The 112,140-nt window shown below is 67.6% G+C and carries 107 protein-coding genes and 1 pseudogene (2 of these 108 running past the window's edge); 64 read left to right on the forward strand and 44 right to left on the reverse strand.

The window, feature by feature from the left end:
• On the forward strand, nt 1-1,149 hold the 3' portion of the coding sequence (locus B5X82_RS01055) for an AcvB/VirJ family lysyl-phosphatidylglycerol hydrolase (RefSeq protein ID WP_079646190.1). 321 nt of this gene lie to the left of the window's left edge; only the last 1,149 of its 1,470 coding nucleotides appear in the window; its start codon lies off the left edge, out of view; its stop codon occupies nt 1,147-1,149.
• Nucleotides 1,146-1,868 carry an AcvB/VirJ family lysyl-phosphatidylglycerol hydrolase gene (locus B5X82_RS01060; RefSeq protein WP_079646191.1) on the forward strand — a complete coding sequence of 241 codons (723 nt, stop codon included), beginning with the start codon at nt 1,146-1,148 and terminating at the stop codon, nt 1,866-1,868. Before B5X82_RS01055 ends, B5X82_RS01060 begins: the two co-directional genes overlap by 4 nt.
• Before the next feature lie 57 nt (nt 1,869-1,925).
• Here the strand turns inward: B5X82_RS01060 and B5X82_RS01065 are convergent, their stop codons facing one another.
• Nucleotides 1,926-2,168, reverse strand: a complete 243-nt coding sequence (locus B5X82_RS01065) for a hypothetical protein (protein ID WP_079646192.1) — start codon at nt 2,166-2,168, stop codon at nt 1,926-1,928.
• Nucleotides 2,169-2,469: 301 nt separating this feature from the next.
• On the opposite strand from B5X82_RS01065, the gene B5X82_RS01070 reads away from it, so the two are divergent.
• From B5X82_RS01070 to B5X82_RS01115, 10 genes are all read left to right on the forward strand, one after another.
• Nucleotides 2,470-3,483: an AraC family transcriptional regulator gene (locus B5X82_RS01070; RefSeq protein ID WP_079646193.1), complete on the forward strand. Its 1,014-nt coding sequence runs from the start codon at nt 2,470-2,472 to the stop codon at nt 3,481-3,483.
• Nucleotides 3,484-3,671: 188 nt separating this feature from the next.
• Nucleotides 3,672-5,993 carry a TonB-dependent receptor gene (locus B5X82_RS01075; RefSeq protein ID WP_079646194.1) on the forward strand — a complete coding sequence of 774 codons (2,322 nt, stop codon included), beginning with the start codon at nt 3,672-3,674 and terminating at the stop codon, nt 5,991-5,993.
• 48 nt (nt 5,994-6,041) lie between these two features.
• Nucleotides 6,042-7,223 carry an MFS transporter gene (locus B5X82_RS01080; protein WP_079646195.1) on the forward strand — a complete coding sequence of 394 codons (1,182 nt, stop codon included), beginning with the start codon at nt 6,042-6,044 and terminating at the stop codon, nt 7,221-7,223.
• Nucleotides 7,223-8,728: an aldehyde dehydrogenase family protein gene (locus B5X82_RS01085; protein ID WP_079646196.1), complete on the forward strand. Its 1,506-nt coding sequence runs from the start codon at nt 7,223-7,225 to the stop codon at nt 8,726-8,728. The genes B5X82_RS01080 and B5X82_RS01085 overlap by 1 nt, the downstream gene beginning before the upstream one ends.
• Nucleotides 8,729-8,741: 13 nt before the next feature.
• Nucleotides 8,742-10,268 (forward strand): FAD-binding oxidoreductase, encoded by a 1,527-nt coding sequence (locus tag B5X82_RS01090; RefSeq protein WP_079646197.1) that lies wholly within the window; start codon nt 8,742-8,744, stop codon nt 10,266-10,268.
• An 11-nt stretch (nt 10,269-10,279) separates the two neighbouring features.
• Nucleotides 10,280-10,672 carry a nuclear transport factor 2 family protein gene (locus tag B5X82_RS01095; protein ID WP_079646198.1) on the forward strand — a complete coding sequence of 131 codons (393 nt, stop codon included), beginning with the start codon at nt 10,280-10,282 and terminating at the stop codon, nt 10,670-10,672.
• Between the two features lie 5 nt (nt 10,673-10,677).
• Nucleotides 10,678-11,316 carry a c-type cytochrome gene (locus tag B5X82_RS01100; RefSeq protein WP_079646199.1) on the forward strand — a complete coding sequence of 213 codons (639 nt, stop codon included), beginning with the start codon at nt 10,678-10,680 and terminating at the stop codon, nt 11,314-11,316.
• A 22-nt stretch (nt 11,317-11,338) separates the two neighbouring features.
• Nucleotides 11,339-12,943: a GMC family oxidoreductase gene (locus tag B5X82_RS01105; RefSeq protein ID WP_079646200.1), complete on the forward strand. Its 1,605-nt coding sequence runs from the start codon at nt 11,339-11,341 to the stop codon at nt 12,941-12,943.
• Complete coding sequence (locus B5X82_RS01110; protein WP_223811364.1) at nt 12,940-14,211, forward strand: MFS transporter; 1,272 nt, start codon at nt 12,940-12,942, stop codon at nt 14,209-14,211. The genes B5X82_RS01105 and B5X82_RS01110 overlap by 4 nt, the downstream gene beginning before the upstream one ends.
• A 100-nt stretch (nt 14,212-14,311) precedes the next feature.
• On the forward strand, nt 14,312-14,626 hold the full coding sequence (locus B5X82_RS01115; protein ID WP_235862566.1) for a hypothetical protein: 315 nt from the start codon (nt 14,312-14,314) through the stop codon (nt 14,624-14,626).
• A gap of 9 nt (nt 14,627-14,635) precedes the next feature.
• On the opposite strand, the gene B5X82_RS01120 is transcribed toward B5X82_RS01115, so the two are convergent.
• A complete protein-coding gene (locus tag B5X82_RS01120) occupies nt 14,636-15,409 on the reverse strand; it encodes a metallophosphoesterase family protein (protein WP_079646201.1) in 774 nt (257 codons plus the stop codon).
• 101 nt (nt 15,410-15,510) lie between these two features.
• Nucleotides 15,511-16,791: a sugar transferase gene (locus B5X82_RS01125; RefSeq protein WP_079646202.1), complete on the reverse strand. Its 1,281-nt coding sequence runs from the start codon at nt 16,789-16,791 to the stop codon at nt 15,511-15,513.
• A 312-nt stretch (nt 16,792-17,103) separates the two neighbouring features.
• Between B5X82_RS01125 and B5X82_RS01130 the strand changes: the two genes are divergently transcribed.
• The 5 genes from B5X82_RS01130 to B5X82_RS01150 all read left to right on the forward strand — a co-directional run bounded on the left by B5X82_RS01130 (nt 17,104) and on the right by B5X82_RS01150 (nt 23,468).
• Entirely contained in the window at nt 17,104-17,472 is a 369-nt protein-coding gene (locus B5X82_RS01130) for a hypothetical protein (protein ID WP_079646203.1), read from the forward strand.
• A 379-nt stretch (nt 17,473-17,851) separates the two neighbouring features.
• Nucleotides 17,852-19,228 carry an O-antigen ligase family protein gene (locus B5X82_RS01135; RefSeq protein WP_079646204.1) on the forward strand — a complete coding sequence of 459 codons (1,377 nt, stop codon included), beginning with the start codon at nt 17,852-17,854 and terminating at the stop codon, nt 19,226-19,228.
• A gap of 143 nt (nt 19,229-19,371) precedes the next feature.
• Nucleotides 19,372-19,998, forward strand: a complete 627-nt coding sequence (locus B5X82_RS01140; protein ID WP_235862567.1) for a polysaccharide biosynthesis/export family protein — start codon at nt 19,372-19,374, stop codon at nt 19,996-19,998.
• A gap of 38 nt (nt 19,999-20,036) precedes the next feature.
• Nucleotides 20,037-22,256, forward strand: a complete 2,220-nt coding sequence (locus B5X82_RS01145; protein ID WP_079646206.1) for a GumC family protein — start codon at nt 20,037-20,039, stop codon at nt 22,254-22,256.
• A 12-nt stretch (nt 22,257-22,268) separates the two neighbouring features.
• Nucleotides 22,269-23,468, forward strand: a complete 1,200-nt coding sequence (locus tag B5X82_RS01150) for a hypothetical protein (protein ID WP_079646207.1) — start codon at nt 22,269-22,271, stop codon at nt 23,466-23,468.
• 12 nt (nt 23,469-23,480) lie between these two features.
• Here B5X82_RS01150 and B5X82_RS01155 read toward each other — a convergent pair whose 3' ends face one another.
• The 3 genes from B5X82_RS01155 to B5X82_RS01165 are packed head-to-tail and all read right to left on the reverse strand — an operon-like array spanning nt 23,481 to nt 26,342.
• A complete protein-coding gene (locus B5X82_RS01155) occupies nt 23,481-24,644 on the reverse strand; it encodes a mechanosensitive ion channel family protein (RefSeq protein ID WP_079646686.1) in 1,164 nt (387 codons plus the stop codon).
• 47 nt (nt 24,645-24,691) lie between these two features.
• Nucleotides 24,692-26,152: a putative O-glycosylation ligase, exosortase A system-associated gene (locus tag B5X82_RS01160; RefSeq protein WP_079646208.1), complete on the reverse strand. Its 1,461-nt coding sequence runs from the start codon at nt 26,150-26,152 to the stop codon at nt 24,692-24,694.
• Nucleotides 26,145-26,342 (reverse strand): hypothetical protein, encoded by a 198-nt coding sequence (locus B5X82_RS01165; RefSeq protein ID WP_079646209.1) that lies wholly within the window; start codon nt 26,340-26,342, stop codon nt 26,145-26,147. The genes B5X82_RS01160 and B5X82_RS01165 overlap by 8 nt, the downstream gene beginning before the upstream one ends.
• A gap of 62 nt (nt 26,343-26,404) precedes the next feature.
• Between B5X82_RS01165 and B5X82_RS01170 the strand changes: the two genes are divergently transcribed.
• Both B5X82_RS01170 and B5X82_RS01175 read left to right on the forward strand, forming a co-directional pair.
• Nucleotides 26,405-27,610 carry a TIGR04063 family PEP-CTERM/XrtA system glycosyltransferase gene (locus tag B5X82_RS01170; protein ID WP_079646210.1) on the forward strand — a complete coding sequence of 402 codons (1,206 nt, stop codon included), beginning with the start codon at nt 26,405-26,407 and terminating at the stop codon, nt 27,608-27,610.
• An 85-nt stretch (nt 27,611-27,695) separates the two neighbouring features.
• Nucleotides 27,696-29,126: a hypothetical protein gene (locus B5X82_RS01175; RefSeq protein ID WP_139385006.1), complete on the forward strand. Its 1,431-nt coding sequence runs from the start codon at nt 27,696-27,698 to the stop codon at nt 29,124-29,126.
• Here the strand turns inward: B5X82_RS01175 and B5X82_RS01180 are convergent.
• Both B5X82_RS01180 and B5X82_RS01185 read right to left on the reverse strand, forming a co-directional pair.
• Nucleotides 29,116-29,442 carry a hypothetical protein gene (locus B5X82_RS01180; protein ID WP_079646212.1) on the reverse strand — a complete coding sequence of 109 codons (327 nt, stop codon included), beginning with the start codon at nt 29,440-29,442 and terminating at the stop codon, nt 29,116-29,118. The genes B5X82_RS01175 and B5X82_RS01180 overlap by 11 nt on opposite strands.
• Nucleotides 29,439-29,633 carry a hypothetical protein gene (locus tag B5X82_RS01185; protein WP_079646213.1) on the reverse strand — a complete coding sequence of 65 codons (195 nt, stop codon included), beginning with the start codon at nt 29,631-29,633 and terminating at the stop codon, nt 29,439-29,441. Before B5X82_RS01185 ends, B5X82_RS01180 begins: the two co-directional genes overlap by 4 nt.
• Nucleotides 29,634-29,721: 88 nt before the next feature.
• On the opposite strand from B5X82_RS01185, the gene B5X82_RS01190 reads away from it, so the two are divergent.
• Complete coding sequence (locus B5X82_RS01190; protein WP_079646214.1) at nt 29,722-30,372, forward strand: S24 family peptidase; 651 nt, start codon at nt 29,722-29,724, stop codon at nt 30,370-30,372.
• Between the two features lie 4 nt (nt 30,373-30,376).
• On the opposite strand, the gene B5X82_RS01195 is transcribed toward B5X82_RS01190, so the two are convergent.
• Nucleotides 30,377-30,556, reverse strand: a complete 180-nt coding sequence (locus B5X82_RS01195; protein WP_079646687.1) for a hypothetical protein — start codon at nt 30,554-30,556, stop codon at nt 30,377-30,379.
• Nucleotides 30,557-30,748: 192 nt separating this feature from the next.
• On the opposite strand from B5X82_RS01195, the gene B5X82_RS01200 reads away from it, so the two are divergent.
• The 4 genes from B5X82_RS01200 (at nt 30,749) to B5X82_RS01215 (ending at nt 37,880) form a co-directional block, all read left to right on the forward strand.
• A complete protein-coding gene (locus B5X82_RS01200; RefSeq protein WP_079646215.1) occupies nt 30,749-30,961 on the forward strand; it encodes a hypothetical protein in 213 nt (70 codons plus the stop codon).
• Nucleotides 30,962-31,041: 80 nt separating this feature from the next.
• The gene (locus tag B5X82_RS01205) at nt 31,042-33,054 is read left to right on the forward strand and encodes an autotransporter assembly complex protein TamA (protein ID WP_079646216.1); all 2,013 of its coding nucleotides are present in this window, start codon (nt 31,042-31,044) and stop codon (nt 33,052-33,054) included.
• The gene (locus tag B5X82_RS01210; RefSeq protein WP_079646217.1) at nt 33,054-37,232 is read left to right on the forward strand and encodes a translocation/assembly module TamB domain-containing protein; all 4,179 of its coding nucleotides are present in this window, start codon (nt 33,054-33,056) and stop codon (nt 37,230-37,232) included. Before B5X82_RS01205 ends, B5X82_RS01210 begins: the two co-directional genes overlap by 1 nt.
• Before the next feature lie 246 nt (nt 37,233-37,478).
• Nucleotides 37,479-37,880 carry a DoxX family protein gene (locus B5X82_RS01215; RefSeq protein ID WP_079646218.1) on the forward strand — a complete coding sequence of 134 codons (402 nt, stop codon included), beginning with the start codon at nt 37,479-37,481 and terminating at the stop codon, nt 37,878-37,880.
• 6 nt (nt 37,881-37,886) lie between these two features.
• Here the strand turns inward: B5X82_RS01215 and B5X82_RS01220 are convergent, their stop codons facing one another.
• The 4 genes from B5X82_RS01220 to map form a co-directional block, all read right to left on the reverse strand.
• The gene (locus B5X82_RS01220) at nt 37,887-39,143 is read right to left on the reverse strand and encodes a multidrug effflux MFS transporter (RefSeq protein ID WP_079646219.1); all 1,257 of its coding nucleotides are present in this window, start codon (nt 39,141-39,143) and stop codon (nt 37,887-37,889) included.
• 112 nt (nt 39,144-39,255) lie between these two features.
• Nucleotides 39,256-40,668 carry a type I glutamate--ammonia ligase gene (gene glnA / locus B5X82_RS01225; protein WP_079646220.1) on the reverse strand — a complete coding sequence of 471 codons (1,413 nt, stop codon included), beginning with the start codon at nt 40,666-40,668 and terminating at the stop codon, nt 39,256-39,258.
• A gap of 80 nt (nt 40,669-40,748) precedes the next feature.
• Entirely contained in the window at nt 40,749-41,087 is a 339-nt protein-coding gene (locus B5X82_RS01230; protein ID WP_012051005.1) for a P-II family nitrogen regulator, read from the reverse strand.
• Between the two features lie 338 nt (nt 41,088-41,425).
• On the reverse strand, nt 41,426-42,256 hold the full coding sequence (gene map, locus B5X82_RS01235) for a type I methionyl aminopeptidase (protein ID WP_176152454.1): 831 nt from the start codon (nt 42,254-42,256) through the stop codon (nt 41,426-41,428).
• Between the two features lie 123 nt (nt 42,257-42,379).
• Here map and B5X82_RS01240 point away from each other — a divergent pair, with 123 nt between their 5' ends.
• Nucleotides 42,380-43,150: a competence/damage-inducible protein A gene (locus B5X82_RS01240; protein ID WP_079646688.1), complete on the forward strand. Its 771-nt coding sequence runs from the start codon at nt 42,380-42,382 to the stop codon at nt 43,148-43,150.
• A 137-nt stretch (nt 43,151-43,287) separates the two neighbouring features.
• Nucleotides 43,288-44,334 (forward strand): uroporphyrinogen decarboxylase family protein, encoded by a 1,047-nt coding sequence (locus tag B5X82_RS01245; protein ID WP_079646222.1) that lies wholly within the window; start codon nt 43,288-43,290, stop codon nt 44,332-44,334.
• 34 nt (nt 44,335-44,368) lie between these two features.
• Here B5X82_RS01245 and B5X82_RS01250 read toward each other — a convergent pair whose 3' ends face one another.
• Nucleotides 44,369-45,604, reverse strand: a complete 1,236-nt coding sequence (locus tag B5X82_RS01250; protein WP_079646223.1) for a TCR/Tet family MFS transporter — start codon at nt 45,602-45,604, stop codon at nt 44,369-44,371.
• A 134-nt stretch (nt 45,605-45,738) separates the two neighbouring features.
• Between B5X82_RS01250 and B5X82_RS01255 the strand changes: the two genes are divergently transcribed.
• Both B5X82_RS01255 and B5X82_RS01260 read left to right on the forward strand, forming a co-directional pair.
• Nucleotides 45,739-46,146: a DUF2177 family protein gene (locus B5X82_RS01255; RefSeq protein WP_079646689.1), complete on the forward strand. Its 408-nt coding sequence runs from the start codon at nt 45,739-45,741 to the stop codon at nt 46,144-46,146.
• Nucleotides 46,147-46,150: 4 nt separating this feature from the next.
• A complete protein-coding gene (locus B5X82_RS01260) occupies nt 46,151-46,525 on the forward strand; it encodes a GFA family protein (protein WP_079646224.1) in 375 nt (124 codons plus the stop codon).
• A 13-nt stretch (nt 46,526-46,538) separates the two neighbouring features.
• On the opposite strand, the gene B5X82_RS01265 is transcribed toward B5X82_RS01260, so the two are convergent.
• From B5X82_RS01265 to B5X82_RS01275, 3 genes are all read right to left on the reverse strand, one after another.
• Nucleotides 46,539-47,465: a TauD/TfdA dioxygenase family protein gene (locus B5X82_RS01265; RefSeq protein ID WP_079646225.1), complete on the reverse strand. Its 927-nt coding sequence runs from the start codon at nt 47,463-47,465 to the stop codon at nt 46,539-46,541.
• Nucleotides 47,466-47,583: 118 nt separating this feature from the next.
• Nucleotides 47,584-48,609: an SAM-dependent methyltransferase gene (locus B5X82_RS01270; RefSeq protein ID WP_079646226.1), complete on the reverse strand. Its 1,026-nt coding sequence runs from the start codon at nt 48,607-48,609 to the stop codon at nt 47,584-47,586.
• Entirely contained in the window at nt 48,609-49,412 is an 804-nt protein-coding gene (locus B5X82_RS01275; protein ID WP_079646227.1) for a DUF1295 domain-containing protein, read from the reverse strand. The genes B5X82_RS01270 and B5X82_RS01275 overlap by 1 nt, the downstream gene beginning before the upstream one ends.
• A gap of 209 nt (nt 49,413-49,621) precedes the next feature.
• Here B5X82_RS01275 and B5X82_RS01280 point away from each other — a divergent pair, with 209 nt between their 5' ends.
• From B5X82_RS01280 to B5X82_RS01290, 3 genes are read left to right on the forward strand one after another with little or no spacing between them, the layout of a single operon-like run.
• Complete coding sequence (locus B5X82_RS01280) at nt 49,622-50,980, forward strand: NAD(P)/FAD-dependent oxidoreductase (RefSeq protein WP_223811360.1); 1,359 nt, start codon at nt 49,622-49,624, stop codon at nt 50,978-50,980.
• Nucleotides 50,977-51,753, forward strand: coding sequence for a DUF1365 domain-containing protein (locus B5X82_RS01285; protein ID WP_079646229.1), 777 nt, complete (start codon nt 50,977-50,979; stop codon nt 51,751-51,753). The genes B5X82_RS01280 and B5X82_RS01285 overlap by 4 nt, the downstream gene beginning before the upstream one ends.
• Entirely contained in the window at nt 51,750-52,223 is a 474-nt protein-coding gene (locus tag B5X82_RS01290; RefSeq protein ID WP_079646230.1) for a GreA/GreB family elongation factor, read from the forward strand. Before B5X82_RS01285 ends, B5X82_RS01290 begins: the two co-directional genes overlap by 4 nt.
• Nucleotides 52,224-52,241: 18 nt before the next feature.
• On the opposite strand, the gene B5X82_RS01295 is transcribed toward B5X82_RS01290, so the two are convergent.
• Complete coding sequence (locus B5X82_RS01295; protein WP_079646231.1) at nt 52,242-54,041, reverse strand: ABC transporter ATP-binding protein; 1,800 nt, start codon at nt 54,039-54,041, stop codon at nt 52,242-52,244.
• Nucleotides 54,042-54,357: 316 nt separating this feature from the next.
• Between B5X82_RS01295 and B5X82_RS01300 the strand changes: the two genes are divergently transcribed.
• A complete protein-coding gene (locus B5X82_RS01300) occupies nt 54,358-54,888 on the forward strand; it encodes a redoxin domain-containing protein (RefSeq protein ID WP_079646232.1) in 531 nt (176 codons plus the stop codon).
• A 322-nt stretch (nt 54,889-55,210) separates the two neighbouring features.
• Here the strand turns inward: B5X82_RS01300 and B5X82_RS01305 are convergent, their stop codons facing one another.
• Together B5X82_RS01305 and B5X82_RS01310 are read right to left on the reverse strand one after the other, a co-directional pair.
• On the reverse strand, nt 55,211-55,909 hold the full coding sequence (locus B5X82_RS01305) for a DUF899 domain-containing protein (RefSeq protein ID WP_079646233.1): 699 nt from the start codon (nt 55,907-55,909) through the stop codon (nt 55,211-55,213).
• A 23-nt stretch (nt 55,910-55,932) separates the two neighbouring features.
• Complete coding sequence (locus tag B5X82_RS01310; protein ID WP_079646234.1) at nt 55,933-56,160, reverse strand: hypothetical protein; 228 nt, start codon at nt 56,158-56,160, stop codon at nt 55,933-55,935.
• A gap of 79 nt (nt 56,161-56,239) precedes the next feature.
• Between B5X82_RS01310 and B5X82_RS01315 the strand changes: the two genes are divergently transcribed.
• Together B5X82_RS01315 and B5X82_RS01320 are read left to right on the forward strand one after the other, a co-directional pair.
• Nucleotides 56,240-57,460 (forward strand): HTH domain-containing protein, encoded by a 1,221-nt coding sequence (locus B5X82_RS01315; protein ID WP_079646235.1) that lies wholly within the window; start codon nt 56,240-56,242, stop codon nt 57,458-57,460.
• Between the two features lie 43 nt (nt 57,461-57,503).
• Nucleotides 57,504-58,136: a Vgb family protein gene (locus B5X82_RS01320; protein WP_079646690.1), complete on the forward strand. Its 633-nt coding sequence runs from the start codon at nt 57,504-57,506 to the stop codon at nt 58,134-58,136.
• Nucleotides 58,137-58,156: 20 nt separating this feature from the next.
• On the opposite strand, the gene B5X82_RS01325 is transcribed toward B5X82_RS01320, so the two are convergent.
• Entirely contained in the window at nt 58,157-58,741 is a 585-nt protein-coding gene (locus B5X82_RS01325) for a TetR/AcrR family transcriptional regulator (RefSeq protein ID WP_079646236.1), read from the reverse strand.
• Nucleotides 58,742-58,823: 82 nt separating this feature from the next.
• Between B5X82_RS01325 and B5X82_RS01330 the strand changes: the two genes are divergently transcribed.
• Nucleotides 58,824-61,142 carry a TonB-dependent receptor gene (locus B5X82_RS01330; protein ID WP_079646237.1) on the forward strand — a complete coding sequence of 773 codons (2,319 nt, stop codon included), beginning with the start codon at nt 58,824-58,826 and terminating at the stop codon, nt 61,140-61,142.
• 21 nt (nt 61,143-61,163) lie between these two features.
• Nucleotides 61,164-62,456 carry a metallophosphoesterase family protein gene (locus B5X82_RS01335; RefSeq protein WP_079646238.1) on the forward strand — a complete coding sequence of 431 codons (1,293 nt, stop codon included), beginning with the start codon at nt 61,164-61,166 and terminating at the stop codon, nt 62,454-62,456.
• A gap of 72 nt (nt 62,457-62,528) precedes the next feature.
• Here the strand turns inward: B5X82_RS01335 and ctrA are convergent, their stop codons facing one another.
• From ctrA to B5X82_RS01350, 3 genes are all read right to left on the reverse strand, one after another.
• Nucleotides 62,529-63,224 (reverse strand): response regulator transcription factor CtrA, encoded by a 696-nt coding sequence (gene ctrA, locus B5X82_RS01340; RefSeq protein WP_079646239.1) that lies wholly within the window; start codon nt 63,222-63,224, stop codon nt 62,529-62,531.
• Nucleotides 63,225-63,385: 161 nt separating this feature from the next.
• A complete protein-coding gene (locus B5X82_RS01345) occupies nt 63,386-64,435 on the reverse strand; it encodes a glycosyltransferase family 2 protein (RefSeq protein WP_079646240.1) in 1,050 nt (349 codons plus the stop codon).
• The gene (locus tag B5X82_RS01350) at nt 64,404-65,327 is read right to left on the reverse strand and encodes a TraB/GumN family protein (protein ID WP_079646241.1); all 924 of its coding nucleotides are present in this window, start codon (nt 65,325-65,327) and stop codon (nt 64,404-64,406) included. Before B5X82_RS01350 ends, B5X82_RS01345 begins: the two co-directional genes overlap by 32 nt.
• Nucleotides 65,328-65,479: 152 nt before the next feature.
• Between B5X82_RS01350 and B5X82_RS01355 the strand changes: the two genes are divergently transcribed.
• From B5X82_RS01355 to B5X82_RS01370, 4 genes are all read left to right on the forward strand, one after another.
• Nucleotides 65,480-66,355, forward strand: a complete 876-nt coding sequence (locus B5X82_RS01355) for a glycine--tRNA ligase subunit alpha (protein WP_079646242.1) — start codon at nt 65,480-65,482, stop codon at nt 66,353-66,355.
• A gap of 2 nt (nt 66,356-66,357) precedes the next feature.
• Complete coding sequence (gene glyS / locus B5X82_RS01360) at nt 66,358-68,391, forward strand: glycine--tRNA ligase subunit beta (RefSeq protein WP_079646243.1); 2,034 nt, start codon at nt 66,358-66,360, stop codon at nt 68,389-68,391.
• Nucleotides 68,392-68,447: 56 nt separating this feature from the next.
• Complete coding sequence (gene ppdK / locus B5X82_RS01365; RefSeq protein WP_079646244.1) at nt 68,448-71,117, forward strand: pyruvate, phosphate dikinase; 2,670 nt, start codon at nt 68,448-68,450, stop codon at nt 71,115-71,117.
• Nucleotides 71,118-71,281: 164 nt separating this feature from the next.
• Nucleotides 71,282-72,445: a DUF418 domain-containing protein gene (locus tag B5X82_RS01370; RefSeq protein ID WP_079646245.1), complete on the forward strand. Its 1,164-nt coding sequence runs from the start codon at nt 71,282-71,284 to the stop codon at nt 72,443-72,445.
• Between the two features lie 115 nt (nt 72,446-72,560).
• Here B5X82_RS01370 and B5X82_RS01375 read toward each other — a convergent pair whose 3' ends face one another.
• From B5X82_RS01375 to B5X82_RS01410, 8 genes are all read right to left on the reverse strand, one after another.
• Nucleotides 72,561-73,133 (reverse strand): hypothetical protein, encoded by a 573-nt coding sequence (locus tag B5X82_RS01375; protein WP_079646246.1) that lies wholly within the window; start codon nt 73,131-73,133, stop codon nt 72,561-72,563.
• A gap of 102 nt (nt 73,134-73,235) precedes the next feature.
• Nucleotides 73,236-74,228, reverse strand: coding sequence for a type II secretion system F family protein (locus B5X82_RS01380; RefSeq protein WP_079646247.1), 993 nt, complete (start codon nt 74,226-74,228; stop codon nt 73,236-73,238).
• A 7-nt stretch (nt 74,229-74,235) separates the two neighbouring features.
• The gene (locus B5X82_RS01385; RefSeq protein ID WP_079646248.1) at nt 74,236-75,210 is read right to left on the reverse strand and encodes a type II secretion system F family protein; all 975 of its coding nucleotides are present in this window, start codon (nt 75,208-75,210) and stop codon (nt 74,236-74,238) included.
• Between the two features lie 22 nt (nt 75,211-75,232).
• Nucleotides 75,233-76,501, reverse strand: coding sequence for a pilus assembly protein CpaE (locus tag B5X82_RS01390; RefSeq protein ID WP_079646249.1), 1,269 nt, complete (start codon nt 76,499-76,501; stop codon nt 75,233-75,235).
• Nucleotides 76,501-77,133 (reverse strand): CpaD family pilus assembly protein, encoded by a 633-nt coding sequence (locus tag B5X82_RS01395; protein WP_079646250.1) that lies wholly within the window; start codon nt 77,131-77,133, stop codon nt 76,501-76,503. Before B5X82_RS01395 ends, B5X82_RS01390 begins: the two co-directional genes overlap by 1 nt.
• A gap of 19 nt (nt 77,134-77,152) precedes the next feature.
• Entirely contained in the window at nt 77,153-78,733 is a 1,581-nt protein-coding gene (locus tag B5X82_RS01400; RefSeq protein ID WP_079646251.1) for a type II and III secretion system protein family protein, read from the reverse strand.
• 1 nt (nt 78,734) lies between these two features.
• Nucleotides 78,735-79,739: a Flp pilus assembly protein CpaB gene (gene cpaB / locus B5X82_RS01405; protein ID WP_079646252.1), complete on the reverse strand. Its 1,005-nt coding sequence runs from the start codon at nt 79,737-79,739 to the stop codon at nt 78,735-78,737.
• Nucleotides 79,740-79,807: 68 nt separating this feature from the next.
• On the reverse strand, nt 79,808-80,281 hold the full coding sequence (locus tag B5X82_RS01410) for an A24 family peptidase (RefSeq protein ID WP_079646253.1): 474 nt from the start codon (nt 80,279-80,281) through the stop codon (nt 79,808-79,810).
• A gap of 48 nt (nt 80,282-80,329) precedes the next feature.
• Between B5X82_RS01410 and B5X82_RS01415 the strand changes: the two genes are divergently transcribed.
• Complete coding sequence (locus B5X82_RS01415) at nt 80,330-81,430, forward strand: NAD(P)/FAD-dependent oxidoreductase (protein WP_079646254.1); 1,101 nt, start codon at nt 80,330-80,332, stop codon at nt 81,428-81,430.
• Here the strand turns inward: B5X82_RS01415 and B5X82_RS01420 are convergent.
• Complete coding sequence (locus tag B5X82_RS01420) at nt 81,427-82,320, reverse strand: class I SAM-dependent methyltransferase (protein WP_176152436.1); 894 nt, start codon at nt 82,318-82,320, stop codon at nt 81,427-81,429. The two genes, B5X82_RS01415 and B5X82_RS01420, sit on opposite strands and share 4 nt — an antisense overlap.
• Nucleotides 82,321-82,504: 184 nt before the next feature.
• Between B5X82_RS01420 and B5X82_RS01425 the strand changes: the two genes are divergently transcribed.
• Nucleotides 82,505-82,810, forward strand: a complete 306-nt coding sequence (locus tag B5X82_RS01425; protein ID WP_079646256.1) for a type II toxin-antitoxin system HicB family antitoxin — start codon at nt 82,505-82,507, stop codon at nt 82,808-82,810.
• A 3-nt stretch (nt 82,811-82,813) separates the two neighbouring features.
• Here the strand turns inward: B5X82_RS01425 and B5X82_RS01430 are convergent, their stop codons facing one another.
• Genes B5X82_RS01430 through B5X82_RS01455 form a run of 6 tightly spaced genes read right to left on the reverse strand, consistent with a single transcriptional unit; the run spans nt 82,814 to nt 87,859 of the window.
• Nucleotides 82,814-83,176 (reverse strand): DsrE family protein, encoded by a 363-nt coding sequence (locus B5X82_RS01430; protein ID WP_235862569.1) that lies wholly within the window; start codon nt 83,174-83,176, stop codon nt 82,814-82,816.
• On the reverse strand, nt 83,164-83,913 hold the full coding sequence (locus B5X82_RS01435; RefSeq protein WP_079646258.1) for a HesA/MoeB/ThiF family protein: 750 nt from the start codon (nt 83,911-83,913) through the stop codon (nt 83,164-83,166). The genes B5X82_RS01430 and B5X82_RS01435 overlap by 13 nt, the downstream gene beginning before the upstream one ends.
• A gap of 27 nt (nt 83,914-83,940) precedes the next feature.
• The gene (gene dut, locus B5X82_RS01440; protein WP_079646259.1) at nt 83,941-84,390 is read right to left on the reverse strand and encodes a dUTP diphosphatase; all 450 of its coding nucleotides are present in this window, start codon (nt 84,388-84,390) and stop codon (nt 83,941-83,943) included.
• Nucleotides 84,377-85,594: a bifunctional phosphopantothenoylcysteine decarboxylase/phosphopantothenate--cysteine ligase CoaBC gene (gene coaBC, locus B5X82_RS01445; protein WP_079646260.1), complete on the reverse strand. Its 1,218-nt coding sequence runs from the start codon at nt 85,592-85,594 to the stop codon at nt 84,377-84,379. Before coaBC ends, dut begins: the two co-directional genes overlap by 14 nt.
• A 4-nt stretch (nt 85,595-85,598) precedes the next feature.
• Nucleotides 85,599-87,131 (reverse strand): 2-polyprenylphenol 6-hydroxylase, encoded by a 1,533-nt coding sequence (gene ubiB, locus B5X82_RS01450; protein ID WP_079646261.1) that lies wholly within the window; start codon nt 87,129-87,131, stop codon nt 85,599-85,601.
• On the reverse strand, nt 87,128-87,859 hold the full coding sequence (locus B5X82_RS01455; protein ID WP_079646262.1) for a class I SAM-dependent methyltransferase: 732 nt from the start codon (nt 87,857-87,859) through the stop codon (nt 87,128-87,130). The genes ubiB and B5X82_RS01455 overlap by 4 nt, the downstream gene beginning before the upstream one ends.
• A 245-nt stretch (nt 87,860-88,104) precedes the next feature.
• Between B5X82_RS01455 and mutM the strand changes: the two genes are divergently transcribed.
• The 6 genes from mutM (at nt 88,105) to B5X82_RS01485 (ending at nt 93,888) form a co-directional block, all read left to right on the forward strand.
• Entirely contained in the window at nt 88,105-88,917 is an 813-nt protein-coding gene (gene mutM, locus B5X82_RS01460) for a bifunctional DNA-formamidopyrimidine glycosylase/DNA-(apurinic or apyrimidinic site) lyase (RefSeq protein WP_079646263.1), read from the forward strand.
• Nucleotides 88,918-89,024: 107 nt separating this feature from the next.
• Entirely contained in the window at nt 89,025-89,288 is a 264-nt protein-coding gene (gene rpsT / locus B5X82_RS01465; protein ID WP_012051059.1) for a 30S ribosomal protein S20, read from the forward strand.
• Between the two features lie 431 nt (nt 89,289-89,719).
• Complete coding sequence (dnaA, locus tag B5X82_RS01470; RefSeq protein ID WP_236036497.1) at nt 89,720-91,135, forward strand: chromosomal replication initiator protein DnaA; 1,416 nt, start codon at nt 89,720-89,722, stop codon at nt 91,133-91,135.
• A 191-nt stretch (nt 91,136-91,326) separates the two neighbouring features.
• On the forward strand, nt 91,327-91,764 hold the full coding sequence (locus B5X82_RS01475) for an iron-sulfur cluster assembly scaffold protein (RefSeq protein ID WP_079646265.1): 438 nt from the start codon (nt 91,327-91,329) through the stop codon (nt 91,762-91,764).
• Nucleotides 91,761-93,548 (forward strand): cation:proton antiporter domain-containing protein, encoded by a 1,788-nt coding sequence (locus B5X82_RS01480; protein WP_079646266.1) that lies wholly within the window; start codon nt 91,761-91,763, stop codon nt 93,546-93,548. Before B5X82_RS01475 ends, B5X82_RS01480 begins: the two co-directional genes overlap by 4 nt.
• Nucleotides 93,535-93,888, forward strand: coding sequence for a DUF423 domain-containing protein (locus B5X82_RS01485; RefSeq protein ID WP_079646267.1), 354 nt, complete (start codon nt 93,535-93,537; stop codon nt 93,886-93,888). The genes B5X82_RS01480 and B5X82_RS01485 overlap by 14 nt, the downstream gene beginning before the upstream one ends.
• 13 nt (nt 93,889-93,901) lie before the next feature.
• Here the strand turns inward: B5X82_RS01485 and B5X82_RS01490 are convergent, their stop codons facing one another.
• The 4 genes from B5X82_RS01490 to B5X82_RS01505 form a co-directional block, all read right to left on the reverse strand.
• Nucleotides 93,902-95,617, reverse strand: a complete 1,716-nt coding sequence (locus B5X82_RS01490; RefSeq protein WP_079646268.1) for a flotillin family protein — start codon at nt 95,615-95,617, stop codon at nt 93,902-93,904.
• A complete protein-coding gene (locus B5X82_RS01495) occupies nt 95,614-96,231 on the reverse strand; it encodes a YqiJ family protein (RefSeq protein ID WP_079646269.1) in 618 nt (205 codons plus the stop codon). The genes B5X82_RS01490 and B5X82_RS01495 overlap by 4 nt, the downstream gene beginning before the upstream one ends.
• Before the next feature lie 72 nt (nt 96,232-96,303).
• On the reverse strand, nt 96,304-97,413 hold the full coding sequence (aroB, locus tag B5X82_RS01500) for a 3-dehydroquinate synthase (RefSeq protein ID WP_079646270.1): 1,110 nt from the start codon (nt 97,411-97,413) through the stop codon (nt 96,304-96,306).
• Nucleotides 97,410-97,952: a shikimate kinase gene (locus tag B5X82_RS01505; protein ID WP_079646271.1), complete on the reverse strand. Its 543-nt coding sequence runs from the start codon at nt 97,950-97,952 to the stop codon at nt 97,410-97,412. The genes aroB and B5X82_RS01505 overlap by 4 nt, the downstream gene beginning before the upstream one ends.
• Nucleotides 97,953-98,068: 116 nt before the next feature.
• Here B5X82_RS01505 and B5X82_RS26630 point away from each other — a divergent pair, with 116 nt between their 5' ends.
• The 9 genes from B5X82_RS26630 to B5X82_RS01545 all read left to right on the forward strand — a co-directional run bounded on the left by B5X82_RS26630 (nt 98,069) and on the right by B5X82_RS01545 (nt 106,336).
• Nucleotides 98,069-98,206 (forward strand): hypothetical protein, encoded by a 138-nt coding sequence (locus B5X82_RS26630; RefSeq protein ID WP_176152437.1) that lies wholly within the window; start codon nt 98,069-98,071, stop codon nt 98,204-98,206.
• The gene (locus B5X82_RS01510) at nt 98,187-100,001 is read left to right on the forward strand and encodes a hypothetical protein (RefSeq protein WP_079646272.1); all 1,815 of its coding nucleotides are present in this window, start codon (nt 98,187-98,189) and stop codon (nt 99,999-100,001) included. Before B5X82_RS26630 ends, B5X82_RS01510 begins: the two co-directional genes overlap by 20 nt.
• A 154-nt stretch (nt 100,002-100,155) precedes the next feature.
• Entirely contained in the window at nt 100,156-101,088 is a 933-nt protein-coding gene (locus tag B5X82_RS01515) for a tyrosine-type recombinase/integrase (protein ID WP_079646273.1), read from the forward strand.
• Nucleotides 101,089-101,110: 22 nt separating this feature from the next.
• The gene (locus tag B5X82_RS01520) at nt 101,111-101,377 is read left to right on the forward strand and encodes a PepSY domain-containing protein (protein WP_079646274.1); all 267 of its coding nucleotides are present in this window, start codon (nt 101,111-101,113) and stop codon (nt 101,375-101,377) included.
• An 80-nt stretch (nt 101,378-101,457) separates the two neighbouring features.
• Nucleotides 101,458-103,041, forward strand: coding sequence for an MFS transporter (locus B5X82_RS01525; protein WP_079646275.1), 1,584 nt, complete (start codon nt 101,458-101,460; stop codon nt 103,039-103,041).
• Between the two features lie 28 nt (nt 103,042-103,069).
• Complete coding sequence (gene alr / locus B5X82_RS01530; protein ID WP_079646276.1) at nt 103,070-104,116, forward strand: alanine racemase; 1,047 nt, start codon at nt 103,070-103,072, stop codon at nt 104,114-104,116.
• 1 nt (nt 104,117) lies between these two features.
• Nucleotides 104,118-104,912, forward strand: a complete 795-nt coding sequence (locus tag B5X82_RS01535) for an MlaE family ABC transporter permease (RefSeq protein ID WP_079646277.1) — start codon at nt 104,118-104,120, stop codon at nt 104,910-104,912.
• Complete coding sequence (locus tag B5X82_RS01540; protein WP_079646278.1) at nt 104,912-105,670, forward strand: ABC transporter ATP-binding protein; 759 nt, start codon at nt 104,912-104,914, stop codon at nt 105,668-105,670. The genes B5X82_RS01535 and B5X82_RS01540 overlap by 1 nt, the downstream gene beginning before the upstream one ends.
• A 111-nt stretch (nt 105,671-105,781) precedes the next feature.
• Complete coding sequence (locus B5X82_RS01545; RefSeq protein ID WP_079646279.1) at nt 105,782-106,336, forward strand: peroxiredoxin; 555 nt, start codon at nt 105,782-105,784, stop codon at nt 106,334-106,336.
• A 123-nt stretch (nt 106,337-106,459) separates the two neighbouring features.
• Here B5X82_RS01545 and B5X82_RS01550 read toward each other — a convergent pair whose 3' ends face one another.
• The gene (locus tag B5X82_RS01550) at nt 106,460-107,038 is read right to left on the reverse strand and encodes a glutathione S-transferase family protein (RefSeq protein WP_079646280.1); all 579 of its coding nucleotides are present in this window, start codon (nt 107,036-107,038) and stop codon (nt 106,460-106,462) included.
• Between the two features lie 235 nt (nt 107,039-107,273).
• Between B5X82_RS01550 and B5X82_RS01555 the strand changes: the two genes are divergently transcribed.
• The 7 genes and pseudogenes from B5X82_RS01555 to B5X82_RS27000 form a co-directional block, all read left to right on the forward strand.
• Nucleotides 107,274-108,125 carry a UDP-2,3-diacylglucosamine diphosphatase gene (locus tag B5X82_RS01555; RefSeq protein ID WP_079646281.1) on the forward strand — a complete coding sequence of 284 codons (852 nt, stop codon included), beginning with the start codon at nt 107,274-107,276 and terminating at the stop codon, nt 108,123-108,125.
• Nucleotide 108,126: 1 nt separating this feature from the next.
• Nucleotides 108,127-109,155, forward strand: coding sequence for a glycosyltransferase family 4 protein (locus tag B5X82_RS01560; RefSeq protein ID WP_079646282.1), 1,029 nt, complete (start codon nt 108,127-108,129; stop codon nt 109,153-109,155).
• Nucleotides 109,156-109,312: 157 nt separating this feature from the next.
• On the forward strand, nt 109,313-109,975 hold the full coding sequence (locus B5X82_RS01565; protein WP_079646691.1) for a DUF1013 domain-containing protein: 663 nt from the start codon (nt 109,313-109,315) through the stop codon (nt 109,973-109,975).
• A 69-nt stretch (nt 109,976-110,044) separates the two neighbouring features.
• The gene (locus tag B5X82_RS01570) at nt 110,045-110,290 is read left to right on the forward strand and encodes an exodeoxyribonuclease VII small subunit (protein WP_047169845.1); all 246 of its coding nucleotides are present in this window, start codon (nt 110,045-110,047) and stop codon (nt 110,288-110,290) included.
• A gap of 7 nt (nt 110,291-110,297) precedes the next feature.
• Nucleotides 110,298-111,191, forward strand: a complete 894-nt coding sequence (locus B5X82_RS01575) for a polyprenyl synthetase family protein (protein ID WP_079646283.1) — start codon at nt 110,298-110,300, stop codon at nt 111,189-111,191.
• 24 nt (nt 111,192-111,215) lie between these two features.
• Nucleotides 111,216-111,713, forward strand: coding sequence for a pantetheine-phosphate adenylyltransferase (coaD, locus tag B5X82_RS01580; protein WP_079646284.1), 498 nt, complete (start codon nt 111,216-111,218; stop codon nt 111,711-111,713).
• A gap of 130 nt (nt 111,714-111,843) precedes the next feature.
• Nucleotides 111,844-112,140, forward strand: a pseudogene (locus B5X82_RS27000) (peptidylprolyl isomerase) (its annotated part continues 223 nt past the right edge of the window); the annotation flags it as partial.

The following is a 112,140-nucleotide window of genomic DNA, read 5'->3' on the forward strand; positions in this document are numbered from 1 at the left end:
CATCTCGATGACGATGCCGAGAAATGCGTCAATCCCAACTATGCGCTGCAGGCGCTGGCGCAGGATTATGAGCATCGCCTCGGCCTGCCGCATTACATCAAGCCGATCCTCGCCGGCTATTCGTCTGGAGCAACGATCGCCTATGCGGCGCTGGCGCAGGCTCCGGCGGGGACGTGGCGCGGCGCGGTGTCGCTCGGTTTCGGCCCCGACATCGGCGGGACGAAGCCATGGTGCGCGATCCCGGGCGTGACCGTGTCGCGCATCGCCAAGCCCGAGGCGGGCTGGCTGTTCTCGGCCGCGCCGCGCCTGCCGGCGCCGTGGCTGGTGCTGCAAGGGACGATCGACCAGGTCGTCAGCTCCGCCGCGACGCGCGCCTTCACCCGGCAGGTGCCGCAGGCGCAGCTCGTCGAGCTGCCCAAGGTCGGTCACGGCTTCTCGGTCGAGGCCAACTGGATGCCGCAGTTCAAGGCGGCGTTCGCGCCGATGCTCGAACCGCAGCCGAACCCGGCGCCCGTCGTTCCGCTCGCCAATGTCGCCGACCTGCCGCTGACCATCGTCGCCGATCCGGCGGCGCGCCACACCGATCTGATGGCGGTGATGTATTCGGGCGACGGCGGCTGGGCCGGGATCGACCGCGATCTCGCCGCGCGGCTGGCGGCGGCGGGCGTTCCGGTCGTCGGCGTCGACAGCCTCAGCTATTTCTGGAATGCCAGGACCCCGGCGGAGGCGGGGCGGGACGCCGGGCGGATCGTCGAGCATTTCGCGCGCGAATGGCACCGGCCGAAGGTGATCTTCGTCGGCTATTCGTTCGGCGCCGACGACCTCGCCTATATCGTCGGCAACCTGCCGCCCGCGATCCGGCCGATGGTGACGCGGCTGAGCATGCTGGGGCTGAGCGGCACCGCCGATTTCCAGTTCCATCTCGCCTCCTGGCTCGACATCGGCGGCGCCAACGCGCTGCCGACCCTGCCCGCGATCGAGCGGCTGCGCGGCACGCCGATGCAGTGCATCCGCGGCGAGGAGGAGAAGCACAGCGCCTGTCCGGCCATACCGGCGGGGCTGGCCGAGCAGGTGCTGCTGCCCGGCGGCCACCATTTCGGCGATAATGGCGATGCGCTCGCCGCCGCCGTGCTGCGGGGGCTGCCGTGAGGCGCGGGCTGGTCGGCGCGGCGCTGGCGCTCGCTTTGGTCGCGGCGGGGTTGACCGCCTATTGGGGCTGGCTCGGCTATTTCGGCGGCGACCTCTACGTGCCGATCCGGGCCGAACGCGCACCCGCACCGGCGCAAGCGGGGCTGGCCGCGGTGATCGTCTCGGGCGACATGGGCTTCAAGGTCGGGATGGGCCGCCAGATCGCCGAGCGGCTGGCGGCCGACGGCGTTCCGGTGCTCGGGGTCAATTCGCTCGTCTATTTCCGCGAGCGCCGATCGCCTGCCCAGGTCCGCGCGCTGATCGAGGACGCGGTGCGGCGCGGGCTGGCCTTCGGCCATGCGCGGCGCCTGCTGCTGATCGGCCAGTCCTATGGCGCGGACATGGTCCATGTCGGGCTGGTCGGCCTGCCGCCCGCGCTGCGCGCGAAGCTCGCCATGGTCGCGCTGGTCGTGCCGACCGACACGGTGATCTACCGGGCGTCGCCGGCAGAGATGCTCGACCTGGTGCCCGCCGACGCGGCGGCGGTCGACACCGGCCGGCGGCTCGACTGGGTGCCGCTGCTCTGCGTCCAGGGGCGCGAGGAGGCCGACAGCCTCTGCCCGCTGCTCCACCAGCCCAACATGCGGCGGATCGCGATGCCGGGCGGTCATCCGCTGCGCCGCGACGCCGACGCCCTCTACCGCCACCTGACCGCCGCGCTGTCCGACGCGGGCGCATGACAAAAAGGGCCACCGAAGTGGCCCTTTGCTGGAGGAGTAGGCGGCTGACCGGCGGAGTCAGCCCTTGGGATGCGCGGCCTTGGCGGCGGTCGGCTTGTGGGTCCGGTGATGTGCCGCGTGGCGGGTGGCATGATGCGTAGCGGCGGCCGGCCGGTCCATGCACTTGTCGGTGATCGTCTTCGAGCAGAAGGGCACGTCGCCGGTCGTGGTCGCGGCCTCGGCGGCGCCCATGACGATCGTGGTGCCAAGCCCCGCGATGGCGGTCGTCAGGGCCAGGAAACGGAAAGCGGTCTTCAACATGGTCCCATCCTTTTCTGTCGGGGACGAGGCGCGGTCGCGCTGTCCCGATGCCCGGAATGTGGACCCTCCGGCGGTCGAACGCACGTTAAGGCTCCGACAGGCGGAACTGAGGATTTTCATGTAAGATATTGAAATAGAAAAATCTATTTTCCGACCACGGGTCGCGGGAGGATTACAAATCGGTCATCATTGGCGGGGGCCGGAGCCGCGGCCGCCATCGAGATGCTCGCAATCGGCCGCATATCTGGTAGGATGACGGGATGTCCGTGATGCGGGTGGCCAGCCAGATGATCGAGGCCAGATGATCGAGGAACGCAAGGTCTGGACCCCGGGCGACCTTCCGCTCGACCGTTGGAACCGCTTCGCCAGCACCGAGATCGACGCGGTCCACCAGCATATGGTGCACGCCTTCTGCCCCCACGACCTGTCGACCGAAGGCGGAGTGCCGCCGATCGCCTTCCGCCACAACCAGGCGACCCTGCGGTCGAGCACCTTCAACGCGACCGACTATGGCCTGCCCTATGGCCGGGTGTCCGTGTCGATCCCGCCTGCCGAGCATTGCTTCCTCGTCCAGTTCGTCCTTAGCGGGCAGGCACAGTTCGCGCACCAGGGGCGAACCTTCGTGCTGCGCCCCGGCCAGATGTCGGTGCTGAGTCCGCACGAGCCGATCCGCCAGATCACCGACGCCGGCTGCCGCCACTTCACGGTCAAGCTTGATCGTCCGCATCTCGAAAGGCTGCTTCACGAGGATTTCGGCCATCGCACCCGGCCGCTGATCTTCTCGCCAGATCCGATCGCGATCGACGGGCTCGCCGGCTCCTTCGCGCAGTTCGTGCGCGCGGTGGTCGAGGACATGGACGACGGCGATTCCGGCTTCGTCCACCCGCGCGCGATCGGCACGACCGAGGAGATGCTGGGCCGGCTGCTGCTCACCTCCGTCCCGCACAATTATTCGCATGACTATGCGATGGAGCCGCGCAACGTCGCGACGCCCTATTATGTGCGCCGTGCCGAGGAACTGATCCGCGAGCGCTATCATGAGCAGCTCACCCTGTCCGACCTGATTAGCGCTTCGGGCGTCAGCGGCCGTTCGCTGCATTTCGGTTTCCGGCGGTTCCGCGACGACAGCCCGATGGGCTATCTCAAGCGCTACCGGCTCGAACGCGCGCGTGCGATGCTCAAGGAGATGCAAGGCAGCGGCGTGACGGTGACCGAGGTCGCATTGGCCAACGGCTTCCTCCATCCGAGCAAATTCTCGCAGGACTATGCCCGCCGCTTCGGTGAGCTGCCGTCCTTCACGCTGAAAAAGGCCTGATCGCGTCCGACCGTGCATCGGCGTGCGCGGCGAATCTTGCCAATCGGGTAGGATGATTGCCAAGGCGGTATAGCCGCCCCTCGCGGGATGCCACACAGATGCGTCACGACGATGACGCGAATATACGCGCCACGCCGCAGGTAGGAAACGCACGTCGCGCTCCGGCGCCGCCAACCTCGGGGGCTTTCATGACCAGATCCTTTGTTTCGACCTCCTCCACCATCGCCCTGACCGTCGCCGCCATGCTGGCGAGCGCTCCGGTCGCCGCGCAGGAAGCGGCGAGCGCCCCGGCCGCGGCCGAAGCCGACAATGGCGGCCTGGCCGAGATCGTCGTCACCGCGCAGAAGCGCGAGCAGAACCTCCAGAAGGTCGGCATCTCCGTCACCGCCGTTTCGGGCGACCAGATCCTCGAGCGCGGCATCTCCAACAGCATCGACCTGATCACCCGCACGCCGAGCGTCGACAATTATTCGCCCTACGGCCCGGGTTCGAGCGCCAATATCGTCATCCGCGGCATCGGCCTCAACGACTTCGGCGAAGGCCATGAGGCGCCGGTCACCGTCTATGTCGACGAATTCTACGTCGTGAACGTGCCGGCGGTCGACTTCGCGCTGTTCGATCTCGACCGCGCCGAGATTCTGCGCGGGCCGCAGGGCACACTGTTCGGCCGCAACTCGACCGGCGGCCTCGTCCATTACGTCACCAAGAAGCCGACGCAGGAAGCGGGCGGCTTCGTCAAGGGTACCTATGCCCGCTTCAACGAATTGAAGCTCGAAGGCGGCGTCACCGCGCCGCTGACCGACACGCTGTCGGCGCGCCTGTCCTTCCTGTCGCACCACAGCGACGGCTACATCAAGAACCTCAATCCGCAGTTCGCCAAGGACAAGGGCGGCCAGGCCGGCACCGACGCGGTCCGCCTCCAGCTCCGCTATGACGACGGCGACTGGGACGTTCTGCTGAAGGGCGAATATGGCCGGACCGACAAGGTCCACACCTATTATGAGCAGACCCCCAGCCTGCGCGATCCGGTGACGGGCCTCGGCTCGGCCGATCCTACAGGGGTCGACGACGCCGGCTATAACGAGGCCAATTTCGGCGCGGGCAAGCGCAACGTCGCCTATACCAGCAATCCGCAGCGGCTGAAGTCGAAGGGCTCCACCGCACTGCTGCGCGCCGAGCGCGACTTCGGCGATATCAGCTTCACCTCGCTGACCGGCTACATGCACTTCACACGCAACCTTGACGAGGATTGCGACGCCAGCCCCAACACGATCTGCGTCGCGACCTTCCCGTACAAGAGCGACACCGCGACCCAGGAATTCCGCGCCTTCGGCAAGGGCGACGGCTTCAACTGGACGGCGGGCGTCTATGGCCTCTATTCGAAGGCGCGCAACAATCCGAATGCGACCTTCAACGTGCCGGTGTCGGGTGATACCGCGGTCGATCCGGTGACGGGCCTGTACAACGGCGCCTTCTTCCCGATCAATCTGGCGGCCAACTGGAAGATGCGGACCACCTCGGTCGCCGCCTTCGCGCAGGGCGAGGTCGAACTCACCGACCGGCTGACCTTCACCCTCGGCGGCCGCATCACCCGCGACAGCAAGAAGTTCAACGAGCGCGACAACGCCTCGCTGCGCAGCTGCCCGGGCTTCCCGATCCCGACCAACTGCTTCCTTCCGCCGAACGGACCGGGTATCGCCAACCCCTATCGCGACACCTACAAGAAGACGCTGATCTCGGGTAAGGCCGCGCTCGACTTCCAGGTGAACGCCGACCTGCTGCTGTTCGCCAGCGTGTCGCGCGGCACCAAGGCCGGCGGTTTCAACAACGGTTTCTATCCGGGCGGGGTCAGCACCGCACAGATCCCGTATCGCGACGAGAACGTCATCGCCTATGAGATCGGCGAGAAGGCGACGCTGTTCGATCGCAAGCTGCGGTTCAACACCTCTTTCTTCTACTATGACTATAACCGCTACCAGACCTTCAACTTCGAAGGGATCGGCGGCCTGCTGACCAACCAGAGCGCCAATGCCTATGGCGCCGAGGTCGAGATCCAGGCGGCCCCGGTCGATAATCTGGAGCTGCGCTTCGGCGGTTCGTGGCTGGAGACGAAGATCAAGGACGTTCGCAACGGCGTGCCGGGCGGCGGGGTCTATGTCGCCGACCGCGAGATGTCGAACGCGCCGAAATGGACCGCGAACGGCGCGATCGCCTACACCGTGCCGCTCGCCAACGACCGCTCGCTGGTGTTCAACTGGGACTGGAACTATCGCTCCAGCCGCTACTCGAACAACTTCAACGATCCGTCGGTGAAGATGCCGGGCTATTTCAAGCATAATGCCGACATCTCGTTCAACGTGAACGAGAACTGGCAGCTCCAGGCCTTCGTCCGCAACATCGGCAACAAGCTGGCGATCACCAAGGCGTTCCAGTTCAACGACCTCGGCTATGTCCAGTATATCTACTCCGAGCCGCGGGTGTTCGGCGCGAGCGCGCTGTACCGCTTCTGATCATCCGTGCGGGGCGCTTCGGCGTCCCGCACCCGTCGAGGGCGCAGCATGGGGAAGAGCGGACAGAATCGGGCGATCGACGGCGCGGCGGGGCAGGACGGCCTCGCCGCGCTGATCACGCTCGGCACGGCGGGGGTGATGACCTTCCTGGCGATGCCCGTGATCGCCGCCGCGCTGGTCAATGTGCTTGGCGCCAGCGAACGCGACGTCGGCCTCTTCTCGACGATCCAGCTCATCACCTTGTCATGCGGCTGCCTGCTCAGCACCTTCCTGCCGCGCGGGCAGTTCCGCCGTTTCGGTATCGCCGCGCTCGTGGTGATGATCGTCTGCGACCTGCTCTGCCTCACCCGGCCGGGCTGGACGGCCTTCCTCATCCTGCGCGGCATCGGCGGCGCGGCCGGCGGGGTGGCGGTGTCGCAGGCGACCGCGGCGATGGCGCGCACCCGCAACGCCGAACGCAGCTTCGGCCTGTTCCTCGCGCTCCAGACCGTGCTGTCGATCGTCTGCGTCTATGCGATGCCGCCGATCATCGGCGCTTTCGGCTTCGCCGCCGCCTATAGCGTGCTGCTCGCCTTCGACATCCTCGCCCTCGCGCTCGTGGCCACCCGGCTAAGGACGATCAGCGCGGCGGAGGAGCATGACGCCATGCCCGGCAACGACCTTGCCGGATGGCTGCGCAGCGGCGGCATGCTGGTGTCGATCCTCTGCTTCTTCATCGGCGTCGGCGCGCTATGGACCTTCCTCGCCCTGCTCGGGCAGGGGATCGGCCTCGGCGAGGCGCAGGTCGCGCTGGTCCTCAGCATCTCCAAGCTGGTCGCCTTTGCGGCCTCCTTCCTGCCCGGCATCGTCGGCGGCCGCTTCGGCCGGATCGTGCCGATCGTCGCGGCGGCGGCGGTGCTGGTCGCGGCGGTGCAGGTCTATGCGGTGGCCGGAAGCTTCGCGCTCTTCGTCCTCGCCACCGCCATGTTCAGCTTCGGCTGGTACGTCATCTATCCCTTCCAGCTCGGCGCGCTGGGGCAGGTCGACCATGACGGCCGGCCGATGCTCGCCGCCGCCGCGCTGACCGGCGCCGGGCTCGGCCTGGGGCCGGCGCTGACCGTGCTCGGTCCGGGCGGCCCGGCCGGCATCTATCTGATCGCGACGCTGGCCTTCCTAGGCGCCGGGCTGTTCGCGATCGCCGCGCTGCTGCGCCCGTCCTCTCCGGCTCCCATCCTCGCACAAGGTTCGTGATGACCCTCGCCAACGACTATAGCCTGCTGTCCGACGCCGCCCGCGCCTTCGCGAGCGGCAGGCGGGAGCTGTTCATCGACGGCGAGTGGCGGGCGCCGCGCGCCGGCCGCTACCGCCCGGTGATCGACCCCAGCCATGGCGGTGCGATCGCCGAGGTCGCCGAGGCCGACGCGGCCGATGTCGACGATGCGGTCCGCGCCGCGCGCCGCGCCTTCGAAAGCGGCCCCTGGCCGGCGATGCGCCCGCACGAGCGCGAGGCGCTGATGCTCAAGCTTGCCGAGCTGATCGCTGCCGAGGCCGCGACCATCGCGCAGATCGAGACGGTCAACAGCGGCAAGCTGATCCAGAACACGCGCCTGTTCGACGCCGACTTCTCGGTTTACACGCTCCGCTACATGGCCGGCTGGGCGACCAAGCTCCACGGCAAGACCATGGAGCTGTCGGTGCCCTATCTGCCGGGCGCGCGCTTCTCGGGCTTCACCCGGCTCCAGCCGCTCGGCGTCGTCGCGGGCATCACGCCGTGGAACGTGCCGCTGTGCGAGGCGGTGTGGAAGCTGGCGCCGGTGCTCGCCACCGGCTGCACCATCGTCCTCAAGCCCGCCGAGCAGACTCCGCTCACCACGCTCCGCCTCGCCGAGCTGTGCGCCGAGGCGGGCATCCCGGCCGGCGTCGTCAACGTCGTCACCGGCAGCGGCGCGGTCGCCGGCGCGGCGCTGGTCGAGCATCCGGGGGTCGACAAGATCAACTTCACCGGATCGACCGAGGTCGGCCGGATCATCGCCGGATCGGCCGGCCCGCGCCTCAAGAAGTACAATCTCGAACTCGGCGGCAAGTCGCCGGTGGTGATCGCCGCCGACGCCGATCTGGGCGCGGCGATCCCCGGCGCGGCCTGGGCGATCCTCGGCAATCACGGCCAGAATTGCTGCGCCGGATCGCGGCTCTACGTCCATCGCAGCATCTTCGACAAGGTCGTCGAGGGCGTCGCGGAGATCGCCGCGAGCCTGAAGATCGGCCCTGGCCTCGATCCCTCGACCGGCCTCGGCCCGATGGTCAGCCATGCGCATCGCGACCGGGTGCTCGGCTATGTCGAGCGCGGCGTCGCCGACGGCGCCTCGCTGTTCTTCGGCGGCGAGGCGGTCGACGATCCCGGCGCCTATCTGCGTCCGGCTATCATCGTCGGTGCCCGGCCGACCGACGCCGTGGTGCAGGAGGAGATTTTCGGCCCCGTCCTCGTCGCGACGCCGTTCGACGACATGGATGGCGTGATGCCGCAGCTCAACGGCACCAGCTTCGGCCTGGGCGCCAGCATATGGTCGCGCGACTTCGACCTGATCGAGGATTTCGTCGATCGGGTGCAGGCGGGCACCGTCTGGATCAACAACCACAACACGCTCGACCTGTCGCTGCCCTTCGGCGGCTGGAAACAGTCGGGCGTCGGCCATGAGCTGGGCGAGGAGGGGCTGATGTCGCACCTCGCGATCAAGGCCGGCGTGGTCAGGCGCTGACGGGAAGGGCGATATGATCCTCGACAAACCCCTCGCACTGCCGAAGCTCGATCGCCGCGGCTTCCTGGCCGGCACGGCGACGCTCGCCACCTTGTCGGCGGCGGGCCTGATGCCGATGGCGGCGGCCGGCGCCGCGGTCGACGCCAGGGAGGTCGAGCGGCTCCAGGCCAAGGTGAAGGGCAAGGTCGTCGCCCGCGACACCGAGCTGTACGAGCCGTGGCGGCGGAGCATGATCTGGCAGACCCAGAAATTCCCGCGCAACCCTGAGATCATCGTCCAGGCCGAAAGCGTCGAGGACGTGGTCGCCGCGGTCAACCATGCGCGCGAGAACAAGCGGCGCATCACCACCCGCGCGGGCGGGCACAGCTTCTGCGGCTGCTTCATGCGCGACGACGGCATGCTGGTCGACGTGTCGCGCCTGTCGACGATCGAGATCGATGCGGCGAAGCGCGAGGCGATCGTCGGCCCCGGCGTGATCGGCCGGCGGTTGCAGGAGGAACTGGGCCGGCAGGGGCTGGCCTTCCCGACCGCGCATTGCGGCATGGTGCCGATCAGCGGCTTCCTGCTCGGCGGCGGGCTCGGCTGGAACGGCAATGCCTGGGGCGGGATGAGCGTCTACAATATCCTGGAGGTCGAGATCGTCACCGCCGACGGCCAGGTGCGAACCGCGAGCGAGACCGAGAACCCGGACCTGTTCTGGGCGGTGCGCGGCGGCGGTCCCGGCCTGTTCGGGGTGGTCACGAGGTTCAAGCTGCGCGTCCACCCCGCGCCGAAGGCGATGCGCTCGCACACCTATATCTTCCCCTTCACCGCGAGCGCCGATGTCGCCGCCGCGATGGAGGAGATCGGGCCGAAGCTGCCGCTGAACGTCGAGCTGATCGGCGTCATCACCGCCGCACCGCCGGGCATGGAGAAGGCCTGCAGCGCCGCCGGCTGCGATCAGGTGTTCATCCTGCAGAGCGTCGCTTTCGTCGACAGCGAGGCGGCGGCGCTGGCGGGCATGGCCCCGCTGAAGGACCATCCGGTCACGAAGCGCGCGATCGCCAAGATCGAGAACGCCCAGGAGAGCTTCGAGAATCTCTATTACGGCAACGAGGTGCCGTTCCCGCAGCGCCGCTATTGCGTCGACAACATCTATACGGACAGCCTCGCCAAGCCGATCGAGGTGTTCATCCGCCGCATGCCGCAGTCGCCGTCGCGCGTCACCGCGCCGGTGCTGCTCTACAAGGGGCGGCCCGAATTGCCCGACGGCGCCTGCGCGACCAAGGGCAATTTCTACGTCTCCTGCTACGCGCAGTGGGACGATCCGGCGGCCGACAAGGCCAACAAGGACTTCATGATCGCGATGTACGAGGAGCTGCAGCCGCTCGGCACCGGCAGCTACATCAACGAGCTGAACCAGGAAGGCCGCATCCACCGCATCCGCGAATGCTACACCGCCGACGGCTGGCGGAAGCTGGGCGAGCTGCGGCGGAAATATGACCCCGGCCTCGTCTTCCACACCTTCTACGGGCTCGAGCCCGACCGTCCCCAAGCCTGAGAGGAAAGATCATGTCTTCTACCGGAACTGCCATCGTCGGCGCCTTCTTCGCGGCCTTCGGGGCGGGCGACGTCCCCGGCGCGATGGCGCTGCTCGCGCCCGACGTCCGCTGGACCCTGCACGCCAACGGGATTCCGTGGGGCGGCACCTATAAGGGGCCCGAGGGCGTCGGCGACTTCTTCGCCAAATTCGGTGAGTTCGCCGAGCCGATCGAGATGACGCCGAAGTCGATGGTGGAGGCCGAGGGCCTCGTCTATGTGCGCGGGATCGAGCGCAGCAAGGTCAAGGCGAGCGGCAAGGAATATGCGGTCGAGTGGGTCCATGTGATCGGCACCGGCGACGGCAAGATCACCAGCTTCGACGAATATCTCGACAGCGCCGCGATCGCGGCGGCGATGCGCTGACGGTCATGCGGGCGCCCGTCATCTTCATCGGCGCGGCGGCGGTGGTCGTGGCGGCGGCGGGCTGCTCGACCGCCACGCCCGCGCCGAAGGCCTCGTCGCCGGTCGCCCGCGGCCGGGCCTATTACACCACTTGTCAGGGCTGCCACGGCAATGCCGGCGAGGGCTTCGCCGGCATGAAGGCGCCGCGCCTCGCGGGCCTGCCGCCGAGCTATGTCGCCGAGCAGCTCCTGCTCTACCGCAAGGACCTGCGCGGCGGCCCCGCCGACTTCCAGGGCGTGCAGATGAACGGCCGCGCCAAGGCGCTGCCCGACGAGCAGGCGGTCCAAGACGTCGCCGCCTATATCGCGACGCTGCCACCGCCGCCGGCACCGGTCGCGGCAGCGAAGGGCGGGGCGGGGACGGCGCTCTACGAAAGCTGTGCCGCCTGCCATGGCGCGCGCGGCGAGGGCAATGCCGAACTCGGCGCGCCGCCGCTGGCGGGCACCGATGCCGACTATCTCGCGCGGCAGCTCCGCAATTTCAGGAAGGGCATTCGCGGGCGCGAGGGCGACGAGAGGGGCCAGCAGATGGCGGCGGCGGCCGCCGTCCTGCCCGACGAAGCGGCGATCGATGCGGTCGCGGCCCACGCCAGCACGCTGCGGTAGCCATTCAACCGGGGATTTCGAAATGCAGATGGAAGGTGCCGAGTTCGACTACATCGTGGTCGGGGCGGGCTCGGCGGGTAGCGTGATCGCGGCGCGCTTGAGCGAGCGGGCGGATGTCAGCGTCCTGCTGATCGAGGCGGGCGGCAGCGACAACCGCTTCTGGCTCAAGATCCCGGTCGGCTACGGACGCACCATCACCGATCCCACGGTGAACTGGAAGTACATGACCGAGCCGAATCCGGCGCTCGGCGGCCGCCGCATCTACTGGCCGCGCGGCAAGACGCTGGGCGGGTCGAGCAGCATCAACGGCCTGATCTACATCCGTGGCCAGGCGCAGGATTACGACCAGTGGCGCCAGCTCGGCAACGAAGGCTGGGGCTATGAGGATGTGCTGCCCTTCTTCCGCCGCGCCGAGGACCAGGAGAATGGCGAGGACCGCTATCATGGCGTCGGCGGCCCGCTGAGCGTCACCAACCTCGTCGAGCGCAACCCGCTGTGCGATGCCCTGATCGGCAGTGCGGAGGCCAACGGCATTCCGCACAATCCCGACTTCAACGGCGCCGTGCAGGAGGGCGTCGGCTATTATCAGGCGACGATCCGCAACGGTGCGCGCTGCTCGACCTCGGTCGCCTATCTGAAGCCGGCCAGGCGCCGCCCGAACCTGACGATCCTGACCGAGACCCAGGCAGAGACGATCCTGTTCGACGGTACCCGCGCGAGCGGCCTGCGCGTGCGGCGGGGTGGCGAGAGCTTCACGGTCAGGAGCCGGCGCGAGCTGATCCTGTCGGGCGGTTCGGTCAACTCGCCCCAGCTCCTGCTGCTGTCGGGCGTCGGCCCGGCGGCCGAGCTGAAGGCGCTGGGGATCGATCCGGTCCACGACCTGCCCGGCGTCGGCGAGAATCTGCAGGACCATTATGGCGGGCAGATCACCTGGCGCTGCAACCAGCCGATCACGATGAACGACATCATGCTCAGCAAGCGCAAGCAGCTCTTCGCCGGGCTGACCTGGTTGCTGTTCCGCGACGGGCCGCTGTCGGTGCCGGCGGGGCAGGCAGGGCTGTTCGCCCGCGTCTCGCCGGGCGCGGCGACGCCTGACGTCCAGTTCCTGTTCCAGACCTTCAGCGGCGGCTATTATGAGGACGGGCTGTTCAAATTCTCGGGCTTCGCCAACTTCATCTGTCCGGTCCGGCCGCAGAGCCGCGGGCGGCTCAGCCTGGCGAGCGCCGACCCGTTCGAGGCGCCGCGCCTCGCGCCCAATTACTTCGCGCACGAGGCCGATCGGCGGATCGCGGTCGAGGGCCTCAAGCTCGCGCGCCGGATCGCCGCGACTCCGCCGCTCGCCGACTTCATCTCGGCCGAGCATCTGCCTGGCGCCGACGTACGGACCGACGACGAGATCGAGGCCTATTTCCGGGAAACCGGCGGCTGCGTCTCGCATCAGGTCGGCACCTGCAAGATGGGCAATGACGGGATGGCGGTGGTCGACAGCCGACTGCGCGTCCACGGTGTTCGGGGCTTGCGTGTCGCCGACGCATCGATCATGCCCACGCTGATATCGGGCAACACCAACGCGGCGAGCATCATGATCGGTGAAAAGGCGGCGCAGATGATCGCGGACGACGCTTGAAGGCGGCGGCCGGAGGTAACCAGCTTCGCCGAGCGATCCTCGCATCGCTGGCCGGCAACATGCTGGAATGGTACGACTTCTTTCTGTTCGGCACGGCGGCGGCGCTGGTCTTCAACCGGCTGTTCTTCCCCGCCGCCGATCCGACCGCGGCGCTGCTCGCCGCCTTCTCTGTCTATGCTGTCGGCTTCGCGGCGCGGCCGATCGGCGGGCTGATCTTCGGTCATGTCGGCGACCGCCATGGCCGCAAGGTCTCGCTGGTGTGGACGCTGTCGATCATGGGGGTCGCCACCTTCGCGATCGGGCTGCTGCCGAGCTACGAGCAGGCGGGCATGCTTGCGCCCGCGCTGCTTGTCGCGTTGCGCCTGCTCCAGGGGATCGCCGCGGGCGGCGAATGGGGCGGCGGCGTGCTGATGATCACCGAGAACGCCCCTGCCGATCGGCGGGGCTTCCTCGGCGCCTGGAGCCAGGTCGGGGTGGGGCTCGGCTTCGTCCTCGCCTCGCTCGCCTTCTTTCTGGCGCGGCGGATGCCGGAGGCGGACTTCCTGGCCTGGGGCTGGCGGCTGCCCTTCCTCGCCAGCATCCTGATCTTCCTGGTCGGCGTGTTCATCCGCTTGCGCATCAGCGAGACGGCCCGCCATCTCGAGGAAGGGCGGGGGAGCCACGCCGCGCCGATCCTGCGCCTGCTGCGCCGCTATCCGCGCGCGATCCTGACCGGCGTCGGCATCCGCCTCGCTGAGAATGGCGGATCGCACCTGCTGATCACCTTCTCGCTCGCTTATGGGGTGACGGTCGGCGCTCCGGCCGATGCGCTGCTGGTCGGGGTGATGCTGGGGATGATCGCCGACAGCGCGATGATGCCGGTGTTCGGCGCGCTGTCCGACCGGATTGGTCGGCGCGCCGTCTATTTGGCCGGGGTGATCGGGCTCGCGCTGTTCGGCTATCCTTTCCTGCGCATGCTCGACTCGGGGGCACCGGCGATGATCGTCGCCGCCTTCGTGATCGGCAACGGCCTGTGCCACGCCGCGATGATCGGGGTGCAGCCGGCGCTGTTCAGCGAGATGTTCGACGGCGAGGTGCGCTATTCCGGGCTCGCCTTCGTCCATGAGGTCTCGTCGGTGATCGTCGGTTTCGCGCCGCTGATCGCCACTGCCCTCTACGCGAGCAGCAAGTCGCCGGTACCGGTCGCCGCCTATCTGGCGATCCTCTGCCTGCTCAGCGCGGTGGCGCTGCTGAGCTGGCGTGGTGGGAAAGAAGATTTTTCGTCTTGATCCGGGTTTGAGACAGGATTTGCCGGCGACTGGACAAATGTCAGGCGAAATCGGCAATTCTTTCGGTGCAGTCGACGCTATGCTTGCTCGATGGAGGAGCATGATGATCGACATTGGTGACCCTGATGGCGGGACCGTATCCCGGTTCGACATCGTCGCGCGGCCCGACCCGCAGACGCTGGCCCGCCTCATCAACCATTTCGCGCAACGCGCCCTCATCCCCAGCATCGTCGAAGCCCGCGAGGCCAACGGCATGATGCAGGTGGCGATCGAGCAGCCCGGCCTCTCGGTTCACGAAGCGGGCATCGTCGCCGACAAGATGCGCAACAGCTGGCTGGTCGAGGAGGTCAGCCTGCGCTGCGGCAACGTCCGCCAGATACCGCTCAGCGAGGCGGTGATCGACCGCGCCGCCTGATCCGGCCGGTCAGGCGCCGGGCGTGCCGGTCTGGAGATACCAGCGCTGCGCGCCTTCGATGCCGAGCGCGGTCAGCCGGCCGCTGGCATAGGCGCCGGTGTCGATCCCGATCCGGTTGGCGCGCTCGTCGATCTCCGTCGTCACCGAATGGCCGTGCACCACCATCGCGCCATGGTCGGCGCCGTGGAACAGGAAGTCGCGCCGAATCCATCGCATGTCGCTCGGCGCCTGATCGTCGAGCGGGATGCCTGGGCGGACGCCGGCATGGGCGAAGAAATATCCGCCGGCGCGATAGGAACTGCGCAGCGCCGCCAGCCAGTCGAGATGCTCACGGGGGACGGCGGCCCGAACCAGGTCGATGATCCCCGGAGGATCGGCATAGTCATAATCCTGCGCCGAGACGCCGTAGCTGAGCAGCGTCTCGCGGCCGCCCATCTTGTGGAGCAGCGCGGCGGCCCGGCGGTTGCCTTCGGCGGTCGCGAGCAGGACTTCCTCATGGTTGCCCATCAGGAACACGACCTTGTCGTCACCCAGGTCGAGCTTCATCATCAGCTCGATCACGCCGCGCGAGTTCGGGCCGCGATCGATATAGTCGCCGAGGAACAGCAGGCGCGTGTCCGCCGCGCCGCGCTGCTCGTCGTCGCCGTCGATCGCACGGATCAGCGTGTTGAGCAGGTCGTAGCAGCCGTGGATGTCACCGATCGCATACCAGCGCTGGCCCTCGGGCGCGGCGTGGCGAGGGCGCTTCCAGCGCGAAGGCGACAGAAGGTCGCGAATGGCCATCGACTACCTGTGGACAATCCCGTTGCTCGTTCGCGTCGCCCCCTAATCGACGGAAGCGCCGGAGGAAAGACGGCCCATGACCATGGGCCATGCTGGCGACTCTATTTTGCGCCGAAACCGGTGATCGCGATCTTGATCGTCTTGATCGCGATCAACACATCGATCCAGACCGAGAAGTTGCGGATATAGTAGAAGTCATATTGCAGCTTGCGGTGGATCGCGTCGAGATCGGTGACATGGCCCTGGTTGACCTGCGCCCAGCCGGTGATGCCAGGGCGGACGATGTGGCGGTAGAGATAGAAGGGAATCTCCGCATCGTACCAGCGCGAGAGCGAGATCGCCTCGGGACGCGGGCCGATCCAGCTCATCTGGCCCGCGAGGATGTTGAAGATCTGCGGCAGCTCGTCGAGCCGGGTGCGGCGCAACCAGCGCCCCGCGCGGGTGATTCTGTCGTCGGCGACCAGCGTCATCGCGGCGGTGGCGTCGGCTTCTCCACGGGCCTTCTCCTCGCGCATCGTGCGGAACTTGACGATGCGGAACGCGCGCCCGCCGGCGCCGACGCGCAGCTGCCGGAAGAAGGCGGGCCCCGGCGAATCGATGCGGATCCAGGCGGCGATGGCCAGGAACAGCGGGCACAGGAACGGCAGCAGGATCAGCGCCGACAGGAAGTCGATCACCCGTTTGGCATGGCGCCACGCGCGGTTCGGCATGAGCGAGCCGAAATTATTCTCCGACAGATGCTCGATCGAGACGCGGCCGGTCAGCGATTCGAGGACCTGCTTGCTGTGCAGGACGGTGCGCCCCTGTACCGCGGCCTCCGCCAGCATGCGGTCCCATTTGGGATCATGGTCCTGGCGGAAGTCGGCGGTGATGAAGGCCGAGGGGTCGTCAGGGACGGCCGGGGTCCGCATCCGGATCCATTCGACCTCGGAGGGGAGGGTGAGGCCCTGCAGGTCGAAACCCGGTACTACGTAGAAACGACGTCGGGTCCGCGGCAGCAGATAGATGCTGAGGACGAAGAATACGGCGATGCTCGAGAGGAAGGTCGAGGTCAGGTAGATACGGCTATATTCCAGGCGCAACGCCAGCAAGGCCGCGATGGCCAGGCCGAACGAGCCGATGAAGGACGGCAGGATGTAGCCGAAGGTCCGCGTGCCCGGAAAGGCAGTGACCCGGCTCAGCATCGTCATCCCCAGGATCAGGGCGACCGTTGCGGCGATGAAGCTGTTGGCGAAGCCCGTCGTGCCGAGGGCGGTCTGGAAATCGCCATAGCGGATATAGGCCGGCAGCAGGATCGCGATGCAGAAGCCGATGAGGAACTGGGCGGGCAGGGCATTGAGCGCGCTGACACGCGCTATCCTGACCTGGGGCTCGCGCGTCATGAGCACGGTCCGTAACACTCCTCAGTAACGCTCCATGGGGAACATGCCGCGCTTCTGCCCGTTACGCGACATGGTTGCAGTGATCCAGCGCACAGCGAAGATGCGGCAACCTGCTATGCAAGAGCCCTGCGAACGTGATCGGACTACTCCCCCTGGATGCCCAGCGGCGAATGAAAGTTACTGGCCCGGATTCCATTTATATAAGCTTTTATCTGAAGTTGGACAGTATATTAAAGCGCCGTACAGGTTTTTTCACGTTGCGCGCGGGCCCCGACGGGGTTATGGAAAGGTCGACCTTGTAAGGAGGCGGTTGTGAAGAGCTTTGGTAAAATTGCTTCGTCGCTTGCGATTGCTGCGCTGGTCGCGGCCCCGGTTGCTGCGGCTGTTCCCGAAGCCGGAACCACGCTGAGCCGTGCCGCCGTGAAGGCGATTGGCACGAAGATGCGGTCCGGTGTTGTCGCGCGCCTCAACAAGAAGGTCGCACGCAAGAGCGCCGTTGAGCTGGCTCAGGTCGAAGGTGCCGATGCCGGAACCGACGCGGGCGCTGGTGGTGCCGGTGGTGCTGGTGGTGCCGGTGGCAGTTTCGGTGGCCTCGGTGTCGCCGGTGCAGTTGCGGGTGTCGCAGCTGGCGTCGGCGTCGCGGTTGCGGCCTCGAGCGGCGGTGGCAGCAACAGCCCGTAAGGCTAACGCATCCAGCAGATGGACCGAGAGGGCGGCGCGAGCCGCCCTTTTTGTTTTCTGGCGAATCTCTTTTTGTTTTTTGAGCGAATCGATGTCGGTCGGACCGATTTCCGCTACGTTCGGCTATTCCCTCCATTTCGGTTCGTCGCGGATATTTCGGTTCGTCGCATGACGGCGACAAAGGATGCCGAGGCATCTTTCCATTTTCCCTGCGTAGGTTAATGCACGAGAGCGACTGTGCGGCGGGTCACAGCGCGGGGCTGTTCTGATCCCGTACCAACAGGACGCGTAGGGCGCGATTCGGCCGCTCTCCGCAGGGGGCGTCGAAGGCGATGGCATCGACCGGTTTTCAACAGCTTCGAGGCGTCCGGGCGAGCGCATGAAGGTCGCGGCTACAGGCGCAGGACGGACCGACGCCGCTTTCTGGGCGCTCGGCGCACTTCTCATTCTCACATTCCTGACCGGTGGCGGCTCGCGGTCCGATATCGCCTCGCTGGTCGTGCTGCGTCCGGCCGCCGCGATATTTCTCGGCTTCGGCCTTTGGAGCCTGACCCGCTCGACCGTGCGGCGATATCGCTTCGCCTATGGCATGGCCGCCGCAATCGTCGGGCTCGTCCTGTTCCAGCTGATCCCGCTGCCGCCCGCCATCTGGGGCGCCTTGCCCGGACGCGGCCTGGTGACCCAGATCGATGCGGCTGCCGGGCTCGGGCCGGTGTGGCGTCCGATCAGCCTGGTTCCTTCGGCGACCTGGAACGCGCTGTTCGCCCTGATCCCGTCGCTCGCGGCACTCGTCCTCGCCTCGCAGCTCGACGGGCGGGGGCGCTGGCGGATCGCCATGCTTCTCATCGGCATCGGCCTGTCGAGCGCGATCCTGGCCATCCTCCAGCTAAGCGGCGCCCCGCAGGGACCATTCTATCTCTACCGAGTGACCAACCGCGCGGTCGGGTTGTTCGCCAATCGCAACCATCAGGCGATCTTCCTGGCGTCGCTGTTTCCCCTGCTCGCAGTTTTCGCGTCGGCCGCCCGCTCGTCGGCGATCGATGCCCGGCTGCGCACGGCCGTGGCGCTGGCGATCGGTGCGGTGCTGCTGCCGCTTCTTCTCGTCACCGGGTCGCGCAACGGCATGGGGATGATGGCGATCGGCTTCGTCAGCATTCCCTTCCTTTACACGATGCCGGGCGATCGGACCCGATCGGACGACGGACGGCGGAATGCCTTGCGCGCCGTGGTGGCGCTGGTCATTCTCGCGCTGGTTGTGCTGACGGTCCTGCTGGGGCGGGCTGTCGCGATCGATCGGCTGGTCGAGTCCCCGGCGACGGAAGACGTCAGATTCCAGGCCTGGGTGCCGATGCTGTCGACGGCCATGACCTATTTTCCGCTGGGCGGCGGCTTCGGCGCCTTTGCAGACCTGTTCAAGATCGACGAGCCGAACGAGCTGCTCACGTCGGCAATGTTCTTTCATGCCCACAATGACTGGCTCGAGCTGTTGATAACCGGCGGATTGCCGGCGCTGCTGCTCGCAGGCGTGGCCGCGGTCGCGTTCTTCAGGATAGCCGCGCGGTGGTGGCGATTGCGCGTTGGCCATGACGACAATGTGCTGCTCGCAGGGGCGGGTCTTTGGATGGCGCTGATCTTCGCCGCGGCAAGTATCAGCGACTATCCCTTGCGCGTGCCATCGCTGGCGTGCTTCTTTTGTGTCATAGTCCTATGGATAAGTTCAATCGGGCCCGATAGGGCGACGAAAGAAGGGGTTTGAGGGGCTTGCTCTTGTTTCTTCAACGAAAATCCTCGTCCGCTGGCGCGCGTCTGCCGCGCAAGGCCCCCGTGGCGCTCATGGGTGCGCTCATGTTGGCGAGTTGCGCGGGTCCGCCCAGGATCGGCGGCGCGACGAACATACAGGTGCTCGATGCCACCGAGCTGCCGGCACCCGACCGAACCGACATGGTCGAAACCGAGCGTCCCTATATCGTCGGCCCGTTCGACAAGCTGGCGATCGATGTATTCGGCATCGACGAGCTCTCCAACCGTAAGGCGCAGGTCGATGCGAGCGGCCGCATTTCCTTCCCGCTGGTGGGCGTGGTCAACGTCGCCGGTCTGACGCCGGGTGAGATCGAGACGGCGCTGGAGCAGAAGCTGGCGGTCAACTATGTCCGCAATCCGCAGGTGACGGTCAATCTCGACCAGACGGTCAGCCAGGTGGTGACCGTCGAAGGACAGGTCAAGAAGCCGGGCCTCTTCCCCGTGGTCGGGCGGATGACGCTGCTGCGCGCGGTGGCGCTCGCGGGCGGAACCGACGAGTTCGCCAAGCTCAACCAGGTCGTCGTCTTCCGCACGGTGAAGGGCGAGCAATATGCCGCGCTCTACAGCCTCAAGCAGATCCGGATCGGCGCCTATGCCGATCCCGACATCTACGCCAACGACGTGGTCGTGGTCGGCGAATCGCGGGCGCGCCGGACCTTCAAGGATATCCTCCAGGTGGTTCCGCTGCTCACGACGCCGATCATCGTCGCCGTGGACCGGTTCTAGATGGATCGCCTGGCGATCCGCGATAGTGGAAAAAATTGATGCGTGAAGCGGCAGAAGTTCAAGGCGGCGGATCAGCGAATCCCAAGGCCTCCGGCCTGGGGCAGGGCGGTCATGTCAACGACAGTTACGCCGTCCCGCCGATCCTCAAGCAATATTGGCATACGGCGCTTCGCTGGCGTTGGCTGATCGGCGCGATCATAGCCGGTGCGCTGGCGGTGGGCCTGATCGTCACGCTGCTGACCCCGGCCCGCTATACGGCCAGCTCGCAGATCGAGATCAGTCGCGAGCAGAAGAAGATCACCAATGTCGAGGGGCTCGATTCCGCGACCGCGGACAGCGACATGGAGTTCTACGAGACCCAATATGCCCTGCTTCGATCCTATTCGCTGGGCGAGCGGGTCACGCGCAAGCTGGACCTCGCGCGGCGCGACGACTTTTTCGCGGCGCACGGCATCTCGCTCGACGCCGAACGCTTCGGCGCCGCTGACCAGTCGAACCTGACCGCCGGGCAGCTCGCTGCCCGCGAGAAGCTGGCGACCAAGCTGCTGCTCGACAATATCGAGGTGTCGCCGGTCCGCCGGTCACGCCTGGTCGACCTTTCCTATACCAGCCGATCCCCGACGCTTTCCGCGCAGGTGGTCAATGCCTGGGCGAGCCAGTTCATTGCCGCCAGCATGGATCGCCAGCTCGCTTCCACCGCCGATGCCCGCCGCTTCCTCGAGGAACGGCTCGGCAATCTGCGGGCCCGGCTCGAACAGTCGGAACGCGAGGCCGTGACCTATGCGTCGCGCAACGATATCGTCACGCTCGACGCGGTTCGGGGCACCGATGGAAAGACGCAGGTCCAGCGGACCATGATCCAGAGCGACCTCGAAGCGCTCAACACCGCGCTGAACGCGGCCCGTGCGGACCGCATCGCCGCGGAGAGCCGGCTGACCGGGAGAAGTGACGACGACAATGTCGATGCGCTCACCAACCCCACCATCACCCAGCTCCGCCAGAAGCGGGCCGACGTCGCATCCGACTATGCCAAGATGATCGTGCGGTTCGAGCCGAACTATCCGACCGCCAAGGCGCTGATGATGCAGATCAAGTCGCTCGACGAGGCGATCGCCCGCGAGACGGCCCGCGTCGGCAACAGCCGGGCGCAGAGCTATCGCGAGGCGCTCAAGCGTGAGCAGGACCTGGGCGCGCAGGTCGCGGCACTGAAGGGGCGCCTCGACGAGCAGCAGCACGACGCGATCCAGTACAACATCTACCAGCGCGAGGCCGACACCAACCGCCAACTCTATGACGCGCTGCTCCAGCGCTACAAGGAGATCGGGATCGCCGGCTCGGTGGGGGTGAGCAACATCGTCGTCGTCGACCCGGCGGGCGTCCCGTCGGCTCCCTCGGCGCCGAGCCTGCCGAAGAACATGGCGCTCGCTTTCGTCATCGGCCTCGCCCTGGCCGTCATCGCGACGCTCGCGCTCGAGCAGATCGACGAGGGGATCAGCCAGCCGGGCCAGATCCAGCAGCTCTTCCAACTGCCCCTGCTGGGCCATGTGCCGCTGTCCGATTCGTCGGTCACTGAGGGCATCGAGGATCCGAAGTCCTATTTCTCGGAAGCCTATTTCACGATCCGCTCGAACCTGGCCTTCACCACCGACCATGGGCTGCCGCGATCGTTCATCGTCACCAGCACCCAGCCGGCCGAAGGCAAGTCGACGACCTCCTATGCGCTGGCGCGGATCATCGGGCGAACCGGCAAGAACGTCCTGCTGGTCGATGGCGACATGCGCTCGCCCGACATTCACCACCTGCTCGGTCTCGACAATGCGGTGGGGCTGAGCAACGCGCTGGCCGGCGACGACAATGTCGCCGCGCTGATCCGGAGCACGCCGCACAAGGGCCTCTCGGTGCTGACTTCGGGCCCCAAGCCGCCGAGCGCCGCAGAGCTGCTGAGCAGCGATCGCATCCGTCATCTGGTCGGCGAGCTGCAGGGCATGTTCGATCATGTCATCATCGATGCCCCGCCGATCCTGGGCCTGTCGGACGCGCCGCTGCTCGGTCGTGCGGTCGAGGGCGCGGTGCTGGTGATCCAGGCCGAAGGCGCGGCGGTGCGCGGCGTCCGGGCGGCGATCAGCCGCCTCCGGATGGTCAACACCCATATCTTCGGCACGGTGCTGACCAAGATCAAGGCCAGCGAACTCGCTTATGGCTACGGCTATGGTTATGGCTACGGCTATGGCGACGACGTCGAGAACAAGGCTGCCTGACGGGCTCCCGCGGTGGATCGGCCAGTCGTCACGTCCTGGGGCAAGGCCCTTCTAGGCCTCGGCACTCTGGGCCTTGCGCTCGCCGCCGGCATCGACGCGACGGCCAATCGCTGGCGTGCGATCGACCCCGATCGCGCCCTGCGGGTCCGGCCCGGCGACGCGGTCGCCCTGACACTCCACCAGGACCAGCGACAGGCGGACGGCGAAATGAACCCGGCTCGCGCGGCGGCCATCGCCGATGTCGCCCGCCGGGCCCTGCGGTCCGATCCGCTGACTGCGCCCGCCTTGCGGCAGATCGCGGTCGCGGAAGGGATGGCCGGGCGGCATCGCGCGGCGGACGGGCTCGTGCACCTGTCCTACAATCTCACCCGCCGCGAACTCGGCACGGAGTGGCTGCTGATCGAAGCCGCGCTCGATCGCGGTGACGCCGCCGCTGTCGCGCGCCATTTCGATGAGGCACTGACCACCACGCCGCTCGCGGGGGAGGTGTTGTATCCGGCACTGTCGGCGGCGTTGTTCGATCCGGGAATGCGCGCCGCGCTGGTGCCCTATGTGCGGCAATCGCGCCGCTGGATGCCCTATCTGATCCGCTATGCCCTGGCGGAGGGTGATGCTGGCGAGCATGTCGGCGCCCTGGTCGTCGCGGCCGGTGGGCTGCCGCCGTCGCCGATCTATGCCGACCTCGACCAGAGGATATTGGCGGGAGTCGCGGCCAAGGGAGAGTTCGGTACTGCCGGCGCCTATCTGCGCGGCATGCGCGCCGGCGGCATCGCGACCGATCCCGGCTTCTCCGCAGCGACCACCGATACGCGCTTCGGTCCCTTCGCCTGGTCGCTCGCCGATCAGCAGACGGTGAGTGGCCGGCGCGACGAGAGCGGGCGGCTCCAGGTGCGCATCTCGACCGCGCGTCCGGAGAAGGTGGCCATCCGTACCCTGGTGCTTCCGGCGGGGCGCTATCGCTTCAGCCAGAAGGTCGAGGCGCCGGACGAGGACGTCGTCGCTGCCGCGAAGTGGGAAATGCGCTGCCTGCCCGAAGACCGGCCGATCTGGTCGCTCGAACTGCCGGTGCGCAGGACCTCGTCCCATTATGCCGGCCAGATCGAAATTCCCGCCGGTTGCACGGGTCAGCAACTGGCGCTGGTCGTCGCCGGCCGCGGCGATCAGGAGGATGCCGAGATCATCGTCGACAGCCTCGAACTCGTCCGCCAATGATCGACGCTGGCGTCAGGCCGGCGGCGTCGCGGCTTTGCGGGACGGCTTGTCGGACGGCCCTGCGGGTTCCGGATAGGGCATGATCATCCTGCCGTCGGGGGCGGCGGTGAAGGTCGTCTGGGTGGGATAGGCGAACTCGATCCCTTCCTTAGCGAAAGTCTCCAGGATCGCGATGCAGATGTCGTGGCGAGCGCTGTTGAAGACCTCGCCGTCTTCGTCGAGCACGTCGAACAGCAGCTCGTAATCGAGGCTCGACGGCGCGAAGTTGACCATGCAGCAATGGAGGAACACCGCTTTGTCGTGGGCCGTCACGATCGCCTTGACCATCTCGGGAATGCGGCGACAGACGTCGGGCGGCGTCTGATAGGTGACGCTGAGCATCAAGGTCGCCCGCCGCCGTAGCGTGTGCGCCAGGTTGTGCAGTTCCTTGTTGAGCAGGTTGGTGTTGGAGATCACCACCTCCTCGCCCGCGGTGGAGCGCAGCCGGGTCGTCTTCAGGCCGATCGATTCGACCGTTCCGGTGGTCTGATCCCACTTCACGGTATCGCCGCGCCGGAAGGGCTTGTCGAAGATGATGGCGAGGCTGGCGAACAGGTCGGAGAAGATGCCCTGCGCGGCAAGGCCGATGGCGATGCCGCCGATGCCCAGGCTGGCCACGAGGCCGGTGATGTTGACCCCGATATTGTCGAGGATCAGCAGCGTCGCGACGATGAAGCAGACCGCGGTGACGAGCAGGCGGATAATGCCGATCGCCGAACCGAGGGTGGAGGAGGACACGCCGTCCTCCTCTCCCGCGCGATGCTCGACAATTCCGATGATCAGCTCGCGAACCCACAATGCGGCCTGCACGGCGGTCGCGACGGTGAACAGGAAACCGATCGTCCCGGCGACCACCGCGGGCGGCGTCGCATAGCCGCTGACCAGCCGCGCCGCGAGCATGACGATGAAGAAGATGTTGGTGCGCGCGATCGCCCGGCCGATGATGCGCGACCAATGGCCGAGATGCTCGCGCCGGCATAGCCGCGTGCCGAGCATGCGCAGGCCGTAGAGCAGCGCGATGATCAGCGCGCCGCTTGCGCAGGCGATGGCGATGCTCAGATAATGGCTGCCGATCCAGTCCAGCGTCTGCTGCCAAAATTGCTCGAGATCGCCAAGCGACTGGATCGGCGTCGGCATTTCGGCGTCGATCGCGGCATTCCCCGTCTTCGTCATTCAACCTTCCATCATTTGCCGTTCACATTGCCCCAACGAGGCTGGGCGCGCCGGCGTTCCGCCGCGGCCGACAAGGGGCGTTCGGGCTCCGGTTCCGGCTCGGGTAGTTCCGGAGGCTCGCTTTCCTGCTCCGCCGCGGCGTCCCGCTTGCGCTTGCGGAACGGGTTCCAGACCCGCCGCTTCACATGGATCTGGACATAGCGGTCGAAGCCGATCTCGACTGCGATGATGTAATAGATATAGGGCTGGAAGGCGATGCCGACGAAGGAGGAGCCCAGCATGAAGATGAGATGGGCATGCTGGAGCGCCGCGGCGAGCGGCGACACCCAGGCGTTGGCCCCTTCCTCCTTCAGATAACTTCGTCGGATCACCTCCATCCGGAAGATGCCGATCAGGTGAACCGCCAGGAACAGCGCCAGCCCCGGATAGCCCTGTTCGCCCAGCATCTCGAAATAGGCGTTGTGGAAGGATCGGCCGGCGTCGTAGCCGACCACGCTGACGACCGTGCCGTCGGCGGTCTTGTAGCTCATGTCGATGGTGAGCTTGTTGCCGAGATAGGCTTCGAAGCCGCCGCCGAACGGATGGGACTTCGAATAGTCGAGCGTCCATTTCCACACGGCCAGGCGGGTCGATGCCGATGCGTCGCCCTTGTAGCCCTGGATCGTGTCCATGCGCTGGGTGTAGCTTTTCGGCAGGAAAGGGATTCCCGCCGCGACGATCGCGGCAATGATGCCGATGTAGAGGAAGCGCCGCTTCGTCGCGCGCAGCTCCAGCACGCCCGCCAGCACGATGCAGAGCAGGCCGGTGCGTGTCTGCGTGCCGATCGGGATCAGCAGGCAGGCGAAGGCGAGCGCATACCAATAGATTCGGGAGAAGATCGTCGGACGCACGATCGTGGAATATTTCGCCATGTAGAGGATCAGCGGGATCGAGCAGATCGCGAAGGCCGAGATCGTGCTGCTCTCGTACATGCCGCTGTTGTTGGCGACCATCAGGTTGAGCGTGCCGTAGCCGCCGCCGCCGGCCAGCGTCTTGGCGCCGCCCACCACCGCGATGGATGACAGGCAGAGCAGCATGAACAGCAGCACGCCTTCGATGCGGACGCGCGTGTAGAGCGTCATCGGCATGAAGATCGAGAAGACCAGCGCCTTCCATACCCAGTCCCACTTGTCGAGCGCGGCGTCGGGATAGTCGGCGGTCAGGGTCGTGTAGCCGCAATAGAGTAGCAGCAGGATCAGCAGTATCTGCCGCGGCGTCGGCTTGCTGAGCGTCTTGTCGTCGTTGATTGCCCAGCCCAGGAAGGCGGCGATGAACACGATCAGCGAAACCGGGATCGAGCTGAGCAGGTAATAGGACAGCCGCTGCGGCGAGACGATGTCGACATAGACATAGGCGCAGACGAAGAGAAACGGCCGACGGAAACCCGCCAGCAGGATCGCGACCAGGAAACCGATGAGGAAGAGATCACGCACGGTCGGAGCCGGGCCTCGCCTCGCCGGTCTCGACGCCCGCGCGGCGCGTGGGCGGCTTCTTCGGGAGCACGGGCTTGAAATGGCGCCCGGACCCTGTCGGTTCGTCGTTCAGGTCGGGGTGGAGCAGCAGTTTCACGGCCACGTAGCCGATCAGGAAATGGGCCAGGAGCAGCGAGAGCGTATCGATCATCGGCGGCTTCCCGATCCGTTTCCGGTTGACATGACAAGCCTCTTCATGCGCGTTCGCACGGCATGAAGATCCTCCATATCCTCGATCATAGCCTGCCGATCCACAGCGGCTATACATTTCGTACCCGGGCGATCCTCAAATCCCAGATTTCGATGGGTTGGCAGGTGATGGGCGTCACCGGCCCGCGTTACAACGCGCCGCAGCCCGATCCGGTGGAGGAGGAGGGGCTGGTCTTCCGGCGCACCCCCGCCGTCCGTCCCGCGCGCACGCCTGTCGGCGAATGGCGCGAGGTGGCGGCGCTCGTACGGCGGATCGGCGAGGTCGCGGCGGAATGGAAGCCGGATATCCTCCACGCCCATTCGCCGGCGCTGATCGGGCTGGCGGGGCTGCGCGCCGCCCGGCGCCTCCGCCTTCCGTTCCTCTATGAAATCCGCGCCTTCTGGGAAGACGCTGCGGTCGGCAACGGTACCGGGCGAGAAGGGTCGCCGGTCTACCGGCTGATTCGGCGGCTCGAGACCCATATCGTCCGCCGCGCCGACGCGGTGGCGGTGATCTGCGAAGGGCTGCGGTCGGATCTCGTCGCGCGCGGGATCGCCGCCGACAAGGTGATGGTCTCCCCGAACGGCGTCGATCTCGAGCTGTTCGGCGCCCCGCCGCCGCCCGACGAGGCGCTGGCCGCCGAACTCGGGCTCGGCGGGGCCGAGGTGATCGGCTTCATCGGTTCCTTCTACGATTATGAAGGACTCGACGATCTCGTCGCGGCGATGCCGCTGCTGCTCGAACGGCGGCCGCAGGCGGCGCTGCTGCTGGTCGGCGGCGGTCCGATGGAGGAAGCGCTGCGGGCACAGGCGGCGGCGTCGCCCGCGGCGGCGCGCATCCGCTTCGCTGGCCGCGTTCCGCATCAGCAGGTCGACCGCTATTACAGCCTGATCGACATCCTCGCCTATCCGCGCAAGTCGATGCGCCTGACCGACCTGGTGACCCCGCTCAAGCCGCTCGAGGCGATGGCGCAACGCCGGCTGGTCGCCGCGTCGAACGTCGGCGGGCATCGTGAACTGATCGAGGACGGGGTTACCGGCACGTTGTTCGCGCCCGACGATCCGGCGGCGCTGGCGGCGGCGCTGGCGGGGCTGCTCGACGACCGGGGCGGATGGGACGAGCGGCGCGAAACCGCCCGGGCTTTCGTGGAACGCGAACGCAATTGGGGCGTCAATGTCGCGCGCTATCGGCCCGTCTACGAAGGATTGATCGCCGGCTCCGCACGTTAAAACATCGTTGTCAGTAGCGGCCGATAAGAATTGAAAAGTAACGGAATCCCAATTTTGCCTTATTATGGGATGACAATAGAGACATATGGGCGTTCCGATGGTTCAAACGAAAGCGCGTCGCCGATCAAGCCTGATCATGGGCGTTCTGCTCGCGCTGCTGCTCGGCGTGGCGGCGGCATTCTTCGTGCTCGCCATGCCGATCCGCATGCTGGAGACGGTGACCACCTTCACCCGCCTGTCCAAGCTGATGGTGCAGGCGGAACCGCCGATCTCGCCGAACGACCGGACGCTGCTGTCGGTGCTCGCCGCCATCCTCACCGCCGGGATCGGCTGGGTCCTGGTCGACTGGCTGGTATTCGGGCGCGCGGGGATGAGCACGCTGATCCGCACCCGCGACGACGATTATGAGGATGAGGACGAGGATCATTTCCGTCCGACCGATCCGCTCGACCTGGTGACGCCGGCCGAGGACCCGGCCGCCGAATGGCCGGTGCCGTCGACGGGCGATGCCCGCAGGCCGCTCTCCGCCCGTACCGATATCGGCGATCCGCCGCCCGCGCTCGACCCGTTCGGAGCACCGCTGGCCGGACTCAACCAGGCGCTGCCGCCGATCAGCGAGATACTGCCCGGCACCGGCGTGAGCGCGCCACCGTTGCAGCCCAATGCCCTGCCGCCGCTGATTCAGCCCGCCGCCTTCCCGCAGGCCGCCCCGTTTCCGGAGGCGGAACCGGCGCCGCCGGAGATGCCGCCCCCCGCCGGCGGCCTGCCGACCTGGATGCCCGCGCCCGGCCTGCGCCCGGATGGTCAGGCCGCCGATCCGCTGCCCGCCGCCTTCTACGAAGAGCCGGCCGAGCCGGGGCCGGAACCGGAAGTCGATTCGGCGCCTGCTCCCGATGCGGCCGTGCCGCCGTCCCTGATCGGGACGCCGGCCGTTCCGCAGCCGGTTCCTCCGCTGCCGACGCCGCAGGCGGGGCCCTTCGCCCCGCCGCCACTGGCCGACGAGATGCCTCCGTTGGCCGCGCAACCTTTCGCCGATCCTCAGCCCGCCGTCGCCGTCCGGCAACCGGACCAACCGCCAGCGGCGGCACCGGCACCGGCACCGGCCCAGCCGGCTCCACGGCCGCGCCCGCTGCCCGAGCCGGGTTTCGACCGGGCCCGGCTCGAAGAATTATTGGCTCGTCTCGAACGGGGATTGCAACAGCGCAGGGCCGCTGCCGCCGCACGGGCGCAGGCGGAACAGTCGCCGCCGGCCCCGCAGCAAGCACCGGCGCCTGTGCCCACAGCCATGCCCATGCCGGCTGCCGCGCCGCCGTCCCTGACGGAGCCGCCGGCTCCGCCTCCGATCATCGAACCCGTGCCCCCGATGAGCCGGTACGAGCCGCCTGCGGCGCCGGCGCCCGCATCGATCCTGCCGGTCGCTCCGCCGCGGGCCGTTCCCGAACTGCGCAGCGACGAACTGCTCGACCAGCCGTTGCACGTGACGCTGGATCTGCTGCGCAACATGGTCAAACGCTGACGGCCAGGCTGTCGGCGACGGTCAGCGCTTCCAGCCGCAGGAGCGCTTCGGCGTCGCGTCGCTCGACCGAGACCAGCTTGATCTCGGCGATCAGATGGCCGGCTATGGTGAAGTCGGGGGCGGCGATCCAGATGGGCAGGGCGGCGAGCGCCCGCTCCACCCCTTCTCCCCGCAGCCGAAGGTCGATGCGGTGCCGCCCGCCGTCGAACAGCAGGCTGTGCCAATCCTCGCTCTCGCCATGATCGAGCAGCAACTCGGCGAACGGCGCGCAGCAATGGTGGAGACGCCGGGCGATCGCCTTGACCGGATCGCTCATCGCGCGCCGGCCTTCTTTTCACGCGCCCGGACGATATAGGCCTGCACGCGCCGGACGGTGTCGTCGCGCGGCTCTCGGCCGCGGCGCAGAGTCGCCACGAAGCCGGGGTCGCCCATCGCGTCGCGGCCGAAGCGCGAGGCGGGAATGCCGCTCTCGCGAAGATAGCGTTCGATCAACCACAGCAAATCCATCCCAAGCTCCTTCGCGACTCAATCGTTCACTTTATGTTCCAATCCATTTCCTACTTGTCTAGGAAAAATCCTATCGATAAGGAGGGGCATGGCCGACGACGTCCGCACCGCCCTCGACGCCCTGATCCGGGAGCGGGGAGAGGATTACAGCGCGATCTCGCGGCTGCTGGGGCGCAATCCGGCCTATATCCAGCAGTTCATCAAGCGCGGCAGTCCGCGGCGGCTGGCGGAGGAGGATCGGGTTCGGCTGGCGGCCTATTTCCGGGTTCCGGAATCGCGGCTGGGCGGTCGGTCCGGCGATGGGCCGGTGGAGGAGGCGACGGCCGCCTCGGCGTTGGTGACGGTGCCGAGGATCGCGATCGGCGCTTCGGCTGGGCCGGGCGGCATTGCCGAGATCGAGGAACGCGATCGCCCGATCGCCTTCGACGACGGGCTGCTGCGCGATCTTGGCGCCGGGCGACGGGCGGCGCTGTCGATCATTCGCGTCGCAGGGGAATCGATGGAACCGACCCTGCGCGACGGCGACGACATATTGGTCGATCGCGACGCGATCGAGGTCCGGCCCGGCGGCATTTATGTGCTGCGGCTCGACGACCTGCTGATGGTCAAGCGGCTGCTCCGCGACGACCGCGGCCTCGTTGTCCACAGCGACAACCCTGCCCATCCGGAGATCGCCGGTTTCGATCCGGCGACGTTGCAGGTGATCGGCCGCGTGCTGTGGTGCGGCCGGAAGCTATAGCCGGTCAGCGCCGGCTGCGGTCGATCAGGTAGAGTATGATCGCGATCGCCACGCCGGCGCCGGTGCCGATCAGCATTCCCATCGACGGCTGGCCATAATGATTGCCGACGATGGCCCCGGCCATGATCGTGAAGGCGATGATCGCGCCGCCCGCGCGGGAGGCTTTGCCGCTATTCTGTTCCATGGCGGTCCCCATGCCACGCCGCCGCGCCGTGCGCCAGCGTTCGTCCCGGCTGTCCCGCCACGGGACGCCATGTCCCGGGACGGGACTTGGTCAACGCTCCATTCACCAGCTATCCGGCTGACGGCGGGGGATTTGCGGATCTCGGCACGGGTCTTGTGTGAAGGCGGGCGTCGCACGGGGAAGGGGCCGGGATTGGAAGAGATTTTCTACATCGCGGATCGCGCCAGCATCGCCCAGGCCGAGGAACTGATCCGCGAGTTCGGCATGCTGGCGGTCGACGAGGCCGCAGCGCGCAGCCGCCATTATCGCGAGCTCGGCAATGCGATCCGATTCTGCGAATGGCGGCAGATGGAGCGCTTCCTGTCGCTGCTGGCCCTCGATATGGCGGTCGGTACCGTTCATTGATGCGATGACCGGGCGGCGGAGCGGCATCATCCGCCGCTCCGGCCATTGCGATCATTGGGTTTGGACCCTAGGGTCTTGCCATGCGTAACGCCTGTAGGCCGACCAGCGCCCGATCGATCGTCTTGGGCGCCATGTTATGTGTGACGGGCGCGGCGCAGGCGCAACCCGCATCCCCGCCCACGGCGTCCGAGGATCCCGCCGATCTTCCGGAACTGGACCCCTCGACCGAGATGGCGCCGCTGCCGGGCATGGAGGTCGACTGGCCCGAGGCCGCCGATACGGCGGGCGAGCCCCCGGCCGATGCCGGTGCGGCAACGGGCGCGACGGCGGAGTCGACCCTCGCCGACGCACAGGCGGATCGGCGCTATGGCGTCGACATCACCGGCCTTTCGGGCAAGGACGGGGTGCCGCCCGAGACCGAGAGCGCGATCCGCAGCCGGTTCCGCCAGCTGTCTGCGCTGGAAGAAGGGAAGGGCGTCGGCAACACCGCGCAGATCGATCGGCGCGCCCGGCAGGACGAAACCCTGCTCAACCAGCTGTTGCGCGCCGCCGGCTATTATGACGCGCGTGTCTCGACCCGGATCGAGGACGAGAAGACCGGCCGGCTCGGCGTCTCCCTCGTCGTCCGCCCCGGCGTGCTCTACACATTGTCGGGGGTCGATTTCGGCGGGATCGACGCCGCTGGCGACGTCGCCGCGCAGCTCCGACGCGCCTTCGGGCTGGAGACGGGCCAGCCGGCCGATTCGGATCGGATCGAGGCGGGTCTGGTCGCGCTCAAGGCCGAGCTGGGGCATGAGGGATTCGTCTTCGCGAAGATCGGCGAGCCCAAGCTTACCGTCGACCATGACGAGCATGCGGTGCGGCTCGCGGTGGACGTCGAGCCGGGCTATGCCCAGCGGATCGGCAAGATCAGGATCGAGGGCGAGCGGCTGTTCAGCGCCAAGCATCTCGGCCGGATCGCGCGGTTCCGGACCGGCGACATGTACGACGCCGCGCGGATGGAGGATTTCCGCCGGGCGCTGATCCAGACCAGCCTGGTTTCGGCGGTCACGATCAAGCCGGTGGCGACCGCCGACCCGCAGGTCGTCGACATCTCCGTGAAGCTCGAGCCTGCACCGCCGCGCACCGTCGCCGGCGCGATCGGCTACGGCACCGGCGAGGGCTATAGGCTGGAGGCGAGCTGGCAGCATCGCAACCTGGTGCGGCCCGAAGGCGCCGTCACCTTCCGCGGCGTTCTCGGTACCCAGGAGCAGTCGCTGGGCGCGACGCTCCGCCGCAACAACTACAAGGCACGCGACCGGGTCCTCACCGGTCAGGTCATCCTCAGCCATCTCGACCAGAACGCCTATGAGGCGCGCAGCCTCACCATCGGCGCCGGGCTCGAACGGCAGACCAACATCATCTGGCAGAAGAAATGGACCTGGTCCTACGGCGTCGAGCTGGTGGCGTCGAAGGAACAGGATACGGTGAAGGCGACCGGCGCGCCGCGCAGCCGCCAATATCTGATCGGGGCGCTGCCATCGAGCCTGTCCTATGACGGGTCGGATGACCTGCTCAATCCGACCCGCGGCTATCGACTCGCCGCGCGGGTCTCGCCCGAGCTGTCGCTGCAGGGCGGCGCCTTCGGCTATGTGAAGGCGCAGGTCGACGGCAGCTCCTATCTGCCGGTCGGCGGACGGACCGCGATCGCCGGCCGGGTCCGCTTCGGGTCGATCATCGGCGCGTCGGCCGAGCGGATCGCGCCGACCCGGCGCTTCTATGCCGGCGGCGGCGGATCGGTTCGCGGCTATGGCTATCAGAAGATCGGCCCGGTCGACATCAACGGCGATCCCGCCGGTGGTCGCAGCCTCGCCGAATTCTCGATCGAGGCGCGCGTCCGCTTCGGCGATTTCGGCGTGGTGCCCTTCATAGACGGCGGCAATCTCTATTCGGCGCGGCTGCCGACCTTCCGCAACCTGCGCTACGGCGCCGGTATCGGCGTCCGCTATTATACCAGCTTCGGGCCGATCCGCGTCGACGTCGGCACGCCGCTCAACCGGCGGCCCGGCGATTCGCGGATCGCTGTCTACGTTTCGCTCGGGCAGGCCTTCTGATGGCCGACGAGATCGCCATGGTCGAGGAGAAGGTCGAGGCCTGGCGCCGGCGCCATCCGGTCCTGCGCTTCGTCGCGATCGGTTTGCTGTCGCTGCTGCTGCTGTGCTCGGCGGCGATCTGGATGCTCGACAGCGGCCCTGGCCACCGGCTGATCATCGACCGGATCGGCGCGCTCCGGCCCTCGTCCGGGCTGCGTATCCGGATCGGGCGGATCGACGGTTCGATCTGGAACCGCGCCACGTTGCGCGACCTGCGCCTCTACGACAATCAGGGCTTGTTCCTCGAAGCGCCCGAGATCGCGCTCGACTGGCGGCCGGCCGCCTGGGTCGCGAACAAGCTGTGGATCCGGAGCGTCGAGACCGACCTGCTGATCCTGCATCGCAAGCCCAAACTGCAGCCGTCGCCCAAGAAGGGACCGCTGCTGCCGGGCTTCGACATCCATGTCGGGCGGCTGCGCATCGCGAAGCTGCGCCTCGAACCGCCGGTCGCCGGGCGGCGCCACATCGTCCGCATCGCGGCGGAGGCGGACATCCATGACGGTCGGGTGCTGCTCAAGCTCGACGGTGCATCGAGCGCACGCGACCGGCTGACGCTCCAGCTGGATTCGGAACCCGACCGGGACCGCTTCGATCTCGACGCGCGGCTGGTCGGGCCCGCCGACGGGGTTGTCGCCGGGGCGACGGGATGGAAGAGGCCGGTCGACGGCGTCATCTCGGGCACGGGCCGCTGGTCCGCCTGGAAGGGCAGGGCGACGATGGACGTCGGCGACATTCGGCTGGTCGACCTGCGGTTGGCCGCCGATCACGGCAAATATGCACTGGACGGCGCGCTCGCACCGAGCCGTCTGCTATCGGGCAAGTTGCAGCGCTTGTCCGATCCGACGATCCGGGTCAGCGGTGCGGCGACGCTGGCCGACCGGCAACTCGGCGGCACGCTGTCGATCGCGACGCCCGCGCTGGAGATCGGCGCTTCGGGCACGCTCGACCTGGCCGCTTCGGCCTTCGATGCGGTGGTCGTTGATGCGAAGCTGCTGCGTCCCCAGGCGATGTTCCCCAACATGACCGGGCGCAATATCCGGCTGCATGCCAGTTTCGACGGGCCGTTCGGCACGGCGGACTATGCCTATGTGCTGACTGCCGAGCATGTCGCCTTCGACACGACCGGCTTCGACGTCGTCCGCGCCGAAGGCAAGGGCAAGCTGTCCGATCCGCCGGTCAAGCTGCCCGTCCGCCTGTCGGCGCGGCGGGTCACCGGCGTCGGCGACGTCGCCGGCGGCATCCTCGGCAATCTCAAGGTCGACGGCGTGCTGCAGGTGACTGCGCAGAAGGTGACGGGCGAGCGGCTGCGGCTCAGCTCGGATAAGCTGGCGGGGCAGCTCTCGCTCAGCCTCGATCTGCGGACCGGCGCCTATGACGTTGCCCTGACGGGAAAATTGCTGCGCTACTTCATCCCCGGCATCGGCATCGTCGACGTCAATTCGGAGCTGAAGGTCGTCCCCGGTGCGGGCGGGCGCGGCACGGTGGTCGCCGGGCGCGGGCGCGCCTGGGTGCGCCGTTTCGACAATGCCTTCCTGCGGTCGCTGGCGGGCGGTCTGCCCTCGATCGACACCCGGCTCCGGCGCGGACCGGACGGCGTGCTCCATTTCGAACGGCTGGTGCTGACCGGACCCGGCATCCGCCTGGCCGGCAACGGATTCCGCCGCCGCGACGGCACCTTCTACTTCAAGGGCAGCGGCACCCAGGCGCAATATGGCCCGGTCCAGCTCACCCTCGACGGTAACATCAGCCGGCCGAAGATCGATCTCGTCCTGGCCAGCCCGGTGCAGGCGCTGGGCTTGGTCAACGTCGCGGTGAAGCTCGATCCGACCGCGCAGGGCTTCACCTACAGCGTGACCGGCGGCTCGCACCTCGGGCCGTGGGGCAGCAGTGGCGCGATCCTGCTGCCGGCCAACCAGCCGGCCACCATCCAGGTCGCGAACTTCGCGGTCAGCGGTGCCAAGGGCAGCGGCAGCCTGCGGTCCGATCCGGGTGGCTTCACCGGGCGCATCGACCTGGCCGACGGCACCGTCACCGGCCCGCTGCTCTTCTCGGTCGAGCGGGGCCTGCAGAAGATCGAAGGCCATCTGCGCGCCCGCCGCGCGACCATCGGAGCAGCGGTGCCGTTCACGATCGGCCGCGGGCGGCTCGACGGCACCGTACTGCTTGATCCGGCGGGGGTGCAGGTCAACGCCACGGTCGCGCTGTTCGGTACGACGATGCGCGGCGTCACCCTCGGCCGCGGCCGGGCCACGATCGCGCTCAAGGGCGACAGCGGGACGATCAGCGCCAACCTCGCCGGATCGCGCGGGCGCGGCTTCGAGCTGGCGACGCTCGCCCGCCTCGCGCCTGACGGCGTCAGCCTGACCGCCGAGGGCACGATCGACCAGAAGCCGGTGCGGCTGGACGGTCCGGCCGTGCTGCGGCGCGAACCCGATGCCTGGCGGCTCGAGCCGACGGCCCTTAGCTTCGGCAGCGGCAAGGCGACGCTCGCCGGCCGCTTCGGCAGCGCGACCAACGAGCTCAAGGCCGGCGTCCAGGCGATGCCGTTGTCGGTGCTCGACATCTTCTATCCGGGGCTCGGCCTTTCGGGCGTCGCGACAGGCGAGGTCGACTATCGGCTCCAGCGTGGAGCTCGCATTCCCACCGGCCGTGCCAACCTCAAGATCCGTGGCCTGTCGCGCTCGGGCCTGGTGCTGACCTCGCGTCCCGCCGATGTCGCGCTGGCGGGAGTGCTGACCGAGAATGTCGCGGCGGCACGGGCGGTGGTGTCGAGCGGCGGCAAGGTGATCGGACGCGGGCAGGCGCGGATCACCAACCTGCCGACGACCGGCGCGCTGCCGGACCGGCTGATGAGCGGCAACCTGTTTGCGCAGCTTCGCTATGGCGGCCCGGCCGACACGCTGTGGCGGCTGATCGGGGTGGAGACGATCGACATATCGGGGCCGGTGTCGATCGGCGCCGACATCAGCGGCACCGGCGCCAATCCGGTGATCCGGGGATCGCTGCGCTCGACCCAGGCGCGGCTCGAAAGCGCCGTGACCGGCACGGTGATCACCAACATCGCCGCCACCGGCCGCTTCAACGGATCGCGCTTGCTGGTCGACAAGCTGTCCGGTCAGACGCGGGGCGGCGGCACGATCGCCGGCCGCGCCGCATTCGACTTCGCGGCGGAGAAGGGCATCGGCATGGACGTCGCGCTCGACGCGCAGAACGCCCAGCTGATCAACCGCGACGATATCGGTGCGACCGTAACCGGTCCGATCAAGATTCGTTCGGACGGCGGCAGCGGCACGATCGCCGGCGACGTCCGGCTGGTGCGCGGCCGCTTCCAGCTCGGCCGCGCCGCCGCGGTCGCGACGATTCCGCAGTTCGACACGGTCGAGCTCAACCGCCCCGACGACGAGGATGACGTCCAGCGGCCCTTGTCGTGGAAGCTAGACATCGATGTGGATTCGCGCAATCAGCTCGCGGTCACCGGCCTCGGCCTCGACAGCGAATGGCGCGGCAAGCTCCATCTCGGCGGCACGATCGACAATCCGGCGATCAACGGCCGGGTCGACCTGGTTCGGGGCGGCTACGAGTTTGCCGGCCGCCGTTTCGATCTGGACCGCGGCGCGATCCGCTTCCTCGGCGAAACCCCGCCCGATCCGCTGCTGGACATCACCGCCAAGGCCAATCTCAACGGCGTCAGCGCGACGATCACGGTCAGCGGTACGGGTCAGAAGCCAGAGATCCATTTCAGCAGCATCCCCGCGCTACCCGAGGACGAGCTGCTGTCGCGGCTGCTGTTCGGCACCTCGATCACCAATCTGTCGGCACCCGAGGCGCTCCAGCTCGCGGCGGCTGTCGGGTCGCTACGGGGCGGGGGCGGCGGGCTCAACCCGATCAACGCGGTGCGCCGCGCCGCCGGGCTCGATCGCCTGCGCATCCTGCCCGCCGATCCGACGATCGGCATCGGCACCTCGATCGCCGCCGGCAAATATATCGGCCGGCGCACCTATGTGGAGGTGATCAGCGATGGGCAGGGCTATTCGGCGACCCGGATCGAGTTCCAGATCACCCGCTGGCTGTCGCTGCTGTCGAGCATCTCCACCATCGGCCGGCAGAGTGCGAGCGTGAAGGTGTCGAAGGACTATTGAGGTTTATATCTTTGGCGTCTCCAACTCCGCTCATCCTGAGTAGGGACTGAGCTGTGGCGAAGGCCCATATCGAAGGATATTTGAGCCTCGAGCGCCCCTTCGAGACAGCATTTCGACTACGCTCAATGCTTCCTCAGGATGAGCGGGCCGGATAGAAGCTCGATACTCTAGGCTGTCCGGCCGCCGCTTGGCAGTGGACCGTCCTATGCTATGCTCGCTGCCGTAACGAGATGGGGGAGGTAGCCGATGAACAGCCTCGATCAGAACAGACCGTTGATGCTGAGCGTCCTGCGTATCATGTCGGGATTGTTGTTCCTGGCCCATGGGACGCAAAAATATCTTTCTTTTCCGGGCGGCGAACGCGCCGGATCGGGTTGGGCGCTCGACAATCCCGCCGCCTTTGCCGGGATCGTCGAATTCGGCGCCGGCCTGCTCATCGCGCTTGGGCTGTTCACGCGACCGGCGGCGTTCCTCGCCTCGGGCACGATGGCGGTGGCCTATTTCATCGGGCATATGCCGACGAATTTCTGGCCGGTGAACAATATGGGCGACGCGGCGATCCTCTACTGCTTCGTCTTCCTCTACCTGGTCTTCGCGGGGCCAGGACCGCTCAGCCTGGACGCCCTGCGCGCGCAGAAAGGTCGCTGAAGCTGTTCAGACCTGGGGCGTCGGGCGGCAATTATGCGCCCGGAACAACTGTCCGCGCTCGGCCACCAGGACGATCAGCAACGCCGCCGACGAGCCGATCAGGAAGCCCAGCGTCAGGGGCAGGGTGGTGCCGCTGAACGTCTGGCCGATGGCGATGCCGATCAGCGTTCCGATCAGGCTCTGCATGAATCCCTGGATCGACGAGGCGGTGCCGGCGATATGGCCCACCCGTTCCATCGCCATTGCGCTGAAATTCGATCCGGTCAGGCCGAACAGGAACATCGTCGCTCCCTGGAACAGCGCGAAGATCAGCACCGTCTCCCGGCCGGACAAGACGACGCCCAGCCGGACCAGCGACAGCAGGATCATCGCGATCAGCGCGCTGTGCGAGACGAGACGGGTGCCCAGCCGCTCGACGATCCGCGAATTGAGCAGCGCGGCGATCGCCATCATCACCGCGATCGCGGCGAAGCCGGGGGCGAAAAGCTCGGGTGCGTGGAAGCTGCGGGCGAAGATCTGCTGCGAACTGTTGAGAAAGCCGACCAGCCCGCCATAGACGACCGCCGAGGCGAAGGCATAACCCAGCGAGAGGCGGTCGCGAAGCGTCGTCCGCGTCGCGTCGAGGATCGAGTCGAGCGCGATCGAACGGCGGCGGTCGGGGGCCAGCGTCTCGGGCAGGCGCAGTCCGGCCCATAGCGCGACGAACAGGCTGAAGGCGCCGAGCAGATAGAATATCCAGCGCCAGGGGGCGACGATCAGGATCAGCTGGCCCAGCGTCGGAGCGAGGATAGGCACCGCCAGGAAGACCATGAAGCAGAGCGACGTCACCCGCGCCATGCGCCGGCCGGCATAGCAGTCGCGCACGATCGAGATCGACAATACGCGGGTCGACGCCGCGACGAAGCCCTGCAGCGCGCGCGCCACCAGCAGCAGCTCGAAGCTGCCGGCATGGGCGGCGATGAAACTCATCAGCGCATAGATGCCCATCGTACCGAGCAGGAGCGGTCGACGGCCGAAGCGGTCGGCGAGCGGGCCATGGACGAGCTGCCCGAAGCCGAATGCGCCGATATAGACCGCGATGACGAGCTGCTGGTGGTTCTCCACCGACACGCCCAGTTCGGTGCCGATCCGGCCGAGCGCGGGCAGCATGATGTCGATGCCGAGGGCGTTGACCGCCATCAGCGACGCCATCAACGCGACGAATTCGCCAAATGGCAAGCCGTGCGACGCGTTTTCGGACTGGATGGGTTCGGGGGCGTTCATTCGGGGGATCCTGGGCGGGGCAATAAGCGCGGGTCCGCCGGCTGGCAACCAAAAGAGAAAGGGCCCCGGGGCGCTGGCCCCGGAGCCCTTTCTCGAAGCGCCTTTCGGCGGATCAGTTCGAGAAGTACATGTCGAACTCGACCGGGCTCGGGGTCATTTCCCAACGGGCGACTTCCGGCCACTTGAGCTCGAGATAGGCCTCGATCTGGTCTTCGGTGAAGACGCCGCCCTTGGTGAGGAAGCCATGGTCGGCCGCCAGCGCATTGAGCGCCTCGCGGAGCGAACCGCAGACGGTCGGAACCTCGGCCAGCTCTTCCGGCGGAAGATCGTAGAGGTTCTTGTCCATCGCCTCGCCCGGATGGATCTTGTTCTCGATGCCGTCGAGGCCAGCCATCAGCAGCGCCGCATAGCAGAGATAGGGATTGGCCATTGCGTCGGGGAAACGGAATTCGACGCGCTTCGCCTTGGCGCCGGCGCCGTAGGGGATCCGGCACGAGGCCGAGCGGTTGCGCGCCGAATAGGCGAGCAGGACCGGAGCCTCATAGCCCGGCACCAGCCGCTTGTAGCTGTTGGTGGTCGGGTTGGTGAAGGCATTGAGCGCCTTGGCATGCTTGATCACGCCGCCGATGAAATAGAGGCAGGTATCCGACAGGCCGGCATAGCCGTTGCCCGCGAACAGGGGCTGGCCCTTGTCCCAGATCGACATGTGGGTGTGCATGCCCGAGCCGTTATCCTCCTTGATCGGCTTCGGCATGAAGGTCACGGTCTTGCCGTAGGCCTGCGCGACCTGCCAGCAGACATACTTGTAGATCTGCATGCGATCGGCAGTGGTGACGAGCGTGCCGAAGGTCAGGCCCAGCTCGTGCTGCGCGGAGGCGACCTCATGGTGGTGCTTGTCGCAGGGCAGGCCCATTTCGAGCATGGTCGAGACCATCTCGGCGCGGATGTCGACCGCGCTGTCGACCGGGGCGACCGGGAAATAGCCGCCCTTGGCGCGCGGGCGGTGGCCCAGATTGCCGCCTTCGAGCGCCTTGCCGCTGTTGGTCGGCAGCTCGATGTCGTCGAGGCGATAGTAGCTGGTGTTGTAGCTCGTCTCGAACTGGACGTCGTCGAACATGAAGAATTCGGCTTCCGGCCCGACATAGACGGTGTCGCCGATGCCGATCGACTTCACATAGGCCTCGGCGCGCTTCGCGGTCGAGCGCGGGTCGCGGCCGTACAGCTCGCCGGTCGAAGGCTCGACGATGTCGCAGACGAGGATCAGCATCGGGGTGGCCGAGAAGGGATCGACCCAGACGGCGTCCAGATCGGGCTTCAGGATCATGTCGGACTCGTTGATCGCCTTCCAGCCTTCGATCGACGAACCATCGAACATGAAGCCGTCGGTCAGCTCGTCCTCGCCGACGACGCCGGCGACCATGGTCAGGTGCTGCCACTTGCCCTTAGGGTCGGTGAAACGAAGATCGACCCACTCGATCTCCTTGTCCTCGATCAGTTTAAGAACGTCAGCGGGCTTGTTCGCCATGTGCCTTGCCTTCCCCGTGAGAAAATCGATTGAAATGGTTCGGGCGATCGTTGCGCCCGGTTACGTCGGCCTGACGCGATTCAGATCGCGTCGGCATCCCTCTCTCCAGTCCGGATGCGGACCGCGCCTTCGACCGGCAGGATGAAGATCTTGCCGTCGCCGATGCGGCCCGTCTGCGCGGCGGAAGCGATCGCCTCGACCACGCGGTCGGCCAGGCTGTCGTCGACGACGACCTCCAGCTTCACCTTCGGCAGGAAATCGACCACATATTCCGCGCCGCGATAGAGCTCGGTATGGCCCTTCTGGCGGCCGAAGCCCTTGGCCTCGGTCACGGTGATGCCGGAGACGCCCACCTCATGGAGGGCTTCCTTGACCTCATCCAGCTTGAACGGCTTGATGATAGCTTCGATTTTCTTCACCCGTGCCCTCCCCGGCCAGCGCTTGCGGGCCTTCCATGGCGTGCGATCCCGCGAGTCGCAAGGACGCTGGGGCGGAACGGGGCGATATTCTGCCGCATTGCCGCAAAAGGCGGCATCTATCAGCGGCATGCCTGAAAAATGGGCAGATTGTGCCCATGGATTGATCTTGGATGGTCGCCCGTCGCCTCGAGCATCATGCGTTTAACTGTCGCGTCCGCTCGTCCTGAGGAGGGACTGAACGGAGGTGAAGGCCCATCTCGAAGGATCCTTCGAGACACCATTTCGCCTTCGCTCAATGGCTCCTCAGGATGAGCGGTTCAGACAGACCCCACGATGTTCTAGATATAGGGCGGCTGGTGCAGTCCCTTGGGGCTGGCGGTGAAGATCTCGCAGCCGTCCTCGGTGATGCCGATCGAATGCTCGAATTGGGCGGACAGCGACCGGTCGCGCGTCACCGCGGTCCAGCCGTCGTCGAGCAGCTTCACGTCGGGCCGGCCGATGTTGATCATCGGCTCGATCGTGAAGAACATGCCGGGGCGCAGCTCGGGCCCGGCGCCGGGGCGGCCGACATGGACGACCTCGGGCGCGTCGTGGAACACCCGGCCGAGGCCATGGCCGCAGAAGTCGCGAACGACGCCGTAGCGGTGCTTCTCGGCATGGCGCTGGATCGCATGGCCGATATCGCCAAGATGGTTGCCGGGCTTCGCCTGCTCGATTCCCAGCATCAGGCATTCATAGGTGACGTCGACCAGCCGCTTCGCCTTGATGCCGACGTCGCCGACCAGATACATCCGGCTGCTGTCGCCGTGCCAGCCGTCGAGCAGCGGGGTGACGTCGATGTTGACGATATCGCCGTCCTTCAGCGTGCGTTCGCCGGGGATGCCATGGCAGACGACATGGTTGATGCTGATGCAGCAGCTATGGGTGTAGCCGCGATAGTTCATGGTCGCGGGCACCGCGCCCGCCGCCACCGTCATGTCGTAGACGATCCGGTCGAGCTCCTGCGTCTCGACACCCGGCACGACATGGGGGGCGAGCGCGTCGAGAATCTCCGCGGCCAGTCGGCCGGCAGCGCGCATCCCGGCAAATCCGGACGGCCCGTGGAGCTTGATCGCCCCGGTGCGCGGATGGGAGGCGGCAGCTTCGTCGGCGGTGATATAGGTGGTCATCCCCACCATATAGGCGATCTCCGGCGCTTTTGCGAGCGCCGAGCGACGTCCTCGCGGGACCCGCGGAAAGGCACGGGCGTAAAGCGCTTCCACCTCAAACGATCACACTCTATGGGAACCGCCATGACCGGCCCGGAATCAGAAGAGCGAATCTGGACGGCTGCCCTGCTCGTCATCGGCGATGAGATCCTGTCCGGGCGGACCCAGGACAAGAATGTCGCGCAGGTGGCGACCTGGCTCAACTTGCAGGGGATCAGGCTGGCCGAGGTCCGCGTCGTCGCCGACGACATGGACGCCATCGGCGAGGCGGTGCACCAGCTCAAGGCACGCAACGACTATCTGTTCACCACGGGCGGCATCGGCCCCACCCATGACGACATCACCGTCGATGCGATCGCGCGGGCGCTGGGCGTGTCGGTGGTGATCCACCCCAAGGCCCGCGCCGCGCTCGAAGGCTATTATGCGACCCGTGGCGGCCTGACCGACGCGCGGCTGCGCATGGCGCGGGTGCCCGACGGGGCCGAGTTGATCGAGAACGCCATGTCGGGCGCGCCGGGCATCCGCCTCGGCAACATCTTCATCCTCGCGGGCGTGCCGCATATCGCCGGGCTGATGCTGGAAGCGTTGTCGAACCAGCTCGAAGGCGGGCTGCCGGTGCTGTCGCGGACGATCGGATGCTGGGTCCCCGAAAGCGAGATCGCCGACCTGCTGCGCGAGACCGAGCGAGCACATGCCGGCTCCCAGATCGGCAGCTATCCCTTCTTCCGCGAGGGGCGGGTAGGCGCCAATTTCGTCGTCCGTTCGACCGACCCGCTGACCGTCGACCGCTGCATCGCGGCGATCGGCGAGGGTCTCGTGCTGCTCGGCTACGTCCCGGTCGTCGACGGCATCTGATCTCCACCGTCATGCCTGCGGAGGCAGGCCGCCATAGCCGCTATCTGGCGGCGACGGATCGTGCTGGCCTGTCGACCCCGGACATGTCATGAATTATCCCGAATAATGTTCGTCATGAACAAAAACGGGAGAGATCCATGCCGCAGCTTCTTCCGACCTCGCTGGTCGGTTCCTATGCCCAGCCTGACTGGCTGATCGATCGTGCGCGGCTGAAGGATCGTTTCCCGCCGCGGGTGCGGGCGAAGGAGTTGTGGCGGCCGGCGCCCGAATATCTGGAGGAGGCGCAGGACGACGCCACGATCTGGGCGATCCACGAGCAGGAGCGTGCCGGGCTCGACATCATCACCGACGGCGAGATGCGGCGCGAAAGCTATTCGAACCGGTTCGCGACCGCGCTCGACGGGGTCGACATGGATAATCCCGGCGTCGCGCTCGACCGGTCGGGTCATCCCAATCCGGTGCCGCGCGTGACCGGTCCGATCCGCCGGCGGCACGCGGTGCAGGTCCGCGACGTCGAATTCCTGCGCCGCCACACGGACCGGCCGATCAAGATCACCGTGCCTGGGCCCTTCACGATGAGCCAGCAGGCGCAGGACGACCATTATGGCGACCCGGAGGCGCTCGCCATGGCCTATGCGGCGGCGGTCAACGAGGAGGTGAAGGACATGTTCGCGGCCGGGGCCGACCACGTCCAGCTCGACGAACCCTATCTGCAGGCCCGACCGGAGGCGGCGCGGCGTTTCGGCCGGCAGGCGGTGGAGCGCGCGCTCGATGGGGTCGGCGGCAGCACCGCGCTGCACATCTGCTTCGGCTATGCCGCGATCATCCACCAGCGACCGAGCGGCTACGATTATCTGCCCGAGTTGTCCGAATGCCCGGTCCACGCGATCTCGATCGAGACCGCGCAGCAGAATCTGGACACGTCGATCCTGCGCCGGCTGCCCGGCAAGACGATCATCCTGGGCGTGCTCGACCTGTCGACCGACAGCGCGGAATCACCTGAGACGGTCGCTGCCCGGATCCGTAGGGGACTGGAGCATGTCGATCCCGAACGGATCGTGGTGGCCCCCGATTGCGGCCTCAAATATCTGCCGCGCGACCTGGCCTTCGCCAAGATGAAGGCGATGGTCGACGGCGCCGCCATCGTCCGCGCGGAACTGGCGGCGAAGGCCGTGCCGGCATGAGCTGAAGGCCTCGCCGCTGCAGGAAGGAGCTCGTTCAACTCGTCGCCGGATCGTCGCGCACCCGCCGGGTCATCGTCAGGGAGATGAGCGCGGCGAAGGCGAAGGCCGAGGCGATGACGAAGGCTGCCCCGGGGAAATGGAACGGCGCGCTGGGGCCGGTGAACCAGGCGAGGGCGGGATTGAGCAGCAGCGGCGCAACGATCGCGCCGACGGCGTTGAGGCTGCCGATGAAGCCTTGCATCTCGCCCTGTGCGTCGGCGGGCGCGCGCTGCGACATCAGCGCGGTGATCGACGGCTGGACCAGCGCCTGCAGCGCGGTGAGCACGATGACGATCATGGCGAACCAGGCATAGGGGACCAGAGCATAGCCGAGATAGCCGATCGCGGCGACGGCGACCCCGATCATCGCGGTTCGCCGTTCGCGGAAGCGCTTGACCACCCGGCCGAGCACCGTGGCCTGCACCACCGCCATCGAGATTCCGGCAAGCGCCAGCGAGAGGCCGATCATCCCGTTCGACCAGCCATATTGGGCGATGGCGAAGAAGGACCAGGTCGCCGGATAGACCATCGAGGCGATGTTCCACAGCAGCAAGATGCCGGCCAGCCCCAGAACGCCGCGCATCTTGCGCGCCTGCAGCAGCGCGCCGACGGGGTTGGCGCGGGCGAGGTTGAACGGCCGGCGCTTCTCGGGCGGCAGCGTCTCGGGAAAGAAGAAGAAGCCGAAGACGAAGTTGATCGCCGAGCAGATGGCGGCGGCGTAGAAGGGCATGCGGTGCCCGAACTCGCCGAGCAGCCCGCCCAGAGCCGGGCCCAGGATGAAGCCGATCCCGAAGGCGGCGCCGACCAGCCCGAAGCGCTTGGCGCGGTCCTCGGGCGCGGTGATGTCGGCAAGCGCGGCCGATGCCGGGCTGAACGACGCACCGAACACGCCCGCGATCAGCCGCCCCAGGAACAGCAGCGCGAGCGTGTGCGCGAAGCCCATCAGCACATAGTCCACGGCGAGGCCCGCGAGCGACAGCAGCAGCACAGGCCGGCGGCCGAAGCGATCGCCGAGATTGCCGGCAAGCGGGCCGCATAGGAACTGCATCAGCGCATAGACCACCGACAGCCAGCCGCCCATCCGCGTCGCCGCGGGAAGGTCGAGATGGCCCACCTCCATGACGAGGCGGGGCAGCACCGGGATGACGATGCCGAAGCCGATCGCGTCGATCAGGATGGTGGCAACGATGAAGACGGTGGCGTTGCTCTTGCCACGCTCTGAAACCGGCATGCGTTCCCCGAATCTTGGCCGGGCCCACACCGGCGCCCGCTACATCGGCGTTCGCCGGTGAAAAGACAAGGATGGGTGATGACGGCGGCGGCCGCTTCGTCCATGAAGGCGCCGAACAAGGGGGGGAAGCCAGCATGGCCCGGATCATCATCGCCTATCTCGCGACACTCATCGTGTTCGCGGTCGTCGACGCCGTCTGGCTGACCCAGGTCGGCCCGCTGCTCTACCGGCCGATCATCGGCGCGGTCCTCGCGCCCGAGCCGCGCATGGCGCCCGCGATCGTCTTCTATGCGCTCTACATCGCCGGCCTGATCGTCTTCGCGGTCCATCCGGCACTCGTCGCAGGCGGCTGGCGGACGGCGCTGGTCAAGGGCGGGCTGTTCGGTTTCTTCGCCTATGCGACCTACGACCTGACCAACCAGGCGACCTTGTCGGTCTGGTCGACGCGGATCACCCTCGCCGACATGGCGTGGGGCACCTCCGTCTCCGCCGCCGGGGCGACCGGCGGCTTCCTGCTCACTCGGCTGGCGACGAAGGGCTGACAGCATGAAGGTCGAGGGCGGCTGCCATTGCGGGCTGGTGCGCTTCGAGGCCGAGGTCGGCGACGAGCCGCTCGAGGTGCTCGACTGCAATTGCTCGATCTGCTCGATGACGGGCTATCTGCACCTGATCGTGCCGGACAGCCGCTTCCGCCTGATCGAGGGCCAGCGCGAGACGACCACCTACCGCTTCGGATCGGGCAAGGCGCGCCACATCTTCTGCGCGCAATGCGGGATCAAGAGCTTCTACCGACCGCGATCGCATCCCGAAGGGATCAGCATCTCGCTGCGCTGCATCGACGGCTGGGAGGATCTGAAGGTCGTCATCACCCCCTTCGAGGGTCGCGATTGGGGCAGGGGAGAGAATGTGCCGGGCGACTGAGCGCCGATCCCGATCAGGCCGCTTGGCGTCCGTGCAGCCGGCGGCCGAGGCCGTAATCGCCCATGATCGTCGTGCGCTCCATGATCCGCACCTCATCGGGGGCCGCGCCGGTGACGCAATGCGCCATCCGCCAATTGTCCCACAGCAGCATCTCCGACGGCTGCCACTGGTGGAAATAAGCGGGGCTGGCGGTCAGGTGATCGACCAAGCGGCCGAGGAGCGCATGCCCGGCCGCGTCGTCGTGGCCGAGGATGTGGAGCGCGCCGAACGGCGAGACGTTGAGCACCTTGCGGCCGGTGTCCGGCTGGACGAAGACGATGGGGTGGACGACCGGCGGATAGTCGGTGTCGAGACGCGGCCCCACCGACTTCTCGAAATCACCGGTCAGGATGGTGCGCACCCGGCTTTTCGTGCCGTAGCGCGAGCCGCCGGGGTTGACGCAGAGCTGGTAGACGATCTCCAGCCCCTCGATCTCCGCCTTCAGCGTCTCGGGCAGCAGCTCATAGGCCTGGACCTGGTCGATGAAGCCGGTCTGTCCGCCCCAGCTCGCGATCGTCTTCGCGGTCAGCAGCCCGCCATGGTTGATGCTGTCGACGAAGATCAGGTCGGAATGCCAGGGCAGGAAGGCGACCGATTCGACGCCGTCGACCTCGAACAGCCCTTCCTTGTTCTTGTCGGAGACGAGGGTGATCAGCTCGGGATGGGCGGCGGACCGCAGCTCGGGGATCGGATGGACCTCCAGCTCGCCAAACACGCGGCTGAGCGCGATCTGGAATTCGGGGGTGACCTGGCTGCCGCGAAAGACGACGAGACCGTCCCGGATCCAGTAGTCGCGCAGCTCGGCGCGCACCGCGTCCCGATCGATGTCCCCGCGCGCGAGGCCGATCACCTGCTTGCCGAACCCCAGCCCCTCGCGGAGCGCCTCCACCGAATAGCCCATCTGCCGCCTCTCCGCGTCGTTCGCCGGGAAGCGTAGGACAGGGCGGCGCGCCTCGGTAAGCCGCGCGCCCGCGATATCGTCTATCTGATCGGGGCTTATCCGATGGCGTGGGCGCCGCTTATCCGACCGGCCGCAGCCGATAGTGGCTCACTGCCCAGGGGACGCCGTCCTTGTGGCCAAATAGTCCGGCGGTCGCCAGGAAGAACAGCCGCCAGCGCCGCTCCCACAGCTTCGCGTCCTTGCCATAGGTCTGACGGAAGATTTCCGCGATCGCCGGCTGGTTGGCGTCGAAGCGGGCGAGCCAGTCGAACGCGGTGCGGGCATAATGCTGGCCGTTCCAGCGCCATTCCTGCTCGACCTCGAACAGGTCGGGGAAATGGCGGATCAGGCCGTGGCTGGGCATGATTCCGCCGGTGAAGAAATGTTGGGCGATCCAGTCGGCCTTGTCGCCATGGTCGAAGCGGTAGCTCGCCCGGTCATGGGTGAAGATGTGGATGAACAGCAGCCCGTCCGGCTTCAACCAGCCCTTCACCCGGGTCAACAGAGCGCGCCAGTTCGACATATGCTCGAACATCTCGACCGACACGACCCGGTCGAACCGGCCCTCCGCGTGGAAGTCGTTCATGTCGCAGGTGACGACGGTCAGGTTGGTAGAGCCCTGCGCCCTGGCGAGCTTCTCGATATGCTCGCGCTGCGAATGGGAATTGGAGACCGCGGTGATGCGGGCATTGGGATAGCGTGCCGCCATGTACAGGCTGAGCGAGCCCCAGCCGCAGCCGAGCTCCAATATCTCCTGCCCGTCCTTCAGGTCGGCATGCTCGACGGTCTGGGCGAGCGCGGCTTCCTCTGCCTCGGCGATCGTCGTCCGCGGGCCGTCATAATGGCAGCAGCTATATTTGCGGCGCGGACCGAGGCACAGGTCGAAGAAGGCGGCCGGCACCTCGTAATGCTGGGCGTTGGCGTCGTCGGTGTGGATCGCGATCGGGAAGCCGTCCATGGCGCGGGCGAAGGCGGCCTCGATGTCGGGCTGCCTGGCCAGCTTGCGGCCGGTGCGGCCGACGAGGAACTCGACCCCCGCCAGGGTCACGGCGTCGGGAAGCGGCAGCCGTTCGACGGCTGCTGTGGCGGCGGCGATGATGTCCATTATCGTTTCCTGGGTGGGAGAGGGAAGAAGGCGCTGGTCCGCGCCATATAGGAACGGAAGGCGTCGCCCCGGCTGCGCAGCATGTGCGCCTCCAGCGGCGGAATGCCCGAGACATGGACGAGCAGCCAATACATCAGCACCGGGCCGACCAGCGCCAGCCAGCCTGGCCACCAGCCGCCCGTCAGGGAGATGGCGATCACCGGATAGGCGAGCCAGCCGAGCCACTCGAAGAAATAGTTGGGATGGCGGGACCAGCGCCACAGCCCACGGTCGCAGACCTTGCCATGATTGGCCGGATCGGCTCCGAAGGCGCGGAGCTGGCTGTCGGAGACGCCTTCGCCGATCACCGAGACGATGAGCAGGACGAGGCCGATCCAGTCGCCGGCGGCGAAGGCCGGACCCGGACGGTGCGCGGCGGCGTAGACGGTGACGACCAGCCCGATCCCGCACAGCGCCTGGATCTGGAGGAACAGGAACAGCCGCGCCTGGAAGCGAGCGCCCCATTCGCGGCGCAGGTCGGCATAGCGCGGGTCCTCCGCCGTCGCGGTCGCGGTGCGCGCGAGGATGTGGAAGCCGAGGCGCATCGACCAGAACACGACCATGCCCGCGACCAGCCAGCGCCGCTCGATCGGCCCGTCGCCGGTCGCCATCAGCGCCGTGACCAGTCCGCCGACGCCGATCGCGAACGACCAGAAGACGTCGGCCCAGCCCGACTGGCCGGTCGACCGCTGCACCGCCCAGGCCACCGCCATGATCGCCGACAGGACGATCGATGCGACGACGATGCTCTCCAGTCCGCTCATCAACCCCCGTCCTGTTGCCCTGTCCCCCGAGGGGTTCTCGTAGCTCTATACGGCGCATCCCGCCAAGGCGGTTGCGCAAGATTCGACTTTGCGCTTACGGCGGCCGGGTTTAGCAGGCGGAAGAGGGGCTGCGCGCAACTCCCTGGCTTTGGCTGCCGTATCTGGAGTCGAGGGCAAGGGAGTAGCGCGAGATGACGGGGGCTATGGGCATGACGGATATCCGCATGGGGCGGCGGATCGCGGTGATCGGCAGCGGCATCAGCGGACTGTCGGCGGCATGGCTCCTCTCGAAGCAGCACGACGTGGTCCTCTACGAGGCGGAGAACCGGCCCGGTGGCCATACCCGCACCGTCGACGTCGATACCGGCGACGGCGCCGTGCTGGGCGTCGACACGGGCTTCATCGTCTTCAACGACCGCACCTATCCGAACCTGATCGCGATGTTCGAGCATTTCGGCGTGCCGACCCGCGCGACCGACATGAGCTTCGCGGTGTCGCTCGACGACGGGAAGCTCGAATATGCGGCGGGTGACCGCATCTGGCAGCTCTTCGCCCAGCCCTCCAACCTCTTCTCGCGCCGTTTCTGGTCGATGCTGCGCAATCTCGTCCGCTTCTACCGCGAGGCGGCGGCGCGGATGGGCGGCTTCGGCGACATGACGCTGGGCCAGCTCCTCGAGCAGGGACAATATGGCGACGCCTTCCGCGACGATCATCTGCTGCCGATGGCGGCCGCGATCTGGTCGGCGCCCGCGCAGCTGCTGCTCGACTATCCGGCCGAGGCGTTCGTCCGCTTCTGCAGCAACCACGGCCTGCTCGACCTCGGCCGCCGCCCGAAATGGCGCACCGTCGTCGGCGGCAGCCAGGTCTATGTCGATCGCGTCCTCGCCGATTTCGACGGCGAGCTGCGGCTCGCCTCGCCCGTGGCGCGGATCGAGCGCAGGGGCGGCCGCGTGACGGTCACCGACCAGCGCGGCCATGCCGACCGGTTCGACGAGGTGGTGATCGCCGCGCACGGCAACCAGGCGCTCGCCATGCTCGCCGATCCCGGCCCGCAGGAAGCCGAGCTGCTCGGCGCGTTCCGCTACAGCTCCAACCTCGTCGTGCTCCACCAGGATGCGGCGCTGATGCCGAAGCGGCGGATGCTGTGGGGCGCCTGGAATTATTTCGGACGCCGCCACGCCAACGACGCGACCGGCGACCTGTGCGTCAGCTATTGGATGAACCAGCTCCAGGGCTATCGCACCCGCGATCCGCTGATCGTCACGCTGAACCCGCACCGCGCGATCGACCGCGCGAAGGAGATCAGCCGCACCAGCTTCGACCACCCGATCTTCGATCATGCCGCGATGGATGCGCAGCGCCGCATCTGGGCGATCCAGGGGCAGCGCAACACTTTCTATTGCGGCGCCCATCTCGGTGCCGGCTTCCATGAGGACGGCCTTCAGTCGGGCCTCGCCGTGGCGGAGATGCTGGGCGCGCGGCGGCCCTGGACGGTCGAGGACCCCAATGGCCGGCTGGCGATCGATCCGGTCGCGGGCGTGGCGGCGGCACGGGAAGCGGCGGCGTGAAATCGGCGATCTACGCGGGCATCGTCTTTCATCGCCGCTTCCGCCCGCGCGCGCACAATCTGCGCTACCGCATCTTCCAGTGCCTGTTCGACATCGACGAGATTGACGCGATCTCAAGGGGTTGTCGGCTGTTCTCGCGCAACCGCTTCAACCTCTTCTCTTTCCACGATCGCGACTATGGCGACCGCTCGGGCGCGCCGCTGAGGCCCCAGGTCGAGGCGCTGATGCGCCGGGCGGGCCAGGAACCGGATGGCGGACCGATCCGTTTGCTCACCATGCCGCGCATGTTCGGCCATGTCTTCAACCCACTGTCGGTCTGGTTCTGCCATCGCCGCGACGGGAGCCTCGCGACCATCGTCTACGAAGTGACCAACACCTTCAAGGAACGGCACAGCTACGTCATCCCGGTGGCGGAGGAGCATGGGCGCGATCCGATGATCCGCCAAGCCTGCGACAAATGCTTCTACGTGTCGCCGTTCATGGACCTCGACATGCGCTACGACTTCACCGTCGAACCGCCGATGGAGAAGACCCGCGTGGTCGTCGCTGGCGGCGATGCCGACGGGCCGCTGATCGTCGCGGCCTTCCACGGCGAGCGGCGCGAGCTCGGCGACGGCGCGCTGTTCGGCGCCTTCCTGCGCCATCCGTTGCTGACGCTGAAGGTGGTCGCGGGCATCCATGTCGAGGCGCTCTGGCTGCTGCTCAAGCGGGTCGGTGTCCGCCGCCATGTGCCTGCGGGCGGCGACGGCGTGTCGATCGTGGCGGCGGCGTGAGCGTCGCCTTCCGCCGGGAAAGCGACGACGAGCATCTCGAACCCAAGTTCGAGCTGCCCATCCCGCCTGGCCCCAACCTTGTCACCGAACGCGGCGCGGCGCTGATCGCGGCGAGGGTCGCCGAGCTCGAAGCCGCGATCGAGGCGGCCGTCACGGCGAAGGCGACCGAGGAGCAGCTCAAGTCGCTCAAGCGCGACCTGCGCTACTGGACGACCCGCCACGCGACGATGGAGATCCAGCCCCCGGCGGACGGCGACGAGGCCGCCTTCGGCACCCGCGTCCGCTACCGCCTCAATGGGCAGGAGAAGGCGGTCGCGATCGTCGGCGACGACGAGGCCGACCCGGCGGCCGGCCTCATCTCCTTCTCCTCGCCGCTCGCCCGCGCCCTGATCGGCGCGGGGGAGGGGGATTTCGCCGATTTCGCCGGCAAGGCGGACGCGATCGAGGTGCTCGAGGTGCGGCCGGTCTGATCCCCCGCCAGCTGCGCCTTACGCATCGGTGAGGAGCGGCGCCTCGTCGACGATATTGCCCGATTGCCGATCGAACAGCCGGCGATACTGGCCGTTGGGATCGGCGAGCAGGCTGTCATGGTCGCCGTCCTCGATGATCCGGCCCTGGTCGAACACCAGGATGCGGTCGAGCGTCCGGACCGTCGACAGCCGGTGGGCGATCACGATCGCGGTGCGGTCCTTCATCAGCCGGTCCATTGCCTGCTGGATCAGCGCCTCGCTCTCCGAATCGAGGCTCGATGTCGCCTCGTCGAGGATCAGGATCGGTGCGTCGGCGAGGAAGGCGCGCGCGAGCGCCACGCGCTGGCGTTCGCCGCCCGACAGCTTGACGCCGCGTTCGCCGACCAGCGTCGCATAGCCGCGCGGCAGCTTCATGATGAAGTCGTGCGCATTGGCCAGTTTCGCCGCCGCCTCGATCTCCTCCTGCCGCGCGCCGGGGCGTGCATAGGCGATGTTGTCGGCCAGGCTGCGGTGGAACAGGATAGGTTCCTGCTGCACGATCGCGATCTGCCTGCGCAGCGACTGCTGCGTGGCGTGCGCCACATCCTGTCCATCGATCGTCACCCGGCCCCCGGTCACGTCGTAGAGCCGCTGGACGAGCTTGACGAAGGTCGTCTTGCCCGATCCCGAATGGCCGACCAGCCCGATCCGCTCGCCGCCCCGGACGGTGACGTCGAGATGCTCGTAGAGCGGCGTCTCGTGCCCGCCATAGCGGAAGGTGACGTCCTCGAAGCGCACCTCGCCGGACGTGATCCGGATCGGCGCCGCATCGCCGCGATCGTCGATGCCGAGCGGCTGGTCGTGCAGGTCGACCAGTTCCTCCATCTCGTTCACCGAACGTTGCAGGTGATGGATGTGGAAGCCGATGTCGAACAGATAGCCGTGGACGACGAAATAGCTGGCCAGCACATAGGTGACGTCGCCCGGCGTGGCATCGCCGCGCCACCAGAGCCACAGCCCGACGCCGGTGATCGCGCTGCGTATGCCCCAGAGGACCAGGATCTGCGCGCTGCCCGACCAGGTGTAGCGCATCCAGGTGCGCCGCGTGCGCTTCGCCCATTTGCCGAGCAGCCGGCCGACGCGCTCCTCCTCGCGATCCTCGGCGCCGAACGCCTTGACCACGGCGTTGGAGCCGATCGCGTCGGAAAGCAGGCCGCCCAGCCTGGTGTCCCAGGCGTTGGACAGCGTCGCGGCGGGCGACGCCCAGCGCGCCGCGAGCACCACCGTCATCGCGACATAGGCCGCCGCGCCGATTCCCATCACCAGCCCGAGCACCGGCCAGCGCCAGCCAAGCAGCAGCATGGTGCCGACCAGCACGACGGTCGACGGCAGCAATTGCAGCAGCAGCACGTCATTGAGCGTGTCGAACGCCCACATGCCGCGTGTGATCTTACGGACCGTCGAGCCGGCGAAGCTGTTGGCGTGCCAGTCGGTCGAGAATCGCTGGACGCGGTGGAAGGCGTCGCGGGTCACGTCGCCCATCATCCGCAGGGTGAAGGGTACGATGCCCGCCCAGGCGATGTGGCGGAGCACCACCATCGCCAGGCCGAGCGCCGCCATCGCCCCGAACAGCGCCAGCGCGGCGTCGCGCCGGTTGGCGGCGAGCGCGTCGATCAGGCGGCCGGCGAACAGCGGTACGAAAATCTCGGTGACCGTCGCGGCGGTGATGAACAGCGCGACGAACGCGGCGCGGCCACGCAGCCTGCTCCAATGCCGGAAGGTGAAGGTGAGGACGCGACGGATCGAATCCGTGCGGCCCTTGTCCTGTGTCGATGTCATGTCGTGAACCGGCGCCGGGGGCGCCGTCTCCAATACAAGGAATGTCAGGGGTGATCCGGGCGAAGACGCCGGATCAGGGAGGCTTCAGGACCTAGTGGCGAAAACGCCCGATGGCCTGGGACCCGCCGAGAGGGCGTATTGCGGTCGAAAACAACATCTGCGCCCTCCTTTCCTCGAAACTGGGACGGTGCATGGAGGTACCGATCTCCCGTCCGGCTGGCAACCCCCTGCGCTTTCGAACGGCCCGGGAGAGGGCGCGCTTGCAATGTCCGGCGTTCCGGCAGCAGGCTGGGGGACGCCGATCAGGAGTTTCCCCATGGACCTTCGCCCCGCGCCCGCCTTGATCACCAGCGACTGGCTCAACAGCCCGGTGCCGCTCGACATCCCGGACTTCCGCGGCCGCGTCCTCGTCATCGAGGCGTTCCAGATGCTCTGTCCGGGCTGCGTCGAGCATGGCCTGCCGCAGATACAGCGCGTCGCGCGCACCTTCCCGGCCGACCAGCTCGCGGTCATCGGCCTCCACACGGTGTTCGAGCATCACGCCGCCCAGGGCACGCGTGAGGCGCTGGCCGCCTTCGCGCATGAATATCGGCTGGGCTTCCCGATCGGCATCGATCGCCAGGGCGGCGCGCTGCCGGCGACGATGACGGCCTATGCTATGCAGGGAACGCCGACCCTGATCGTCGTCGACCGCAACGGCTTCCGCCGTTTCCAGCGCTTCGGCCATATCGACGACCTCGCGCTCGGCAGTATCCTCGGCACCCTGCTGGCGGAGCCGGCGGCGGCGGCGAGCGCCGCGGCCACGGCCGCGGGTTGCGATTCTACGGGCTGCGCGATTCCGTCTTAGGGCAGCGACTTTTTATCCAACCCGCACATCTTGAGGAGGGACTGAACGAAGGTGAAGGCCCGTTTCGAAGGACCTTCGAGACGCCATTTCGCCTGCGCTCAATGGCTCCTGAGAGTCCGACGCAAAAGTCCCCGCTCGCCCTGAGGAAGCATTGAGCGTAGTCGAAATGCTGTCTCGAAGGGGCGTTCGAGGCTGGAAATATCCTTCGATATGGGCCTTCGCCAAAGCTCAGTCCCTCCTCAGGATGAGCGGTAAGGCACTTTCCGGTCAGACTCTCAGGATGTGCGGAAGTAGGTAAACGCTCGATGCTCGAGCGGTTCGCTCAATATTGGTCGTGCAGGCGCACCCAGCTCATCGTGCCGCCGGTCTCGTTGCGCCCCTTGGGCGTCAGGTCGAGCCAGTTGAACGCCCCCATCAGCAGCTCGGTGCCGCGATGATAGGTCGAGTAGCTGTGGAAGACGTCGCCCGCTGCGTCCTTCACGAACACGCTCAGCCCGAACATGTCGGGGCTGCGCTGGATGTGCATATGGCCGTAATTGTAGAGCGCCCGCCCGGCCTCGCGGTCCTCGGCCGTGAACGACACGCCGAAATCATAGGCGAAGCGGCCGTCCTCCCCCGACGACACCCATGGGAAGGTCCAGCCCAGCCGCTTCTTCGCCGCCTCGATCTGGGCGACCGGTGCGCGCGACACGGCGGCGAAGGCGAGGTCGGCCTGCTCGAAATGCTGCCGCGCCGCATCGGCATGGTCCATCGTGAACGAGCATCCCGGGCAGATATGGTCCGAACCGGGCGTCAGCATGAAATGATAGACGGCGAGCTGGCTGCGATCGCCGAACAGGTCGCCCAGCGTGCAGGAGCCCTGCGGCCCTTCGAAGACGTAGGGCTGGTCGATCCGCACCCAGGGCAGCGCCCGCCGTTCGGCGCGCAGCGCGTCGAGCGCATGGGTGATCTCGCGCTCCTTGTCGAAGAGGGCCTTGCGGGCGGTCAGCCATTCTTCCCGCGAAACGATGGCATGGAACATGGTCGGTCTCCTTTCGTGATCGGTCAGTCGCGCGCCGGGCTCAGCCAGGGCGCGAGGTGGAACAGGCTCATCAGCAGGTACATCGCCGTCATCCCGTCGATCGGCAGGACGGTGGCGCCGGCCGCGCAGAGGGCGAGCGGCGGCGCATCGACGAAGGAGACCAGCGCCATCAGCGCGAAGGTCGGCGCCGCCGCCAGTCGGAGCGGGCGCGCCACGGTGAAGCTGGTCCTTGCGGTTGCGGCCATCGTCATGCTCCGTTTCCATCGTCATGCCGGCGAGGATAGGAGTGGGGGTGGCAGGGGCGGGAGTTACAACTGTGACGGGATTGCCATGGACTCGCTGGTGACCGCCGCCGCCCGATCGCTCGCGATGGGCGATCCGCTCGGCGCGCTGAACCGCGTCGCGCTGCGCGAGGACCCGGCGGCGCTGGCGCTGCGCGGCATCGCGATGGCCCAGCTTGGCGACCTTCCTCGTGCACGAGAGCTGCTGCGGCGCGGGGCGCGGGCGTTCGGCGCGCGCGAGCCGGTCGCCCGCGCACGCTGTCTCGTCGCCCAGGCGGAGATCGCGCTGGTATCGCGCGACCTGGCCGAGCCGATGCGCACGCTCGGCACGGCGCGCGCGGTGCTGGCGGAGCATGGCGACCGCGCCAATGCGGCCCATGCCGGCTATCTGGAGGCGCGCTGCCTGCTGCTGATCGGCCGCCTCGACGAAGCGGGACGGGTGCTCGACTCGATCGATGCCGACGCGCTCCCGCCGGTCTCTCGGCCGGGGCCCTGGCTAGTAGCCGCCGGAATTGCCATGCGGCGGATCGAAGCGGGGCCGGCGCGCGCCGCGCTCGACCGGGCGGTCCAGGCAGCCCGCCGGATAGCCGTCCCGGCGCTCGTCGCCGAGGTCGAGCGCGCCGTCCAGGCCTTCGAAGCGCCGGCCGCCCGACTCCATGTGCGGGGCGAAGAGCGCCTGCTCCTGCTCGGCGATGTCGAGGCGGTGCTGGCCTCGGGCATGTTGGTCGTCAATGCCTGTCGCAACCTCGTCCGCGCCGGAGACAAGGTGGTTCCGTTGGGCAGCCGCCCGGTCCTGTTCGCACTGGTCCGCGCGCTGGCGCAGGCCTGGCCGGGCGACGTCTCGCGCGAGGAACTGCTTGCCCAGGCATTCCGCGCGCGGGAGGCCGATGAATCGCATCGCGGGCGGCTGCGGGTCGAGATCGGCCGGCTGCGCGCCGAGCTGGGGCCGCTGGCCGAGCTTCACGCTACGGAACGCGGCTTCCTGCTCCAGCCGCGCGGCGGTGCGACGGTCGGGCTGCTCCTGCCACCCCACGAGGAGGAGCATGCCGCGCTGCTGGCGCTGCTCGCCGATGGCGAGGCCTGGTCCAGCTCGGCGCTCGCGCTCGCGCTCGGGGTCAGCGCGCGCACCGTCCAGCGCGCGCTGGAGGCGCTGGCGGCGGCCGGCAAGGCCGACTGCTTCGGCCGCGGTCGCGCCTGTCGCTGGACGGCGCGGCAGGTGCCGGGTTTCCCGACAAGCTTGTTACTCCCGGCCGCGCTGCCGGTGGGCTAGAGGCGAAGGCGCACCTGCGAACCCCTTCGAAAGGACGATGGTCATGAAGCGTCGGACAGCGGAAATCCTGCGGGAGTTCGGCCCCTTTCCCGAGGTCGACGATATCCATGGGGTTGGCTTCGACGGCCAGCGCGTCTGGTTCGCATCGGGCGATCGGGTCAACGCGCTCGATCCCGACAGTGGAGAGATCGTCGACGCGCTGGAGGTTCCCGCCCATGCCGGCACCACCTTCGACGGCGCCCATCTCTTCCAGATCGCCGAAGCGGTCATCCGCAAGATCGATCCGCGCTCCGGCGAGGTGCTGGCGACCATTCCGGCGCCCGGCGGCGGTGGTGATTCCGGCCTCGCCTGGGCGGAGGGATCGCTCTGGGTGGGGCAGTATCGCGAGCGCAAGATCCACCAGATCGACCCCGACACCGGCACGATCCTCCGCACGATCGACTCCGACCGCTTCGTCACCGGTGTCACCTGGATCGACGGGGAGCTGTGGCACGCCACGTCGCAGGCCGACGCCAGCGATATCCGGCGGATCGACCACCGTAGCGGAGCGGTGCTCGACCGGATCGAGATGCCGGCCGGCATCGGCGTTTCGGGCCTCGATTCCGACGGCGGTGACCGCCTCTTCTGCGGCGGCGGCACCAGCGGCAAGCTGCGGGTGGTCCGCCGCCCGGCCTGATCGGCGCGCGGCGGTTGGGCTCAGTCGGCCAACAAGGCGATCGCGCCGTCGACCAGGCGCGCAATCTCGCCGGGGGTCAGCGATCGCCGCCGAAAGGTCGCATGATAGAGGATGCCGCCGATCAGCGTGTCGCAGGCGAAGGCCAGGGTCGCCTCGCTCGCGCCGGGCCTGAGGCGGCGCAGTTCGCGCAGATAATATTCCCGCTCATTCTCGCCATAGCTTTCGGTGGCCGATGCCAGCTCGGGCAGGCGGAAGGTGGCCATGGTGAGGTTCAGCAGCGCCTGGCCCCGGTCGTCGGACATGTACAGCGCCGCCGCCGTGGCGTGGGCGACCAATATGTCGCGTGGCGAGGCCCCGGCCGGGACGGTCGGCTCGACCGATCGCGACGTCTCGTAGAGCACGGCGGCCACCAGTTCGACCTTCGAGGCGTAGCGCCGGTAGAGCGTCGCCCGGCTGCAATTCGCCATTTCGGCGACGCCCTCGAAGGTCAGGCCGTCGAAGCCGCGTTCGGCCAGGATGCGCCACGCCGCTTCGCGGATCGCCTGGTCCTTTCCCGAGTCCCGGGGCCGGCCGCGGGCGCGCTGGACGAGAGTCGTATCTGTCATGCGGCTTCCTTTTGCGGCGCAGCAAATCTGTCACAGAATATCGATACACGGCCGTCTCGTAAATACCTCAGGAGGCCGCGCCGTGCTGTATCGAATATTGATCTGTTCCAGTCTTCTCTCGCTTTCGGTCGCCCAGGCGCAGGCGGCCGAGGTGGCCGACATGGCCGCCCCCGACTCGGCCGACGGCGGCGCGGAGATCATCGTCACCGCGCAGAAGCGCGAGCAGCGGATCACCGACGTGCCGATGTCGATCAGCGCCTATGGCACGGAGTTCCTCGACCAGATCGGCGGGACCGAATTGTCGAAGGTGTCGGCGATCACGCCGGGCTTCGTCATCCAGTTGCAGGACAAGTTCGCGCCCGGCTTCTCGGTGCGCGGCATCACCTCCAACGACTTCTCGCCGCAGAGTGAGCTGCGCGTCGCAGTGTTCCAGGACGGCGTCCCTGCGTCGCAGGCGACGGCCTCCTATGGCGAGATGTTCGATGTGGATCGGGTCGAGGTCGAGAAGGGCCCGCAATCCACGCTGCACGGCCGCTCGGCGCTCAACGGCGGCGTCTCGATCTTCCAGAAGCGGCCAACCGACGATCTGAGCTTCGAGCTCAAGGGCGGGCTGGGTACCTATGATTACAAGCATCTCCAGGGGATCGCGAACATTCCCCTTTCGGACACGGTCGGCGTGCGCTTCGGCGCGATGCTGCGCAAGCGGGACGGCTTCGTGGAGGATGTCGACGGGCAGGGGAGCTACAATGCGCTCGATGCCCAGGCGTATCGCTTCGCGGCGAAGTTCGAGCCGAGCAGCGACTTCAAGGTCAACCTCATCGCGACCTATGACGTCGACGACACCGATGGCGGCGTTCCGTTCAAGTCGCGCACCTTCGTCCCGCTCGACCAGGCGACCGGGGCGATCATCGGCGATCTCAATTTCTGGACCCCGACCCATCTGAACAGCTTCGGAACGATCCCGACCGCCTATTTCCACCGCGAGATACTGGGGATCAGCGGCACCGCCGACTGGACGATCGACGACCGTCTCTCGATCACCTCGATCTCCGGCTATCGCTGGTTCGACGCCTGCCAGAGCGGCGACAATGACGGCACGCCGACCAACATCATCGCCTATAAGCAGTGCAATTACGGCAAGCAATATTCGCAGGAGGTCCGGCTCAACTTCCAGGATGCCGGGCCGTTCGAAGGCTTCATCGGCGGCAGCGCCTTCAAGGCGAAGAACGGGATGAATTTCGACCTGGGCTATGACGAGCGCGCGATGGCGCTGATGTTCTCGGGCACCTTGCAGAAGTTCGCGCCGCGCGGCCTGACCAACAACGAGATCAACGCGCTGCTCGGGCCGGCCGCCGCCGGGCTGAAGCCCTTCACGCTCGATCGGCAGCTGACCAAGGCCGACATCACCACCTTCGACATCTTCGGCGACGTCACCGCGCATCTCGGCGAGCGGCTCGAGGTCTTCGCCGGCGGCCGCATCACCTGGGACAAGAAGAAGGCGTCGCTGCAGGGGCTGACCCCGCTCGGGCCGTCGAACCTGACCGGCGCGGGCATCCTGCTCCAGCCGACCCCCGGCGGTGCCGTCCTGCGCGGCAAGAACAGCTCGACGATAGTGACCGGCCGCGGCGGCGCGCGCTTCAAGCTGACGCCCGACGTCAACCTGTTCGTCGCCTATGGCGTCGGCAAGCGGCCCGAGACGCTGCAGATCAACCCGACCCGGCCAGCCGACCTGATCCCCGAGGAGCGGCTCGATTCGGTCGAGGGCGGCATCAAGTTCCGCCTGTTCGGCGGGCGCGTGGTCGGCGACGCCACTCTGTTCCATTATGAATATGAGAATTTCCAGACCCAGGGCCTCGTCAACGGCCGGCTGGCGACGGTCAACGCCGGCAAGGCCGACGCGACCGGTTTCGAGACCCAGCTCAACGTCGCACTGACCCGCGAGCTGTCGATCTTCGGCAGCTATGGCTACAACAAGGCGCGGCTGCGGTCGGGCGCGTTCAAGGGCAACCGCTTCCGCAACAGCCCCGATCACAAATTCGCGGTCGGCGCCGATGTCACCCTGCCGGTGGCGGGCGGATCGGTCAGCTTCGCGCCGCTCTATAGCTGGCAATCGAAGATGTATTTCTTCGACGACAACGACCGGCTCGACTTGCAGCAGCGCGTTCCGGTCGCCCTCTCGGACAAGGTGGTGGACGAGTTCCAGGGCGGCTTCGGCCTGCTCAGCGCCCGGCTCACCTTCAAGGGCGCCGACGATCGCTGGAGCTTCGCGCTGGTCGGCGACAACCTGACCGACAAGAAGTTCCTCGTCGATGCCGGCAATACCGGCGACTATTTCGGCATCCCCACCTTCATCGCCGGCTCGCGCCGCACCTATCGCGCCGAATTCGGCCTCAAATTCTGATCCCGGACAGGAGACTTCCCCATGGCATCCTTTTCTTCGCTGACGCGCAGGCTCGTCCTCGGGTCGGCGATCGCCCTGGTCGTGCTGGCTTCGCCGGTGCTGGCAGGCGATGACAGCTTCACCATCGCCGTCATTCCCGACACGCAGAACTATGTCGACTACACCCACCAGACGGCGGAGGGCTTCGCCTTCGATGCGAACCGGATGTTCTTCGAGCAGATGCAATATATCGCCGACAATGTCGAAAGCGCCGGCGGCGACATCGCCTTCGTCGCGGGGCTAGGCGACGTGTGGCAGCACCAGACGCTGAAGATCGATCCCGGCCACGCCGCGCGCGGCTTCAAGACGGCGCCGAACCCGGTGCTCGACGCGCATTTCGCGCCGACCCCGAAGGTGACGTCGGTGGAGATGCCGGCGGCGCGCAAGGGCTATGAGCTGCTGATGGGCAAGGTGCCCTTCTCGGTCATCCCCGGCAACCACGACTATGACGCGATGTGGACCGATTCCAAATTCCCGCCGGCGGCGAAGTTCGATCCCAAGGACATGTCGACCCTCGGCATGCTGCATCCCGGCGGCCTCGACAATTTCCGGTCGGTCTTCGGAAACCAGAGCGCCTTCTTCAAGGACAAGCCCTGGTATGTCGCCTCGCATGACGGCGGCGCCGACGCGGCGCAGATCTTCACCGCGGGCGGCTATCGCTTCCTGCACATCGGTCTGCAGTTCGATGCCCCCGACGCGTCGCTAGACTGGGCGGCGTCGGTGATCCGCCGCTTCCCCGGCCTGCCGACGATCGTGTCGATGCACGACTATATGGACAAGGACGGCAAGCGCATTCCCAATCCGATGATCGACGGCCACGCCGCCGACCCGCAGGACAACAGCCCGCAGATGATCTGGGACAAGCTGATCAGCCAGCACGACCAGATATTCCTGGTGCTTTGCGGGCACGAGCATGGCCAGGCGATGCGGACCGACCCGAACCGCTTCGGTCACAAGGTCCACCAGGTGCTCGCCGATTATCAGGACCGCGGGCAGACCGCCAAGGACGCCGGTGTGAAGTCGGATTGGCCGATCGGCATCGGCGACGGCTGGATGCGGCTGATGACCTTCGACATGTCGGGCGAGGTGCCGGTCGTGAAGGTCCGCACCTATTCGACCCACTACAAGAAGCTGAGCGTCGATACGCCCGAATATGCGGCCTGGTACAAGGCGCATGAACAGCCGCATCTCAGCGATGCCGACTATCAGCGCATGGACGACTTCTCGATCGAGCTGACCGATTTCCGTGAGCGTTTCGACGCGTCCGCCAAATAGGAGAAAAAAAGGCCGCGTTCCGATGAGGAACGCGGCCTTGCTTTGCTCCCGGCAGCAAATCCGGTGATGGGGTCAGGCGGCCGCCTGGCCCTCCTCGGGATCGCGCAGCACATAGCCGCGGCCCCACACGGTCTCGATATAGTTGTCGCCGCCGCAGGCGAGGCTCAGCTTCTTGCGAAGCTTGCAGATGAAGACGTCGATGATCTTGAGCTCCGGCTCGTCCATCCCGCCATAGAGATGGTTGAGGAACATCTCCTTGGTCAGGGTCGTGCCCTTGCGCAGCGACAGCAGCTCCAGCATCGCATATTCCTTGCCGGTCAGGTGGACGCGGGCGCCATCGACCTCGACGGTCTTGGCGTCCAGGTTCACCGCCAGCTTGCCGGTGCGGATCACCGACTGGCTATGGCCCTTCGAACGGCGGACGATCGCATGGATGCGGGCGACCAGTTCCTCCCGGTGGAAGGGCTTGGTGACGTAATCGTCGGCGCCGAAGCCGAGCGCACGGACCTTCGAGTCCATCTCGCCGATGCCCGACAGGATCATCACGGGAGTCTGCACCTTGGCGCCGCGCAGCTTCTTGAGCACGTCATAGCCGTGCATGTCGGGCAGGTTCAGGTCGAGCGCGATGATGTCGTAATCATAGAGCTTGCCCAGATCGAGGCCTTCCTCGCCGAGGTCGGTGGTATAGACGTTGAAGCCTTCGGCGCCCAGCATCAGCTCGATGCTCTTGGCGGTCGTGGGATCGTCCTCGATCAGCAATACGCGCATGGGATGTCTTCCTGCTCATCTGCCGGGAGAGGAGCCCGCTTGCTCCGCGCTTCCCGTCAACCTCTGTTAACCACGCCGTTAATGAAGGTAAAAGGTTAACGCGCTCTTAAAAACCAGTCCCGATTTTTACGTAAGTAAACAAACTGTGTGAATCCGGGGACTTATCCACCATTAGTTTCGGGTTCGTCGAGAAGCCGCCCAAGCACCGCGATCTCCCGGTGGAGCCGGGCGTTTCGGGTGAGGATGGTCTCGTCAACCTCCTCATTGCGGTCGTGGTCGTCGAAATAGCCACCGTCGCGATGGGTAAATTTCGTCGGGTCGCCGACTGCCCGCAGCGCCGATCCGCGCGCGCGCTTCGACTCGAACTCGGCGCGTGATTTCAACACATAGTGGTTAACCTGCGCGTGCCCGTGCCGTGCGGGAGCGAAGCCGCGGCCGGGATCGAGGGGCGCGCCCGCTGCGTCGACGTAGCGCCCGCGCCCGTGCATCAGGCGGACGCGGTGCGCGGTGACCTTGCAGATGTCGGCTGCGACCGCGATCGTCTTGATCTGCCGGCTGCTGGGGTGTTCGATCGGCGCGGCCCGGGTGAAGCGCTCGGTCACCAGCCCGGGTTCCTTCTCCAGCCGGCCGGCCGATCCGAACACACGCCAGTTGATGCCCACCGCGCTGGTGTCGGCGGGCAGGCCGGCCAGAAAGTCGTCGACCGTCGCGTCCCGCTTCAGGTTGAGGAATTCGTCGAGGTCGAGAAAGGCGATCCAGCGTGTCGCGCAGCGGACGATCGCATCCTGATAGGCGGCGATCTGCGACGATCGTCCCTCGACGCTCGGCCAGGGGCGATAATCGATGACGCCCAGCGCGCCGAGCCGGGCGAGCAGGACGTCGCTGCCGTCGTCGCTCTCGTTCGAATAGAGGATGATCTGCTCGACCCCGCAGAGCCGATGCCAGGCGATCCATTCGAGCAGATAAGGCCCTTCATTGCGGGCGATCCCGCAGAGGGTGACGCCGGGCGACCGATCCGCCGGTGGCACGGCAGGGCCGCCGGCGAGCTGGCGCCGCCCCTCGTGGCGGCCGTGCCGGTCGAAATGCTCCCACGGATCAAGGCCGTCCCGATACGGGTCCGCGAGATCGCCGCAGCAGAGCAGGTAGCGCTGCGCGTCGAAATTGGCGTCGGTGGCGATCTCAGTGGCGAGTGGGTCGTTGCTTGCGGTCACGCTCGCTCCAGATGCGCTCTACGGTGATCCCCTCGGCGGCGAGCATCGATTGTACCGACAGCGGCCCCGCCAGATGTCCCGCGCCGACCGCGACGAACACGGTGCCCGGCGTCGCCAGCCGCTTCTTCAGCCATTCGGCCCAGTTGGCGTTGCGCCTGCGCAGCAGGATTTCGCGCAGATGCGGGGTCAGGTCCTTGTCGTCGGCGAAGGCTTTGGCGATCGCCGCTTCGTTGCCGCTCGCCCAGGCGGCGAGGAGCTTGGCATAGTCGTCCTTTGCGTCGCTATGCCCGTCGGCGAAGCTCGCCAGCATCTCGCGCTGGTCGGCCTCCGACAGGTTGGCGAACAGCGCGAGCTGCTCCGACGCCGTCTCGAGCGCCTCGACCTTGCGGGGGCTGGCGTCCTTGGCGTCGGGGGAGGGCGGCGGGGCGAAGGCCGGCATCAGGCTGTTCTCCACTCCGGCATCGCGCTGGATTCCCAGGTCCTTCATCATCGCGCCCATCAGCATGAAGCTCGCCTGCCAGGTCGGCATCCGGCTGAGCATGGCGGGGTCGAGGCCCGATTTCTTGAGCAGGGCGGCGAAGGCCGGGCGGCTTTTCTCCGGCACCCGCTCCAGGATCGGCGGCAGGCTGGGATCGGGCGGCGGGAACAGGCTGGCGATCGCCTGCGGGTCCTTGTCGAGCAGCGTTTCGATCACCAGCGTGTCCGACGACGCCATCGCCTTCTCGATCCGCGAGTCCTGCCATTTATACCCGGGCGGCAGGGCGTGGATCGTGCCGAACAGGTAGATGGTCGTGTCCGCGTCGCCGAACCTCCAGAGGGCGGGCGAGGCGGCGGCCGGTGCCGCGAGGATCAGGGCTAGGAGCGCGGTGAGCGCGCGGCGGAACAGCGACATGGTTCTGATCTAGAAACGGACGGCGCGAATTACGAGCCCTTCTCGCTTTTCTCCGCCCTGGGAGGGGGCCGGGACCCTCGCAATCCTTGACCCGCCGCGCCCCCTGACGCAAAGGGCCGGTCACGTTCCCAACCGCCCCGAAGGACCCGACCTTGGCGACCAAGCCGCTATCGTTTCAGCGCCTGATCCTGACGCTCCACGACTATTGGAGCGATCAGGGTTGCCTGATCCTCCAGCCTTACGACATGGAGATGGGTGCGGGTACCTTCCATCCCTCGACAACGCTGCGCGCACTCGGCCCGCAGCCGTGGAAGGCGGCCTATGTCCAGCCGTCGCGCCGCCCGACCGATGGCCGCTATGGCGAGAACCCCAACCGGCTCGGCCATTATTACCAGTATCAGGTGATCCTGAAGCCGTCGCCCGCCAACCTTCAGGAGCTCTACCTCGGCAGCCTGGAGCGGATCGGCATCGACCCGCTCGCGCACGACATCCGCTTCGTCGAGGACGATTGGGAGAGCCCGACGCTCGGCGCCTGGGGACTTGGTTGGGAAGTGTGGTGCGACGGGATGGAGGTGACCCAGTTCACCTATTTCCAGCAGGTCGGCGGCTTCGACTGCAAGCCGGTCGCGGGCGAGCTGACTTATGGGCTCGAGCGGCTGGCGATGTACATCCAGGGCGTCGACCGGGTCTATGATCTCGCCTTCAACGACGAGGGCGTCACCTATGGCGACGTCTTCCTGGAGAATGAGCGCCAGTTCAGCGCCTATAATTTCGAGGCCGCGAACGCCGACACGCTGTTCAAGCAGTTCACCCAGGCCGCCGACGAGTGCCGCGCCCTGCTCGACCGCGACAAGCCCTTGCCGCTGCCCGCCTATGACCAGGCGATCAAGGCGAGCCACATCTTCAACACCCTCCAGGCGCGCGGCGTGATCTCGGTCGCCGAGCGCCAGGCCTATATCGGCCGCGTCCGCGACCTGGCAAAGGGCGCCTGTGCCGCCTGGATGGCGCATAACGGGTGGGAGGCCTGATCATGGCGGACTTCCTGCTCGAACTCCTCTCCGAGGAAATCCCCGCGCGGATGCAGGAGAAGGCGTCGGCCGACCTCGCCCGCCTGTTCACAGAGGAACTGGCCAAGGCGGGGCTCAAGCCCGACCGCATCACCTCCTACGTCACGCCGCGCCGCCTTGCGCTCATCGCGCACGGCCTGCCGATCGAGACGGCGGCGGTGTCGGAAGAGCTGAAGGGACCCAAGACCTCCGCGCCGCCGCAGGCGCTCGAAGGCTTCCTGCGCAAGACCGGCCTCGTCCGCGAGCAGCTCGTCGAGCGCGACGGCACGCTGTTCGCGGTGATCGAGAGGCCGGGCCGCGCGACCGCCAAGGTGCTGGCCGAGGCGATCCCCACGATCGTCCGCGGCTTCCCCTGGCCCAAGTCGATGCGATGGGGCACCGCCTCGCTGTCGACCGCCGCGCTGCGCTGGGTCCGTCCGCTCCAGGGCATCGTCGCGCTGCTCGGCGAGGATATCGTGCCGTTCGAGATCGACGGCGTGACGAGCGGCGCGGCCACGGTCGGCCACCGCTTCCACCATCCCGGCATCATCACCATCGGCAGCGCCGCCGACTATGCCGAGAAGCTGCGCGCCTGCCACGTCATCGTCGACCATGCCGAGCGCCGCGGCATCATCCGCGCCCGCGCCGCCGAGCTGGCCGCCGAACAGGGCATGACGGTCATCCCCGACGAGGGGCTCGTCGCCGAGAATGCCGGCCTCACCGAATGGCCGGTGCCGCTGCTTGGCCGCTTCGATCCGGCCTTCCTGGAGGTCCCGCGCGAGGTGATCCAGCTCACTCTGCGCACCAACCAGAAATATTTCGTGCTCAACGACGCCGAGGGCAAGCTCGCCCCGGCCTTCATCTGCACTGCCAATATCAGCGCCAGGGACGGCGGCGCGGCGATCGTCGCCGGCAACGGCAAGGTGCTGGCGGCGCGGCTGTCGGACGCGAAATTCTTCTGGGAGCAGGACCTCAAGGCGCCGCTCGACGACTATCTGCCCAAGCTGGAGGCGATGCTCTTCTACGAGGGCATGGGCACGCTGCGCGAAAAGGCCGATCGCATCGCCGCGCTCGCCGCGTGGATCGCCAAGGCCTACTTCCCCGAGCGCGATCCGGAGACGGCGCGCCGCGCGGGCCTGCTGGCGAAGGCGGATCTCGCTACCGCGATGGTCGGCGAATTCCCCGAGCTGCAAGGAATCATGGGCGGCTATTATGCCGAGCAGCGCGGCGAGAAGCCGGGCACCGTCTCCGCGCTCAAGCAGCAATATGTCGCGGCGGTTGAGGGCTGCATTCCGGCCTGCGTGGCGCTCGCCGACCGCATCGACACGCTCGCCGCCTTCTTCGCCCGCGGGATCAAGCCGACCGGTTCGAAGGACCCCTTCGCGCTGCGCCGTGCCGCGCTGCAGACGATCCAGACGATCCTCGTCAACGGCACCCGTATGAACCTGCTCGCTACGATCGAGCAGGCTAAGACGGGGCTCGGCGCGGATGGGCTCAACACCGCGGAACTGCTCGACTTCTTTGCCGACCGTCTCAAGGTCCAGCAACGCGAGGCGGGCGTCCGCCACGACCTGATCGACGCGGTGTTCGCGCTGGGCGGGGAGGACGATCTCGTCCGCCTGCTGGCGCGGGTGAAGGCGCTGCAGGCGTTCGTCGAGACCGAGGACGGCGCGAATCTGCTCGCCGGTTACAAGCGTGCGGCCAATATCCTCAAGAAGGAGGGCGGGGTGCCCGAAGGTGCCTCGGCGACGCCCGATTACGAACCGGAAGTCGCGGAATCGGCACTGATCGCCGCGCTCGACGCCGCCGAGCCGAAGGCGGCGGCCGCGGTCGAAGCGGAGGATTTCGCGGGCGCGATGGCCGCTCTCGCCACGCTGCGCGGGCCGATCGACGCTTTCTTCGATCAGGTCATCGTCAACGATTCTTCGTCATCGAAAAGAAACACTCGGCTCGCGCTGCTTGAAAAAATCCGTGTTGCGGTGCACAACGTCGCCGACTTCTCGAACATCGAGGGCTGATTCGATTGCCATGCTCCCTGCCGGGAGCGGGTCGTGATGGGGAGAGTGACGGGCGTATGACGACGCAATATGTCTATCGGTTCGGCGGCGGCGTTTCCGACGGCGGCAAGGGTGACAGGAACCTCCTCGGCGGAAAGGGTGCGAACCTCGCCGAAATGGCCTCGATCGGCCTGCCGGTGCCGCCCGGCTTCACCATTTCGACCGAGATGTGCCAACGTTATTATGACGAAGGGCAGAATTTCCCCGACAGCCTGAAGGCAGAGGTCGCCAACGGCATCGCCCATATCGAGGCGATCACCAACAAGAAGTTCGGCGTCGCGGCCGATCCGCTGCTGGTGTCCGTCCGCTCGGGCGCGCGCGCCTCGATGCCGGGGATGATGGACACCGTCCTCAACCTTGGCCTCAACGACGAGACCGTGGTCGGCCTCGCCACGGTGTCGGGCGACGCCCGCTTCGCGTGGGACAGCTATCGCCGCTTCATCCAGATGTATTCGGACGTCGTCCTCGAACTCGATCACAGCGCCTTCGAGGAGGCGCTTGAGATCGCCAAGGAGGACAAGGGCTACAATCTCGATACCGAGATGACCGCCGACGACTGGCAGGCGCTCGTCAAGCGTTACCAGGAGCTGGTCGCGGAGATGTGGGGCAAGCCCTTCCCGCAGGACGTGCACGAGCAGCTCTGGGGCGCGATCGGCGCGGTGTTCGGTTCCTGGCAGTCGGAGCGCGCGAAGGTCTATCGTCGCCTCAACGACATTCCGGGCGACTGGGGCACTGCGGTCAACGTCCAGGCGATGGTGTTCGGCAACATGGGCGACACGTCCGCCACCGGCGTCGCCTTCACCCGCGATCCGTCGAAGGGCGATCGTGCTTATTATGGCGAGTTCCTGATCAACGCGCAGGGCGAGGACGTCGTCGCCGGCATCCGCACCCCGCAATATCTGACCAAGGTCGCGCGTGAGGCCGCCGGCGCCAAGCCCGCCTCGATGGAAGAGGCGCTGCCCGAGGTCTATGGCGAGCTGGCCAAGGTGTTCGACCTGCTCGAAACCCATTACCGGGACATGCAGGACATCGAGTTCACGGTGCAGCAGGGCAAGCTCTGGATGCTCCAGACGCGTTCGGGCAAGCGTACCGCCAAGGCCGCGCTCAAGATCGCGGTCGACATGGCGAACGAGGGCCTGATCACCCGCGAGGAGGCCGTCGCCCGTGTCGATCCGGCCGCGCTCGATCAGCTCCTTCACCCGACCCTCGATCCACAGGCGCCGCGCGACGTGATCGCCAAGGGCCTGCCGGCCTCGCCGGGCGCAGCCTCCGGCCTCGTCGTGTTCGACGCCGAAACCGCCGAGAAGCGCGCGGAGCTGGGCGATGCGGTGATCCTGGTCCGCGTCGAGACCAGCCCCGAGGACATCCATGGCATGCACGCCGCCAAGGGCATCCTGACGGCGCGCGGCGGCATGACCAGCCACGCGGCGGTGGTCGCGCGCGGCATGGGCCGTCCCTGCGTGTCCGGCGTCGGCACGCTCGCGATCGACGCCAAGGCGAAGATCTTCCGCGTCGCCGGCCGTGAGGTTCGCGAGGGTGACGTCATCACCATCGACGGCGCGACCGGCGAGGTGATGCTGGGCGCCGTCCCGACCGTCCAGCCCGAGCTGGCGGGCGACTTCGGCACGCTGATGGGCTGGGCCGACGAGGTCCGCCGCCTCAAGGTCCGCGCCAACGCCGAGACCCCGCTCGACTGCAAGACCGCGCGCATCTTCGGCGCCGAGGGCGTCGGCCTGTGCCGCACCGAGCATATGTTCTTCGATTCGAACCGCATCACCGCGGTCCGCCAGATGATCCTGGCCGAGGACGAGAAGGGCCGCCGCGCCGCGCTCGACAAGCTGCTGCCCGAGCAGCGCGCCGACTTCACCGAGATCTTCGAGATCATGGCCGGCCTGCCGGTCACGATCCGCCTGCTCGATCCGCCGCTCCACGAATTCCTGCCGCATGAGGAGGAGGAGTTCGCCGAGGTGGCGACGGCGACCGGCATCGGCATCGAGGCGCTCAAGCGCCGCGCGGCCGAGCTGCACGAGTTCAACCCGATGCTCGGCCATCGCGGCTGCCGCCTCGGCGTGACCTATCCCGAGATCTACGAGATGCAGGCGCGCGCCATCTTCGAGGCGGCCTGCGACGTCGCGGAGAAGAGCGGAAGCGCGCCGATCCCCGAGGTGATGGTGCCGCTGGTCGCGACCCGGCGCGAGCTGGAGCTGATGAAGGCGGTGATCGACAAGGCCGCCAAGGCTGTGTTCGCCGAGAAGGGCCGCACGCTCGACTATCTGGTCGGCACGATGATCGAGCTGCCGCGCGCCGCGCTCAAGGCGGGCGAGATCGCCGAGGTCGGCGAGTTCTTCTCGTTCGGCACCAACGACCTGACCCAGACCACGCTGGGCGTGTCGCGCGACGATGCGGGCCGCTTCCTGACGACCTATGTCGACAAGGGCATCTATCCGAAGGACCCGTTCGTCAGCCTCGACGTCGACGGCGTCGGCGAACTGATCGAATTGGCCGCCGAGCGCGGCCGCAAGACCCGCGGCGACATCAAGCTGGGCATCTGCGGCGAGCATGGCGGCGATCCGGCCTCGATCGCCTTCTGCGAGGCGACCGGGCTCGATTATGTCTCGGCCTCGCCCTACCGCGTGCCGATCGCCCGCCTCGCGGCGGCGCAGGCGGCGCTCAAGGCGAAGGGGTAAGTCGGCCTCTCACCCGTCCGTCATCCTGAACTTGTTTCAGGATCCACCGCGCCGCAGGTCGTGTCCGTGCGGATGATGGGTGGATGCTGAAACAAGTTCAGCATGACGTCCGTGGGGGAGGGCAGACGGATGACGACATCGGCCGCTTAGGCTAAGCCCGGCCGATGTCCTCGTCCCTCCGGCCCGCCGATCCCGCCCAGCGGCTCCTGTCGATCGACGCGCTGCGTGGGCTTGCCCTGTGCGGCATATTGCTGATCAACATCGTCGACATGGGCGGCCCGATCGCGATGGACCGGCCGATGGCCGAGCCGTCGCTGGCCTCGCCGGACTGGCAGCTCTGGGGTTTCTCCCAGCTGTTCATCACCGGCACGATGCGCGGCCTCTTCTCGATGCTGTTCGGGGTCGGCCTGCTGCTGTTCCTGGGCGACGACGATCGCGCCGATCGGCCGCGCCTCTATCTGCGCCGGCTGATCCTGCTGCTTTTGTTCGGCATCGTCGACTCCACCTTCCTGCTCTGGCCGGGCGACATCCTGCTGATCTACGCGCTGGCCGGAATCGTCGCGATGATCCTACACATGCTGACGCCAGCCCAGCTCGTCTCGGCCGCAGCGGTGATCCTGCTGCTATTATCGGCCTGGGCAGGGCTGGAGGCGCCGTCCTTCCAGCCCGCCGACACCGTCTATTCGGCAGAGATGCTGGCCCGGGAGGGCGCCGCGCGGCTGGGCGGCTATTGGCAGACCTTCGACTATATGAGCTATGTGAGCTGGAACTGGACGGTCAACGCGCTCACCTATCGCTGGATCGGCGATGCGCTCGCCTTCATGCTGGTCGGCATGGCGCTCTACCGGATCGGCCTGTTCGACGGGCGGTTCGAGGAGCGCCGGCTGCGGCGGATGGTGCGGATCGGCTATTCGGTCGGGCTGGCGCTGCGCCTGCTCCACGCGGTGCTGGTCTTCCACAATGACGGCGCGCCGATGGTGGTCAGCGGCATCGTCGACCAGCCGGGGCGGCTGGCGATGACGATCGGCCATGCGGGCCTGTTCCTGCTGCTGTGGCGCAAGCGGGCCTGGCCGCGCCTGATGAGCGGTCTCGCGCGGATGGGGCGGATGGCGCTGACGCTCTATCTCGGCCAGAGCCTGATCGCGGCGTGGATATTCTCGGGCTTCGGACTGGGCCTGTGGAACCGGCTCTCCTGGCCGGCACTGTGGCTGGTCGCCTTCGCAATCCTCGCGGTCCAGGCGCTGTTCGCGGCGTTCTGGTTCCGGGCGTTCCGCTACGGCCCTATGGAATGGCTCTGGCGCTGGGGAACCTACGGCCAGCGGCCGTAAAGCCACTCGAAATTCGGGAGCATCGCGCCCGCAAGGCCGAACGGCCGCTCGAGCTTATGCGAGGAAAGCCAAGGCGGATGGAAGTCCGCCGCCCGGCGCCTGAGGGTCAGGCAAATTACGCGAACCGCCGCGCATGTTCGTCGAACTCGCCCTTGCGCAGGATCTCGGCCTGCTCGCGCCAGCGCTCGTCGGCGATCGCGCCGGGGGCAAGGCCCATGCGGCCTTCGAGCTCGGCTTCCTCGCTCGGGCTCAGAGCGATGATGTCTGCATAGCGATGAATGCCAAGCTCGTTGAGCCTGATTTCCCCGCCGCGCCCGACGCCGAAGATGCGGGCGAGATCGTCGCGTTGGCCCGAGGCCGCGGCGGCGATCGCCCCGGCGGTGTCGGCGTTGACCGCCGGGCGGCGCTTCTCCAGCTCGGCGATCCTCTCGCTGGCGGCCGCGGCGCGGGCGGCGTGATGCTCGCGCTCCCGCTCCAGCTCGACCCGGCGGTCGCGTTCGCCCTCCAATTCGGTCAATTTCGCCGACAGCCGGTCATTCTGCTCCTCCGCCGCGATGCGCAGCGTGCGTTCCCGCTCGAAATCCGGTTTCCAGCGGCGGTTGCCCGAAAGGGTGAACAGGCCGAACAGCCAGCCGAGGACGAAGACGAGCGCTACGATGACCCACTGATTGGTCGTGAACGCGAACATGTAATGAAGCCTCCCTTTATACTGGAGGCTAAAACCGTTTCGTGGCGTTTACGTTCCGCGTCGAAGAGGCGAGGGGCGCCGTTCAGGCGGGCTCCGCCGGCCTCAATGAATAACGTTGTCGCGGATGGAGCAGGCGGCCGGGCCGAGGATGACGATGAACAGCACCGGCAGGATGAACATGATCAGCGGCACCGTCATGATCGCCGGCAGCCGCGCGGCTTTCTCCTCGGCACGCATCATCCGCTCGTGGCGGAACTCCGCCGACAATACGCGGAGCGCCGCGGCGAGCGGGGTGCCATATTTCTCGGTCTGGATCATCGTCGTGACGACGCCCCGGATCGAATCGAGGTTTACGCGCTGCGCGAGATTCTCGAACGCCTGGCGCCGATCGGTGAGGAAACCCAGCTCGATCGCGGTCAGTGCGAACTCGTCGCCCAACTCCGGATAGGCCTTTGACAACTCACGCGCGACCCGGTTGAACGCGAGGTCGACCGACAGGCCGGCCTCGGCACAGATCACGAGCAGGTCGAGCGCATCGGGCAGCGCCTTGCGGATCGCCTGTTGCCGCTTGGTGATCAGGTTCTTCACATAGACATCGGGTGCCTTGTAGCTGGCGATCAGCGCACCCGCGACGATCATATATTGCTTGAAGGCGCTCGCCTCCGGGAACCAGTGGAGCAGGTAGACGCCGACCGCCGCCGTCCCGCCGATCATGATCGGGGACACCAGCCGGAAGAAGATCACCGTGATCGCGGCGTCCTTCGAACGGATGCCGGCGCGGGTCAGGCTCAGCGAGGCGGCCTTGAGCTGCGAATCCTGCAGCATCTTCATGCTGCCGAGAATCGCCTTCATCCGGTCGACCGAGATGCTGGCCTTCTTCTCCATCTTCTGGCGGCGGCGGGTCTTGGACGCGGCGACGCCGGCCTTGAGTTGCTCGCGCCGGTCGTTGAGCGCGCGTACACGCCGCGCCATCGGATCACGGGCGAGGGACTTCACCAGGCTGTGGCCGACCACCAGCATGACGATCGCCGTCGCCAGCGCGATGCCGATCGACAACAGCGTATCGAAGAATTGCGGGGTGGCGGCGTGCTGCATCGCGACCTCAAATCTCGAAATTGATCATCTGGCGCATGATGTAGGCGCCGATCGACATCCAGATCAGCCCGCCCATGCCCGCGATCATCAGCCGCTGGTCGGCGAAGAAGCCGGCCATGTAGGTCGGGCTGATGAAGCTGATCAGCCCGAACACGACGAAGGGCAGCACGCCGATGATATAGGCCGACGCCTTGGATTCAGACGACATGGCCGAAATCTTGAGCTTCATCTGCATGCGCTTGCGCAGCACGTCGGCGAGGTTGCCGAGCGTCTCGGCCAGGTTGCCGCCGGTCTCGCGCTGGATCGCCAGGGTGATCACGAAGAACTGGAACTCGGCGGTGCCCAGCCGGTCGGCCGTCTCCTGCAACGCGCCCTCCAGCGTGCGGCCGATCCGCATGCGATCGCTGACCGCCTGGAATTCGCTGCCGACCGGACCCTCGATCTCGGAGGCTACCGCGCCCATCGTCTCGGCGATCGGCAGGCCTGCGCGCAGGCCGCGTACCAGCAGCTCGATCGCGTCGGGAAAGCGCGTGACGAACTGCGCGATCCGTCGCTTGGCGAGGATGTTCAGCACCAGCCGTGGCAGGCCGAGCCCCGCAGCGGTCGCGACGATCATCGCCATCCACAGCGGCAGGCCGAGCAGGACGAACAGCAGCAGCGGCACCGCGAAGGCAACCCCCGATCCCATATAATATTGCTGGACGGTCCATTTCTTGCCGGCCGCCTCGATCTGGCGATGGACGTCGGCCGGGTCGGGCAGGAAGCGGTTGAGCAGCGTCTTTTCGCGGCGGACCACTGTCGCGCGACTGGCGAGCAGCTTGCGGACCTGTTCGTTGACGCCGGGCTCGCCGTTGACGTTGTAGCGGCCCCGCACCGTCGACAGCCGGCGCGCGAAGGCGCGCTGCGCGGGCGGCCGCGCCACCACGAAGATGAAGACGGGCACGACCGTGGCCATGACCATCAGGAAGAGCATCGTCAGCATGTGGCGGACACGCTCCCGCCCGTCACTTCTTCGCGATCTTGGGTTTGGGCGCGAAGATCGCGGCCAATTCGTCGATCAGCGATCCCTTGCCCTTCTTCGCGTCGCGATCGGGATCGTCGCTGGCGAGCGACAGCAGCTTGTCGGCGATCTGCGCCAGGCCCTGGCCGAGCTTGGAGCTCTTGCCCGCCTCGGCGATCGGCTTGCCCAGCTTGGCGGCGTTGACCGCCTGCTTGTGGTCATAGGGCAGGACGAAGTCGATCTCGCGCTCGATCGAATTCTCGAAATCCTTGCGGCTGATCTCGGTCAGGCTCGGATGGACGCGGTTGGCGACGACCAGCACGCCGGCCTGCGGCGCGTTGTTCTTGAGCCAGGCGAGGATGCGGATCGTGTCGCGGGTCGCGGCGAGGGTCAGGTCGACCACCAGCACCACCGACTGCACTTCGTGGAACAGGTGGGGATGCTGGACCATCATCGTGCGCGGCACGTCGACGATCGTGCATTCGAACGCGCCCTTCATCTCTTCCTGGAGCTGGAAATAGGCGCCGCCGTCGGTGATGATCGGATGGTTGATCGGCGCCTCGGCCGACAGCACCGACAGCTTCTCGTTCGCCTTCACCAGCGCGCGTTCGAGGAACAGGCCGTCGATGCGCGCGGGGTTGTCGATCGCGTCGGTCAGGCCGCGGCCGGGCTCGAGGTCGAGCGACAGCGCGCCGGTGCCGAAATGGACATCGAGGTCGAGCAGAGCGGTCGTATGGCCGCCGCTCTCGCCCATCAGCCATGCGATCGAGCTCGCCACCGTCGAGGCACCGACCCCGCCACGCGCGCCGACGACGGCGGTCATGATGTGGATGCTGTCCTCGGCCGCGACGCCGTGGCGCGGACCCATCAGCATCATCTGCGCCTGGGCCAGCGAGTCGCGGATCTGGTCGGCGGTGAAGGGCTTGAGCAGATAGTCCTGGATGCCGCTGTTGAGCAGTTCGCGATAGAGGCGGACGTCGTTGGCGGTGCCGGCCGAGATCACGATCGTGCCCGGCTCGCACACCTCGGCGAGCGCGTTGACGTCGCCGAGCGGATCGGTCGATTCGCTCAGGTCGACGAACAATATGGTCGGGCTGGCCGAGACCGACAATGACTGGATCGCCGCGCGCAGCCCGCCCTTGTTGACGGATTCCGGCGCCCAGCCCAGCTCGAAGACGAGCGGCTTGAGCAGTTCGGAACTGACGTCGTCGGTGACGAAGGCGGCGAACGGGTTGCGCGTCTGCTGCTGCTTCGCGTTGAAGGGCGCGTTCATCAGTTGCCTCCCTTCGTCGATTCGATCTTGAGCCCGCTGCTCGACGTCGGCTCGGTGTTGCGCCAGACACGGATCGCCTTGGTCGCGGTGTCGGCGTTCGATCCGCGCGCGGCCTGGCCCTTCACCAGGTCTTCGGGATTGGCGACCATCGCCGCGAGGGTCGAGTTGATCGCGCAGCCATAGTTGGACGAGGCGGCGGCGGTGAAATTGGGCTGCGACCACTGGCTGTAATCGGGACAGCCCGGCACGCTCGCGGTCGACCGGCTGACGACGATGCGGGCATGGCCCGGCGCGATCGCGCCTTCGGTGACCGGCGCGGCATTGCCGACGAACAGGCCGTAGCGGCCGGCGATCTCGGCGATGTCGCGGTTCGATCCGGTGCTGCCCGCGCTCGTGTCGATGGCGATGCGGTCGCCATAGCCGAGGCCGATCGCGTCGAACCACTGGCCGACCCGGTCGCGCGCGGCGGGATCGAGGCCGTCGGCGGGCACGTCGAGCACATAGTCGCTGCGCTGCACGACCGGCTGATGGACCGATTCGACGCCGCGATTGTAGCGATCGGCCCAGGCCGGCGTCGCGGCGATGGCGATCGCGGCGATCGCGGCCAGCGGGGAGAAGCGGGGACGATGCATCAGACTCTCCACCGTGCGATCAATTGGGCGAGAAGCCGGCATCGGGAACCGGCGCGGCCTTGTCGGGGATGGTGCGCGGCGGCGCGGCGGTCGGGGCCGGGCTCTTCTCGCCCGACTTGCCCATGAAGGTCTGGCCGGCGATCAGCCGCTCGCCGTCGGTGGCGGCGCGGAAGCCGGCGGTCGGCAGGGCGATCTGCTGCGGCGAGACCGGCTTCACCAGATAGGGGGTGACGACGATCATCAGCTCGGTCTCGTTGCGCTTGAACCCGTTCGACCGGAACAGCGCGCCCAGGATCGGCAGGTCGCCGAGGAACGGCGCCTTGTCGACATTGCTGTTCTGCGCGTTCGACAGCAGCCCGCCGATCATGAAGGCCTGGCCCGAGCCGAGCTCGACCGTGGTCTCCGCCCGGCGCGTGGTGATGCCAGGGATGGTGAAGCCGCCGAGGCGGACCGAGCCCGCGTCGGTGAGCTGCGACACTTCGGGCCGTACCCGGATCGAGATGCGCCCGTCGCCCAGCACCGTCGGGGTGAAGGACAGGCTGACGCCATATTGCTTGAACTCGACCGACACCGCGCCGAGCCCCTGCGCGAGCGGGATCGGAATCTCGCCGCCGGCCAGGAAGCTCGCGGTCTCGCCCGAGATCGCGGTCAGGTTCGGCTGGGCGAGGGTGGTGACGAGGCCGTCGGCCTCGGCCAGGTCGATCGCGGCGGCGAGGTCCATGCCCAGGAACTTGCCGGCCAGGCCGAACGAGGTTCCCGATCCGGCGCCCTTGCCGAGCTTGTCGAAGGTGTAGGAGGTGCCGCCGGCGATGAACTGCCCGGTCGCGGGATTGAACGGCAGCGACAGCGATCCGGCGGGCAGCCCGTAGAGCGACGAGGCGTCCAGCTTCGGGAAGGCCGAGGTGTCGAGATTGCCGATCGAGCCGAAATTGCGGCCCTGCGCCACGCCGAACAGGAAGCCGCCCGTGGTGTCGCGGTTGAGCAGGTTGATGCCGATCGACTTGGCGAATTCGCGGCTGACCTCGGCGATCTTGACGTGCAGGCTGACCTGCAAGGGCACCGCCGACTTGAGCCGGTTGACGACCTGGGTCTCCTTGCCGACGAACTGCTCGACCAGCTTCTGCGCCTCCTCGACGTCGCTGGGCGAGGCGACGGTGCCGGTCAGCAGGACGATGCCGTTCATCGTCGTCGCGGTGATCGCCGCCTCGGGCATCGCCAGCTTCAGCATCGTGTCGACGCTGGTGATGTTGCTGCCGACCCGGACGATCGACGACCAGACGACGTTGCCGGCCTTGTCGGTCGCATAGACCGCCGTCTCGCCGGCGCCCTTGCCGAACAGATAGAGCTGCGTCGTCGAGCGGACCTGGACGTCGGCGATCTTGTCGTCGGCGACGAACAAGTCGCTGATCGGCGCCGACAGCGCGATCATCTGGCCCGATCCGATCGACAGGGTGGTGGTCTCGGTGGGCGTACCGATCGTTGCGGTGCGCACGGTCGCCGCGCCGCGCGACGGGCGGACCGCCGCGCTTGCCGTGGCCGGCGTCAGCGCAACCGCCGCGATCAGCGCGCCGCCGAGGAGCAGGGTGAGGGACGAACGCATCCTACTTGGCTCCGACCGTGCTGACGGTGATCATATTGCCGCGCGCGACGCGGACGACCGGGCCGGTCGGGGCGGCGGGGGCGCTGGCGGCCGGGGCCGGTGCGGCGTCGCCGCCGGTCTTGGCGGGAACGCTCGACCGCTGGTAGCGCGAGACGTCGGCGCCGACCGTATAGGTGGTGTTGGTGTCGATCGGCCGTGACGCGATCTCGAGCAGCATCTGGCGCTCGGCCTTGGGATCGGCCTGGGCGGGCAGCTTGATCTCGCCATTGGCGATCCGCTCCTCCAACTCGGCCCTGTCGTCGGCGATCGAGCGGAGCGCGAGCGAGAGCTGGCCGATCGTCTGTGCGACGGCGATCTTCTCGGCGATCTTAGGGGTGGCTTCCAACGTGACGTTCGAGGTGTTGGCGACGACCGTCTTGCCTTCCTCGTCGACCGTCTTGTCGGTGCGCTGGTCGGCGGCAAGCACGCGGATGTTGCGGATGATCGTCTCGGCGGCCTTGAGTGGCGGGCCGTCGCCTCCGCCCGGAACCTCCTGGGTCAGCATCAGGTCGACCCGGTCGCCCGGGAAGACGAAGCCGGCGACACCCGACTGGGCCGAGACCGAGATGGTGACGGCGCGCATGCCAGGGCCGAGCGCCGCGGCCAGGAAGCCGCGATCGCCGGGCTTCACCAGCGCACCCTGGGTGACCGGCGCGCCGGCGGTGATGGCGTAGCGGACGACCGATCCGTTGAGCGCGGCGAGGTCGCTCTCGCCCTTGATGAAATAGGTCTTGCTGACCAGCTCCGCCGGCCAGCGCTGGTAGCGGAAGCTTTCCGGGCCGATGATCGTGCCGACCGGCAGCGGACGGACCGCGACGGCGACCTCGGGCCCGGAGGGCTGGGGCGTGGCGGCGGCGGGGGCTGCCTCGGCCTCGCTGTTGCCGCCGAACATGCTGCGCGCCACGACTGCCGAGATGCCCGCCATGACGAGAGCCATGATCAGCAGCAGCAACTTCCTCGCGTCCATCTTTCAGACCCACCTTCGCCCGATCGGGCGTGAAGAACATGCGTGGCCCGGAACTGGACCTGGAAACGCTATGCAACGGGTGTGGTTAACAAGCCGTTTGCGATGACCCACAGCCCGCCGATCGCGATCGCGACGCCATAGGGAACCTCGGGCCTGTCGGCGTTCGGCCGCCAGCGCTGCCGGATCAGCAGGCCGAGCGTGATCGCGCCGCCGGCCAGCGCCATGACGGTCAGCATCACGATCAGCGCATGGAAGGGCAGCCAGAGCGCGAGCGCGCCGATCATCTTGACGTCGCCGCCGCCCATCATGCGCAGCATGAACAGCACCGCGAACAGCGCGAAGATGAGGAGCGCCACGCCGATCCGCAGCGCGACGTCGGGCCACAGCGCCTCGCCCGCGATCCACCAGAAGGCGATCGCCAGCAGCGCGATCGCCGCGTTCAGCTCGTTTGAGATCGTCCGCGTGCGGATGTCGGTCCACGCCGCCATCAACAGCAGCACCGCCAGCAGGATGCCGAACAGATCGGGAATTTGAATGGACATGGTTAAGCAGGCTAGACGGCGGCTCTTACCAAAACCTAAACGCCCCTGATGACAGCAACCCACATCACTGCCGACATCGCCATCGTCGGCGCCGGCATGGCGGGCGCCAGCCTGGCCGCCGAGATCGGCGATGCGGCGCGGGTCGTGCTGATCGAGGGCGAGGCGCAGCCCGGCTATCACAGCACCGGCCGGTCGGCGGCCTTTTGGTCCGAAACCTATGGCGGGCCGGCGGTGCAGCCGCTGACCAGCGCCTCCTTCGCCTATCTCGATGGCCATGGCTTCCTGGGCGATCGCACCGCGATCCACATCGCCCGGCCCGAATACATCGGCGCGGTCGACGCCATGCTCGCCACCTTCGCCGGCAATGTCGCGCTGGAGCGGGTGGCGGCGGAGGCCCTTCCGGCCAGCATTCCGGGCCTCCGCCAGGGTTTCGCGGGTGGGGTCGCCGAGCCGAGCTGCCGCGACATCGACGTCGCCGGGCTCCACGCCCATTATCTCGGCCGCGCGCGCCGCGCGGGGACGCAGCTGATCGGCGACGCGCGGGTACGGTCGATCGCGCGCGTCGCGGGCGGCTGGCGGATCGCGACCGATGCGGGCACGGTCGAGGCGGCGCTGCTGGTCGACGCGGCCGGCGCCTGGGCGGACGAACTGGCGGCGCTCGCGGGCGTCGCGCCGATCGGCATCCAGCCCTATCGGCGCACCGTCGTCCAGCTGGAGGTCGACCCGCCGGTCCCCGCGTCGCTGCCGCTGGTGCTCGATATCGCCGGCAGCTTCTACTTCAAGCCGGAGGCGGGACGTCTTTGGCTGTCGCCACATGACGAGACGCCGATGCCGCCCTGCGACGCGGCGCCCGACGAGCTCGACATCGCGATCGCGATCGACCGGCTCGAACGCACCGTCGACTGGCGGATCGTGCGGGTCGAGCGCGCCTGGGCGGGCCTGCGCAGCTTCGCGCCCGACCGCGCCCCGGTCTACGGCTTCGACGACCGCGCGGAGGGCTTCTTCTGGTTCGCGGGACAGGGGGGCTTCGGTATCCAGACCGCTCCCGCCGCCGCGATGATCGGCGCCGCGCTGCTGCTGGGAAGGGCGCTTCCCGATCCCGTCCGGATGATCGAGCCGGCGGCTTATCGGCCGGGTCGCTTCGGCTAATTCTTCTCGGCCAAGGCCACCGCATATTGGTTATGGTCACCGGAGGCGAGAACTTCGTCCAGCAGGAGGAGGGCGTTCAGAAGCGCATCGTCCTCGGGATCGAAATTATTGAGAACGTCGTTGAGGGCGAGGTGATACACGACGCCGCCCGTCGGTGTGATGGTGGTATCCGGGAATGCGTCCCTGATGGCGTTCACGATATTGCCGCTGTCCGCGGCCTCGGTAGGATCGACCTCAAGCATGGTGGCGATCGAAGGCCGCTCCAATCTGCGAGGCAGAAGTTTTTCCGGGTTCCTGGGATGTGCGAGGAAACGCTCGGGCAGGAGGCTTCTCACTCTGCTCGCAATCTCCAGATCCTCGTCGGACCATTGGAAGCGCGTGGCGCCTACGAAATCGTCCATGGCGAACCAGCCGCCCGGCTGGAGCGCGCGACGGCTCCAGGACACCGCCGCCTTCGCATCGAACATGTGATGCAGCGCATTATTCCAATAGACCAGATCGAACCCGGCGACGATGTCCTCCTGGAATGCGTCGCCGATATGGATGGTGATGCGGTCCTCCAGTCCGTGCTCCGCTGCCTTGGACCTGATCTGCTCGCGCCGGTGCTCGCCGATCTCGAAAAGGTCGAAGCTCTGGACGATGCCTTGCTTCAGCAGGCGCATCTCCTTCCCGCCCGAGCCGCATCCTACCGACAGGGCGCGCCGGAAACCTCCTTCGGGTATCCGATCGCGGATAAGGCGATGGAAGCCTTGATGGATTCCATCGATCGCTTCGCCGCATACGAGGCGGTTGATATGCCGGATGATCGTCTCGTGCATCCACCAGCGCGATCGATCGGGGCGTCTCTCGATCGACCAATGCCTTGCCGCGGTTTCGAGTCTCTCATCCATCGGCATTCCTTTCCCGATCGTCTTTTAGATGGGACTGAAGGGGGCGCAACAATTCTGCAAGAAACTGAAAAGAAAACAGATTTTTGATTAGACTATCGGACTACGCAATATTCCCGTCATGGATTCGCCCTAGCCACGGCCTAAGAAGGCCTGGCGTTCGGTCGGGTCGGTAAAGGGTCGCGTCATGGGGATCTATATCAGGGGCCTCGATTTCTATCCGGCGGTGGTGAGCCGCGAGGATGGCGTGTTCCGGGCCGATTTCGTCGATATCCCCGGCTGCCGCGCCTATGGCGCCACCACGATCGAGGTGGAGAGGAACGCCCGCCAGGCGCTCGGCGTCCATATGTCGACCTTGGCCCGCTTCGGCCGCACCCTGCCGGCGCCTTCGGTGGTCGGCGATCGGGGCCGGGCTGCGGACCGCTATCTCGTCTATATCGAGGGACCTGAGCGGATCGACGCCGCGCGCCTGCCAGAGCGCAAGGCCGCCTGACCCTCAGAACACCATCAGCCGGTCGTTCCCGGCAGCGGCGAGCAGGCCGACCGGCCCCTGCGCCTCGATGCGGGGATCCAATGTCGCCAGGTCGATCCCGTAGAGCGCGAGCCCGCTCTGGCAGACGCTGATCGCAACGCCCAGCGCCAGCACCTCCTCCAGCAATTCAGCCAGCATCGGAATCCCGGCCCGTGCCCGATCGGCATCGGCGGGCGCCCGGATTGGCGCGCGCAGCAGGCCGACGGCCCGTTCGTGCAGGTGCAGGCGGACCCCGTCGCCCCGCGCCGCACCGGCCGCCGCGAAACTCAGCGCGGCGTGGAAGCGGTCGCCATCGTCGGCAGCGACGAGGATCGTCAGCCCGCACATCGGCATCCCGGGTCCTTGGGCACCGCAATCGTGCGGAAGCGGAAGGCGAGCGCGTCGACCAGCAGCAGCCGGCCCGCAGGATCGTCGCCGAAGCCCGTGATCGCGCGGACCGCCTCCATCGCGCCGAGGCTGCCCATCACCCCCGTCAACGCGCCGAGCACGCCCTGGTCGGCGCAGCTGATGTCGGGCCGGTCTGGATCGTCGCCGACCAGGCAGCGATAGCAGGGCTTGTCCGCCTCCCACCCGCGCCAGACGCCGAGTTGCCCGTCGAATTGGCCGACCGCCGCCGAGACAAGCGGGATGCGAAGCCGGGTCGCGGCGTCGGAGACGGCGAGGCGGGTCGCGAAATTGTCGCAGCCGTCGAGGACCAGGTCGGCGCCGTCCAGCAGCTCTCCGGCGGTGTCTGCGTCGATGCGCACCGTCACCGGCTCGACGGTCACGTCGGGATTCATCGCGGCGACCCGTGCGGCGGCGACCTCGGCCTTGGGGCAGCCGATGTCGGCGGTGCCGAACAAGGTCTGCCGCTGGAGATTGGACAGGTCGACGACGTCGTCATCGATGACGCGCAGCCGGCCGACCCCGGCCGCCGCAAGATACTGGATCGCGGGCGACCCGATCCCGCCCGCGCCGATCACCGCCACCGTCGCCTTCAGCAGCGCCTGCTGCCCGGCGCCGCCGATCTCCTTGAGGATGATGTGGCGCGCGTAGCGATCGAGCTGCTCGTCGGTCAGGGACATGATGTGTCTATCCCAGGGGATGGGTCTTTATCGCCCCGTCGATCCGAAACCGCCGGCGCCGCGCGCCGTCTCGTCCAGTTCCTTGACCTCCGCGAAGGCTGCCCGCTGCACGGCGGCCGGCACGAGCTGGGCGATGCGCTCGCCGCGCTTCACCTCGAACGGCTCGGCTCCGAGGTTGGCGAGGATCACCTTCACCTCGCCGCGATAGTCGGCGTCGATCGTGCCGGGCGTGTTGAGGCAGGTGACGCCATGCTTCAGCGCGAGGCCCGAGCGCGGGCGCACCTGCACCTCATAGCCCTCGGGGATCGCGATCGCGAAGCCGGTGGCGACGGCATGGCGCGCGCCGGGCGCCAGCGTCACGTCCTCGGCCGACACCACGTCGAGCCCGGCGGCATGGGCGGTGGCATAAGCGGGCAGGGGGAGGCCCGCGCCATGGTCGAGGCGCTTCAGGCTGATCGAAATCTCAGGCGAACTCATCGGCGATCCTTGTGGCAAGGCGTTGGGCGACCTCGGCCTTGGGCATGGTCTCCCAGCTTTCGACCCCGGTGCGCGTGACGATGTGGATGCTGTTGCTGTCGCCGCCCATGACGTCTCCCGAGACGTCGTTGGCGACGATCCAGTCGGCGTCCTTGCGCGCGCGCTTGGCGATCGCATGGTCGACGACCTTCTCGGTCTCGGCAGCGAAGCCGATCAGCAGGCGGGGCCGGCGCGGATTGCGCGCGAGGCCCGCCAATATGTCGGGGTTCTCGGCGAGCGGCAGCACCGGCGGCGCGCCCGATCCGTCCTTCTTGATCTTCTGCCCGGCGGCGACCTCGGCGCGCCAGTCGGCAACCGCGGCGACCATTACCGCGACATCGGCGGGCAGCGCGGCCTCGACCGCCGCCGCCATCTCGCGCGCGCTCTCGACATCGATCCGGTGGACACCGGCCGGGGTCGGCAGGCTGACCGGGCCCGACACCAAAGTCACCCGCGCGCCGAGCGCCGCCAGCGCCTCGGCGATCGCATAGCCCTGCTTGCCCGAGGAACGGTTGGCGATGTAGCGGACTGGGTCGATCGGCTCATGGGTCGGCCCCGCCGTCACCAGCACATGGCGCCCGGCGAGCGCGCCGCCCTTGATCCCCGGCGCGAGCGCCGCGCGCGGCCGGTCGAGCGCCTTCTCGATCTCGCCCCAGATGAAGGGCGGCTCGGGCAGACGTCCGGGCCCGAACTCGCCGCAGGCCATCGCGCCCTCGTCGGGGTCGAGCACCGTCACCCCGTCCGCGCGCAGCCGCGCGACGTTGCGCTGGGTCGCCGGATGGAGCCACATCCGCACGTTCATCGCCGGAGCGACGAGCACCGGCTTGTCGGTCGCCAGCAGCAGCGTGGTGGCCAGGTCGTCGGCGATCCCGGCCGCCATCTTCGCCATCAGGTCCGCGGTGGCGGGGCAGACCACCACCAGGTCGGCCTCGCGGCTGAGCTGGATATGGCCCATCTCGGTCTCGTTCTTGAGGTCCCACAGGCTGGTGTGGACCTCCTGCTCGCTGAGCGCGGCGAGGCTCATCGGCGTGACGAAATGATGCGCCGCCTCGGTCAGCACGCAGCGCACGCTGCCCCCGCCCTTGCGGATCAGCCGCACCAGCTCGCACGCCTTGTACGCCGCGATGCCGCCGCCGATGATGAGGAGGATGCGGGGGGCGATCATGACGCTAGTTTAGGAGCAGCATCGCCGCCGCGCCAGCCACGGCGGCTAGCGCCGCGACCGCCGCGTAGCGCCAGCCCGATCCGATGCGGATCACCTGCACCTCGGGCAGCGGCGGGGGCGGGGGGGCGCCGCCGGGGGCGGGGAACTGCGCCTCGATCCGCCGGACGAGATCGGGCAGGCCGGCCAGGGTGCGCAGGTCGCCGACGATGCGGTCGGCCAGCCACGCCTCGGGGCCCAGCTCGGAGCGGATCCATTCCTTCACGAACGGGCCCGACGTCTCCCACATGTTCAGATCGGGATCGAGGCCGGTCGCCACGCCCTCGACCATCACCATCGTTTTCTGCAGCAGCAGCAGGTGCGGCTGGGTTTGCATGTCGAAGTCGCGGGTGATCGCGAACAGGCCATCGAGCATCTGGCCGATCGAGATGTCCTTGGCGGGCAGCCCGCGGATCGGCTCGCCGACGGCGCGCAACGCGGTGGTGAACTCGCCGATATTGTGGTGCGGCGGCACATAGCCCGCCTCGAAATGGATTTCGGCGACGCGCTTGTAGTTGCCGGTGATCAGCCCGTGCAGGATCTCCGCCAGCCACACCCGCGCGCGCCGGTCGATCCGGCCCATGATGCCGAAGTCGATCGCCGCGATCCGCCCGTCGGGCAGCGCGAAGAGATTGCCGTGGTGGAGGTCGGCGTGGAAGAAGCCGTCGGCGATCGCCTGGCGCAGGAAGGCCTGGACGAGCAGCGCGGCGAGCGCCTTGCCGTCATGGCCGGCGGCGGCGATCGCCGTCCGGTCGGCCATCTTGATGCCGTCGATCCATTCCATGGTGAGGACGCGGCGCGCGGTGCGGGTCCAGTCGATCGCGGGAACGACGAAGCCCGGCACCGCCGCCATGTTCTCGGCCAGCTCGGACGCCGAGGCGGCTTCGCGCCGCAGGTCCAGCTCGCGCGCGGTCCACTGGCGGAAGGTGGCGATGACGAGGCGCGGGCGCAGCCGCGTGAATTCGCCGCCGATCAGCTCGGCATGCGCGGCGGCCCATTCATAGGTCTCGATCGCGCGGTCCATCTCCTCCTCGATTCCCGGCCGCAGCACCTTGACCGCGACGGTGCGGCCGTCGGTCGTCACCGCCCGGTGGACCTGCGCGATCGAGGCGGCGCCGACCGGCGTCTCCTCGATTGTGGCGAACAGTTGCTCGATCGGTTTGCCGAGGCCCTGCTCGATCGCCGCGCGGATCAGCGGGAAGGGGGCGGGAGGCAGCGCGTCCTGGAGTCGCGACAGCTCGACCGCCGCCTGCTCGCCGACAAGGTCGGGACGGGTGGCGAGCGCCTGGCCGAGCTTGATCGCCGCCGGGCCGAGCGCCTCGAAGGCGTCGGCATAGGCCGGCTGCTTCGGTATCCGCGCGCCGAACCGGGCAAGCCGGACCAGCCGGCGGACCTGCGGCGGCGTCAGCGGATCGCGTTCGATCCCGCGCAGCGCACCGTAGCGCGCGAGCGTGCGGCCCCAGCGGAGCAGCCGCCAGATATGGACGAAGCTGGGGGTCAAATCTTCCAGCCGCTATGAATGGCGACGAGACCGCCAAGCAGCGGCTCGACCTTCGCCTGGACGAAGCCGGCCTCGGCGATCTCGGCCTTGAAGGCGTCCATCGTCGGGAAGCGGCGGATCGACTCGATCAGGTAGCGGTAGCTCTCCTCGTCGCCCGCCAGCATCTTGCCGAGCTTGGGGACCAGGCGGTGCGAATAGGCGTCGTAGACTTCCTTGAAACCCGGCCACAGCGTCGTCGAGAATTCGAGACAATAGAAGCGGCCGCCGCGCTTCAGCACGCGATGCGCCTCCTTCAGCGCCTGCATCCGATGGGTGACGTTCCTGATGCCGAAGGCGATCGTATAGGCGTCGAACCGGTTCGCTTCGAAGCTCAGCGTCTCGGCGTTCTGTTCGGACCAGGACAGTCCCTCGATCCGCTTCTTCGCAGCGCGCTCCTTGCCGACTTCGAGCATCGCGGCATTGATGTCGGACACGGTGACGGCGGCGCCCGACCGGGCGAGGCGGAAAGCGATGTCACCGGTGCCGCCGGCCATGTCGAGGATGTCCTCGCCGGCACGTGGCTTCACCCGGCGGACGAAACGGTCCTTCCACAGCCGGTGCATCCCGCCCGACATGGCGTCGTTCATAAGGTCGTAGCGGCTCGCGACGCTGCGGAAGACCTCGCCGACCTTGGCGGTCTTCTCCTCGGGGGAGACGTCGGCATAGCCGAAGGAAACGGTGTCGCTCATGCGCGACGCTCTAGCCAAGACCGGACGTCAGCGTAACCCCCCGCTCTCTCCCTTTCGTCATGCCAGCCCCTCGACTGCCTGCAAGACAGGCGCTCGGGATAAACTTCAGCCAAAGGCTGAAGGCTGGCATCCATGTCTGTCGTCTTCTCAGATGCCATCTGGCTGATGAGAGACATGGACCCCAGCCTGCGCTGGGGTGACGCTGGGGGATGGTTGGCGCATGAACGGATGGCTATAGGGCGTTCATGCCCGAGCTTCCCGAAGTAGAAACCACCGTCCGCGGCCTGCGTCCTCCGCTCGAGGGTCGGCGGCTGACCCGGGTCGAGACCCGCCGCGCCGACCTGCGCCGCCCCTTTCCGGCCGATCTGCGCCAGCGGATGACCGGGGCGAGGATCACCGGGCTCGGCCGCCGCGCCAAATACGGCCTGATCGAGACCGATCGCGGCGACGTGATGATCTTTCACCTCGGCATGTCGGGGCGCTGGCGGATCGATCCCAGCGAGATCGGCGCCCATGATCATCTGGTGCTGGAGACCGACGAGGGGCGGACGCTGTCGCTGTGCGACCCGCGCCGCTTCGGATCGGTCGACCTCGTCCGGGGCGAGGATCTCGCCGGGTTCGGTCCGTTCAAGGCGCTGGGGCCCGAGCCGCTCGGCCCCGATCTCACCGGCGCCTATCTCGCGAAGGCGCTCGAAGGGCGGGTCGCGCCGATCAAGGCGATGCTGCTCGACCAGCGCATCGTCGCCGGGCTCGGCAACATCTATGTGTGCGAGGCGCTGCACATGACCGGCATCGCGCCGACGACGATGGCGGGCCGGATCGCCAGGGGCAGGCTCGACCGGCTGGTCGATTCGATTCGCGAGGTGCTGGCGGCGGCGATCGAGGCGGGCGGCTCCACGCTGCGCGACTATGCCCGGCCCGACGGCGAACTCGGCTATTTCGCCAAGCAGTGGCGCGTCTATGGTCGCGAAGACGAGGCATGCCATTGCGGCACCATGATCCGCCGCCGCGTCGATGGCGGCCGATCGACCTTCTACTGCCCCAAATGCCAGAAATAGGGCGAGTTGGAGGTTGACCATCAGGGCCGGCCTGTGTATTGGCGCGGCCTTCCGGCGGGGACCCGTTCCTTGCCGTTCCAGTCATTATAGCTAGGGTTTGAACGAGCATGGCGAATACGCCGCAGGCAAAGAAGCGCATCCGTCGCAACGATCGTCGCGCCGAGATCAACGGTGCCCGGGTCAGCCGGATCCGCACCTTCGTGAAGAAGGTCGAGGCTGCGCTCGCCGCCGGCGACAAGACCGCCGCCACCGCCGCGCTGGCCGCTGCCCAGCCCGAGCTGTTCCGTGGCGTCTCGAAGGGCGTGGTTCACAAGAACACCGCCTCGCGCAAGTTCTCCCGCCTGACGAAGCGCATCGCCGCTCTCGGCTGATCGCTGAGGCCCGTATGACAAAAGGCCCGCCGGCAGAAGATGCCGGCGGGCCTTTTGTCATGTCTGCGTCACGGAACCGTAACTCTCGGATTTAACTTGATTCGTTATCGAAACCTCTTCTAAATATTTGAAAATCAGCGATAAAATTTTTTTCGAAGAGAGAGGCCCGGCTTATCTAGTGTCAAGCCCATATTGCGGTCCGATGACGAAATAGATGCTCTTGATCCCTGTCACGGCTTCTCCCTAGAGTGCCTTTCATAGCCGAGCGCGATTCTGTCGCAACGGCATCATGACGATTTAGCAATGGGCATGCCGGAACGCTGCTTCCGGACAGGGGAGGGCTTTGCCCTTTAAACGAGTTTGATTTGGAAGGGCAGAAGGGGTCTGTCCGGGAAGGATGCGGGGTGTCTGACAAGATTGGCGGCGTGGGCATGGATGAAGGTCCAGCCGCGAATGCCGGTATCGATGCGGCGCTTGCGCAGGCGTGGGAGACCATCCGCGCGAGCCTGCGCCGCAGTATCGGCGTGCGGACCTTCGACGGCTGGCTGAAGCCGCTGACGCTCGGCGACTGCGATCTCGCCTCCGGCACGCTCAAGCTCGTCGCCCCCAGCGAATTCATGGCCAACTGGGCCACCACCCATTTCGTCGACCATCTGCTCCAGGGCTGGCGCGCGTTGCTGCCGCAGGTCCGTCACGTGTCGATCGTGCCGGCGTCGGCCGGCGAACGTCCCGCTCTGTTCTCGGCCGTTCCGGTCGTGGCGCCGGCGGCCGAAGTCCCGGCGGCGGAGGAAACGGTCGCGGCGCCTGGCGACGACGTTCGCTGCGGCACTCCGCTCGAAGCGCGCTACACCTTCGACAGCTTCGTCGTCGGCAAGGCGAACGAGGTAGCCTACAACGCCGCGCGCACGCTGGCGGAGGGCGGCAAGCTCGTCTTCAACCCGCTGTTCCTCCACGGTGGCACCGGCCTCGGCAAGACGCATCTGATGCATGCGATCGGCCATGAATATCTGGCGCGCCATCCGGGCGCGAAGGTCGTCTACATGTCGGCCGAGAAGTTCATGTTCGAATTCGTCTCGGCGATGCGTGCCAAGGACACGTTCAGCTTCAAGCAGCGGCTGCGCGCGGCCGACGTGCTGATGATCGACGACGTCCAGTTCATCGCGGGCAAGGAATCGACCCAGGAGGAATTCTTCCACACGATGAACGAGCTGATCTCGGCGGGCCGCCGCCTGGTGATCAGCGCCGACCGTTCGCCGCAGGACCTCGACGGGATCGAGAGCCGCATCCTGTCGCGCCTGTCCTGGGGCCTTGTCGCCGACGTAAACCCGGCCGATTTCGAACTGCGCCTCAACATCCTGATGCGCAAGCTGCAGGGCATGCCGCAGGCGCAGGTGCCCCAGGACGTGGTGATGTTCCTCGCCCGCCGGATCAGCGCCAATGTCCGCGAGCTGGAAGGCGCGCTGAACCGCGTCGTCGCCTATGCGGCGCTGTCGGGCAAGCCGGTCGACATCGACTTCACCCAGGCGACCCTCGCCGACATCCTCCGCGCCAACCAGCGCCGGGTGACGATCGACGAGATCCAGCGCAAGGTCTCCGACCATTACCGCATCCGCCAGGCCGAGATGTCGAGCGCCCGCCGCGCCCGCGAGGTCGCCCGCCCGCGCCAGGTGGCGATGTACCTCGCCAAGCAGCTCACCCCGCGCTCGCTGCCCGAGATCGGCCGCCGCTTCGGTGGACGCGACCACACGACCGTGATCCACGCGGTCAAGCAGATCGAGAAGCTGCGCCAGACCGATGCCGAGCTCGACGCCGACGTCCGCCTGCTGATCCGCCAGCTCGAGGGCTGATTCACACCCCTTCGATAACGTCATGCCGGCGGAGGCCGGCATCTCGGGCGGTTCCTGCCCCAGCCTCTTCTCCCCTCTCCGGAGATGCCGGCCTCCGCCGGCATGACGGTGTGGGGCTGGCGTGTCGCAGGGGCGCCGCGGTGCCCCATAGGGGGCTTACCCCCCGCAACGATCCGCCCTACATGGGGCACATGTCGGCCTCGCTCTACAACGCCCGGATTCTCCGTCTCGCGACCAGCATTCCTCACCAGGCCCGCCTCGCCGATGCGCAGGCGAGCGTCTCCAAGCGTTCGCCGATCTGCGGCAGCCGGGTGACGGTGGACGTGGTGCTGGACGGCGAGGGGCGGGTCGCGGCGCTGGGGCAGGAGGTGCGCGCCTGCGCACTTGGGCAGGCCTCGGCGGCGCTGATGGGGGCGCATGCGATCGGGCGGACCCCGGCCGAGCTGGCGGCCGCACGCGATGCGTTGACCGCCTTTCTCGCCGGCGAGCGCGACGATCCGGGTGATTGGCCCGACCTCGACATCTTCCTGCCCGCGCGGCCGCATGCCGCGCGCCATCCCTCGATCCGGCTCGCCTTCGAAGCGGTCGCCGAGGCGGCGGCGCAGGCGCTGGCGGAGCCGGTGCGTTGAGCGAGGCGGCGGACGCCTTATTGCTGCGCGATGGGGTGCTGCTGCTCGGCGCGGCGATCGTCTGCGTCCTGATCTTCCGCCGGCTCGGGCTGGGCGCCACGCTCGGCTATCTCGTCGCGGGGGCGCTGATCGGGCCGCAGGGGCTCGGCCTGATCGGCGACGCCGAATCGAAGCTCGGTATCGCCGAGCTCGGCATCGTCCTCCTCCTGTTCCTCGTCGGCCTCGAACTCCATCCCAACCGGCTGTGGCGATTGCGCCGTGACATCTTCGGGCTGGGCTTCGTGCAGGTGGTGGCCTGCGGCATCGCGCTCAGCGCGGTGATCTATTTCGGCACCGCCTTCACCGCGGCGGCGGCGATCGCGCTCGGCCTGCCACTGGCGCTGTCCTCGACCGCGCAGGTACTGCCGATGCTGCGCTCAGCCGGGCGCCTCAACACGCCTGCCGGCGAGCGCGCCTTCTCGGTGCTGCTGTTCCAGGATCTGTCGCTGATCCCGCTGATCACGATCATCGCCACGCTCTCGCGCACGCCGCCGGCCGCCGATGCGCCGCCCGGCTGGCTGCTCGGCATCTATACGGTAGGCGCGGTGGTCGGGCTGGTGCTGGCCGGACGCTTCGTCATCAACCCGCTGTTCCGCCTGGTCGGGCGGCTGGGCGAGCGCGAGCTTTTCGTCGCGGCGGGGTTGTTCACGGTGCTTGCCAGCGCCGCCGTGATGGAGGCGCTCCACCTGTCGACCGCGCTCGGCGCCTTCATTGCGGGCGTGATGCTCGCCGACTCGCCCTACCGGCACGAGCTGGAGGCCGATGTCGAACCGTTCCGCACCATCCTCCTCGGCCTGTTCTTCATCGCAGTCGGCATGTTGCTCGACCTGCACGTCATTGCGGAGCGGCCGCTGTTCGTGATCGCCATGGCGCTCGCCGTGGTCACGACCAAGACGATCGTGATGTTCGGCGTCGCCAAGCTGTTCGGGGTTTCGAACCGTGGAGCGCTCGGCTTCGGCCTGCTGCTCAGCCAGGGCGGCGAGTTCGCCTTCGTGCTGTTCGCGCAAGCGAGCCAGGCGCAGCTGATCCTGCCCGAGGCGGCCAGCCTGTTCGGGGCGATCGTCACCCTGTCGATGGCGACCACACCCTTCCTGATGATGTTCTCCAGCCGCTTCCTCACCCCGCCGCCGAGCCAGGAGGAACGCCCCAGCCCCGATGGTGGCATGAGCCCGGCGGCGATCGTCGTCGGCTATGGCCGCTTCGGGCAGACCGTCGCGCAGATGCTGATGGCGGCAGGTAAGCGGGTCAGCCTGATCGACAATGCGATCGAGCAGATCGACGTTGCCGAAAAATTCGGGTCGAAGGTCTTCTATGGCGACGGCACCCGCGTCGAGCTGCTCCGCCATGCCGGCGCCGATCAGGCCTGCGCGATCATCTTCTGCGTCGACGGCGACGGGTTGGGCAAGGCCCAGTTGCAGCCTGTGCTCAACGCCTTTCCCAATGCGGCGGTGCTGGTCCGCGCCTTCGATCGCCGCCACATGATGGTGCTGGGGCGGCTCGACATAGCGGGCGCGGTGCGCGAGCTGTTCGAATCGGCGGTGGTGCTGGGCCGCGAGGCGCTGGAGGCGGTCGGGGTCAGCGAGGCCAATATCGACAAGATCGAAGCCGAATATCGCCGCCGCGACGGCTTGCGGCTCGAGGCGCAGATTGCGGCGGACGACCTGACCGTGCGCCGCGATATGATGTTCAACCCGGATCGCAAGCTCGATCTCGAACCGGAAGAGGATGAGGATGGCGCGGGCTAGGATGTCGGGCGATCCGCTGGCGGCGCTGTTCGCGCTGTCCGGTGCGGTGGCGGTGGTCGCGGGCGCCTATGGCGCGCATGGAGCCAGCGGCAAGGCCGCCGAATGGCTGGCGACCGGCGCGGAATATCAGATGATCCACGCCGTCGCGGGACTGGTCGTCCTGGCCAGGGCGCGCGGCGCGGCCGGGCTTCTGCTTCTCGGAGCGCTACTCTTCTCGGGCACGCTCTACGCGATGGCGCTGGGCGGCCCGCGCTGGCTCGGCGCGGTCACCCCGCTCGGCGGGCTTGCGATGATCCTCGGCTGGATCTGGATCGCGATCCTCTATCTGCGGGGGCGGTAGAGGCGCTCACGCCCTATTCGGGAAGTTCGGCCGCCTTCGCCTTCGGTGCGGCGACCGGCGTCTCAGCGGCGGCGCCCTTGACGAGCAAATCGAGCGTCGATCCGTCGAGGCCCAGTTCCTTCATCAGCCCGTCGACCACCGGCGCCTGCGCTCGGTAGCGCAGCGCCGCCGCGACCGCCGACTGGGCGAGGTTCTGCTCGCCGGCGGCCGAGACGGTCTCCGCGCTGCCTCCGCCTCCGCCCGTGCCGGTCAGGCCGTCGACCTGGACGATCTTGATCGAATCGATCGCCTCCATCGGTTTCGCCGCCTCGCGGATGATATCGGGCAGGACGCGGAGCAGTTCGAGCTTGGCCTGCAGCGAGATATTCTCGGACGACAGCAGGTTCGCCGCCTCGTTGACGGCGCGCTTGCCGGCGGCCTCCACCTCGAAGCGGACGCGCGCGGCTTCGGCGCGCAGCTTCTCGGCCTCCGCCTCGCCCTTGGCGGCGGCGCGCAGCGCCTCGGCGCGGTCGGCGGCGGCCTGCTTCTCGGCCTCGGCCTCGACCTTGACGCCCAACGCCTGGCGCTCGGCCTCCTTGGCGGCCTGGATCAGCTCGATCCGCTTGGCGCGCTCGGCCACCTCGGTCTCGCGCGCTGTGACGACCTGCTCCTCGGCGGCGACGGCGGCGGCGCGCGCCTTGTCGGCTTCGGCCTTCGCCTGGCTTTCCTCGCGGCTCTTGTTCTGGACGGCGATCTGCTGCTCCTGCCGGGCGATCTCCAGCGCCTGGGCCTGGGCGATCTTCGCCTCCTGCACCGCGCGATCGGCCTCGATCTGGGCGGCGTCGGTGAGCTGCTTCGCCTCGATTCGCGCCTGTTCGGCCTCGCGCTGGCGCTCCGACTGCTGGCGGGCGACTTCGGATGACTGCTCGGCGCGGCGCATCTCGATCTCGCGCTCCTGCTCCAGCCGGGCGAACTCGCTGTCGCGCGAGATCAGGAAGGACTGACGCTGCGCCTCCAGATTCTTCGCTTCGATCTGGACGCGGGTGTCCTGCTCGATGTCGTTGCGGGCCTTCTTGCGCAGCTCGATCTGCTCGGTCAGCTTGGTCAGGCCCTCGGCGTCGAAGGCATTGTTGGCGTTGAAATGCTCGATCGAGGTCTGGTCGAGCCCGGTCAGCGACACTGATTCGAGCTCCAGTCCGTTCATCGCCAAGTCGGCCGACGACACCTGCTGCACCTTCTGGACGAAGTCGGAGCGCTGCTCGTGCAACTGGTTCATCGTCATCCCAGCCGCGACCGATCGCAGCGCGTCGACGAACTTGCCCTCGACCAGTTCCTTCAGATTCTCCGAATGCATGGTGCGCATGCCCAGTGTCTGCGCGGCCATCGCGATCGCCTCCCGATCGGGGCGGACGCGGACGTAGAACTCCGCCTTCACGTCGATGCGCAGCCGGTCGAGCGTGATCAGCGCGTCGGCATTCTTGCGCTCGACCGCCAGCCGCACCGTGTTCATGTTGACCGGCATCGTTTCGTGGAACACCGGCAGGACGAGGGCGCCACCGTTCATCACCACCTTCTCGCCACCGAAGCCGGTGCGGACGAAGGCGATCTCCTTCGACGCACGGCGATAGAGGCGGGCGATGATCAGGCCCAGGATGACCAGGGCGATGACCGCTATGCCGGGCGCCACGACATAGATGCTGGACGCATTGTCGAGGAAGCCGGAGCTGGTGGTGGCAGGCAGGTTGCTCATCGTTCGATCCATTCGGAGAAGGGTGGGCGGTCGCTGGAGATGGCGCGGAACACATGGTCTTCGCGGCGGACGAGCAGGATCTCGGTCCCTTCCGCGAAGCGCGCGCCGGCGATGTCGGGCTCGACCATCACATGATGGACCTGGCCGTGGAAGTCGCGGACCCGCGCCTTGGCGGGCGATCCTTGCGTCGCGGTGCCGACGACGATCTGGGCATGGAGGCCGACGAGCTGGTCGATGCCGATCGCCGTGGTCTCGTCGCGCGGCATGATCGCGCTGACGATCCGCGCCATGCCGCCTGTGGCGGGCAGGGCGGCGACCACGGCGGCGGGGATTGCGATCCAGCCGGGGAGCAGCGCGCCCAAGCTCGACAGGGCGACCTGCTGGCCGACCAGCCCGATCACCGAGAAGCAGGCGAGGAACACGACCAGCATCATCAGCAGCGGCAGCCGGCCGAAGCCCAGCCAGCCGAGCCAGTCGCCGTCCGCGTCGAGGTCGAGATCATGGCCGAGCGCACTCGATCCGAGCCCGACCGCTTCGACCAAGCCGATCAGGACCATCGTCCCCAGCGCGATGACGAACGCGAGATTTTCCCCCGCCGCGAGAAAGTCGAGCACCGATTCTCCCCTCGGTCGTCAACCTAGCGAAGGAAGGCCGGGCGTCAAACCGCAGGAAAAGTCCGAAACGGCTCAGGCCGTAGCGGTGCGCTCGGCATCGAGGAACGCCTCGACCGCCGTGAGGTCGACCTGCTTGTCGAGGAAGGTCTGGCCGATGCCGCGTGCGAGCAGGAAGGGCAGGCGGCCGCCCTCCATCTTCTTGTCGTGCTTCATATGGCCGACCAGCGTCGCGCCGTCGGCGTCGACGCCGGCAGCCTGGAGCGTTGCAGGCAGGCCGGCGGCCGCGATGTGCGCGGTCACGCGGCGGGCGTTCTCGGCCGGGCACAGGCCCTGCGCCGCCGAGAATCGGAAGGCGAGCGCCATGCCGGCGGCGACCGCCTCGCCGTGGAGCAGCCGGTCGGAGAAGCCGGTCTCGGCCTCCAGCGCGTGGCCGAAGGTGTGGCCGAGGTTGAGCAGCGCGCGGCGGCCGCTGGTCTCGCGCTCGTCCTCGCCGACGATGCGGGCCTTGGCGCCGACGCTCTTGGCGATCGCGACGGCGCGCGCCTCGGGATCGCCGGCCAGCAGCTTCGCACCGTTCGCCTCGCACCAGGCGAAGAAGTCGGCGTCGTCGATCAGGCCGTATTTGACGACCTCGGCATAGCCGGCGCGGGTTTCGCGCGGTGGCAGCGTGTCGAGCGTGGTCGGGTCGATCAGGACATGGGCGGGCTGGTAGAAGGCGCCGATCAGGTTCTTGCCGGCCTTGCTGTTGATCGCGGTCTTGCCGCCGACCGAGGAATCGACCTGGGCGAGCAGCGTCGTCGGCACCTGCACGAAGCGGCAGCCGCGCTTGAGGATCGATGCCGCGAAGCCGACCAGGTCGCCGATCACGCCACCGCCCAGCGCCACGATCGTGTCGCCGCGCTCGACGCCATAGCTGAGCAGCGCGTCGGTGAGCTTCTCCAGCATCGCCCAGCTCTTGGTTGATTCGCCCGGCGGCAGCACCTCGACCGCGCTGGCGATGCCGGCGGCGGTCAGCGACGTCTCCAGCCGATAGAGCTGGTTGGGGACGATGTTGCGATCGGTGACGACGATGAAGCGGCCGCGCGCGGCATAGGGGGCGAGCAGCTCGCCCGCCCGGTCGAGCGCGCCGTTCTCGATGGTGATGTCGTAGCTGCGGTCGCCCAGCGAAACCCGTACGGTCATTGCATCAGTGCCTTGAGGATCGCATCGACCGTGGCGTCGTGCGGCAGCGGCTGGCTGCGGATGTGGATGGGGGCGAGCGCATAGACCGGATTGCGGACCGCCGCCAGTTCGGCCAGCACCTCGCGCGCGTCGCGGTCCTTGAGCAGCGGGCGGGTGCCTTCGCGCCGGCCGACCCGGTCGGCCAGCACCTCGATGTCGGCGTCCAGCCAGACCGCGGTGGCGCGGTCGAGGATCAGCGCGCGGGTCTCCTCCTGCATGAAGGCACCGCCGCCGGTGGCGATCACCTTCGGCCGACCGTCGATCAGCCGGGCGATCACCCGGCGCTCACCGTCGCGGAACTCCTTTTCGCCGAATCGCGCGAAAATCTCGGAGATCGTCAGCCCCGCCGCGCGCTCGATTTCCTGGTCGGCATCGACGAAGGGAAGGTGAAGGCGCGTCGCAAGCCGCTTCCCGACCGTCGACTTGCCCGCGCCCATCAGCCCGATAAGGACCAGCGGACGGTCAAAATGGGGAAGATTGGGAGGCAGGCTTTGCGGCATGTCGTCGAGGGCTATACACATGGGCGCCCCCTCGGGCAAAAGCACCTCGATTGCAACCTGTCCGGCGCCACCGGGGCCGTCGGAATCAAGACCAGAGTCACAGTTAAGGGAAGTCCATGTCGCGGTTCAGCTTCATCCTGTTGAGTGTCGTCATCATCATCGTCGTGGCGCTGGTGGCCCTGAGCTTCGTGAACACCGAAAAGCCGCCCGTGACGGTCGAGAAGGCGATGCTGAATGAAGCCCAGGCCAAGTAAGAAGGCCTTCTTCGCGCTGACGGCGGGTGTGGCCTCGCTGGCCGCGGTCGCCGCATTTGCGCAGGAATCGCTGCTGCCCCCCGGCTTCGGCAACCAGCCGCCGCCGGCCAATCGGCCCCAGCCGGCTGCCCCCGCACCGGCCCAGCCGGCTGCCGGCCCGACGCAGGCGACACCGGCCGCACCCGGCGCGTCGCCCGCGCCCACGCTGACGCTCGACCCCGCGATCTTCGCTTCCGCCGAGCCCGGCGCGCCGGTCGCACCGGTCGAGGAGCTGCCGCCTTCCGCGCGCCGCTCGATCGATGCGGTAGGGCCGCTCGCGGGCTTGGGGCCGAACGCCTGGGGCATGGCCGACGGGCGTTTCCTTTCGACGCTGATGCGGCGGCTCGACGCCCCGATCGTCTCGCGCTGGGCCTCGATCACGCTGCGCCGCGCGCTGCTGACACGGGTGGGCACGCCCGATCATGTCTCGGCACCCGACTGGATCGCCGAGCGAGCCTGGCTGCTGCTGCGAATGGGCGAGGCGGACGGTGCACGGATGCTGATCGAGGGCGTCGACGTCGACCGTTTCAACGCCAAGCTCTACGCCGTCGCCGGGCAGAGCGCGCTGGCCGGCGCCGACGCGGCGGGGCTCTGCGCGCTGGCCGATGGCGGCGCGATCCGCAGCCGCGAGGCGGTGTGGCCGATGGCGCGGGCGATCTGCGCGGCGCTGTCGGGCGACACCGCGATCGCGGACGTGCTGATGGACCAGGCACGCCGCCGCACCCGCGATCCGCAGGGCATCGACGTCCAGCTCGCCGAGCGTATGATGGGCGTCAACGGTGCCGGCCGGCGCAGCATCAGCGTCGAATGGACCGGGGTCAACCAGCTCACCGCCTGGCGCTTCGGCATGGCGAGCGCGCTCGGCCTGACCGTCCCCGCCGATCTCTACCGCACGGTCGGCCCGCAGGTGGTGGCCTGGAGCGCCCGTGCGCCGATGATCCCGCCGGCCGAGCGGCTCGACGCGGCGATGACGGCGGCACGGCTCGGCGTCTTCTCCAACTCGGCGCTGGTCGACCTCTATGCCCAGGCCGCCGACGAGAGCGGCGACTTCAGCAGCGATACCCCGGCCGGACGGCTGCGCCTCTGTTATGCGGGCGATGATGTCGGCGCGCGCCTTTCGGCGATGCGCGGCTTCTGGAGCGGTGAAGGGCAGGGCGACGGCAAGCAGGTCGACCGCTATGCCGGACTGATTCTGACGGCCCGCGCGGCCGCGCGCATCGCGCCCGACAGCGATCATGTCTCCGACGTGGCCGGCCTGATCGGATCGATGATGTCGGCCGGCCTAGACCGCAAGGCGGCCGCCTGGGCGCCGGTCGTCGCGGGCATGTCGGCGGGCAAGGGCGACGATGCCTGGGCGATCCTGGCGGTCGGCACGCCGCGCACCGTCGTCGACCTCTCGGCCGACCGGCTCTCGGCGGTCGCCGACAGTTGGAGCGAGGAGAATCCGCAGAAGCTGCGCCTGTTGCTCGCCGCGCTCGCCGGGCTCGACCGGTTGCAGACCGAGGAGCAGATGCGCCTGTTGCAGGAATATCAGGTCGGCTTCGACAATCGCAGCAACTGGGGCCGGCTGCTCCTCCAGGCCGCCGATCGCAAGGAACCGGCGACGGTGGCCTTGCTGGTTGCGGTGGGCATGCAGAAGACCGGCTGGAGCGGCCTGTCCTCGGCGATGTTCGCGACGATGATCCGCGCGCTGCACGACGTCGGCCTCGACGGCGAGGCCCGGATGATCGCGGCCGAGGCGATGACCCGCTTGTAATGGAGACGCCCTTCCAGATCCTCCCCGTCGCGCAGCGATGGGGAGGGGGACCATCCGCAGGATGGTGGAGGGGTTTGCGGGAGCGATCGTCGGACGACCCCTCCACCGCTCTGCGAGCGGTCCCCCTCCCCGGCTTCGCCAGGGAGGATTGTGCGTGAAGGATTCCGAGGCGATCGCCCAGTTCCTGGAGATGCTCGCGGCCGAAGGTGGCGCGGCGCGCAACACGCTGCTCGCCTATGGATCGGACCTGCGCGGCGCGTCCGAGCTGCTCGGCGGCGGCCTGGTCGGCGCGGACATGGCGGGGCTCCAGAAGCTCGGCGGCGAGTGGATGGCGCTCAGCCGGACCAGCGTCGCGCGCAAGGCGTCGGTGCTGCGTCGCTTCTTCGCCTTTCTGGAGGAGGAGGGCATCCGCCGCGACGACCCGTCCGACGCGCTACCGCGCCCGGCGGTGCAGCGCGCCTTGCCGCGCACCCTGTCTCACGGCGATATCGAGCGGCTGTTCGACACGCTGGAGGAGCGGCGGCGCGATCGCCATGCCGATCCGCTGACCCTGCGGCTGATCGCGCTGGTCGAGCTGCTCTACGGATCGGGGCTGCGCGCGACCGAGCTGGTCTCGCTGCCGCGCCACGCGCTGCGCGGCGACCGACCCTTCCTGATCCTGCGCGGCAAGGGCGGGCGCGAGCGGCTGGTGCCGATCTCCGACCGGGCGCGGATGGCGGTCGCCGACTGGGGCGCTCATGTCCCCGGCGATCAGCCCTGGTTGTTCCCCTCGGGCCATGGCCATCTCAGCCGGGTCCGCCTGTTCCAGCTCGTCCGCGAGCTGGCGGCCGAGGCCGGTATCCCGCCGCAGCGGATCAGCCCGCACGTGCTGCGCCACGCCTTCGCCACCCATCTGCTTGAAGGCGGCGCGGACCTCCGCGCGCTCCAGACGATGCTCGGCCATGCCGATATCGCCACCACCCAGATCTATACCCACGTCAACAGCGCGCATCTGGTCGAGCTGGTCAATGCGCGCCACCCGCTGATGGACGCGGCACGGCGCCGGCTGGGATCGGGCCCGGAACCGGGGCCAGGCCCGGACGGTTGATCGCTCCACGAAGGAGAGGATCATGAACAGATTGTCCCTGGGCGCCGCGATGCTCGCCGCGCTGGCCCTGAGCGTTCCGGCACAGGCCGATCGCGGGCCCACCCGGTCCGAGGCGGCGCGGATCGCCGAGACCCTGACCGCCGCGGGCTTCAAGAGTTGGAACCGTGTGGAGTTCGATCCCGACGGCCCGAAATGGAAGGTCGACGATGCCCGCAAGCTCAACGGCAAGACCTACGACGTCCAGATCGCCGCCGGCAGCTATGAGATATTGAAGGTCGACGGCGACTGACCTTGGCCCGTCGCCCCCTTGTCCGTCGCGATTCGCTGCCATAGGTCGATTGTCACGACGACAATGGGGTGAGGGCGGGGATGACGGCGAACGGCGGGATCGATGTGCGGCGCGACCGGCTGGTCATCTTCGCGTCGACGCTGGGCACCGCTTTCGAATGGTATGACTTCTTCGTCTACGGAACCCTCGCCACGATCGTCGCCGGCCATTTTTTCCCATCCGACAATCCGGCCGTCAGCTTCCTGATCTTCCTCGGCAGCTTCGGCGTCGGCTTCGGCATGCGGCCGCTCGGCGCGATCCTGTTCGGTGTGCTCGGCGATCGGCTGGGCCGCAAATATACCTTCTTGGTCACCATCACGCTGATGGGCGTGGCAACCGCCGCGGTCGGGCTGCTGCCGACCTATGCCACGATCGGCGTGGCGGCGCCGATCCTGCTCGTTACCTGCCGCATCCTCCAGGGACTGGCGCTCGGCGGCGAATATGGCGGGGCGGCGGTCTATGTCGCCGAACATGCGCCGCGTAACCGGCGCGGCTTCTACACCAGCTTCATCCAGTCGGGGGTCAGCGCCGGCTTCATGCTCAGCCTGTCGGTGGTGCTGCTGTCGAACCAGTTCGTCGACAAGGAGGCGTTCGCCGCCTGGGGCTGGCGCATTCCCTTCCTCTTCTCGCTGGTGCTGCTCGGCATCTCGCTCTGGGTGCGGCTCAAGCTCAGCGAGAGCCCCGTCTTCAAGGCGATGAAGGAGAAGGGCGAGGTCGCCCGGAATCCGCTGCGCGAAAGCTTCGACAGCTGGCCCAAGGTCCGCCGCATCCTGCTCGCGCTGTTCGGCCTGTCGGCGGGGCTGACGGTGATCTGGTATGTCGGCCAGTTCCAGTCGCTCTATTTCCTCCAGAACAGCCTGCGGGTCGAGGACGGGGTGGCGCGGGTGCTGGTCGGCGCGGCGGCGTTCGGGGCGGTGTTCGGCTTCATCCTGTTCGGCTGGCTGTCGGACCGGATCGGCCGCCGCCGGCTGATCCTGACCGGCTATGTGCTGACGCTGCTGTTCCTCTTCCCGCTGTTCCACTGGATCGCCGACGCCGCCAATCCAGGCCTCGCCGCCGCGATGGAGCGCGCACCGGTCGTCGTGACGGGCAGCGACTGCCGTTACGACCCCTTCGCCTCGCGGCAGGAGACCGCCTGCGGACAGGTGCTCGACGCGCTGTCGAAGAAGGGAGTCGCCTATACCAAGGTCGACGGCGCCCCCGGCACGCTGCCCGCCGTGACCATCGGCGGCGCGCCGGTCGATGCGAGCGATGCGGGGAGCCTCGAGGCCGGGCTCGCCGCCGCCGGCTACGACCTTGCCAAGGTCACGCCGTCGCTCGGCGATTCGGCGAAGATCTTCGTTTATCTGCTGATTCTCGGCTTCTTCTCAGGGATGACCTACGGGCCGTCGGCGGCGGTGATGGTGGAGCTGTTCCCGGCACGGGTGCGCTATACCTCGCTGTCGGTGCCCTATCATATCGGCACCGGCTATTTCGGCGGGTTCCTGCCCTTTATCAGCCAATATATCGTCGCCCGCACCGGCGATCCCTTCGCCGGCTTCTGGTACACGTTCATCGTCGCGGGCGTGGCCTTCCTGATCGCGCTGGTCTGGCTGCCCGAGACGGCCGGAAAGGAACTGGAATAGCGCGGCGGGGACCGCTATCGCCGAGCGTGTGACGCAAGAGTTCCTTCCCCTCCGCCTCGATCTCGATCCGCAGGCCCTGGTGGCCAACTGGCGCTGGCTCGGCGAGCGGGCGGCGGCGCCCGCCGGGGCGGCGGTCAAGGCCGACGCCTATGGGCTCGGTGCGGTCGAGGTGTCGCGGCGGCTCGCCGATGCCGGATGCCGCGACTTCTTCGTCGCAACCTGGGCGGAGGCCGACGCGCTCGGCGCGCTGCCGTTCGGCGCTGGCCTGTCGGTGCTCCATGGTTTGCGCGAGGAGGATATCGCGGCGGCGCTCGCCTCGCGTGCCCGGCCGGTGCTCAACAGTCCGGCGATGGTCGCGCGCTGGAAGGCGGCGGCGCCCGGCCGTCCATGTGACGTGATGGTCGACACCGGCATGAACCGGCTCGGCCTCACGGTCGAGGAAGCCTGCTCGGGCCTGCTCGACGGGCTGGAGATCGATCTGCTGCTCAGCCATCTCGCCTGTGCCGACGAACCCGACAGCCCGATGAACGAGCGCCAGCGCGGCCGATTCGTCGATCTGCGCGGGCGGGTCGCGGCGAAGCGCTACAGCCTCGCCAATTCTGCAGGCGCCTGCCTGGGCCCCGATTACGGCTTCGACCTGATCCGCCCCGGCATCGCGCTCTATGGCGGCATTCCCCGGGCGGAGGCGCGGGGGCACATCACTCGCGTCGTCCGGATCGAGGCACAGGTCCTCCAGGTCCGCGACGTGCCGGCTGGCGACACGGTCGGCTATGGCGCGACCTTCACCGCGGAGCGGCCGATGCGCGTCGCGATCCTCAACCTCGGCTATGCGGACGGCTATCTCCGCGCCTTTGCCGGCAACGGCGCGGCGCTGATCGACGGGCGGCGCTGTCCGCTCGCGGGCCGCGTGTCCATGGACCTGATCGCGGTCGATCTCACCGGGGCCGACGCCGTCGAGGGCGACTGGTTGGAGATCGACTATGCGCTCGAAAGCGCAGCCGATCGGACCGGACTTTCGCAATATGAGTTGCTGACCGGGCTGGGCTGTCGCTATCAGCGGCGGTGGAAAGAGTAGGGTGTCCGCGACTTTGCAGCCTGTTATCGGATTTTTCGGCTCGATCGGCCGGCTTTTCATCGCGGCGCTCGCCGCCATCGGCCGGGTGACGGTCTTCGCCGCGACGACGATCTCGCGCGCCGTCCGCCCGCCTTATTATCCGTCGCGGCTGTTCGAGCAGTTGATGCAGATCGGCTGGTTCTCGTTGCCCGTCGTCGGCATGACCGCGATCTTCTCGGGTGCGGCGCTGGCGCAGCAGACCTTCACTGCCGGCTCGCGCTTCAACGCCACTTCGACCGTGCCGGCGATCGTCGTGCTCGGCATCGTCCGCGAACTGGGGCCGGTGCTGGTGGGCCTGATGGTCGCGGGTCGGGTCTCCTCGGCGATGGCGGCCGAGCTCGGCACGATGCGCGTGACCGAGCAACTCGACGCGCTGACCACGCTGCGCACCGATCCCTATCGCTACCTGATCGCGCCGCGTCTGTTCGCGGCGCTGATCGCGATCCCCCTGATGGTGCTCGTCGCCAATGCGATCGGCATCTTCGGCGGCTATTTCGTGGCGGTCTACAAGCTCGGCTTCAACGCCGTCGGCTATCTCGACACCACGCGCCAGTATCTGACCGCGACCGATCTGCAGATGGCGCTGGTCAAGTCGGCCTTCTTCGGTTTCTTCATCGCACTGATGGGCTGCTATCACGGCTTCCGCGCACAGGGCGGCGCCGCCGGCGTCGGCCGTGCCACCACCGATGCGGTCGTCTCCGCCTTCATCCTGATCCTGTTGTCGAACATGATCATCACGCTGATGGCGTTCGGCTGATGGCGGACACTCCGAAGATCCTGCTGGAGGGCGTCCGCAAGGCGTTCGGCGGCAACGCCGTCCTCGACGGCGTCGACCTTGCAATCGAGCGCGGCGAATCGATGGTCATCATCGGCCAGTCGGGCAGCGGCAAGTCGGTCATGCTCAAATGCATCCTCGGCCTGATCCGGCCCGATCGCGGCGCGATCCGTGTCGACGGCGAGGACCTGATGGCGATGTCCGCGCGCGAGCTGGAAACCGCGCGCGCCAAGTTCGGCATGCTGTTCCAGGGTTCGGCGCTGTTTGACTCGCTGCCGATCTGGCGCAACGTCACCTTCGCGCTGACCCAGGGGCGGCTGCGCGACTCCGCGAAGATGCGGAAGATCGCCGCCGAGAATCTCGAACGGGTCGGCCTCGGCTCCGAGGTGCTCGATCTGCGGCCGAGCGAATTGTCGGGCGGCATGCAGAAGCGCGTGGCGCTCGCCCGCGCGATCGCGCCCCGGCCGGAGATCATCTTCTTCGACGAGCCGACCACCGGCCTCGACCCGATCCGCGCCGACGTGATCAACGACCTGATCGTCGAGCTGGTCGAGGAACTGGGCGTCACCGCGCTGACCATCACCCACGACATGGCCTCGGCGCGCAAGATCGCCCATCGGGTCGCCATGCTCTATCAGGGCCGCATCGTCTGGAGCGGTCCGCGTGATCGCCTGTACGACAGCGGCAACCCTTATGTGGATCAGTTCGTTCAGGGACGAGCCGAAGGGCCGATCCGTTAAGGAACGATCGATTGTTCGATGCTCTCGATAACTGAGAGCATTCTTTCTGATTGGATCGATCAGTCGCGCTTCGGCAGAAGGCGGCCAACCCATTCAGAGAAAGGACGATCGATGATCGGACGCACCGTCCCCAACGTAACCTTGAAGACCCGTGTTCGCGACGAGAGCGTAGGCGGCCCCAATCCCTTTCGCTGGCAGGACGTCCACACAGGCGACCTGTTCAAGGGACGGCGGGTCGTCGTGTTCGCGCTGCCGGGCGCCTTCACCCCGACCTGTTCGACCGAGCAGTGCCCGGCCTATGAGCGCAGCTATGACGAGCTCCGCGCGCAGGGTGCGGACGAGGTCTATTGCCTGTCGGTCAACGATGCCTTCGTCATGTACCAGTGGGCGAAGCATCTCGGCATCGAGAAGACCAAGATGCTCCCCGACGGCTCGGGGGATTTCACCCGCCGCATGGGCATGCTGATCAACAAGGATCATCTCGGCTTCGGCGATCGCTCCTGGCGATATGCGATGGTGGTCGACGACGGCCGGATCGTCGCCTGGTTCGAGGAGCCCGGCATCAACGACGTCGGCGCCGACGACGACCCTTATGGCGAGAGCGCGCCGGACAAGGTGCTGGCCTGGCTGCATGAAAATCCGGTGCGCGAGCCGGCCGAGGCCTGAACTTCTTCTATGTCACCCAGCGAAGGCTGGGGTCCATGTCTGCTTTCTCCACAGATGCCATCTGGTTGATGAGAGACATGGACCCTGCCTGCGCAGGGGTGACGTGGTTAAAGGGAGAGGGGCTCAGATCCCCAGCGCCTCTTCCATCCGCGCGATCCAGCGCTGCACCGCCGGATAGTCGCCCAGGTCGAACCCGCCCTGGTGCGCCACCCGTGTATAGGCGACCAGCGCGATGTCGGCGAGGCTGAGCGCGTCGCCGACCAGGAAGCTCCGCTCCGTCAGCTGCTCGTCGAGCAGTTTGAGCGCGCCCTTGCCGCGCTCGACGATGCGGGGCTCCAACTCGGCCGCCGCCTTGCCGAGATAATGGACCTGGAAGCGCGCGACCGCGACATAGGGTTCGTGGCTATATTGCTCCCAGAACAGCCATTCGAGCATCTTCGCCCGCTGATAGGCATCGGTGGGGATCAGTGCCGATCCCTCGGCAAGGCTCAGGATGATCGCGTTCGACTGGGCGAGGGTGCGGCCATCGTCATAGCGGACCAGCGGAACCTGCCCGGCCGGGTTCATCGCCAGGAATTCGGGCGTCCGCGTCGCCCCTTCGAGCACGCTCGTCTCGATCCACTCGTGGCGAATCCCCAGCAGGTCGGCCGTCCATTTGACCTTCAGGCAATTGCCGGAAATCGAATCGCCATAGACCCGCATTGAACCATCCCCCGAAAAGCGTCGAAATCCCCGTAGCACCGCGCCCTTAACGTTCGGAAACAAAGCTGACGGGCTTTATCATAAAGCGACCTTATCGACCTGCGATCGCACGATCTTTCCGCCGCACCTGCGAAACGGGATCAGGTCGCTGTCACAAAGCCGTAAGCTATTGTCGAAGCGGCTGTAACATAGTTGAATCATAGGCTCCGCACGTCATCCAGACAGGAGACGAGCGATGAACGCCATCACCCGGATCGCCGCTGCCCAGGGTAGTCGCCCCGCCATTCCCGAGGCCCGCCGCCAGCGCCGCCGCTATCGCACCATCTGGGTATCGGATATCCATCTCGGCACGCGCGGCTGCAATGCGCAGATGCTGATCGACTTCCTTGATTCGACCGACAGCGAGACGATGTACCTGGTCGGCGACATCATCGACGGCTGGCGGCTCAAGCGAAGCTGGTACTGGCCGTCGGCCCACAACGACATCGTCTGGCGGGTGATGAAGCGCGCCAAGCGCGGCACCCGTGTCGTATTCATCCCCGGCAACCATGACGAGATGTTCCGCCAATATTCGGGCATGACTTTCGGCGGAATCGAAATCCGCCGCAGCGCGATCCACGAGACCGCCGACGGCCGCCGGCTGATGGTCACCCATGGCGACGAGTTCGACACGGTGGTGATGTGCCACCGCTGGCTCGCCTTCGCCGGGGACTTCGCCTATGAGACGCTGATGCGGCTGAACGTGGTGATCAACACGGTCCGTCAGTGGTTCGACCTGCCTTACTGGTCGCTCTCCAAGCACGCCAAGCACAAGGTCAAGAACGCGGTCGAGTTCATCTCGCGCTTCGAGGAGGCGGTCGCGCACGAGGCGGGCGAACGCGGCGTCGATGGCGTCGTCTGCGGTCATATCCACACCGCCGAGATTCGCCGGTTCGGCGACATCGTCTATTATAATGACGGCGACTGGGTCGAAGGCTGCACCGCGCTGGTCGAGCATTTCGACGGCCGGATGGAGGTGCTCCACTGGGCTGACGAGATCGCCGCCCGCCGCCAGGTCGCTGCGGCGTCGGCCGCGATGGCGGCCTGACGTGCGGATCGCGATCGCTACCGACGCCTGGGCGCCGCAGGTCAATGGCGTCGTCCGCACCCTCCAGGCGGTGACCGCCGAACTCGGCGCGATGGGGCACGACGTCTGCGTGATCGCGCCCGACCAGTTCCTGACCGTCCCCTGTCCCAGCTATCCCGAGATACGGCTGGCGCTGACCACCCAGGCCGGGGTCGGCCGCCGCATCGCGGAGTTCGGCGCGGAGGCGATCCATATCGCCATCGAAGGGCCGATCGGCCTTGCCGCGCGGCGCCACTGCCTCGGCCGGCGGCTGGCCTTCACGACCGCCTATCACACCCAGTTCCCCGACTATGTCGCCGAGCGCACCGGCATGCCGGCCGAGTGGTTCTGGCACTATATCCGCTGGTTCCACGCGCCGTCGGCGGCGGTGCTGGCGTCGACGCCCTCGGTCGAGGCGATCCTCGAACGGCGCGGCGTCGGCCCGGTGCAGCGCTGGGGCAGGGGAGTCGACCTGGCGCTGTTCCGCCCCGATCGCGCGGCGCATCCCGCCTTCGCGGCGCTGCCGCGCCCGATCCAGCTCTATGTCGGCCGGGTCGCGGTGGAGAAGAATATCGAGGCGTTCCTCGCCTGCGACACGCCCGGCACCAAGGTGGTCGTCGGCGACGGCCCGGCCCGCGCCGCGCTGTCGCGTGACTATCCCGAGGTCCGCTTCCTGGGCGCGCTGCACGGCGAGGAACTGGCCTCCGCCTATGCCGGCGCCGACGTGTTCGTCTTCCCGAGCCGCACCGACACCTTCGGGCTGGTGATGATCGAGGCGCTCGCCTGCGGTGCGCCGGTCGCCGCCTATCCGGTGACAGGGCCGGTCGACATCCTCGACCCGTCGAGCGCGGCGATGGACGACGACCTGGCGACCGCGATCGGCCGGGCGCTCGCCTGCGATCGCGGCGCGGCCGCCGCCTATGGCGCGACCTTCGGCTGGCGCAGGAGCGCCGAACAGTTCCTCGGCGCGCTCGTTCCCCAGGGCGAGGGCCGGCGGCAGCTGGCGGCCTGATGCGCCGCCCTCTCCCACGCGGGAGAGGGCTCGGAAGCGCCTCCACACGTCAGTCTTGTGCTGGAGCGCGGGCTTCAGTACATCATCCCCCACGCTTCGGCCGCTCCGTGACGGGGCGGCCCTTTTATTTTGGAGGACCGCTATGGCCCAGCCGCTCATGCCCCACGCCACCGCCTCGTGGCTGGTCGACAACACCGCGCTCAGCTTCCAGCAGATCGCCGAGTTCTGCGGCCTGCACATCCTCGAGGTCCAGGCGATCGCCGACGACATGGCAGCGACCAAGCTGACCGGGCGCGATCCGGTCCGCGCGGGCGAGCTGACCATGGCCGAGATCGAGAAGGGCCAGCAGGACCCGAATTACCGCCTCGTCATGCAGAAGGGGCCGGACCAGCTCCGCCGCACCAAGGGCCCGCGCTACACCCCCGTGTCGAAGCGCCAGGACAAGCCCGACGGCATCGCCTGGATCATCCGCAACCATCCCGAGGTGTCGGACGGCCAGATCTCCAAGCTGATCGGCACGACCCGCACCACCATCGCCGCGATCCGCGACCGGACCCACTGGAACATCGCCAACATCGTGCCAAAGGACCCGGTGACGCTGGGCCTCTGCTCGCAGCGCGAGCTCGATGCGGTCGTCGCCAAGGCGGCCAAGGCGGCCGGCCTCGAAGCGCCGACCGATACCCGCCTCGAAGGCGACCGCGAGGCACTGATCGAGCAGCTCCGCGCCGAGCGCGAGGCCGCCGTCCGCAACGCCGACGCGGTCCATGCCGAAGAGTCGACCTATGGCGGCGCGACCTTCCACGACCCGTTCAAGAAGTAAGGACCGGCTTCGGGCCGACAAGGCCAACCATCCTTGACCCTGCCGCCGCCCGAGCCCAAAAGCCTTGCCATGACCGACAGCGCCGCCCTTGCCGACCTCTCCTTCGAGGATGCCCTCAAGCAACTCGAAACGATCGTTCGCCAGCTCGAATCGGGCGAAGTTCCCCTGGACGAATCGATCTCGCTCTACGCGAAGGGCGATGCGCTGAAACGGCTGTGCGAGGAGCGGCTGAATGCCGCCAAGGCGCGGATCGAGAAGATCAGCCTGGGTGCCGACGGCGCGCCGCGGGGGACCGAGCCCTTCAACGCGGGCTGATCCGACGATGTCGGCTCTCCTCGCTTCCGAGCTCGCGCGCATCGCGCAGGAGATCGACGCCCGTTTCGATGCGCTGCTGACCCCGCCGGATGACAGCCGCAGGCGCCTCTACGAGGCGATGCGCCACGCGGCGATCGGCGGCGGCAAGCGGCTGCGGCCGCTGCTGACCAGCGCATCGGCGCGGCTGTTCGCCGTCGATCCCGAATGCGCGATCCGGGCTGGCCTCGCGATCGAGGCGATCCACGTCTACAGCCTGATCCACGACGACCTGCCGGCGATGGACGACGACGACCTGCGGCGCGGCCGCCCGACCGTCCACCGCGCCTATGACGAGGCGACCGCGATCCTCGCCGGCGACGGCTTCCAGGCACTAGCCTTCGAGATCGCGGCGTCGGAGGCGACCCATCCCGATCCCTTCGTCCGCAGCGAACTGGTCGCGGCGCTGGCGGCCGCGGCGGGGCCGGCCGGCATGGTCGGCGGTCAAGCGATGGACATGGCGGCCGAAGCGGGCGGGGAGCACGACCTCGACACGGTCTCGCGGCTCCAGCAGCTCAAGACCGGCGCGCTGATCGGCTTCTCGATCGAGGCGGGCGCGATCCTCGGCCGGGTGCCGCCCGAGGGGCGCGTCAAGCTGCGCGCCTATGCCCACGACCTGGGCCTCGCCTTCCAGATCGCCGACGACCTGCTCGATGCCGAGGGCGATCCTGCGGCGATGGGCAAGGCGGCGGGCAAGGACGATGCCGCCGGCAAGGCGACCTTCGTCGGGCTGCTCGGCGTCGACCGCGCGCGGGCGCAGGCGCGGCTGCTGTCGCAGCAGGCGATCGATCATCTTGGCAATTTCGGACGCGAGGCCGATCTGCTACGCGACATCGCGGCGTATGTGGTCGATCGCGACCGCTGAACGCCAGGCAAAGGGGGAGCATCTATGCGGACCGGCGTCTATCCCGGCACCTTCGATCCGATCACGCTGGGCCATATGGACATCATCCGGCGTGGCGCGAAGCTGGTCGACAAGCTCGTCATCGGCGTCACCACCAACGCCTCCAAGTCGCCGATGTTCACGGTCGAGGAGCGGCTGGCGATGGTCCGGCGCGAGACCGCCGATCTTCCCGGGGTCGAGGTCGTCGCCTTCGATTCGCTGCTGATGGACTTCGCCGAGAGCATGGGCGCGGCGATCATCGTGCGCGGCCTGCGCGCCGTTGCCGACTTCGAATATGAATATCAGATGGCGGGGATGAACCAGCAGCTCAACAACCGGGTCGAGACCGTATTCCTGATGGCCGACGTGGCGTTGCAGCCGATCGCGTCGCGCCTCGTCAAGGAAATCGCGCTCTACGGCGGGGCGATCGACCGCTTCGTGCCCAAGCAGGTGGTGCAGGAAGTCGTCGCGCGCGTCGAAAAGATCGGTAAGAAGGGAAGCTGAGGACGGATGCCGGCGGTTCAGCCGCGGGCAATCCGGACATGCCTATTCGAGGCCGCGCCTCCGGAGCGCGGTGTGGAGAAGTGATCTGATGCGATCGAAGTTCGTTGTTGCGGCTTTTGCGGGACTGTTCATGGCCGGCGCGGCGCTGGCCCAGCCGGCGCCGGCCCCCGCGCCTGGCGATGCGTCCGTGCAGGACCCGCAGAACATCCTCAACCTCGACCTGTCGACCGGCGGGCGGGTGAAGATCCTGCTGCGCCCCGACAAGGCGCCCTATTCGGTCGATCGGATCAAGACGCTGGTGCGGCGCCATTTCTACGATGGCCTGACCTTCCACCGCGTGATCGACGGATTCATGGCCCAGGGCGGCGATCCCAAGGGAACGGGCGAGGGCGGTTCCGACCTTCCCGACCTGAAGGCCGAGTTCAAC

Source organism: Rhizorhabdus histidinilytica, from assembly GCF_900167915.1.
Classification (GTDB): Bacteria; Pseudomonadota; Alphaproteobacteria; order Sphingomonadales; family Sphingomonadaceae; genus Rhizorhabdus; species Rhizorhabdus histidinilytica.

Excerpts from the sequence above, each read along its gene's own strand:
- B5X82_RS01065 (WP_079646192.1), bottom strand. The coding sequence starts at position 2,168 with ATGTTGAAGACCGCTTTCCGTTTCCTGGCCCTGACGACCGCCATCGCG.
- B5X82_RS01070 (WP_079646193.1), top strand. The coding sequence starts at position 2,470 with ATGATCGAGGAACGCAAGGTCTGGACCCCGGGCGACCTTCCGCTCGAC.
- B5X82_RS01075 (WP_079646194.1), top strand. The coding sequence starts at position 3,672 with ATGACCAGATCCTTTGTTTCGACCTCCTCCACCATCGCCCTGACCGTC.
- B5X82_RS01080 (WP_079646195.1), top strand. The coding sequence starts at position 6,042 with ATGGGGAAGAGCGGACAGAATCGGGCGATCGACGGCGCGGCGGGGCAG.
- B5X82_RS01085 (WP_079646196.1), top strand. The coding sequence starts at position 7,223 with ATGACCCTCGCCAACGACTATAGCCTGCTGTCCGACGCCGCCCGCGCC.
- B5X82_RS01090 (WP_079646197.1), top strand. The coding sequence starts at position 8,742 with ATGATCCTCGACAAACCCCTCGCACTGCCGAAGCTCGATCGCCGCGGC.
- B5X82_RS01095 (WP_079646198.1), top strand. The coding sequence starts at position 10,280 with ATGTCTTCTACCGGAACTGCCATCGTCGGCGCCTTCTTCGCGGCCTTC.
- B5X82_RS01100 (WP_079646199.1), top strand. The coding sequence starts at position 10,678 with ATGCGGGCGCCCGTCATCTTCATCGGCGCGGCGGCGGTGGTCGTGGCG.
- B5X82_RS01105 (WP_079646200.1), top strand. The coding sequence starts at position 11,339 with ATGCAGATGGAAGGTGCCGAGTTCGACTACATCGTGGTCGGGGCGGGC.
- B5X82_RS01115 (WP_235862566.1), top strand. The coding sequence starts at position 14,312 with ATGATGATCGACATTGGTGACCCTGATGGCGGGACCGTATCCCGGTTC.
- B5X82_RS01120 (WP_079646201.1), bottom strand. The coding sequence starts at position 15,409 with ATGGCCATTCGCGACCTTCTGTCGCCTTCGCGCTGGAAGCGCCCTCGC.
- B5X82_RS01125 (WP_079646202.1), bottom strand. The coding sequence starts at position 16,791 with ATGACGCGCGAGCCCCAGGTCAGGATAGCGCGTGTCAGCGCGCTCAAT.
- B5X82_RS01135 (WP_079646204.1), top strand. The coding sequence starts at position 17,852 with ATGAAGGTCGCGGCTACAGGCGCAGGACGGACCGACGCCGCTTTCTGG.
- B5X82_RS01145 (WP_079646206.1), top strand. The coding sequence starts at position 20,037 with ATGCGTGAAGCGGCAGAAGTTCAAGGCGGCGGATCAGCGAATCCCAAG.
- B5X82_RS01155 (WP_079646686.1), bottom strand. The coding sequence starts at position 24,644 with ATGCCGACGCCGATCCAGTCGCTTGGCGATCTCGAGCAATTTTGGCAG.
- B5X82_RS01165 (WP_079646209.1), bottom strand. The coding sequence starts at position 26,342 with ATGATCGATACGCTCTCGCTGCTCCTGGCCCATTTCCTGATCGGCTAC.
- B5X82_RS01170 (WP_079646210.1), top strand. The coding sequence starts at position 26,405 with ATGAAGATCCTCCATATCCTCGATCATAGCCTGCCGATCCACAGCGGC.
- B5X82_RS01175 (WP_139385006.1), top strand. The coding sequence starts at position 27,696 with ATGGGCGTTCCGATGGTTCAAACGAAAGCGCGTCGCCGATCAAGCCTG.
- B5X82_RS01180 (WP_079646212.1), bottom strand. The coding sequence starts at position 29,442 with ATGAGCGATCCGGTCAAGGCGATCGCCCGGCGTCTCCACCATTGCTGC.
- B5X82_RS01185 (WP_079646213.1), bottom strand. The coding sequence starts at position 29,633 with ATGGATTTGCTGTGGTTGATCGAACGCTATCTTCGCGAGAGCGGCATT.
- B5X82_RS01190 (WP_079646214.1), top strand. The coding sequence starts at position 29,722 with ATGGCCGACGACGTCCGCACCGCCCTCGACGCCCTGATCCGGGAGCGG.
- B5X82_RS01195 (WP_079646687.1), bottom strand. The coding sequence starts at position 30,556 with ATGGAACAGAATAGCGGCAAAGCCTCCCGCGCGGGCGGCGCGATCATC.
- B5X82_RS01205 (WP_079646216.1), top strand. The coding sequence starts at position 31,042 with ATGCGTAACGCCTGTAGGCCGACCAGCGCCCGATCGATCGTCTTGGGC.
- B5X82_RS01210 (WP_079646217.1), top strand. The coding sequence starts at position 33,054 with ATGGCCGACGAGATCGCCATGGTCGAGGAGAAGGTCGAGGCCTGGCGC.
- B5X82_RS01215 (WP_079646218.1), top strand. The coding sequence starts at position 37,479 with ATGAACAGCCTCGATCAGAACAGACCGTTGATGCTGAGCGTCCTGCGT.
- B5X82_RS01220 (WP_079646219.1), bottom strand. The coding sequence starts at position 39,143 with ATGAACGCCCCCGAACCCATCCAGTCCGAAAACGCGTCGCACGGCTTG.
- glnA (WP_079646220.1), bottom strand. The coding sequence starts at position 40,668 with ATGGCGAACAAGCCCGCTGACGTTCTTAAACTGATCGAGGACAAGGAG.
- map (WP_176152454.1), bottom strand. The coding sequence starts at position 42,256 with ATGACCACCTATATCACCGCCGACGAAGCTGCCGCCTCCCATCCGCGC.
- B5X82_RS01240 (WP_079646688.1), top strand. The coding sequence starts at position 42,380 with ATGACCGGCCCGGAATCAGAAGAGCGAATCTGGACGGCTGCCCTGCTC.
- B5X82_RS01245 (WP_079646222.1), top strand. The coding sequence starts at position 43,288 with ATGCCGCAGCTTCTTCCGACCTCGCTGGTCGGTTCCTATGCCCAGCCT.
- B5X82_RS01250 (WP_079646223.1), bottom strand. The coding sequence starts at position 45,604 with ATGCCGGTTTCAGAGCGTGGCAAGAGCAACGCCACCGTCTTCATCGTT.
- B5X82_RS01255 (WP_079646689.1), top strand. The coding sequence starts at position 45,739 with ATGGCCCGGATCATCATCGCCTATCTCGCGACACTCATCGTGTTCGCG.
- B5X82_RS01260 (WP_079646224.1), top strand. The coding sequence starts at position 46,151 with ATGAAGGTCGAGGGCGGCTGCCATTGCGGGCTGGTGCGCTTCGAGGCC.
- B5X82_RS01265 (WP_079646225.1), bottom strand. The coding sequence starts at position 47,465 with ATGGGCTATTCGGTGGAGGCGCTCCGCGAGGGGCTGGGGTTCGGCAAG.
- B5X82_RS01270 (WP_079646226.1), bottom strand. The coding sequence starts at position 48,609 with ATGGACATCATCGCCGCCGCCACAGCAGCCGTCGAACGGCTGCCGCTT.
- B5X82_RS01275 (WP_079646227.1), bottom strand. The coding sequence starts at position 49,412 with ATGAGCGGACTGGAGAGCATCGTCGTCGCATCGATCGTCCTGTCGGCG.
- B5X82_RS01280 (WP_223811360.1), top strand. The coding sequence starts at position 49,622 with ATGACGGATATCCGCATGGGGCGGCGGATCGCGGTGATCGGCAGCGGC.
- B5X82_RS01295 (WP_079646231.1), bottom strand. The coding sequence starts at position 54,041 with ATGACATCGACACAGGACAAGGGCCGCACGGATTCGATCCGTCGCGTC.
- B5X82_RS01300 (WP_079646232.1), top strand. The coding sequence starts at position 54,358 with ATGGACCTTCGCCCCGCGCCCGCCTTGATCACCAGCGACTGGCTCAAC.
- B5X82_RS01305 (WP_079646233.1), bottom strand. The coding sequence starts at position 55,909 with ATGTTCCATGCCATCGTTTCGCGGGAAGAATGGCTGACCGCCCGCAAG.
- B5X82_RS01310 (WP_079646234.1), bottom strand. The coding sequence starts at position 56,160 with ATGACGATGGCCGCAACCGCAAGGACCAGCTTCACCGTGGCGCGCCCG.
- B5X82_RS01315 (WP_079646235.1), top strand. The coding sequence starts at position 56,240 with ATGGACTCGCTGGTGACCGCCGCCGCCCGATCGCTCGCGATGGGCGAT.
- B5X82_RS01320 (WP_079646690.1), top strand. The coding sequence starts at position 57,504 with ATGAAGCGTCGGACAGCGGAAATCCTGCGGGAGTTCGGCCCCTTTCCC.
- B5X82_RS01325 (WP_079646236.1), bottom strand. The coding sequence starts at position 58,741 with ATGACAGATACGACTCTCGTCCAGCGCGCCCGCGGCCGGCCCCGGGAC.
- B5X82_RS01335 (WP_079646238.1), top strand. The coding sequence starts at position 61,164 with ATGGCATCCTTTTCTTCGCTGACGCGCAGGCTCGTCCTCGGGTCGGCG.
- ctrA (WP_079646239.1), bottom strand. The coding sequence starts at position 63,224 with ATGCGCGTATTGCTGATCGAGGACGATCCCACGACCGCCAAGAGCATC.
- B5X82_RS01350 (WP_079646241.1), bottom strand. The coding sequence starts at position 65,327 with ATGTCGCTGTTCCGCCGCGCGCTCACCGCGCTCCTAGCCCTGATCCTC.
- glyS (WP_079646243.1), top strand. The coding sequence starts at position 66,358 with ATGGCGGACTTCCTGCTCGAACTCCTCTCCGAGGAAATCCCCGCGCGG.
- ppdK (WP_079646244.1), top strand. The coding sequence starts at position 68,448 with ATGACGACGCAATATGTCTATCGGTTCGGCGGCGGCGTTTCCGACGGC.
- B5X82_RS01370 (WP_079646245.1), top strand. The coding sequence starts at position 71,282 with ATGTCCTCGTCCCTCCGGCCCGCCGATCCCGCCCAGCGGCTCCTGTCG.
- B5X82_RS01375 (WP_079646246.1), bottom strand. The coding sequence starts at position 73,133 with ATGTTCGCGTTCACGACCAATCAGTGGGTCATCGTAGCGCTCGTCTTC.
- B5X82_RS01380 (WP_079646247.1), bottom strand. The coding sequence starts at position 74,228 with ATGCAGCACGCCGCCACCCCGCAATTCTTCGATACGCTGTTGTCGATC.
- B5X82_RS01385 (WP_079646248.1), bottom strand. The coding sequence starts at position 75,210 with ATGCTGACGATGCTCTTCCTGATGGTCATGGCCACGGTCGTGCCCGTC.
- B5X82_RS01390 (WP_079646249.1), bottom strand. The coding sequence starts at position 76,501 with ATGAACGCGCCCTTCAACGCGAAGCAGCAGCAGACGCGCAACCCGTTC.
- B5X82_RS01395 (WP_079646250.1), bottom strand. The coding sequence starts at position 77,133 with ATGCATCGTCCCCGCTTCTCCCCGCTGGCCGCGATCGCCGCGATCGCC.
- B5X82_RS01400 (WP_079646251.1), bottom strand. The coding sequence starts at position 78,733 with ATGCGTTCGTCCCTCACCCTGCTCCTCGGCGGCGCGCTGATCGCGGCG.
- cpaB (WP_079646252.1), bottom strand. The coding sequence starts at position 79,739 with ATGGACGCGAGGAAGTTGCTGCTGCTGATCATGGCTCTCGTCATGGCG.
- B5X82_RS01410 (WP_079646253.1), bottom strand. The coding sequence starts at position 80,281 with ATGTCCATTCAAATTCCCGATCTGTTCGGCATCCTGCTGGCGGTGCTG.
- B5X82_RS01415 (WP_079646254.1), top strand. The coding sequence starts at position 80,330 with ATGACAGCAACCCACATCACTGCCGACATCGCCATCGTCGGCGCCGGC.
- B5X82_RS01420 (WP_176152436.1), bottom strand. The coding sequence starts at position 82,320 with ATGGATGAGAGACTCGAAACCGCGGCAAGGCATTGGTCGATCGAGAGA.
- B5X82_RS01425 (WP_079646256.1), top strand. The coding sequence starts at position 82,505 with ATGGGGATCTATATCAGGGGCCTCGATTTCTATCCGGCGGTGGTGAGC.
- B5X82_RS01430 (WP_235862569.1), bottom strand. The coding sequence starts at position 83,176 with ATGTGCGGGCTGACGATCCTCGTCGCTGCCGACGATGGCGACCGCTTC.
- B5X82_RS01435 (WP_079646258.1), bottom strand. The coding sequence starts at position 83,913 with ATGTCCCTGACCGACGAGCAGCTCGATCGCTACGCGCGCCACATCATC.
- dut (WP_079646259.1), bottom strand. The coding sequence starts at position 84,390 with ATGAGTTCGCCTGAGATTTCGATCAGCCTGAAGCGCCTCGACCATGGC.
- coaBC (WP_079646260.1), bottom strand. The coding sequence starts at position 85,594 with ATGATCGCCCCCCGCATCCTCCTCATCATCGGCGGCGGCATCGCGGCG.
- B5X82_RS01455 (WP_079646262.1), bottom strand. The coding sequence starts at position 87,859 with ATGAGCGACACCGTTTCCTTCGGCTATGCCGACGTCTCCCCCGAGGAG.
- mutM (WP_079646263.1), top strand. The coding sequence starts at position 88,105 with ATGCCCGAGCTTCCCGAAGTAGAAACCACCGTCCGCGGCCTGCGTCCT.
- rpsT (WP_012051059.1), top strand. The coding sequence starts at position 89,025 with ATGGCGAATACGCCGCAGGCAAAGAAGCGCATCCGTCGCAACGATCGT.
- dnaA (WP_236036497.1), top strand. The coding sequence starts at position 89,720 with ATGGATGAAGGTCCAGCCGCGAATGCCGGTATCGATGCGGCGCTTGCG.
- B5X82_RS01475 (WP_079646265.1), top strand. The coding sequence starts at position 91,327 with ATGTCGGCCTCGCTCTACAACGCCCGGATTCTCCGTCTCGCGACCAGC.
- B5X82_RS01485 (WP_079646267.1), top strand. The coding sequence starts at position 93,535 with ATGGCGCGGGCTAGGATGTCGGGCGATCCGCTGGCGGCGCTGTTCGCG.
- B5X82_RS01490 (WP_079646268.1), bottom strand. The coding sequence starts at position 95,617 with ATGAGCAACCTGCCTGCCACCACCAGCTCCGGCTTCCTCGACAATGCG.
- aroB (WP_079646270.1), bottom strand. The coding sequence starts at position 97,413 with ATGACCGTACGGGTTTCGCTGGGCGACCGCAGCTACGACATCACCATC.
- B5X82_RS01505 (WP_079646271.1), bottom strand. The coding sequence starts at position 97,952 with ATGCCGCAAAGCCTGCCTCCCAATCTTCCCCATTTTGACCGTCCGCTG.
- B5X82_RS26630 (WP_176152437.1), top strand. The coding sequence starts at position 98,069 with ATGTCGCGGTTCAGCTTCATCCTGTTGAGTGTCGTCATCATCATCGTC.
- B5X82_RS01510 (WP_079646272.1), top strand. The coding sequence starts at position 98,187 with ATGAAGCCCAGGCCAAGTAAGAAGGCCTTCTTCGCGCTGACGGCGGGT.
- B5X82_RS01520 (WP_079646274.1), top strand. The coding sequence starts at position 101,111 with ATGAACAGATTGTCCCTGGGCGCCGCGATGCTCGCCGCGCTGGCCCTG.
- B5X82_RS01525 (WP_079646275.1), top strand. The coding sequence starts at position 101,458 with ATGACGGCGAACGGCGGGATCGATGTGCGGCGCGACCGGCTGGTCATC.
- B5X82_RS01540 (WP_079646278.1), top strand. The coding sequence starts at position 104,912 with ATGGCGGACACTCCGAAGATCCTGCTGGAGGGCGTCCGCAAGGCGTTC.
- B5X82_RS01545 (WP_079646279.1), top strand. The coding sequence starts at position 105,782 with ATGATCGGACGCACCGTCCCCAACGTAACCTTGAAGACCCGTGTTCGC.
- B5X82_RS01550 (WP_079646280.1), bottom strand. The coding sequence starts at position 107,038 with ATGCGGGTCTATGGCGATTCGATTTCCGGCAATTGCCTGAAGGTCAAA.
- B5X82_RS01555 (WP_079646281.1), top strand. The coding sequence starts at position 107,274 with ATGAACGCCATCACCCGGATCGCCGCTGCCCAGGGTAGTCGCCCCGCC.
- B5X82_RS01565 (WP_079646691.1), top strand. The coding sequence starts at position 109,313 with ATGCCCCACGCCACCGCCTCGTGGCTGGTCGACAACACCGCGCTCAGC.
- B5X82_RS01570 (WP_047169845.1), top strand. The coding sequence starts at position 110,045 with ATGACCGACAGCGCCGCCCTTGCCGACCTCTCCTTCGAGGATGCCCTC.
- B5X82_RS01575 (WP_079646283.1), top strand. The coding sequence starts at position 110,298 with ATGTCGGCTCTCCTCGCTTCCGAGCTCGCGCGCATCGCGCAGGAGATC.
- coaD (WP_079646284.1), top strand. The coding sequence starts at position 111,216 with ATGCGGACCGGCGTCTATCCCGGCACCTTCGATCCGATCACGCTGGGC.